This window comes from Mycobacterium sp. FW102-FHT13B02 (genome assembly GCF_058790275.1).
Map to the genome: position 1 here is coordinate 1 of NZ_JBYTCM010000011.1, position 115,343 is coordinate 115,343.

At 66.9% G+C, this 115,343-nt stretch carries 100 protein-coding genes and 1 pseudogene (1 of these 101 running past the window's edge); 55 read left to right on the forward strand and 46 right to left on the reverse strand.

What is annotated here, in order from left to right; translation table 11 throughout:
- The 7 genes and pseudogenes from AC3WTE_RS18960 to ppc all read left to right on the forward strand — a co-directional run.
- Window positions 1-177, forward strand: a pseudogene (locus AC3WTE_RS18960) (type I glyceraldehyde-3-phosphate dehydrogenase); the annotation flags it as partial.
- A 17-nt stretch (window positions 178-194) separates the two neighbouring features.
- Window positions 195-1,421, forward strand: coding sequence for a phosphoglycerate kinase (locus AC3WTE_RS18965; RefSeq protein ID WP_492439911.1), 1,227 nt, complete (start codon window positions 195-197; stop codon window positions 1,419-1,421).
- A gap of 3 nt (window positions 1,422-1,424) precedes the next feature.
- Window positions 1,425-2,210 (forward strand): triose-phosphate isomerase, encoded by a 786-nt coding sequence (tpiA, locus tag AC3WTE_RS18970; protein ID WP_492439913.1) that lies wholly within the window; start codon window positions 1,425-1,427, stop codon window positions 2,208-2,210.
- A 58-nt stretch (window positions 2,211-2,268) separates the two neighbouring features.
- Complete coding sequence (secG, locus tag AC3WTE_RS18975; protein ID WP_029105032.1) at window positions 2,269-2,505, forward strand: preprotein translocase subunit SecG; 237 nt, start codon at window positions 2,269-2,271, stop codon at window positions 2,503-2,505.
- 177 nt (window positions 2,506-2,682) lie between these two features.
- Complete coding sequence (locus AC3WTE_RS18980; RefSeq protein WP_492440186.1) at window positions 2,683-3,309, forward strand: MspA family porin; 627 nt, start codon at window positions 2,683-2,685, stop codon at window positions 3,307-3,309.
- Complete coding sequence (locus AC3WTE_RS18985; protein WP_492439916.1) at window positions 3,306-3,713, forward strand: hypothetical protein; 408 nt, start codon at window positions 3,306-3,308, stop codon at window positions 3,711-3,713. The genes AC3WTE_RS18980 and AC3WTE_RS18985 overlap by 4 nt, the downstream gene beginning before the upstream one ends.
- 55 nt (window positions 3,714-3,768) lie before the next feature.
- A complete protein-coding gene (ppc, locus tag AC3WTE_RS18990; protein WP_492439918.1) occupies window positions 3,769-6,576 on the forward strand; it encodes a phosphoenolpyruvate carboxylase in 2,808 nt (935 codons plus the stop codon).
- Window positions 6,577-6,607: 31 nt separating this feature from the next.
- Here the strand turns inward: ppc and AC3WTE_RS18995 are convergent, their stop codons facing one another.
- The 12 genes from AC3WTE_RS18995 to tkt all read right to left on the reverse strand — a co-directional run bounded on the left by AC3WTE_RS18995 (window position 6,608) and on the right by tkt (window position 16,952).
- The gene (locus tag AC3WTE_RS18995; protein WP_492439920.1) at window positions 6,608-6,865 is read right to left on the reverse strand and encodes a hypothetical protein; all 258 of its coding nucleotides are present in this window, start codon (window positions 6,863-6,865) and stop codon (window positions 6,608-6,610) included.
- Between the two features lie 66 nt (window positions 6,866-6,931).
- Window positions 6,932-7,132 carry a hypothetical protein gene (locus AC3WTE_RS19000; protein ID WP_492439922.1) on the reverse strand — a complete coding sequence of 67 codons (201 nt, stop codon included), beginning with the start codon at window positions 7,130-7,132 and terminating at the stop codon, window positions 6,932-6,934.
- Window positions 7,133-7,259: 127 nt separating this feature from the next.
- Window positions 7,260-7,418: a DUF6131 family protein gene (locus AC3WTE_RS19005; protein ID WP_492439923.1), complete on the reverse strand. Its 159-nt coding sequence runs from the start codon at window positions 7,416-7,418 to the stop codon at window positions 7,260-7,262.
- Window positions 7,419-7,462: 44 nt separating this feature from the next.
- Complete coding sequence (locus AC3WTE_RS19010) at window positions 7,463-7,636, reverse strand: CsbD family protein (protein ID WP_492439925.1); 174 nt, start codon at window positions 7,634-7,636, stop codon at window positions 7,463-7,465.
- A gap of 64 nt (window positions 7,637-7,700) precedes the next feature.
- Window positions 7,701-8,150, reverse strand: coding sequence for a hypothetical protein (locus tag AC3WTE_RS19015; RefSeq protein WP_492439927.1), 450 nt, complete (start codon window positions 8,148-8,150; stop codon window positions 7,701-7,703).
- A 358-nt stretch (window positions 8,151-8,508) separates the two neighbouring features.
- Window positions 8,509-9,912 (reverse strand): HNH endonuclease signature motif containing protein, encoded by a 1,404-nt coding sequence (locus AC3WTE_RS19020; RefSeq protein ID WP_492439929.1) that lies wholly within the window; start codon window positions 9,910-9,912, stop codon window positions 8,509-8,511.
- A 165-nt stretch (window positions 9,913-10,077) separates the two neighbouring features.
- Window positions 10,078-10,446 carry an ATPase gene (locus AC3WTE_RS19025; protein WP_492439931.1) on the reverse strand — a complete coding sequence of 123 codons (369 nt, stop codon included), beginning with the start codon at window positions 10,444-10,446 and terminating at the stop codon, window positions 10,078-10,080.
- A gap of 2 nt (window positions 10,447-10,448) precedes the next feature.
- Window positions 10,449-11,183 (reverse strand): 6-phosphogluconolactonase, encoded by a 735-nt coding sequence (gene pgl, locus AC3WTE_RS19030; RefSeq protein WP_492439933.1) that lies wholly within the window; start codon window positions 11,181-11,183, stop codon window positions 10,449-10,451.
- Window positions 11,176-12,087 (reverse strand): glucose-6-phosphate dehydrogenase assembly protein OpcA, encoded by a 912-nt coding sequence (gene opcA, locus AC3WTE_RS19035; RefSeq protein WP_492439935.1) that lies wholly within the window; start codon window positions 12,085-12,087, stop codon window positions 11,176-11,178. Before opcA ends, pgl begins: the two co-directional genes overlap by 8 nt.
- A complete protein-coding gene (gene zwf, locus AC3WTE_RS19040; protein WP_492439937.1) occupies window positions 12,084-13,643 on the reverse strand; it encodes a glucose-6-phosphate dehydrogenase in 1,560 nt (519 codons plus the stop codon). Before zwf ends, opcA begins: the two co-directional genes overlap by 4 nt.
- A 31-nt stretch (window positions 13,644-13,674) precedes the next feature.
- Complete coding sequence (gene tal, locus AC3WTE_RS19045) at window positions 13,675-14,784, reverse strand: transaldolase (RefSeq protein WP_492439939.1); 1,110 nt, start codon at window positions 14,782-14,784, stop codon at window positions 13,675-13,677.
- A gap of 74 nt (window positions 14,785-14,858) precedes the next feature.
- Window positions 14,859-16,952 carry a transketolase gene (gene tkt / locus AC3WTE_RS19050; RefSeq protein ID WP_492439941.1) on the reverse strand — a complete coding sequence of 698 codons (2,094 nt, stop codon included), beginning with the start codon at window positions 16,950-16,952 and terminating at the stop codon, window positions 14,859-14,861.
- A gap of 228 nt (window positions 16,953-17,180) precedes the next feature.
- Here tkt and AC3WTE_RS19055 point away from each other — a divergent pair, with 228 nt between their 5' ends.
- Window positions 17,181-18,194, forward strand: coding sequence for a heme o synthase (locus AC3WTE_RS19055; protein WP_492439942.1), 1,014 nt, complete (start codon window positions 17,181-17,183; stop codon window positions 18,192-18,194).
- 47 nt (window positions 18,195-18,241) lie between these two features.
- Window positions 18,242-19,171: a DUF1254 domain-containing protein gene (locus AC3WTE_RS19060; protein ID WP_492440188.1), complete on the forward strand. Its 930-nt coding sequence runs from the start codon at window positions 18,242-18,244 to the stop codon at window positions 19,169-19,171.
- Here the strand turns inward: AC3WTE_RS19060 and AC3WTE_RS19065 are convergent.
- Window positions 19,168-20,142 carry a quinone oxidoreductase family protein gene (locus AC3WTE_RS19065; RefSeq protein ID WP_492439944.1) on the reverse strand — a complete coding sequence of 325 codons (975 nt, stop codon included), beginning with the start codon at window positions 20,140-20,142 and terminating at the stop codon, window positions 19,168-19,170. The two genes, AC3WTE_RS19060 and AC3WTE_RS19065, sit on opposite strands and share 4 nt — an antisense overlap.
- A gap of 18 nt (window positions 20,143-20,160) precedes the next feature.
- Between AC3WTE_RS19065 and AC3WTE_RS19070 the strand changes: the two genes are divergently transcribed.
- A complete protein-coding gene (locus tag AC3WTE_RS19070) occupies window positions 20,161-21,099 on the forward strand; it encodes an ATP-grasp domain-containing protein (RefSeq protein WP_492439946.1) in 939 nt (312 codons plus the stop codon).
- Window positions 21,100-21,120: 21 nt separating this feature from the next.
- Here the strand turns inward: AC3WTE_RS19070 and AC3WTE_RS19075 are convergent, their stop codons facing one another.
- Genes AC3WTE_RS19075 through AC3WTE_RS19100 form a run of 6 tightly spaced genes read right to left on the reverse strand, consistent with a single transcriptional unit; the run spans window position 21,121 to window position 27,586 of the window.
- A complete protein-coding gene (locus AC3WTE_RS19075) occupies window positions 21,121-22,176 on the reverse strand; it encodes an ABC transporter ATP-binding protein (RefSeq protein ID WP_492439948.1) in 1,056 nt (351 codons plus the stop codon).
- Between the two features lie 14 nt (window positions 22,177-22,190).
- Complete coding sequence (locus tag AC3WTE_RS19080) at window positions 22,191-23,006, reverse strand: carbohydrate ABC transporter permease (RefSeq protein WP_492439950.1); 816 nt, start codon at window positions 23,004-23,006, stop codon at window positions 22,191-22,193.
- Window positions 23,006-23,872: a carbohydrate ABC transporter permease gene (locus tag AC3WTE_RS19085; protein WP_492439952.1), complete on the reverse strand. Its 867-nt coding sequence runs from the start codon at window positions 23,870-23,872 to the stop codon at window positions 23,006-23,008. Before AC3WTE_RS19085 ends, AC3WTE_RS19080 begins: the two co-directional genes overlap by 1 nt.
- A gap of 40 nt (window positions 23,873-23,912) precedes the next feature.
- Window positions 23,913-25,244 carry an ABC transporter substrate-binding protein gene (locus tag AC3WTE_RS19090; RefSeq protein ID WP_492439954.1) on the reverse strand — a complete coding sequence of 444 codons (1,332 nt, stop codon included), beginning with the start codon at window positions 25,242-25,244 and terminating at the stop codon, window positions 23,913-23,915.
- 60 nt (window positions 25,245-25,304) lie between these two features.
- A complete protein-coding gene (locus AC3WTE_RS19095) occupies window positions 25,305-26,102 on the reverse strand; it encodes an SDR family NAD(P)-dependent oxidoreductase (RefSeq protein ID WP_492439956.1) in 798 nt (265 codons plus the stop codon).
- On the reverse strand, window positions 26,102-27,586 hold the full coding sequence (locus AC3WTE_RS19100) for an FGGY-family carbohydrate kinase (RefSeq protein WP_492439958.1): 1,485 nt from the start codon (window positions 27,584-27,586) through the stop codon (window positions 26,102-26,104). Before AC3WTE_RS19100 ends, AC3WTE_RS19095 begins: the two co-directional genes overlap by 1 nt.
- 185 nt (window positions 27,587-27,771) lie before the next feature.
- On the opposite strand from AC3WTE_RS19100, the gene AC3WTE_RS19105 reads away from it, so the two are divergent.
- A complete protein-coding gene (locus AC3WTE_RS19105; protein WP_492439960.1) occupies window positions 27,772-28,587 on the forward strand; it encodes a BtpA/SgcQ family protein in 816 nt (271 codons plus the stop codon).
- On the forward strand, window positions 28,584-29,321 hold the full coding sequence (locus AC3WTE_RS19110) for an inositol monophosphatase family protein (protein ID WP_492439962.1): 738 nt from the start codon (window positions 28,584-28,586) through the stop codon (window positions 29,319-29,321). The genes AC3WTE_RS19105 and AC3WTE_RS19110 overlap by 4 nt, the downstream gene beginning before the upstream one ends.
- Here AC3WTE_RS19110 and AC3WTE_RS19115 read toward each other — a convergent pair.
- The 5 genes from AC3WTE_RS19115 to mptB all read right to left on the reverse strand — a co-directional run bounded on the left by AC3WTE_RS19115 (window position 29,304) and on the right by mptB (window position 34,597).
- Window positions 29,304-30,107, reverse strand: a complete 804-nt coding sequence (locus AC3WTE_RS19115; RefSeq protein WP_492439963.1) for a DeoR/GlpR family DNA-binding transcription regulator — start codon at window positions 30,105-30,107, stop codon at window positions 29,304-29,306. The genes AC3WTE_RS19110 and AC3WTE_RS19115 overlap by 18 nt on opposite strands.
- Before the next feature lie 79 nt (window positions 30,108-30,186).
- Entirely contained in the window at window positions 30,187-31,131 is a 945-nt protein-coding gene (locus AC3WTE_RS19120) for a COX15/CtaA family protein (RefSeq protein WP_459370014.1), read from the reverse strand.
- A gap of 46 nt (window positions 31,132-31,177) precedes the next feature.
- The gene (locus AC3WTE_RS19125; RefSeq protein ID WP_492439965.1) at window positions 31,178-31,960 is read right to left on the reverse strand and encodes an ABC transporter permease; all 783 of its coding nucleotides are present in this window, start codon (window positions 31,958-31,960) and stop codon (window positions 31,178-31,180) included.
- 31 nt (window positions 31,961-31,991) lie between these two features.
- Window positions 31,992-32,921, reverse strand: a complete 930-nt coding sequence (locus AC3WTE_RS19130; protein WP_492439967.1) for an ABC transporter ATP-binding protein — start codon at window positions 32,919-32,921, stop codon at window positions 31,992-31,994.
- Entirely contained in the window at window positions 32,918-34,597 is a 1,680-nt protein-coding gene (gene mptB / locus AC3WTE_RS19135) for a polyprenol phosphomannose-dependent alpha 1,6 mannosyltransferase MptB (protein WP_492439969.1), read from the reverse strand. Before mptB ends, AC3WTE_RS19130 begins: the two co-directional genes overlap by 4 nt.
- A 112-nt stretch (window positions 34,598-34,709) precedes the next feature.
- On the opposite strand from mptB, the gene AC3WTE_RS19140 reads away from it, so the two are divergent.
- The 13 genes from AC3WTE_RS19140 to AC3WTE_RS19200 all read left to right on the forward strand — a co-directional run bounded on the left by AC3WTE_RS19140 (window position 34,710) and on the right by AC3WTE_RS19200 (window position 46,175).
- A complete protein-coding gene (locus AC3WTE_RS19140; RefSeq protein ID WP_110789190.1) occupies window positions 34,710-35,465 on the forward strand; it encodes a helix-turn-helix transcriptional regulator in 756 nt (251 codons plus the stop codon).
- Window positions 35,462-36,889 carry a Fe-S cluster assembly protein SufB gene (gene sufB, locus AC3WTE_RS19145; protein WP_492439971.1) on the forward strand — a complete coding sequence of 476 codons (1,428 nt, stop codon included), beginning with the start codon at window positions 35,462-35,464 and terminating at the stop codon, window positions 36,887-36,889. The genes AC3WTE_RS19140 and sufB overlap by 4 nt, the downstream gene beginning before the upstream one ends.
- Window positions 36,890-36,912: 23 nt before the next feature.
- On the forward strand, window positions 36,913-38,070 hold the full coding sequence (sufD, locus tag AC3WTE_RS19150) for a Fe-S cluster assembly protein SufD (protein WP_492440190.1): 1,158 nt from the start codon (window positions 36,913-36,915) through the stop codon (window positions 38,068-38,070).
- Window positions 38,067-38,834, forward strand: coding sequence for a Fe-S cluster assembly ATPase SufC (gene sufC, locus AC3WTE_RS19155; RefSeq protein WP_418002003.1), 768 nt, complete (start codon window positions 38,067-38,069; stop codon window positions 38,832-38,834). The genes sufD and sufC overlap by 4 nt, the downstream gene beginning before the upstream one ends.
- Window positions 38,835-38,836: 2 nt before the next feature.
- Window positions 38,837-40,081 (forward strand): cysteine desulfurase, encoded by a 1,245-nt coding sequence (locus AC3WTE_RS19160; RefSeq protein ID WP_492439973.1) that lies wholly within the window; start codon window positions 38,837-38,839, stop codon window positions 40,079-40,081.
- Window positions 40,078-40,566 (forward strand): Fe-S cluster assembly sulfur transfer protein SufU, encoded by a 489-nt coding sequence (sufU, locus tag AC3WTE_RS19165; RefSeq protein ID WP_492439975.1) that lies wholly within the window; start codon window positions 40,078-40,080, stop codon window positions 40,564-40,566. The genes AC3WTE_RS19160 and sufU overlap by 4 nt, the downstream gene beginning before the upstream one ends.
- A complete protein-coding gene (locus AC3WTE_RS19170) occupies window positions 40,563-40,937 on the forward strand; it encodes a metal-sulfur cluster assembly factor (RefSeq protein ID WP_492439977.1) in 375 nt (124 codons plus the stop codon). Before sufU ends, AC3WTE_RS19170 begins: the two co-directional genes overlap by 4 nt.
- A gap of 128 nt (window positions 40,938-41,065) precedes the next feature.
- The gene (locus tag AC3WTE_RS19175) at window positions 41,066-41,764 is read left to right on the forward strand and encodes a DUF8548 family protein (protein WP_492439979.1); all 699 of its coding nucleotides are present in this window, start codon (window positions 41,066-41,068) and stop codon (window positions 41,762-41,764) included.
- A gap of 62 nt (window positions 41,765-41,826) precedes the next feature.
- The gene (locus AC3WTE_RS19180; protein ID WP_492439981.1) at window positions 41,827-42,927 is read left to right on the forward strand and encodes an NADH:flavin oxidoreductase; all 1,101 of its coding nucleotides are present in this window, start codon (window positions 41,827-41,829) and stop codon (window positions 42,925-42,927) included.
- A gap of 45 nt (window positions 42,928-42,972) precedes the next feature.
- On the forward strand, window positions 42,973-43,338 hold the full coding sequence (trxA, locus tag AC3WTE_RS19185; RefSeq protein WP_492439983.1) for a thioredoxin: 366 nt from the start codon (window positions 42,973-42,975) through the stop codon (window positions 43,336-43,338).
- Between the two features lie 44 nt (window positions 43,339-43,382).
- Window positions 43,383-44,213 (forward strand): enoyl-CoA hydratase, encoded by an 831-nt coding sequence (locus AC3WTE_RS19190; RefSeq protein WP_459370028.1) that lies wholly within the window; start codon window positions 43,383-43,385, stop codon window positions 44,211-44,213.
- 45 nt (window positions 44,214-44,258) lie between these two features.
- Window positions 44,259-45,884, forward strand: a complete 1,626-nt coding sequence (locus AC3WTE_RS19195) for an ABC-F family ATP-binding cassette domain-containing protein (protein ID WP_492439985.1) — start codon at window positions 44,259-44,261, stop codon at window positions 45,882-45,884.
- Window positions 45,885-45,980: 96 nt separating this feature from the next.
- A complete protein-coding gene (locus AC3WTE_RS19200) occupies window positions 45,981-46,175 on the forward strand; it encodes a helix-turn-helix domain-containing protein (protein ID WP_459370030.1) in 195 nt (64 codons plus the stop codon).
- 110 nt (window positions 46,176-46,285) lie between these two features.
- Here AC3WTE_RS19200 and AC3WTE_RS19205 read toward each other — a convergent pair whose 3' ends face one another.
- Genes AC3WTE_RS19205 through AC3WTE_RS19215 form a run of 3 tightly spaced genes read right to left on the reverse strand, consistent with a single transcriptional unit; the run spans window position 46,286 to window position 50,187 of the window.
- Window positions 46,286-47,998, reverse strand: coding sequence for a flavin monoamine oxidase family protein (locus AC3WTE_RS19205; RefSeq protein WP_492439987.1), 1,713 nt, complete (start codon window positions 47,996-47,998; stop codon window positions 46,286-46,288).
- Window positions 47,995-48,789 carry a carbon-nitrogen hydrolase family protein gene (locus AC3WTE_RS19210; protein WP_492439989.1) on the reverse strand — a complete coding sequence of 265 codons (795 nt, stop codon included), beginning with the start codon at window positions 48,787-48,789 and terminating at the stop codon, window positions 47,995-47,997. Before AC3WTE_RS19210 ends, AC3WTE_RS19205 begins: the two co-directional genes overlap by 4 nt.
- Window positions 48,790-50,187: an amino acid permease gene (locus AC3WTE_RS19215; RefSeq protein ID WP_492439990.1), complete on the reverse strand. Its 1,398-nt coding sequence runs from the start codon at window positions 50,185-50,187 to the stop codon at window positions 48,790-48,792. It abuts the gene before it with no gap.
- Window positions 50,188-50,406: 219 nt separating this feature from the next.
- Here AC3WTE_RS19215 and AC3WTE_RS19220 point away from each other — a divergent pair, with 219 nt between their 5' ends.
- Window positions 50,407-51,810 (forward strand): purine-cytosine permease family protein, encoded by a 1,404-nt coding sequence (locus AC3WTE_RS19220; protein WP_492439992.1) that lies wholly within the window; start codon window positions 50,407-50,409, stop codon window positions 51,808-51,810.
- A 6-nt stretch (window positions 51,811-51,816) separates the two neighbouring features.
- On the opposite strand, the gene AC3WTE_RS19225 is transcribed toward AC3WTE_RS19220, so the two are convergent.
- Window positions 51,817-52,413, reverse strand: coding sequence for a helix-turn-helix domain-containing protein (locus AC3WTE_RS19225; RefSeq protein WP_492439994.1), 597 nt, complete (start codon window positions 52,411-52,413; stop codon window positions 51,817-51,819).
- Between the two features lie 88 nt (window positions 52,414-52,501).
- On the opposite strand from AC3WTE_RS19225, the gene speB reads away from it, so the two are divergent.
- Window positions 52,502-53,512 (forward strand): agmatinase, encoded by a 1,011-nt coding sequence (speB, locus tag AC3WTE_RS19230; protein WP_492439996.1) that lies wholly within the window; start codon window positions 52,502-52,504, stop codon window positions 53,510-53,512.
- Here speB and AC3WTE_RS19235 read toward each other — a convergent pair whose 3' ends face one another.
- Complete coding sequence (locus AC3WTE_RS19235; RefSeq protein ID WP_492439998.1) at window positions 53,513-54,079, reverse strand: TetR/AcrR family transcriptional regulator; 567 nt, start codon at window positions 54,077-54,079, stop codon at window positions 53,513-53,515.
- 78 nt (window positions 54,080-54,157) lie between these two features.
- Window positions 54,158-56,974, reverse strand: a complete 2,817-nt coding sequence (gene acnA, locus AC3WTE_RS19240) for an aconitate hydratase AcnA (RefSeq protein ID WP_492440000.1) — start codon at window positions 56,972-56,974, stop codon at window positions 54,158-54,160.
- 163 nt (window positions 56,975-57,137) lie between these two features.
- Here acnA and AC3WTE_RS19245 point away from each other — a divergent pair, with 163 nt between their 5' ends.
- The 8 genes from AC3WTE_RS19245 to AC3WTE_RS19280 all read left to right on the forward strand — a co-directional run bounded on the left by AC3WTE_RS19245 (window position 57,138) and on the right by AC3WTE_RS19280 (window position 65,425).
- Window positions 57,138-57,785, forward strand: a complete 648-nt coding sequence (locus AC3WTE_RS19245; protein ID WP_492440002.1) for an Rv1476 family membrane protein — start codon at window positions 57,138-57,140, stop codon at window positions 57,783-57,785.
- A gap of 235 nt (window positions 57,786-58,020) precedes the next feature.
- Complete coding sequence (gene ripA / locus AC3WTE_RS19250) at window positions 58,021-59,478, forward strand: NlpC/P60 family peptidoglycan endopeptidase RipA (protein WP_492440004.1); 1,458 nt, start codon at window positions 58,021-58,023, stop codon at window positions 59,476-59,478.
- Between the two features lie 103 nt (window positions 59,479-59,581).
- Window positions 59,582-60,304 carry an NlpC/P60 family peptidoglycan endopeptidase RipB gene (ripB, locus tag AC3WTE_RS19255; protein WP_459370041.1) on the forward strand — a complete coding sequence of 241 codons (723 nt, stop codon included), beginning with the start codon at window positions 59,582-59,584 and terminating at the stop codon, window positions 60,302-60,304.
- 163 nt (window positions 60,305-60,467) lie between these two features.
- Complete coding sequence (moxR1, locus tag AC3WTE_RS19260) at window positions 60,468-61,616, forward strand: chaperone MoxR1 (RefSeq protein WP_492440005.1); 1,149 nt, start codon at window positions 60,468-60,470, stop codon at window positions 61,614-61,616.
- Window positions 61,617-61,690: 74 nt separating this feature from the next.
- Window positions 61,691-62,614 carry a DUF58 domain-containing protein gene (locus AC3WTE_RS19265; RefSeq protein ID WP_459370043.1) on the forward strand — a complete coding sequence of 308 codons (924 nt, stop codon included), beginning with the start codon at window positions 61,691-61,693 and terminating at the stop codon, window positions 62,612-62,614.
- Window positions 62,615-62,700: 86 nt separating this feature from the next.
- On the forward strand, window positions 62,701-63,465 hold the full coding sequence (gene fabG1, locus AC3WTE_RS19270) for a 3-oxoacyl-ACP reductase FabG1 (RefSeq protein WP_492440007.1): 765 nt from the start codon (window positions 62,701-62,703) through the stop codon (window positions 63,463-63,465).
- Between the two features lie 44 nt (window positions 63,466-63,509).
- Entirely contained in the window at window positions 63,510-64,319 is an 810-nt protein-coding gene (gene inhA / locus AC3WTE_RS19275) for an NADH-dependent enoyl-ACP reductase InhA (protein ID WP_492440009.1), read from the forward strand.
- Window positions 64,320-64,411: 92 nt separating this feature from the next.
- Window positions 64,412-65,425, forward strand: a complete 1,014-nt coding sequence (locus AC3WTE_RS19280) for a ferrochelatase (protein ID WP_492440011.1) — start codon at window positions 64,412-64,414, stop codon at window positions 65,423-65,425.
- A gap of 6 nt (window positions 65,426-65,431) precedes the next feature.
- On the opposite strand, the gene AC3WTE_RS19285 is transcribed toward AC3WTE_RS19280, so the two are convergent.
- Window positions 65,432-66,268, reverse strand: coding sequence for an Rv1486c family protein (locus tag AC3WTE_RS19285; RefSeq protein WP_492440013.1), 837 nt, complete (start codon window positions 66,266-66,268; stop codon window positions 65,432-65,434).
- Window positions 66,269-66,327: 59 nt separating this feature from the next.
- Here AC3WTE_RS19285 and AC3WTE_RS19290 point away from each other — a divergent pair, with 59 nt between their 5' ends.
- The 3 genes from AC3WTE_RS19290 to AC3WTE_RS19300 are packed head-to-tail and all read left to right on the forward strand — an operon-like array spanning window position 66,328 to window position 68,357.
- Complete coding sequence (locus AC3WTE_RS19290) at window positions 66,328-66,759, forward strand: NfeD family protein (protein ID WP_492440015.1); 432 nt, start codon at window positions 66,328-66,330, stop codon at window positions 66,757-66,759.
- A 45-nt stretch (window positions 66,760-66,804) separates the two neighbouring features.
- Complete coding sequence (locus tag AC3WTE_RS19295) at window positions 66,805-67,992, forward strand: SPFH domain-containing protein (RefSeq protein WP_492440192.1); 1,188 nt, start codon at window positions 66,805-66,807, stop codon at window positions 67,990-67,992.
- A gap of 2 nt (window positions 67,993-67,994) precedes the next feature.
- Window positions 67,995-68,357 carry a DoxX family protein gene (locus AC3WTE_RS19300; protein WP_492440016.1) on the forward strand — a complete coding sequence of 121 codons (363 nt, stop codon included), beginning with the start codon at window positions 67,995-67,997 and terminating at the stop codon, window positions 68,355-68,357.
- On the opposite strand, the gene AC3WTE_RS19305 is transcribed toward AC3WTE_RS19300, so the two are convergent.
- Window positions 68,354-68,827: a nitroreductase family deazaflavin-dependent oxidoreductase gene (locus tag AC3WTE_RS19305; protein WP_492440018.1), complete on the reverse strand. Its 474-nt coding sequence runs from the start codon at window positions 68,825-68,827 to the stop codon at window positions 68,354-68,356. The genes AC3WTE_RS19300 and AC3WTE_RS19305 overlap by 4 nt on opposite strands.
- Window positions 68,824-69,543 carry a TVP38/TMEM64 family protein gene (locus tag AC3WTE_RS19310; RefSeq protein WP_492440020.1) on the reverse strand — a complete coding sequence of 240 codons (720 nt, stop codon included), beginning with the start codon at window positions 69,541-69,543 and terminating at the stop codon, window positions 68,824-68,826. The genes AC3WTE_RS19305 and AC3WTE_RS19310 overlap by 4 nt, the downstream gene beginning before the upstream one ends.
- Before the next feature lie 224 nt (window positions 69,544-69,767).
- Between AC3WTE_RS19310 and mutA the strand changes: the two genes are divergently transcribed.
- From mutA to AC3WTE_RS19350, 8 genes are all read left to right on the forward strand, one after another.
- A complete protein-coding gene (mutA, locus tag AC3WTE_RS19315) occupies window positions 69,768-71,615 on the forward strand; it encodes a methylmalonyl-CoA mutase small subunit (protein WP_492440022.1) in 1,848 nt (615 codons plus the stop codon).
- 2 nt (window positions 71,616-71,617) lie between these two features.
- Complete coding sequence (gene scpA, locus AC3WTE_RS19320) at window positions 71,618-73,876, forward strand: methylmalonyl-CoA mutase (protein ID WP_492440024.1); 2,259 nt, start codon at window positions 71,618-71,620, stop codon at window positions 73,874-73,876.
- 10 nt (window positions 73,877-73,886) lie between these two features.
- A complete protein-coding gene (meaB, locus tag AC3WTE_RS19325) occupies window positions 73,887-74,861 on the forward strand; it encodes a methylmalonyl Co-A mutase-associated GTPase MeaB (RefSeq protein ID WP_492440026.1) in 975 nt (324 codons plus the stop codon).
- 348 nt (window positions 74,862-75,209) lie between these two features.
- On the forward strand, window positions 75,210-76,502 hold the full coding sequence (gene lipL / locus AC3WTE_RS19330) for an esterase/beta-lactamase LipL (protein ID WP_492440028.1): 1,293 nt from the start codon (window positions 75,210-75,212) through the stop codon (window positions 76,500-76,502).
- A 663-nt stretch (window positions 76,503-77,165) separates the two neighbouring features.
- Window positions 77,166-83,411: a sulfolipid-1 biosynthesis phthioceranic/hydroxyphthioceranic acid synthase gene (pks2, locus tag AC3WTE_RS19335; protein WP_492440194.1), complete on the forward strand. Its 6,246-nt coding sequence runs from the start codon at window positions 77,166-77,168 to the stop codon at window positions 83,409-83,411.
- Window positions 83,412-83,474: 63 nt separating this feature from the next.
- Window positions 83,475-84,944 (forward strand): condensation domain-containing protein, encoded by a 1,470-nt coding sequence (locus AC3WTE_RS19340; protein WP_492440030.1) that lies wholly within the window; start codon window positions 83,475-83,477, stop codon window positions 84,942-84,944.
- A 3-nt stretch (window positions 84,945-84,947) separates the two neighbouring features.
- Window positions 84,948-86,357 (forward strand): hypothetical protein, encoded by a 1,410-nt coding sequence (locus tag AC3WTE_RS19345; protein ID WP_492440032.1) that lies wholly within the window; start codon window positions 84,948-84,950, stop codon window positions 86,355-86,357.
- A 41-nt stretch (window positions 86,358-86,398) separates the two neighbouring features.
- Window positions 86,399-87,811: a condensation domain-containing protein gene (locus AC3WTE_RS19350; protein WP_492440033.1), complete on the forward strand. Its 1,413-nt coding sequence runs from the start codon at window positions 86,399-86,401 to the stop codon at window positions 87,809-87,811.
- A 28-nt stretch (window positions 87,812-87,839) separates the two neighbouring features.
- Here AC3WTE_RS19350 and AC3WTE_RS19355 read toward each other — a convergent pair whose 3' ends face one another.
- Window positions 87,840-89,078, reverse strand: a complete 1,239-nt coding sequence (locus tag AC3WTE_RS19355) for a glycosyltransferase (protein ID WP_492440035.1) — start codon at window positions 89,076-89,078, stop codon at window positions 87,840-87,842.
- A gap of 219 nt (window positions 89,079-89,297) precedes the next feature.
- Here AC3WTE_RS19355 and AC3WTE_RS19360 point away from each other — a divergent pair, with 219 nt between their 5' ends.
- Window positions 89,298-92,495 (forward strand): MMPL/RND family transporter, encoded by a 3,198-nt coding sequence (locus tag AC3WTE_RS19360; RefSeq protein WP_492440037.1) that lies wholly within the window; start codon window positions 89,298-89,300, stop codon window positions 92,493-92,495.
- A 173-nt stretch (window positions 92,496-92,668) separates the two neighbouring features.
- On the opposite strand, the gene AC3WTE_RS19365 is transcribed toward AC3WTE_RS19360, so the two are convergent.
- From AC3WTE_RS19365 to AC3WTE_RS19375, 3 genes are all read right to left on the reverse strand, one after another.
- Entirely contained in the window at window positions 92,669-94,408 is a 1,740-nt protein-coding gene (locus AC3WTE_RS19365) for an AMP-binding protein (RefSeq protein WP_492440038.1), read from the reverse strand.
- A gap of 167 nt (window positions 94,409-94,575) precedes the next feature.
- Window positions 94,576-95,310 (reverse strand): hypothetical protein, encoded by a 735-nt coding sequence (locus AC3WTE_RS19370; protein WP_492440040.1) that lies wholly within the window; start codon window positions 95,308-95,310, stop codon window positions 94,576-94,578.
- A gap of 55 nt (window positions 95,311-95,365) precedes the next feature.
- A complete protein-coding gene (locus AC3WTE_RS19375) occupies window positions 95,366-95,719 on the reverse strand; it encodes an XRE family transcriptional regulator (RefSeq protein ID WP_492440042.1) in 354 nt (117 codons plus the stop codon).
- A 134-nt stretch (window positions 95,720-95,853) separates the two neighbouring features.
- Between AC3WTE_RS19375 and AC3WTE_RS19380 the strand changes: the two genes are divergently transcribed.
- Window positions 95,854-96,498, forward strand: coding sequence for a hypothetical protein (locus tag AC3WTE_RS19380; RefSeq protein WP_492440044.1), 645 nt, complete (start codon window positions 95,854-95,856; stop codon window positions 96,496-96,498).
- Window positions 96,499-96,785: 287 nt separating this feature from the next.
- A complete protein-coding gene (ileS, locus tag AC3WTE_RS19385; protein ID WP_492440046.1) occupies window positions 96,786-99,977 on the forward strand; it encodes an isoleucine--tRNA ligase in 3,192 nt (1,063 codons plus the stop codon).
- Between the two features lie 3 nt (window positions 99,978-99,980).
- On the opposite strand, the gene AC3WTE_RS19390 is transcribed toward ileS, so the two are convergent.
- Genes AC3WTE_RS19390 through AC3WTE_RS19405 form a run of 4 tightly spaced genes read right to left on the reverse strand, consistent with a single transcriptional unit; the run spans window position 99,981 to window position 103,478 of the window.
- Entirely contained in the window at window positions 99,981-101,153 is a 1,173-nt protein-coding gene (locus tag AC3WTE_RS19390) for a mannosyltransferase (RefSeq protein ID WP_492440196.1), read from the reverse strand.
- Window positions 101,154-101,184: 31 nt separating this feature from the next.
- Window positions 101,185-102,486 (reverse strand): mannosyltransferase, encoded by a 1,302-nt coding sequence (locus AC3WTE_RS19395; protein ID WP_492440047.1) that lies wholly within the window; start codon window positions 102,484-102,486, stop codon window positions 101,185-101,187.
- Window positions 102,487-102,498: 12 nt separating this feature from the next.
- On the reverse strand, window positions 102,499-103,248 hold the full coding sequence (locus AC3WTE_RS19400; RefSeq protein WP_492440049.1) for a GAP family protein: 750 nt from the start codon (window positions 103,246-103,248) through the stop codon (window positions 102,499-102,501).
- Window positions 103,249-103,259: 11 nt separating this feature from the next.
- Window positions 103,260-103,478, reverse strand: a complete 219-nt coding sequence (locus AC3WTE_RS19405; protein WP_492440051.1) for an RNA-binding S4 domain-containing protein — start codon at window positions 103,476-103,478, stop codon at window positions 103,260-103,262.
- A 69-nt stretch (window positions 103,479-103,547) separates the two neighbouring features.
- Here AC3WTE_RS19405 and AC3WTE_RS19410 point away from each other — a divergent pair, with 69 nt between their 5' ends.
- Window positions 103,548-104,885 (forward strand): DNA polymerase IV, encoded by a 1,338-nt coding sequence (locus tag AC3WTE_RS19410; protein ID WP_492440198.1) that lies wholly within the window; start codon window positions 103,548-103,550, stop codon window positions 104,883-104,885.
- Here AC3WTE_RS19410 and AC3WTE_RS19415 read toward each other — a convergent pair.
- Both AC3WTE_RS19415 and AC3WTE_RS19420 read right to left on the reverse strand, forming a co-directional pair.
- A complete protein-coding gene (locus tag AC3WTE_RS19415; RefSeq protein ID WP_492440200.1) occupies window positions 104,882-106,969 on the reverse strand; it encodes an acyltransferase family protein in 2,088 nt (695 codons plus the stop codon). The two genes, AC3WTE_RS19410 and AC3WTE_RS19415, sit on opposite strands and share 4 nt — an antisense overlap.
- A gap of 103 nt (window positions 106,970-107,072) precedes the next feature.
- On the reverse strand, window positions 107,073-107,996 hold the full coding sequence (locus AC3WTE_RS19420) for an asparaginase (protein ID WP_492440052.1): 924 nt from the start codon (window positions 107,994-107,996) through the stop codon (window positions 107,073-107,075).
- 42 nt (window positions 107,997-108,038) lie between these two features.
- Here AC3WTE_RS19420 and lspA point away from each other — a divergent pair, with 42 nt between their 5' ends.
- The 3 genes from lspA to rarD are packed head-to-tail and all read left to right on the forward strand — an operon-like array spanning window position 108,039 to window position 110,592.
- Window positions 108,039-108,761 carry a signal peptidase II gene (lspA, locus tag AC3WTE_RS19425; protein WP_492440054.1) on the forward strand — a complete coding sequence of 241 codons (723 nt, stop codon included), beginning with the start codon at window positions 108,039-108,041 and terminating at the stop codon, window positions 108,759-108,761.
- The gene (locus AC3WTE_RS19430) at window positions 108,758-109,681 is read left to right on the forward strand and encodes an RluA family pseudouridine synthase (protein ID WP_138230633.1); all 924 of its coding nucleotides are present in this window, start codon (window positions 108,758-108,760) and stop codon (window positions 109,679-109,681) included. The genes lspA and AC3WTE_RS19430 overlap by 4 nt, the downstream gene beginning before the upstream one ends.
- A complete protein-coding gene (rarD, locus tag AC3WTE_RS19435; RefSeq protein ID WP_492440055.1) occupies window positions 109,678-110,592 on the forward strand; it encodes an EamA family transporter RarD in 915 nt (304 codons plus the stop codon). The genes AC3WTE_RS19430 and rarD overlap by 4 nt, the downstream gene beginning before the upstream one ends.
- Here the strand turns inward: rarD and AC3WTE_RS19440 are convergent.
- Window positions 110,576-111,289: a methyltransferase domain-containing protein gene (locus AC3WTE_RS19440; protein WP_492440057.1), complete on the reverse strand. Its 714-nt coding sequence runs from the start codon at window positions 111,287-111,289 to the stop codon at window positions 110,576-110,578. The two genes, rarD and AC3WTE_RS19440, sit on opposite strands and share 17 nt — an antisense overlap.
- A 9-nt stretch (window positions 111,290-111,298) precedes the next feature.
- Entirely contained in the window at window positions 111,299-112,012 is a 714-nt protein-coding gene (locus AC3WTE_RS19445; RefSeq protein WP_492440059.1) for a hypothetical protein, read from the reverse strand.
- A 672-nt stretch (window positions 112,013-112,684) separates the two neighbouring features.
- On the opposite strand from AC3WTE_RS19445, the gene AC3WTE_RS19450 reads away from it, so the two are divergent.
- Both AC3WTE_RS19450 and AC3WTE_RS19455 read left to right on the forward strand, forming a co-directional pair.
- Window positions 112,685-114,019, forward strand: coding sequence for a UDP-glucose dehydrogenase family protein (locus AC3WTE_RS19450; RefSeq protein WP_492440061.1), 1,335 nt, complete (start codon window positions 112,685-112,687; stop codon window positions 114,017-114,019).
- A 3-nt stretch (window positions 114,020-114,022) separates the two neighbouring features.
- Window positions 114,023-114,991 (forward strand): glycosyltransferase family 2 protein, encoded by a 969-nt coding sequence (locus AC3WTE_RS19455; protein WP_492440063.1) that lies wholly within the window; start codon window positions 114,023-114,025, stop codon window positions 114,989-114,991.
- A 23-nt stretch (window positions 114,992-115,014) separates the two neighbouring features.
- On the opposite strand, the gene AC3WTE_RS19460 is transcribed toward AC3WTE_RS19455, so the two are convergent.
- Window positions 115,015-115,343, reverse strand: the end of a protein-coding gene (locus tag AC3WTE_RS19460) for an ABC-2 transporter permease (RefSeq protein ID WP_492440065.1). 466 nt of this gene lie beyond the right edge of the window; 329 of the gene's 795 nt are visible here — the last part of the coding sequence; the start codon falls outside the window, past its right edge — the gene reads right to left on this strand; its stop codon occupies window positions 115,015-115,017.

Consider the following 115,343-nt stretch of genomic DNA (forward strand, 5'->3'; position numbering starts at 1 on the left):
TACGACGCGCCCATCGTGTCGTCCGATATCGTCACCGACCCGCACAGTTCGCTGTTCGATTCGGGGTTGACCAAGGTCATCGACAACCACGCCAAGGTCGTCTCGTGGTACGACAACGAATGGGGCTACTCCAACCGCATCGCCGACCTCGCCGCACTGGTCGGCAAATCGCTGTAGATAAGAGAAAGACAGGTATGAGCATCAAGACCCTCGATGAGCTGTTGGGCGAAGGCGTAGAGGGGCGGGGCGTCTTGGTCCGCTCCGACCTGAACGTCCCACTCGACGAGAACGGCAACATCACCGATCCGGGCCGGATCATCGCCTCCGTCCCCACGCTGGCCGCGCTGGCCGACGCCGGAGCCAAGGTCGTCGTCACCGCCCACCTGGGCCGGCCCAAGGGCGGCCCGGACCCCAAGTTCTCGCTCGCACCGGTCGCCGCAGCGCTCGGAGAGAAGCTGGGCCGGCACGTTCAGCTGGCCGGCGACGTCGTCGGCACCGACGCGCTCGCCCGCGCCGAGGGCCTGACCGATGGTGACGTGCTGTTGCTGGAGAACATCCGCTTCGACCCGCGTGAGACCAGCAAGGACGACGCCGAGCGTGCGGCCCTGGCCCGCGAGCTGGCGGCGCTGGTCGAGGGCGCCGACGGCTCGCCCGGTGCGTTCGTCTCCGACGGCTTCGGGGTGGCGCACCGCAAGCAGGCTTCGGTGTACGACGTCGCGAACATCCTGCCGCACTACGCCGGCACACTGGTGGACGCCGAGGTCAAGGTGCTCGAGCAGCTGACCAGCTCGACCGAGCGGCCCTATGCCGTCGTGCTCGGCGGGTCCAAGGTCTCCGACAAGCTCGCCGTCATCGAGAACCTCGCCACCAAGGCCGACAGCCTCATCATCGGCGGCGGCATGTGCTTCACCTTCCTTGCGGCCCAGGGGCTTTCGGTCGGCACCTCGCTGCTGCAGGAAGAGATGATCGACACCTGCAAGCGCCTGCTGGACACCTACGCCGACGTCATCCACCTCCCCGTCGACATCGTCGTGGCCGACAAGTTCGCCGCGGATGCCGAACCGGAGACCGTCGCCTCCGACCGCATCCCCGAAGGCAAGATGGGCCTGGACATCGGCCCCGAGTCCGTCAAACGTTTCACCGCGCTGCTGTCCAACGCCAAGACGGTGTTCTGGAACGGCCCGATGGGCGTCTTCGAGTTCCCGGCCTTCGCCGACGGCACCAAGGGCGTGGCCGAGGCCATCATCACCGCGACCTCCAGGGGCGCGTTCAGCGTCGTGGGCGGCGGCGACTCGGCAGCCGCGGTGCGCCAGCTCGAACTCCCAGAGGATGGCTTCTCGCACATCTCGACCGGTGGCGGGGCGTCGCTGGAGTACCTCGAGGGCAAGACCCTCCCCGGCATCGACGTGTTGGAGTCGTAGAACATGGCACGCAAGCCGCTCATCGCCGGCAACTGGAAGATGAACCTCAATCATTTCGAGGCCATCGCCCTGGTCCAGAAGATCGCCTTCGCCTTGCCGGACAAGTACTTCGCGAAGGTCGACGTCACGGTCCTGCCGCCGTTCACCGACCTGCGCAGCGTGCAGACCCTGGTCGATGGCGACAAGCTCCTGCTCACCTACGGCGCACAGGACGTGTCCCAGCACGACTCCGGTGCCTACACCGGTGAGGTGAGCGGGGCGTTTCTGGCCAAGCTGGGCTGCTCGTTCGTCGTCGTCGGGCACTCCGAGCGCCGGACCTACCACCACGAGGACGACGCCCTGGTCGCCGCCAAGGCCAAGGCCGCGCTCAAGCACGGCCTGACCCCGATCGTGTGTATCGGCGAGGGGCTCGACATCCGCGAGGCCGGGAACCACGTCGAGCACTGCACCGGTCAGCTCACCGCCTCACTGGCCGGGCTCTCCGCCGAACAGATCGGCGACGTCGTCATCGCCTACGAACCCGTCTGGGCCATCGGCACGGGCCGGGTCGCCAGCGCCGCAGACGCGCAGGAGGTGTGCGCCGCGATCCGCTCGACCCTGGCCGAACTGGCCACGCCGGAGATCGCCGCGACCGTGCGCGTGCTCTACGGCGGCTCGGTCAACGCCAAGAACGTCGGCGAGCTGGTGGCGAAACCCGACGTCGACGGTGCGCTCGTCGGCGGTGCCTCGCTCGACGGCGAGCAGTTCGCGATGTTGTCGGCGATCGCCGCAGGTGGGCCCCTGCCGTGAAACGGCAAAATTGGACCTGTGCCGTGATGTCCGTCAGACCACCGGTAAGCTGTGCGTCATGATTTTGGCCCTGCAGATCACGTTGATCATCACCAGCGTGTTGGTTGTGTTGCTGGTGTTGCTCCACCGGGCCAAGGGTGGCGGTCTGTCGACGCTGTTCGGCGGCGGTGTGCAGTCCAGCCTGTCCGGCTCCACCGTGGTGGAGAAGAACCTGGACCGCCTGACGTACTTCATCACCGGCATCTGGCTGGTGTCGATCATCGGCATCGCGCTGCAGATCAAGTACGGCGCCTAGATCCGGCTACCCAGCTTCAGCGTTTCAAACCGGCCACGCCTAGCCAGGCGTGGCCGGTTTGTTTCTGTCTGCTGCCAGCGCTGGCAGGAGTTGACAGGAAGCGTCCAGCGGGTGCTGGGGCGGTGCTTATGCCGATGACAGGGCGCGCTTAGCGCCGGGACCTACGCTCGCCTCGTGGTGCATCTTGTGCGAATCGGTGCGGGTGTGGTGGCGCTGCTCTGTGTCGCGGGTGGTGTCGCTCGAGCCGACCCACTCCCGGTCGCCGACGTCCGGCGGGCCGTCAATACCGAAGATGGCTGGCGCCTTGGTGTTTCACTCACCCAGATGACCATCAACTCGGTGCCCAACATGGCCGCGACCGCGTTCACCCGCGAGGGTTTCGTCACCGGCCGGGCCGAGGCCACCATCGACGGAAGCGGCTCGTCGGCGGTCAACACCGGGACGTTGATCGTGGGCCTGCAGCTCGGTTGCCAGGTTGACCTCAGCGAGGGGGCCAGCGTCGGAGGCGACGCCGACATCGGCATCAACCCCGGATTCAGTGGAAACGTCCTGAATGCCATCGGTCCCTACGCGGATCTGGAAGGCAATGTCTCGGTGAACCTGCTGCCGGGCACCATCACCAACGTGGTGCTGGGCAAGAAATCGCTGAAGGGCCGAACCGGCGGCATCACCGTGCACGACGCGCACGTCAAGGTCGACTCCTGTGGCGGGGCCGTGGCGGTCCGGTTCTTCTCGACGGTGACCATCGACACCGACAAGAACGACGACAGCGTCAATGCGTACGGGGACATCCTGCAGCTATGAGCGTCACGCGAAATCCAGGCCTGTCGGGCCGCCGGTGGCGCACAGCGGCCGGTGTCATGGCATTGGTGGTATCGGCGTGGCTGACCGTTGCACCGCCGCAGGCGGGCGCCGACTGCACCGGTGCCGGTGACTTCGGTGCCGGGTCTGGTTGCGCGCCACCGGGCGGCGGCAGCTCGTCGGCCAAGGCCTGGCCGCCGACGGCGGTGGATTGGCCGCCCACCGTGGATTCGGATAGTGACTCAGGCGCGAGTGACAATCACGGGTCCGCGGCGACCCCGATCGTGCTGCCTGACGGGCAGAAACCTGCGACGACCACGTCGCGATCGCCCGATGTCTCGAGTGCCTCGAAAACGACGAGCACCTCGTCGACCCCGATCGTCCCCGTCGGGCCGCCGGTACCGTGATCCCGCTCGGCCGCCGTGCCCTGCGGCACGGGCGTCCTCCATCGATACTGATGTGATGGCCGAGGTTCCGAACGCCCCCGACACCACGCTGCTGCCGATCGGATCGGTGCAGCGCACCGAACTGGGCCGTGAGGCCACCGAGCCGATGCGCGAAGACATCCGACTGCTCGGTGCCATCCTCGGCGACACGGTGCGCGAACAGAACGGCGACGCGGTCTTCGATCTCGTCGAGCGAGCGCGAGTGGAATCGTTCCGGGTGCGGCGGTCGGAGATCGACCGGGCCGACCTGGCAGCGCTCTTCTCCGGCATCGACATTCATCAGGCCATCCCGGTGATCCGAGCGTTCACGCACTTCGCGCTGCTGGCCAACGTTGCCGAAGACGTCCACCGCGAACGGCGGCGTGCCGTGCACGTGGCAGCCGGGGAGCCTCCGCAGAACAGCAGCCTGGCCGCGACCTACCGCAAGCTCGATGGCGCTGGGGGATTGGACGCGGCGGCGGTCGCCGATGCGCTCCGCGGTGCGCTCGTCTCACCGGTGATCACCGCACATCCCACCGAAACCCGGCGACGCACCATCTTCGACACCCAGAACCGGATCACCGACCTGATGCGGTTGCGACTGCACGGGCATTCGCTGACGCGCGACGACCGCGACATCGAGACCGAGCTGCGGCGGCACATTCTCACCCTGTGGCAGACGGCGCTGATCCGCTTGTCGCGGTTGAAGATTCAAGACGAGATCGCCAGCGGTCTGCGCTACTACCCGGCCGCGTTCTTCGACGTCATCCCGCAGGTCAACGCCGGTGTGCGCGCCGCGCTCCAGGCGCGCTGGCCAGGTGTCGCCCTGCTGGAGACGCCGATCCTGCGGCCCGGATCCTGGATCGGCGGCGACCGCGACGGCAACCCCAATGTCACCGGTGACGTGGTGCGGCTGGCGAGCAGCAGCGCGGCCTACACCGCGCTGGACCGCTACTTCGCCGAACTCCTTGCGCTGGAACACGAACTGTCGATGTCGGCGCGACTGGTGCGCGTCAGTGACGAGTTGCAGGTGCTGGCCGACCAGCATCCTGAACCGGCCCATGCCGACGAACCGTACCGCCAGGCGCTACACGTGCTCCGCGGACGTCTGACCGCGACCGCCGCCGAGATTCTCGACCGGCAGCCCGAGCACGAGCTGGACCTCGGGCTGCCGCGCTACACCACACCGGGCGAGCTGCTCGAGGACCTGGACGTCATCGATGCCTCGCTCCGCGCCGGCGGTTCCAGCGTGGTGGCCGACGACCGGTTGGCCCGGCTCCGAGAATCTGTGCGGGTCTTCGGCTTTCACCTGTGCGGCCTCGACATGCGGCAGAACTCCGAAGTGCACGAGCAGGTGGTCGCCGAACTGCTGGCCTGGGCGGGTGTGCACCCCGATTACGCATCGCTACCGGAGGACGAACGCGTTTCCGTGCTGGTCGCCGAGCTGTCCACGCGCCGGCCGCTGGTGAGCCGCGATGCCCAGCTGTCAGAACTGGCCCGCAAGGAACTCGACATCGTTGCGGCGGCCGCCCGGGCGGTCGACGTCTTCGGGGCGCAGGCCATTCCGAACTACATCATTTCGATGTGCCAGTCGGTGTCCGACCTGCTCGAGGCCGCGGTGCTGCTCAAGGAGGCGGGCCTGCTCGACGCGGCCGGGCCCGAGCCCTACAGCCCGGTCGGCATCGTGCCGTTGTTCGAGACCATCGACGACCTGCAGCGTGGGTCGTCGATTCTGGAAGCGGCCCTTGCCATTCCGCTGTACCGCTCGATTGTCACTGCCCGGGGAGAGCAGCAGGAGGTGATGCTCGGTTACTCCGACTCCAACAAGGACGGCGGGTACCTGGCGGCCAACTGGGCGCTGTACCGGGCCGAGCTCGACCTCGTGGAATCGGCCCGCAAGACCGGCATCCGGCTGCGGTTGTTCCATGGCCGCGGCGGTACCGTCGGCCGCGGCGGTGGCCCGAGCTACGACGCGATCCTCGCGCAGCCGCCAGGCGCGGTCAGGGGCTCGCTGCGGATCACCGAGCAGGGCGAAGTGATCGCCGCCAAGTACGCCGAACCACATGCGGCGCATCGCAATCTGGAGACCCTGCTGGCCGCCACCCTGGAGTCGACTCTGCTCGACGTCGAAGGGCTCGGCGACGCGGCGGCCCCCGCCTACGACGTGCTCGACGACCTCGCCGCCCGCGCCCAGCGGGCCTATAGCGAATTGGTACACGACACACCGGGATTCGTCGAGTACTTCAAGGCGTCGACGCCCGTCAGCGAGATCGGCGCGCTCAATATCGGCAGCCGCCCGACGTCACGCAAGCCGACCACCTCGATCGCCGATCTGCGGGCCATCCCGTGGGTGCTGGCGTGGAGCCAGTCCCGGGTGATGCTGCCGGGCTGGTACGGCACCGGCACGGCGTTCGAGGAGTTCATCGAGAGCACCGAGGGCGGCCTCGAGGTACTGCGGGACCTGTACGCCAAATGGCCGTTCTTCCGGACTGTGCTGTCCAACATGGCACAGGTCCTGGCCAAGTCGGATCTCGGTTTGGCGGCGCGCTATTCGGAGCTCGTGGACGACGAGGCCTTGCGCCACCGCGTGTTCGACAAGATCGCCGCCGAACATGAGCGCACCATCCGGATGCACGCCTTGATCACAGGACACGAGGACCTGCTCGCCGACAACCCCGCACTGGCGCGGTCGGTGTTCAACCGGTTCCCGTACCTGGAGCCGCTCAACCATCTCCAGGTCGAGCTGCTGCGCCGCTACCGCTCCGGCGACGACGACGAACTCGTGCAACGCGGCATCCTTCTGACCATGAGTGGCTTGGCCACCGCGCTGCGCAACAGCGGCTAGCCGCGTCGGCTGCCCCAATTCTGGCCGCGAGTCAGAGATTTGGTGCTTCGCGGCGGTGGGCGGCGCGCGCCCCGGCTACGGTCTCATCGACCAGCGCCTGACGCTGTTCAGGGTGACGAGTTTCTTGCGAGAGGCCTTCACGGAGCTTGTCGGTTTCGATCGGCCAGTTCTCGGGGCCTTTGACAAGCAGTAGAAAGCTCTTTTTCACCAACATCGTCCCGAGGGAGATGAGTAAAACGATTGCGGTGATCGCGATGACGACGACCAAAGCCTGGGTGCTGATAATCATGCTGGCTTCTTGCAGGGGTTGAGAAGGGTATTGCGCTTCAGATCGGTCGGACCTGAGCTATGGGTGTCATGAACTTGGCTTTGGTACAACGCAATTCGTGACCTTCGGATTGACGCCCAGATAATTGAGTGGACCCGCGATGACGGTGACCGCGATCGTCCCCACGCTGGCACAGTTCTGTTCGGCGTGGGTGAAGTAGCCGCGTTGGCCGGCTGCGACGGCGCCAACCACCAGCCAGACGACTACCAGTAACCCTGCGTATCGCATGATGTGTCTCCTCTGATATTCAGCCCGGGTGGCGGCTGGGGGATCCGAGCCGCCTAGCCAGGGCGTGTGATCTGGTGGTGCTCAGGCGGCGGTGATCACCGTCGTTGAGTCGTGTTGCCGGCCAGCGTTAGTAGTAATGACGGCGGCCGAAGGCGGGATGCCCCATCCGTCCCATGGCCATCAGAACCAAGCCGATGACGAGGAGAACAACCCCGATGGGCACCAGGGGCAGGTTGGTGTTGAGCAGCATTCCGGCGATGATGAGGACGATTCCGGCGATGATCATGAGGAACATCTCGTTTCGATGGCCATGTGGTGAGCGATGGCTGGTTAGGGTTTGAAGGCGTCTCTGATCTTGGCGCCGGCCTGTTTGGTGTTGCCTTTGAATTGATCGACGCGGCCTTCGTTGCGCAGCCGCGTGCTGCCGGTGCTTTGGCCTATGAGCTTCTTCAGGGTGCCCTTGGCCGCCTCGGCTTTGTTGGCGATTGTCTTACCGATGCTCATTCGCCTTCGCCTTCCTTGTTTGTTCCGCCGCGACTGCGGCTGTGCTTGTGACCTGGGCCGGGTGCTAACGCGGCCTGCCGGGATGCGCGGTGCCCGCCGGTCGTCGACCGTGCCAGCGGCCGAACAAGGTAGACGCGCCGCCTTCCACGGTCGATTTCTGGTGGTCCACCGGAGCGCTGGTGGTCGTGTCTGCTTGCTGGTGTTCGATCCGTTGGTCGCGCTCCTCGTTGAGAAACGCCGTCTCACGTCGCGAATCCCTGAGCTGGTGCCGGGCGTCTCGCCCGCGTCCTGCGGTACGTCGTGCGCCTGCCAGCAAAATCGCAAGACCCAACATCGCCACCGCGCCGTCCACGATCCCGAACAGGAAGACGGTGCCGGTCGACCCGGTGACGTGATAGCCCAGGAGGGAGAAATTCTCGGCCAGTGGATGGGTGGCAGTCGTATTGGTGAGGATGCCGGCGAACCCCGCGATCGCTGCCATGAGCAGAACAATCAGACCGATGATGACGATCATGGTGCACCTCTGAGACTTCTAGAAGCCCAGTACACGCCCTATTTCGCCCGATGTCAACAGCGTCGAATTACACCGTCGGTCTACATTGTTGACAGCTAGTTGGGCCGCGATCGTGGATGGTGCGGTAGCAGACTTGAGGAGGGCTTGCAGAGTCCGTGCCGGAGGGGCGGCCAATGCGGGCGCTGATGATGCTGAACGCCCTGGCCTAAATGCCGGTCGCTCGTCGATGATCGTGAGGATCGCGCTGGCGATCATCGACACAGCGGCAAGCGGGACTCGGCGAAGCGCGCCGCATTTACTCGCCGCGCAGCTCATCAGCTGATCGCGGTGGCGATTACGGGGCGCGGCGTGCCTCCAGTCAGCTTGTAGGACTGCCACTTTCGTCGTCGTCATCGCCCCCGCTCTCGGGTGGGTAGAGCATCGGGTGGTGGTATTGATTCGTTCGGGGTTGGCCGATGTCGAGCAGTGGTGGTGGGGTCCAGTGGGTTCGGCCGTTTTTCATGGTGGTGGTCCAGCCGCCGGTGTAGGCCAGGCAGTTGTCGCAGCCGCACGCCAGGCCCAGGTTGGTGATGTTGGTGGGTCCGCCGTCACACCAGTCGGTGTCGACGTGGTGAGCTTGGGAGCGGGAGGCGGGGGCGGTGCAGCCCGGTTTGGTGCAGCCGCGGTCGCGGGCGAACAGGGCGAAGCGTTGGGCGACGGTGGCGGTGCGCCGCGCTCGGCCCAGGCGCAGCGGTTGTGCGTTGTGCTGGTCGAAGACGACGAGGTGGTGGTCGGCCCCTGCGGTGGCGGCCATCTGGACCAGATCACCGACCGGGATTTTCGACCCCGTGTGGGTGAGCGCGACCCCAGCGCGCTTCTCCAGCTCGGTGACGGTGGTGGTGGCCACCACTGTGACAGGCAGACCGTTGTGCTCACCGAGCATGCCCGAGGACAGCAGCATCCGGCACACCGCGGCGAACGCGTCGTGGCGACGCTGGGCGGGGCTGCGGGTGTCGGCGTTGATCTGCTCGGCTGACGGGGTACCCGACACGCAGGGCTGCGCATCGGCGGGATTACACATGCCCGGGGCGGCGTATTTGTCCATCAATGCGTCGAAGTACGCACGCGCTTCGGGGGTCAGGACGCCCTGCAGATCCGACATCGAGTCCGGTCGTTGCCTGCCCACGGTGAGGCCGCGCCGGCGGGCCCGTTCGGCATCATCAGGCAACGGCCCATCCTGATCGAGCAGATACAACAGCGCCTCGGCGGCGGCACGCAACTCTTCGGGGGTCTGGTGCCGCGCCCCGGCGACCAGGGACTGCTCGAACTGCCGACGGGTCGCCAGGTCCACCCAGGTAGGCAGTTTGGTCATGGCGTGGCCGAGCACCTTGACATGTTCGGGATTGATCGCCCCGGCTGCTTGCGCGGCGGCCGCGGCCTCCCACCGCGGCGGCAACGGTTCGCCGGTCAACCCCGTGCGGGGTCCGAGATGTTCGGCATCGCGGACCCGGCGGTTGGCTTCGGTGGTGTCGATGTGCAGCCGGATGCGCAGCACCTCGGCCCAGTTTTTCGCCCCAATCTCGCGGGGGGCGGTCTGGGCTTGGGCGGCAACCAGGATGTGGTGATCGGCCGTCTCGGCCGCACACCTCAGCTGTTCGCGCAGGGACTGCAGTTCCAGCAGGTCGGCGATGTCCAGGCCGGTGTAGTCGAGACCATTGACCGCGGCGACCGCGTCCTTCAGCGCCGCGTAGGCGGTGCGGATGGTGGCGCGGTCAGTGGCCATACTCGAACACTAGTTCGACCCTCCGACAACTCGCTGTGACGAATGTGGCCCCAGTTACCCATCGTGACCAGCGAAAACAAAGTGACCAAAGTTTTTCGGCCGCGTGTCAGCGGAGTGAGACTAGGGGCACGCGTTGGAGAGGCAGGGAATGTTGGACAGGCCGGGTTACGGAATCAAGCCGCGAACCGACTTCAGCACGCTACGTACCGCACTCTCGGTGACCGTGATTGGCGACAGGACGGTCTCGGCGACTCCGACGATGGCCTCGACGCGCGTCACGATGGCCTCCATCCGATCGACGACGCCGAAAATGCGGGGCGCCAGCTCGTCGATCTGGGTGATGGTCTCGTTGAACCGCGACATCGTGGTGTCGAGATCGCCCGTCAGCGTGCTGAGAGTGGCGAGGGTGCCTTCCATGTCGACCAACAGTGCATCGACCTGGGAAACGGTCACGTCGGCGTTGAGGGCCGCCTGGGTGAGCGTCCGAATACGGCCGCCGACCGGACGGTTCCGCCCATCGCCTTTGTCGACCATGCCTACAGTTTTGCCGCCGCGGCCGCATCGAGCAACCACACGGTCGCCTCGGAACCGATCGCACCCGCCGCCGGAAAATCAACGGCTGGCGCGCCGCCGACAGCGGCTGCCACGGCATCGGCCTTCTCTGCGCCTGCGACGACCAGCCACACCTGCCGGGAGCGGCGAACTGCGGGGAGCGTGAGCGTGATCCGCCGCGGCGGCGGCTTGGGGGAGTCGGTGACCGCGACGACGTACCGCGCGGTCTCCCGCACCGCGTCGGTGTGCGGGAACAACGAGTTGACGTGACCCTCACCGCCCATGCCCAGCAGGTGTACGTCGAATTCCGGTGTCGGCGAACCGTTCCCGGCCACGCAGGCCAGCTCGCGTGCATAGGCGGCGGCTGCTGCGTCGATATCGTCGCCGAACTCGCCGTCGCTCGCGGCCATCGCGTGCACGTTCTGCGCCGGAATGGCAACGGAATTCAGCAGTGCTTCCCGCGCCTGCTTGATGTTCCGGTCGGCATCGTCGGCCGGGACGAACCGATCGTCGCCCCAGAACAGGTGCACCTTGGTCCAGTCGATGGGATGACCGCCGACATGCTTGAGCAGCTTGATGCCGGTGCCGCCACCGGTCAGCACGATGTACGCCACGCCGCGGGCTGCGATCGCGCCGTTGATGGCAGCCACGAGGCGGTCGCCGGCAGCGGTCACCAGAGCGTCAGCGTCGGAATATTTTTCGATGATCTGCTCAGACATATACGACCTTGTCCAGGCCCACCAGGGCGCGGTGATAGATCTCGTCGGCATCGAGCCGGCGCATCTCTTCGGCGAGACAATCGCGTGCTTCCCTGCGTGCCAACGGAACACGAGCCTCCGGTCGGCCGGTGCGCGTGAGGGAAGCGGTGACACCGGTTTGCGGACGGCTCAGCGTGATGGTCTCGGTCGGCCTGGTCAGGACGACTTTGAGCTCGCCGACCGCCCGCTTCACCGGCCCGTCGATGCAGGCCGCCAACCAACCGGCCAAAATGTCCAGTGCCGGTTCGTCTTTCAGGCCCGACACCAGCGCCTCGGTGATCGGTTCGTACGGTGCCTGGTCCAGGGCGGCGGCCAGCAGCGCCCGCCAGTAGGTTACGCGGCTCCAGGCCAGGTCGGTATCGCCCGACGTGTATCCGGCCAGCCGGCTCTTGATGCAAACCTGCGGGTCTTCACCATTGGTGGCATCGGTGATCCGGCGGATCGCCAGCTTGCCCAGCGGATCAGCCGCCGGCACTGCCGGCGCCACATCGGGCCACCAGGTGACCACCGGGGTGTCCGGGAGCAGGAACGGTGTCACGACACTGCTGGCGTGGCCGGCCAGCGGCCCCGAGAGGCGCAGCACCACAACCTCATTGGCGCCCGCGTCGCGACCCACCCGGAGCTGGGCATCCAGGCGGGCCTCGGTGGCCAGACGGTCTCCCGGGATCACCACGATGACGCGGCACGGATGTTCGCGACTAGCGGTGTTCGCGGCGTCGATGGCCTCTTCCAAGATGGCCTCGGTGTCCGGTGCCACCACCAGAGTCAGCACTCGCCCGAGGGTGATGGCGCCGCCCTCTTCGCGGAGAGAGACGATCTTCTTGTTGATCGCACCGGTGTTGGTGTCGGGCAGATCGAGAATCACGGTCGCCTCCATTCGCGGCCGCTGCGCCGCAGCATCTCGAACGCCGACTCCGGGCCCCAGGTACCGGACTCGTACGCCTCGGGCCGGCCGCCCGCGCGGTCCTGCGCCGCCCAATGTTCGAGCGCGGGATCGAGTATCTTCCAGGACAATTCGACCTCGGCGTTGACCGGGAACAGTGACGGTTCGCCGAGCAGGACGTCGAGGATCAGCCGTTCGTAGGCCTCGGGGGAGTCCTCGGCGAACGCCGAACCGTACGAGAAGTCCATGCTGACATCGCGGACCTCCATGAGGTGGCCCGGCACCTTCGAACCGAACCGCAGCGTGATCCCCTCGTCGGGCTGCACCCGGATCACCAGAGCGTTCTGTCCGAGCTCGTCGGTCATGGTGGCATCGAACGGCAGGTGCGGGGCCCGCTTGAACACCAACGCGATCTCGGTGACCCTGCGTCCCAAGCGTTTTCCGGTGCGCAGGTAGAACGGCACGCCGGCCCAGCGCCGGGTGTCCACCTCGACGGTGATCGCCGCGAAGGTCTCGGTGGTCGACGTCTTGGAGAAGCCTTCCTCATCGAGCAGTCCGACCACCTTCTGCCCGCCCTGCCAACCGCCGGCGTACTGACCGCGTGCCGTAGTCTCGTCCAGCGGCTCGGCCAGGTGGGTCGCCGACAGCACCTTGATCTTCTCGGCCTGCAGTTCGTGTGGCGAGAAGTTGACCGGCTCCTCCAGTGCAGTCAGCGCGAGCAGCTGCAGGAGGTGGTTCTGGATGACGTCTCGCGCCGCACCGACGCCGTCGTAGTAGCCGCCGCGTCCACCGAGGCCGATGTCCTCGGCCATGGTGATCTGAACGCTATCGACGTAGTGCGCGTTCCACACCGGCTCGAACAATTCGTTGGCGAACCGGAGCGCCAGGATGTTCTGGACGGTTTCCTTGCCCAGGTAGTGGTCGATGCGGAACACCGACGACTCCGGGAACACGCTGTTGACCACCCCGTTGAGCGCTTCGGCGCTGGCGAGGTCGTGCCCGAACGGCTTCTCGATGACCACGCGGCTCCACGACCCGTCGGTCTTGTTGGCCAGGCCAGAGGTGGACAGCTGCTCGCACACCTGCGGGAACGCGTTCGGCGGAATCGACAGGTAGAACGCATGATTGCCGCCGGTGCCGCGTTCCTCGTCGAGCTTGTGCAAGGTGTCGCGCAGCCGTTGGAAGGCCGAGTCGTCGTCGAACGTGCCCTGCACGAACCGGAATCCCTCGGCGAGCCGGTCCCAGACCTCCTGCCGGAACGGTGTCCGGGCATGCTGCTTGACGGCGTCGTGGACGACCTGACCGAAGTCCTCGTCGGCCCAGTCCCGCCGAGCGAAACCGACCAAGGCGAACGAGGGCGGCAGCAGCCCGCGGTTGGCGAGGTCGTAGATCGCCGGCATCAGCTTCTTGCGGGCCAGGTCACCCGTGACGCCGAAGATCACCACCGCGCACGGGCCGGCGATGCGGGGCATGCGCTTGTCGCGCTTGTCCCGCAGGGGGTTCACCCAATCCGCCGGCCGCTCGCTGCTGTCGCTCATTGCCTGTGTCCTCGGCTCTTCGCGCAAGCGCTCATCGCAAAGCGTCGAGTTGACCCTGCGTGGCCTCGAGCAGTTCGCCCCAGGATTTCTCGAATTTCTCCACGCCTTCGACTTCGAGGACGTTGAACACGTCGGCCAAGTCGATGCCGACCGCAGACAGCTCCTCGAACACGGCCTGCGCCGCGGACTCGGTGCCGGAGATGGTGTCCCCGGTGACCTGACCGTGGTCGGCGACCGCCTCCAGGGTCTTCTCGGGCATGGTGTTGACGGTGTTGGCGGCGACCAGTTCGGTGACGTACAGCGTGTCCGGGTAGTCCGGGTTCTTCACGCCGGTCGAAGCCCACAGCGGACGCTGCACGCGGGCGCCGGCGGCCTTGAGGTTCGCGAACTGCGGACCGCCGAAGACCTGCTCATAGGCCGCGTATGCCAGCCGGGCGTTGGCGACGCCGGCCTTGCCGCGCAGGCCCAGTGCAGAGCCGCCGATCTTCTCCAGTCGCGCGTCGATCTCGGTGTCCACGCGGGACACGAAGAACGAAGCGACGGAATGGATCCGGGACAGGTCGTGGCCGGCTTCGCGGGCCTTCTCGAGCCCGGTCAGGTAGGCGTCCATCACGGCGCGGTGCCGCTCCACCGAGAAGATCAGGGTGACGTTGACCGAGATGCCCTCGGCGATCACCGCGGTGATCGCGGGCAGGCCGGCCAGCGTTGCCGGAATCTTGATCAGCAGGTTCGGCCGATCGACGATCTTCCACAGCTCGATGGCCTGCAGGATGGTCTTGTCGGTGTCGTGCGCCAGCCGCGGGTCGACCTCGATGGAGACCCGGCCGTCGACGCCGCCGGAGGCTTCGTACACCTTGGCCAGCACGTCGCAGGCATTACGGACGTCGTCGGTGGTGACGGTCCGGATGGTGGCGTCGACGTCGGCGCCACGGGACGCCAGTTCGTGCACCTGCTCGTCGTAGGCCGTGCCCTTCGACAAAGCGGCCTGGAAGATCGAGGGGTTGGTGGTGACACCCACAACGCTGCGGGTATTGATCAGCTCGGTGAGGTTCCCCGATTGCAGCCGCTCACGCGACAGGTCATCGAGCCACACAGAGACACCGGCGGCGCTCAGCGCCGCGAGGTTCGGGTTCTGAGTCATGTGAATGCTCTCCTAGATCGGCGGATCAGTTATCAGCGACGGCGAGCCGTCAGTTGTCCACGACGGCCGAGCCGTCAGTTGTCAAGCGAGCGTTCCGCCGCGGCAACCACCGCTTCAGCGGTGAATCCGAACTCCCGGAACAGGGTCTTGTCGTCGGCCGATGCGCCGTAGTGCTCGATCGAGATGATCTCGCCGGTGTCACCGACCAGCTTGTGCCAAGGCTGGGCGATGCCGGCCTCGACCGCAACTCGTGCCGAGACGTCCGGCGGCAGCACCGCATCCCGGTACTCTTTGGGCTGCGCCTCGAACCACTCCAGACACGGCATCGACACCACGTAGGCGACGATGTCCTTGTCCGCCAACAGCTTCTGCGCCTCGACGGCCAGCTGCACCTCGGAGCCGGTCGCGATGATGATCACGTCGGCGTCGTCGGCCGGGTTACCGCCACCGAGCACGTAGCCACCGCGGGCCGCGCCCTCGGCGTCGGTGCCCTCCAGGACGGGTACCCCCTGACGGGTCAGGATGAAACCGGTCGGGTTGTTGCCGTGGGTGCGCTGCAGGATGGTGCGCCAGGTGTAGGCGGTCTCGTTCGGGTCGGCGGGACGGACCACCGACAGGTTCGGGATCGCGCGCAGCGCCGCGAGGTGCTCGATGGGCTGGTGCGTCGGCCCGTCCTCACCCAGACCGATGGAGTCGTGGGTCCAGATGTAGATGGGGTCGATGTTCATCAGCGCGGCCAACCGGACCGCCGGACGCATGTAGTCGGCGAACTGCAGGAAGGTACCCGCGAACGGCCGGGTCGGGCCGTGCAGCACGATGCCGTTCAGGATCGAGCCCATGGCGTGCTCGCGGATGCCGAAGTGCAGCACGCGGCCGTACCAGTCGGCGGTGTAGTCCTCGGTCGAGATCGACGGCGGACCGAACGACTTCACGCCGTTGATGGTGGTGTTGTTGCTGCCCGCGAGATCGGCTGAACCGCCCCACAATTCGGGCAGCTTGCCGGCGACGTCGTTGAGCACCTTGCCGAACGCGGCGCGGGTGGCGACGGCTTTGCTGCCGGGCTCCCAATAGGTCAGGTCGGCGTCCCAGCCCTCGGGCAGTTCACCGGCGTACAGGCGGTCCAGCAGCTCCTTGCGCTCGGGCTCCTTGGCGGCCCAGGCGTCGAACGCGACCTGCCACTCGTCGTGGGCCTTCTTGCCACGTGCGACCAACTCGCGGGTGTGGGCGATGACCTCGGGCTTCACATCGAAGCTCTTGTCCGGGTCGAAGCCCAGCACCTTCTTGGTGGCGGCGACCTCGTCGGCGCCGAGGGCCGAGCCGTGCACCCCGCCGGTGTTCATCTTGGTGGGCGCCGGGTAGCCGATGATGGTGCGCACCGAGATGAACGACGGGCGGTCGGTCACCGCGCGTGCGGCCGCCAGCGCCTCTTCGATGGCCACCACGTTCTCGCCGCCCTCGACCTCCTGGACGTGCCAGCCGTAGGCGCGGTATCGGGCGCAGGTGTCCTCGGAGAGCGCGATGTTGGTGTCGTGCTCGATGGAGATTTCGTTGTTGTCCCACAGCACGATCAGGTTGCCGAGCTGCTGGGTGCCGGCGAGCGACGACGCCTCGCTGGTCACGCCTTCTTCGATGTCGCCGTCAGAGGCGATCACGTAGATGAAGTGGTCGAACGGGCTCTCACCCGGAGCGGCGTCGGGATCGAACAGCCCGCGTTCGTAGCGCGCTGCCATTGCCATGCCGACCGAGGAGGCCAGGCCCTGGCCCAGGGGACCGGTGGTGATCTCCACACCCTTGGTATGGCCGTATTCGGGGTGGCCCGGGGTCAGCGAGCCCCAGGTGCGCAGCGCCTCGATGTCGGCGAGCTCGAGGCCGAAGCCGCCCATGTACAGCTGCAGGTACAGCGTCAGGCTGGAATGCCCACAGGACAGCACGAAGCGGTCGCGCCCGATCCAGTGGGTGTCGGACGGGTCATGGCGCATCTGGCGCTGGAACAAGGTGTAGGCCAGCGGGGCCAGGCTCATCGCGGTTCCGGGGTGGCCGTTTCCGACCTTCTGAACCGCATCCGCGGCCAGCACTCGTACGGTGTCGACGGCGGCCGAGTCCAGCTCGGTCCAGTCGTCCGGGTGGTGCGGGCGGGTGAGTTCGGAAATCTCTTCGACTGTGGTCACGGGCGCACTCCTACTGAGGGACGTCTCGGGCTCGGCAAATTGCATGCGAGCTGCATGACTACCCTAGTGCGCGCCGCGGGTGCGGTGCAGACCGCTTCACCTTTGGCCTGTCCGTGATTGGGTTTCCGTTCATCTGAATGCACCCTGCGGTGTGGAGCACTCAGGTGCGCGGTCTACCATCGTCTGTAGTAGAGGCTGCGCGGCCGTGACTTCCGAGGAGATATCTGCGTGAGCATTCGCGAGCGCCGTTCCGTCCACGGGGCACACGGTTTCGGTCCCGGAGCTGCGGCGTCTGACGAGTCCGGCTCTGCGTCGGGGACCAAGTCGCCGAACCGGGTTCGGGCTACGTTGCTGGCCTACATCGCCCTCACCAAGCCGCGGGTCATCGAATTGCTGTTGGTGACCACGATTCCGGCGATGCTGCTTGCCCACCGCTTCGACGTGGTGGCCAGCCAGGGCCCGATCAAACCGCTGTTGATAGCGAACACCCTGTTCGGCGGACTGCTCGCGGCTGCCGGTGCCAACACCCTGAACTGTGTCGCCGACGCCGACATCGACAAGGTCATGAAGCGCACGGCGCGCCGGCCATTGGCCCGCGCGACGGTGCCCACCCGGCACGCGCTGATCTTCGGTCTGGTGCTGACGGTCACGTCGTTCCTGTGGCTGTGGCGCACCTCGAATCTGCTCTCGGGTCTCCTGGCCCTGGCGACCATTGCCTTCTACGTCTTCGTGTACACGCTGCTGCTGAAGCGCCGTACCTCGCAGAACGTGGTGTGGGGCGGCGCTGCCGGCTGCATGCCGGTGATGATCGGCTGGTCCGCGGTGACCGGCACCATTGCGTGGCCGGCATTGGTGATGTTCCTGGTCATCTTCTTCTGGACACCGCCGCACACCTGGGCGCTGGCCATGCGCTACAAGGAGGACTACGAGGCCGCCGGGGTACCGATGCTGCCGGTCGTGGCGACCGAGCGCGCGGTCACCAAGCAGATCCTCATCTACACCTGGGCGACCGTCGTGACCACGCTGGCGCTGGCATTCGCGACCGGCTGGCTGTACGCCGCCGTCGCTCTCGTCGCCGGTGTGTGGTTCCTGATCATGGCGCACCAGCTGTACTCGGGTGTGAAGCGCGGTGAGCCGGTCAAGCCGCTGCGCCTGTTCCTGCAGTCGAACAACTACCTGGCAGTCGTGTTCTGCGCGCTGGCGGTCGACTCGGCGCTCGCGCTGCCGATGCTGGTCCACTGAGCAGACCTACCCCACGCGGGCGCTAACTTAGGGGCATGCCCCAACTGGTGAGCCCTGACAATTTCGCCCGCGCCGAGTCGGATCTGTATTTCTCCGGCATCGTGAGGGACAACGGCTTCGGCGAGTTCCACCACATCCGTGAGCTCACCCCAATCGACCATCAGGTCGTCATCCGGCAGAACCGCGACACTCTCTACTCGGCCGCGGTGTTCGACCTCGACGCCGGACCCGTCACCGTCACCCTGCCCGACAGCGCCGGCCGGTTCATGTCGCTGCAAGTCATCAGCGAGGACCACTACACCACCCAGGTGGCCTACGCGCCCGCCACAGTGACACTCACGCGCGACGAGGTGGGCACCCGCTACGTCGCGGCAGCGGTCCGCACGTTGGTCGATCCCAACGACGCTGCCGATCTGGACGCCGTACATGCACTGCAGGACGCCATTACCGTCGCGCAGGACGCGCCGGGCACCTTCTCCGTCCCGGATTGGGACCCTGTCAGCCAGAAGACCGTGCGCGACGCGCTCGTCACCCTCGCCACCACGCTGCCGGACACCAAGCGGATGTTCGGCACTGCGGCGGACACGGATCCGGTACGGCACCTGGTCGGGTCGGCCAACGCGTGGGGCGGTAACCCGCAGCGCGACGCCTTGTATCTGACCGTGGTGCCGCCGCAGAACGACGGCACCACGGTGCACCGGCTCACCATCAATGACGTTCCGGTGGATGGGTTCTGGTCGGTGACGGTCTACGACAAGGACGGCTTCTTCACGGCCAACGAAGAGAACGCGTACTCGCTGAACAACATCACCGCGGTCAAGGACGCTGACGGTTCGACGACCATCCAGTTCGGTGGCACGTGTGCAGTCAACCTGCTGCCGATCACGCCGGGCTGGAACTACACCGTGCGGCTCTATCGCCCCCGGCCCGAAATCCTCGACGGCAGCTGGACGTTCCCGGCTGCCCAGCCCGTCTAGGGCACCAGCACCACCGAGCCGACGGTCAGGCGGGCCTGCAGGTCGGCGTGGGCGCGGGCGGCGTCGGCCAGCGGATAACGCTGGCTCACCGTGACGTTGATGGTGCCGTCGGCCACGGCCTGTAACAGTTCGCCTGCGCGCCAGGAGAATTCGTCGGCGGTGCGGGTGTAGTGCGCCAGGGTCGGCCGAGTGACGAAGAGCGAGCCGGCGCTGTTCAGTCGTTGCAGGTCGAACGGCGGCACGGGCCCGCTGGAGGCGCCGAACAATGCGAGGGTGCCGCGTACCGCGAGGCTGGCCAGGCTGGCTTCGAACGTGGATGCGCCAACCCCGTCGTACACCGCGGCGACGCCGTTGCCGCCCGTGAGCTCGCGGATCTTGGCGCCGAACTCGGCGGGGTCGTCCGGGTAGTCCAGCACCTCGACAGCGCCGGCCTGACGCGACAACTCGGCCTTGTCCTGGTTGGAGACCGTGGTGATGACCCGGACGGCCATGCTGGTGGCCCACTGCGTCAGGATCAGCCCGACGCCCCCGGCACCGGCGTGCAGCAGCACGGTGTCGCCCTGCTGCACCGGATAGGTGGACCTGATCAGGTAGTGCGCCGTCATGCCCTTGAGCAGTGCCGCCGCGGCGACCTCGGGGTCGACGCCCTCTGGTACGTAGGCCACGTAATCGGCCGGCGCGACAGAGTATTCGGAGTAGGTGGCGTCCGCCGCGGCGGTGACCACGCGATCGCCGACCGCCAGCGCCGCCACGTCGTCGCCCACCGCGGTGATGGTGCCGCAGACTTCCTGCCCCGGGATGTACGGGACCGGACGTGGATACAGCCCGGAGCGGAAGTACGTGTCGATGAAATTGACGCCGATGGCCTCAGCCTTGATGAGGACCTCGCCCGGACCTGGGGTGGGCTCGGGACGTTCGACCAATGACAGGACTTCCGGACCGCCGAGTTCGGCGACTTCGATGGCATGCATGGCACCTATCATTCCAACGTGAAACTCGCTCGGCCCGATATCCGGCATCCCCGTGTCGTTTTGGCAGGTTGTCAGGCTCTCGTCGAAGGCGACGGCGATGACGACGGATTGGTCGGCGCGCTGCGTGACCGCGGTTTGCATGCCCACTGGCTGGCTTGGGATGACCCGGCCACGCTGCAGGCCGATCTCGTGATCCTGCGGGCCACGTGGGACCACACCGAGCGCCACGACGAGTTCCTGGCATGGACCAGGAAGGTGCGCAATCTGCTGAACGCGCCCGAGGTGGTCGCGTGGAACAGCGACAAGCACTACCTGGCGGATTTGGCGGCGGCCGGGGTGCCGACGGTGCCCAGTGCATTCTTCGCTCCCGGCCAGCCGGTGTCGGTGCCCGGCGGCGAGGTGGTGGTCAAGCCTGCGATCGGTGCGGGTTCGGTTGGTGCGCAACGATTCGCCGATGCCGCGGCGGCTGCCGAGCATGCTGCCGCGCTACAGGCCAACGGGCGCACGGTGCTGATTCAGCCGTACGACGAGCGCATCGAGGCGGGGGAGACGGCGCTGGTGTTCCTGGCCGGCAAGCAGTCGCACGCCTTCCGCAAAGGGCCGATGTTGCCGCCGCCGGGCGGCAGCGTGGCGTTGCACGAGTCCGGCACCTACGCCGAGGAACAACTGCAGCCGGCCGACCCGGACTTCGAATTGTGGGACGTCGGCTACGCGACCCTGGCCGCGGCGGCCGCCCACCTCGGCATCGAGGCGACGGAGTTCCTGTACGCGCGCGTCGACGTCATCGGTGACCGCCGCGACCCGCGTCTGCTGGAATTGGAATTGGTCGAACCGTCACTGGGTTGGCGGCAGCTGGCCGCGCCGGCACGTGCTCTGGCGCAACGGAAATTCGCGCTGGGTGTCGAGTCGGCTCTGGAGCGGCTCGGCCTCGGTCCGCTGTCGGGCCGGAGCTTCTGATCCTGAGTGTCGTCGGGGATGTCAGTCCTCGATCCGCTTGCCGCTGGCCGAATCGAAGCGGTGCACTTCGCGGGCTGAGAGCCGAACTGACGCGCCCGGGGTGATGTCGGTCAATGATGCGGCTTCCACCACACCGGTGAGCTGCATATCGCCGGCGCGCACCGTGACGATGGCGCGCGGGCCCAGTAACTCCACGAGTTCCACCGACGCCAGATCGGCACTGCCCGATTCCGGGGTGAGGATGACGTCGTCCGGGCGCACCCCGATCGTCACGGTGCCGGTGTCCGGGCCGCCGACCTCGATACGCACGCCTGACATGGTGCGTAGCTCGCCGCCGCGCACCGCGCCGTCGATCAGGTTCATCTTGGGGCTGCCGACGAAGGTGGCGACGAAGGTATCGGCCGGCCGGCGGTAGACCTCCTCAGGAGGACCGGCTTGGGCGATGTGCCCGTCGCGCATGACGACGATGCGGTCCGACAGCGTCATCGCTTCTTCCTGGTCGTGGGTCACGTACAGCGCGGTGATGCCCAGCTTGCGTTGCAGCCGCAACAGTTCGGTGCGGGTTTCCACCCGCAGCTTGGCGTCAAGGTTGCTCAAAGGCTCGTCGAACAGGAACACCGCGGGTTCACGGATGATGGCCCGCCCGATCGCAACCCGCTGCTGTTGGCCGCCGGACAGCTCCTTGGGTTTGCGCTCGACCAACTTGCCCAGTCCCAGCGACTCGGCGATCTCGTCGGCTCGCTTCAACGCCTCGGCGCGGGGAATCCGCTTGGCGCGCAAAGGAAAGGCGATGTTCTCGCGGACCGTCAGGTGTGGGTACAGGGCGTAATTCTGGAACACCATGGCGACATCGCGCTCCTTCGGCTCCAGCCTGGTCACATCGCGGTCGCCGATGTGGATGCTGCCGGAGGTGATGTCTTCCAGCCCGGCCAGCATCCGCAGCGACGTGGTCTTACCGCATCCGGACGGGCCGACCAGCACGGTGAGGCTTCCGTCGGCCAACTCCAGGTCGAGGTCGGACACCACAGTCGTTGTCCCGTAGGACTTTCCGACCTTGGAGAACGTAACCGATGCCATATCCGAATCCTTGTCTAGTACTTGACGGCGCCGCCGCTGATCCCTTGGACCAGGCGTCGCTGGATGAAGAAACTCGCCACCACGACCGGCACGATGGCGATCATGATGGCGGCGCTCATGGTGCCGATCTGCACACCGCGGAACGTGTTGAAGTTGGCGATTGCCACCGGCAGGATCGCCGAGTTGCCCGGGGCCAGGATCAGCCCGTAGAACAGGTCGTTCCAGGACAGGGTGAAGCCGAAGATGCCGGCCGCCCCGATACCCGGGTACACCTGCGGCAGCACCACCAGCCGGAAGGCCTGCCACCGGGTGAAGCCGTCGACGCGGGCCTGCTCTTCCAGGGAGGCGGGTACTGCCTCGAAGAAGCCGATCAGGAACCAGGTGACCAGGGGCAGAACGAAAGACAGGTGCGCGAAGATGACCGGCGTCAGGGTGTCGGTCAACCGCAGCGCGTGCGCCATGGTCAGGAACGGAAAGACCATGACCGCGGGCGGGACGACCTGCGCGGCCAGCATGCCGAACCGGGTCAGCGAACCGCCCGCGCGGTACTTGGCGATGACGTAGGCACCCATGCTGCCGACCACCAGGCTGATCGACACCGTCACGATGCCGACCAGCGCGCTGCGGCCCGCGGCGGCGAACACCCCCGAGTCCAGCACGGCGCGCCAGTTGGTCAGGCTCGGGGAGAACGCGATCAGGAACGGGTCGGCCATCTGATCCGGCGTCTTGAAGCTGGCGAGTGCCACCCAGGCGATGGGGCACAAGACAAACACGAATGCCGCGGTCAGCACGGAGATTCGGAGGATCTCCAGCCATCGGAGTCGGGCCATCAGACGGTGTTCCTTTCGGCCGTCCGGTTGCGTTCCATGGTGCGGAACGCGACCACGATCACCAGCAGGACCACGGCCAACACGATGAAGGCCATGGCACTGGCCTGCGCGAGCCGGAAGAACTGGATGCCTTCGAGATACATGTAGTACTGCAGGGTCTGGGTTTGCGTGCCCGGGCCGCCGCGGGTCGTCGCATAGACGTACTCGAACACCCGCAGCGCATCGAGTCCGCGGAGTAGCACCGCCACGGTCAGCACCGGTGCGAGCATCGGTATCAGGACGCGGCGCAGCCGGTATACGGGGCCCGCTCCGTCGACCCGGGCAGCTTCCAAAGGCTGCTTGGGCATCGACTCCAGACCGGCCAGGATCAGCAGCACCATGAACGGTGTCCACTGCCAGACATCGATGAAGGCCAGGGTGAACAACGCCCGTCCGCTGCCGAAGAAGTCGTAGTCGGCTCCGACGGCGTGCAGCAGCGCGGGGATGGCGCCGATCTGGTCGTTGAGCAGGAACCGGAAGATCAATCCGACGGCTATCGGGGTGACGAACATGGGCGCGAGCACGATGGCCCGGGACAGATCCTTGCCCCAACGCTGCTGGTGCAGTGCGAGCGCCAAGGCGAAACCGATCACCAGCTCGGCAGTCACCGCGATGACCACGTAGAGCGCGGTCGTGGCGAATGCCTCCCAGAACGCCGAATCCGTCAGCGCGTGGGTGAAATTCGCCACGCCGACAAAGCCGGGCTGTTTACGGTCGGTCAGCTTGTAGTCCGTCAGCGACAGATAAACCGCGTAACACAGCGGGAATCCGACGGCCACCGCGAACAGGGCCAGTAGCGGCATGAGCATGCCGTACCTGAACTTCATGTGGACGGCCCCGTCGTCGTGGCCGCCGGACTCCCGACCATCACTTCTGGACTCGCTCCGCGGCAGCCTGCGCGTCACGCAGCGCGTCGGCGACGCTCTTGTTGCCCGCGACGGCGTCGTTGAGCTCGGTGCCGACCGCCTGGATCATCTCCTCGCCGCCCTTGCCTTTGCTCAGTGGTGAGGCGTTGGCAAGGATCTCCCCGACGGTCTTGTAGTAGTCGGCACCGTACTTGTCGCCGAGCACCTTGGGGTTGGTCAGCGAGCTCTTGCGGATCACGGCGCCACCGTCGGCGACGCGCAGGGCGTCGATCTCGGGTGAGGTCACCCACGAGGCGAAAGCCCATGCCGCGTCGGGCGCACCTGAGTTGGCCGGGATGGCCCAACTCCACATTCCCAGAGCCGATTTACCGCCGGGGATGGGGGCAAGGGCGTACTGGCCCGCGCGCGGCCCGGAAGCTCCGGCGGGGTCATTGAGGGCGGGCAGGTTCCAGTTGTACGCGACCATCGAGGCGGCCTTGCCGCTGGAGACCGAACGGAACGCCTCGTCGAAGCCCCAGGACAGGCTGTTGGCCGGGGCCGCGGTGCGGTAGGTCTCGATGTAGGCGTTGAGTGCCCGGGCCGCCTGCTCGGTGTTCAGGGTGGGCTTGCCGTCCGCACCATAGATCGACCCGCCGGCGGCGAACAGCCAGTTGGCCCACTCCTCGAAGATCTTGTAGCCGCGCTGTGGCTGCATGGCGATGCCGGCCCGGTCGGTGGTCTTGAGCTTCTGTGACGTCGATACCAGGGCGGACAGGTCGTTCGGGACGGTCAACCCGGCCGACTTGAGGTCCACGCTGTTGTAGATGTACCCGAGTGCGTAGTTGTAGAACGGAACTCCGTACGTGGTACCCCCGACATTGGTGATCGCGGTCAGCGACGGAAAGAAGTCGTCGGGCTGATAGCCGGTGGTCGCGGCGATCCGTCCGTTCAGCGGGGCCAGGAATCCGGCCGCGGCGAAATCGTCCATCCAGGGGTTGTCGACCACGATCAGGTCATAGGCCGGCTGGGCGGCCTGGAACGAGGACACCAGGCGGTCGCGCATCTGATCGTAGGTCATGGTCTCGATCTGGACCTTGATCTTGGGGTACTTCTGATTGAACTGTCCGACAAGCCTTTTCACGGCATCGGTGTCAGGCACGTTCTCCATCAGCATCCGGACGGTGGCGCTGGTATCGGTCGGCACATTGCCGATCGCGGAGGCATTCTGCCCGCCGGAATCGCCGCTGCCGGCGCAACCTGCGAGGGTCAGACCGGCCGTGGCGATGATCGCGGGCAACCACCGCGTCGCCCTGGATGCGGCGCGGCCGGTACTGCGGAACATCGGAATTTTCATGCGTTCTCACTTCCCTTGTCCGAGTGGGTGGATCGAGGTGTTCACTGGTACCGGTTCGGCTCAATCCATGTACGCACCGCCGTTGACGGACAGTGCTTCCCCGGTGATGAACCGGGCGTCCTCGGAGGTCAGGAACGCCACCGCGCGGGCGACGTCGTCGGGGGTCTGCAGCCGTCCCAGCGGGGTGGCATCGATCCAGGACTGACGCACGCCGTCGGGCGTGGAGCCGCTGAGGGCGGCTTCCCATTCCAGTTCCCGGGACTGCATGGGAGTCGCGACGAAACCCGGGCACACGCTGTTGACCGTGATGCCATGGGCGGCAAGCTCATACGCCATGGCCTGGGTGAGCCCCAACACGCCGAATTTGGATGCCACGTAGTCCGACAGGAACGGCACCCGGCCCTGTTTGGCCGCCATCGATGCGGTGTTGATGATCGTGCCGCGCACCCCGGTGCGGATCATCGCGCGGGCCGCGGCCTGTCCGCACAGGAACACGCCCTTGAGGTTGATGTCGAGGCTGCGGTTGAGCTGTTCGGCAGAGACGTCCACGAAGCTGGCCATGGCCGAGGTGCCGGCATTGCTGATCCATGCGTGCAACCCGAGCCGGTCGGCGACGTCGTCGGCGAGCCGGGTCGCGGCAGCGGCATCGGTAACGTCGAGCCGGGCGGCTTCGTGCCCGGAGCCGGACAGGCCTCGACAGGTCTCCACAGCCGCGGCCTCGTCGACGTCGGTGACCACCACACGCCAGCCCCGGGCAGCCAGCGTGGTGGCGATAGCCCGCCCGATGCCCGAACCGGCGCCGGTGACGACGACGGTGTGGGCGGTGGCTGTGTTCTCTGAGCTGTCAGCGCTGGTCATTACCGGGCCTTTCGGGCGATGCGGTGGGAAACGGGAGTGAGAACGTCGCCGAGCTCGCGCCACTGGGCATACGCCTCGGCGTACCGGTCGACGTGCTGTGGGTTGGGCTCGACGGCGTCACCTACGGTCTGGAATGCCGCGGTGCTGTCCCAACTCTCGAGTAGGCCGGTCCCGACGGCGGCGATGATCGCCGCACCGAGCGATGCGCCGGGGTGGCCGATGACCGGGGAGAGCGGGGTGTCCAGTACGTCGGCGAGGATCTGCTTCCACAGCACCGACCGGCTGCCGCCGTTGGTGACCAGAGCGCGATGCAGCGGGATACCGATGGCGGCGAAGATTTCGGTGTGGTGCTTGAAGCCGTAGGCGATCGCCTCGAGTACCGAGCGATACATGTCCGCGCGATTGTGGGCGAGATCGAGTCCGACGAAAGCGCCACGCAGATCCGGGTCGTGTAACGGGCTCTTCTCGCCGAGAAAATAGGGCAGACAAAGGATTTCGCCTGGGTTTCGGCCGCTGGCCTCGTCGTCGAGGGTCAGCAGGTCGATACCGCCGGACAAGGTCTGGAACCAGCGGATCAGACTGCCACTGGTTGCCATACAGCCGTTGGGCAGCCAGCGGCCGGGTACCGGGTGGGCGTCGAGATAGAGCCGGGCATCGATCACGGGGTGCGCGGCGGCGGCCAGAATGTCCCCGGCACCGCCGAGCTTCACCAGCCAGTCGCCCTCGTCGTTGATCCCAGCGGCGTAGGCCGACAGCACGTGGTCGGCACCTCCGACGATCAGAGGCAGGCCGGTAGGCAGGCCGGTCGCCGTCGCTGCCGCGGCGCTCAACTCGCCGGCCTGGGTACCGGGGGACAGCACAGGTGGCACCAGGTCGGAAGGCAGACCGGCGGCGGCATACATCGGCTCGAAGCGGTGGCCGTCGACGGTGCCCAGCCCGGATTCGATCGCCCAGTTGAGCTCGACGTGCGCGGGGGCGCCGAGGGCCATCAGCACCCAGTCGTAGGAGCCGACCAAATGATTTGTGGCGCGCCAGGTTTCGGGCTCGTTGCGTTGCAGCCACAGCGCAGTCGGACCCACGGACTGCTGGGTGACCGCTGACCCCGTGGCGCGCAGCACCGCTTCGCCGTCGAGGGCATCTTTGAGTTCGGCGATCTCAGCGGCCGCGCGAGCGTCGTTCTGGAGCATCGCGCGCCGCACCGGGGCGCCGGTGCGGTCGACCGGTACGACGGCCGGGACCATGCCGGTGGTCGACAGTGCGCTGATCCAGTCGGGACTGACGCCCGACTCGGCCAACACGGTCCGGATGCCGTCGTGCACATTGCGTAGCCACTGAGCCGGGTCGGCTTCGGCCTGCCCGGTACCGCCGGAAAACAGTCGGGCCTCGCCGGTGGCCTGGGCGACGATGCGCGCTCGGTGGATATCGACGAGCACGGTTTTGGTACCGGTGGTGCCGATGTCGATGCCGATGGTGAACTCCGGCATGCCGTCCCTTCTTTTGGGTGACTGCTGCTCAGTGCGGAGGAGCGAACTTACCGTAGCTGATGCTGTTAGATTCTCACATGATTTGTGTAATAGTCACGTAAAATCACGTAAAGAAGTACGTTCAATGTGATTCAGTAACGGATATCGATCACCTACTCCGATGACCGAAGTGAGAGAGGCGCCCCATGACCAACTGGCTCGACGAGGTATTCGCCGTGCGAAAGCCCGTGATCGCGATGCTGCACCTGTCGGCATTACCGGGTGATCCCGGATTCGATTCGGCTGCGGGCATCCGTGCGGTTGTGGATCGGGCCCGTGGCGAGCTCGCCGCGCTGCAGGAGGGTGGAGTCGACGGCGTGATGATTTCCAATGAGTTCAGCCTGCCCTACCTGACCAAGACCGAGCCGATCACCGCCATTGCCATGGCCCGCATCATCGGCGAACTGCTGCCCGACTTCTCGGTGCCCTACGGCGTGAACGTGCTGTGGGATGGACGGGCTTCCATCGATCTGGCCGTGGCCACCGGTGCGCAGTGGGTCCGGGAGATCTTCACCGGTGTGTACGCCAGCGACTTCGGCCTGTGGAACACCAATGTGGGTGAGGTTGCGCGGCACCGTCATCGCATCGGCGGCGACGGGGTCAAGCTGCTGTTCAACATCGTCCCCGAGTCGGCGGTCTATCTCGCCGACCGGGATTTGGCTTCAGTCACCGCCACGACGGTGTTCGCCACCAAGCCCGACGCCATCTGCGTCTCCGGCCTGACCGCGGGGGCGTCGACAGATACCCAGGCACTTCAGGTGGTCAAGAACAACGCCGGCGCGGTGCCGGTGTTCGTCAACACCGGCGTGCGCGCCCACAACGCCGCCGACCAGTTGTCGATCGCCGACGGGGCCGTCGTGGGTACGTACTTCAAGGAGGATGGCGTCTTCGAAAACCGCGCGGTGACCTCCCGGGTCAGCGAATTGATGACGGCGGTCAAGGAATTCCGCCAGACGCTATGAGTGAACAGCTGCGTGTGCTGGCGATCGAAGCCGCTCGGAGGGGTGCCGCGGTATGTCTACGGCAGTGGGGCGAGCCGGTAGAGGTTCGCACCAAGAGCGCTGCCGGCGATGTGGTGACCACCGTCGACCGCACAGCCGAAGAAGCGGTTCGCGCCCTGTTGCTCGACGCGCGGCCCGACGACGGGGTGCTCGGCGAGGAATTGGCCGAGCATGTCGGTGCCGGGTCGGTGCAGTGGGTCGTCGACCCACTCGACGGCACCACCAACTACACCCGCCGCATCCCATACTTCGCCACGTCGGTGGCGGCACGGTCGGCGGTCGACGGGCGCTGGCTCGCCGGCGCGGTGTGCGCGCCGGCTCTGGGAATCCTCTGGAGTGCTGCGAAAAACCTTGGTGCACTGGTTGATTCGGGATCGGGTGGGCAACCTCTGCCGCTGGCCATGGTGCAGTCGTCGGCGCGACTGATCGGTACCGGCCTGTCCTACGATCCATCGCATCGCCGGCGCCAGGTGCGCGAACTCGGTGCCCTGATGACCGACTACACCGATATGCGTCGCTTCGGTGCGGCAGCCATCGATTTGTGTCTGGTGGCACAGGGCAGCCTCGACGCGTTCGTCGAGGACGACCTCGCGGTGCACGACTGGGCGGCAGGCGCGCTGATCGCCGAGGAGGCCGGGGTCCGGGTGGCGCGGCCGGCGGGCTGCGACACGGTGTTGTCAGCGTTCTGGCGCTGACCGTTCCGCGTTGACACAGACCACCGAAACGCCGGCCGACTGCAGGGCCTCGACCGTGGGATGCGTCGGCGGCCCGTCGGTCACCAGGATTGAAATCGCTGACACCGGCGCGACATTGATCAGCTGAACCCGACCGAGCTTGGTGGCGTCGGCGGCCACGATCACCCGGTCCGCGGACCGCATGGCGGCCTGCTTCACGTTGCCTTCCTCGCGGTGGTACTCCGAGGCGCCACGTTTGCCGTCCACCCCGGCGATGCCCATGACGTAGGTGTCGCAGTTGTAGCGCAGGTAAAAGTCCTCAGCCTCGGCGCCGATCAAGCTCAGCTCGCCAGGGCGGACTTTCCCTCCGGTGAGCAGGACGGTGGTATCGGGCTCGTCGGCGAGTTCGACGGCGACCAGCACACTCGGGGTGATCACGGTGAGTCCCAGATCGCGGCCCCTGATGGCACGGGCAACGGCCAGCACCGTGCTGCCACTGTCCAGGATCACGGTTTCCCGCGGGGTCAGCAGATCGGCAACCGCGCGGGCGATGTGCAGCTTCTCATCGGCGGAATCGGCGGCTCGCGCGGCGAACGACGGTTCGGTCGACTTACCGCCGAACGCGATGGCGCCGCCGAGGACCCGCCGTGCAATGCCCTGATCCTCGAGTCGCTCGATATCGCGACGAATCGTCATGGCCGAGACATCGAACTCGTCGGCGAGGGTGGAAAAGTCGACTTCCCGGTCGGCGTGAATTCGTGCGGCGATCGCCGCACGCCGGGCCTGGGCGTTCATGCCGGGTGCCATGGGGAGAGCCTAGAGCACTGTTGTGAATTAATCACAACTATCACAGACCAATTGCGGTGCGCGTGCGCTGGTGCAACAGTCAGTGAGCGGGGACGGCCGCGCTCTCATCCGCCGGCCGCACCCGTTGTCGCATCGACGCCCACAGCGCCGCGGTGGCCGCCGTGCAGGCGGCTGCGCCGGCCACGTGGATGGCGACCAGCACCGCGGGAACCCCGGTGTAGAACTGGACCGCGCCGACCGCGCCTTGAGCGCACACCAGTGCGGCGAGGACCCCGAGCCGCACCAGCACCGGCTTGGGTGCGCGCACCGCGAACAGGGCGAAAGCCAGCCCGACCACGAAGCTCAGATAAGCCACCAGGAGCGACGAATGCAAGTGCACCAGATCGGTGATCTCGAATTGCAGGCGCTTGACCGGCTGCTGGGCGCTCTTGTCGCCGGCATGCGGCCCAGCTCCCGTCACCAGTGTCCCGGTTACCAGCACGGCCGACAGGGTGGTCGCCGTCAGGGCGGTGAACCAGCGCAGCGGCCTGGGTACGACGAGTTCATCGGTACCAGAGTCGGGTTCGCCGATCTTGACGTAGAGCAGTACCGCCAACCAGACCATCACCATGGACACCAGCAGGTGAATGGCGACCGTCCACCACAGCAGTCCGGTGCGGACCGTGATGCCCCCGATGACGGCCTGGACCACGGTCGAGGCCGGCATCAGCCACGCGTAGACCTGGACTTCGCGGCGGCGGCCGGCTCGGATGACGGCGAGGACCGCCAGCGCGGCCGTCAGCACGACACCGAACGTGAACATCCGGTTGGTGAATTCGACGGCCTGGTGCACCACGGGTACTTCGGCGTGCGGCACCGGCACGAAGCTGCCGGGGAAGCACTGTGGCCACGTCGGGCAACCCAGTCCGGACGCCGTGACGCGGACGATGGCCCCGGTGACGGAGATGCCGCCCTGGGTCAGGATGACCAGGAATGCGATGAGCCGCTGGACCCGAAGCGAGGGGATGGGCAGCTTGTCAAGCACGGCCTGATCGTAGAACAGCGCTAACTACGTGCCGTAGTAGGGGCCGTCAGCTGAAGCGGAACCAGCGCATCGCCGCCAGCCCGGCGAGCCCGCCCCAGGCGGCCAGCACCGCGATGCCGAACCAGTCCACCGACAGCGTCATGGCCTGCGTCAGGGCTTCGGTCAGCGCCCCGGACGGGGTCAGGCGGGCCACCCAGCGCAGGGCCTCGGGGACCACACGATGCTCGATGGTCAGCGCGCCGAGGCCGGCCAGGATGAACCACAACAGGTTCGCCAGGGCCAGCACGATCTCGGCCTTCAGCGTCCCGCCGAGGAGTAGGCCCAGCGCGGCGAACGACGCGGTGCCGAGCGCGATGATCACGGCACCGAACAGCAGGCTCAGTGGGATCGGCCGCCAGCCCAGCGCAATGCCGATGCCGCCCAACAGGATTGACTGCAGAAACACCGTGGTGACCACGGCGAGCGACTTGCCGGCGATGATGCCCCAGACCGGCAGCGCGGTGGCACCAAGGCGTTTCAGCGCGCCGTAGCGCCTGTCGAACGCGACGGCGATGGCCTGGCCGGTGAATGCCGTCGAGATCACCGCCAGCGCCATGATCGGCGGGGTGAACGTCCCGGGACGGTGGTCGCCGAGTGACCCCAGGGGCAGCAGCGTGAGCCCGACCAGCAGCGTGATCGGGATGAACATGGTGAGCAGCAACTGCTCGCCGTTGCGCAGCAGCAGCTTGAGCTCGAGGCCGTACTGAGCCGCCAGCATCGCGGGGACGGCCGCAGGCCTGGGGTCCGGGGTGAACGTCCCCGGCGCGAAGCGATTCGTCTCGGTGCTCATGCGCGATCCGCCTCCGCTACTCGCTCGGTACTCATGACCGCAGCTCCCGTCCGGTCAGGTCGAGGAACACGTCCTCGAGGCTGCGCTGCTCGACGCGCATGTCGGTGGCCAGCACGTTCAGCCGGGCGGCCCAGGCGGTGACGGTGGCCAGCACCTGCGGATCGATGTGCCCCTCCACGAGGTATTCGCCGCTGGCGGCTTCGCTGGCGCGGTAGCCCTCGGGCAGGGCAGAGACCAGCAGTGACAGGTCCAGTTTGGGTGGTGCGGAGAAGCGCAGCTGGTTCTCGGCGCCGCCGCGCATCAGGTCGGCGGGAGTACCGGCAGCCACCGCAGCGCCGTGGTCGATGATCACGATGCGGTCGGCCAGTTGCTCGGCCTCGGTCAGCTGGTGGGTGGTGAGTACGACGGTCACTCCGTCGCGGCGCAGGCCTTCGATCAACTCCCACACCACGATCCGGGCATGGGCGTCCATCCCGGCGGTGGGCTCGTCGAGGAACACGAGCTCGGGACGTCCCACGATGGCGCACGCCAGCGCCAGGCGCTGCTGCTGGCCGCCGGATAGCCTGCGATAGGTGGTGCGCGCGGCTTCGGTGAGGCCGAGGGTGTCCATCAGCCATTGGGGATCCAGCGGGTTGGCCGAGTACGCCGCCACCAGATTGAGCATCTCGCCGGCCTTGGCGGCGGGATAGCCGCCGCCGCCCTGCAGCATCACGCCGATGCGTGCGCGCAGCTTGGCGTTGTCGGCCGTCGGGTCCAGGCCCAGGATGGAGATGCTGCCCGAGTCGGGCTTGTTGAAGCCTTCGCACATTTCGACGGTGGTGGTCTTGCCGGCCCCGTTGGGTCCGAGCAGGGCCAGTACCTCGGCGCGGTGCACCTCGAGGTCCAGGTTGTTCACGGCCTGGATATCGCCGTAGCGCTTGCTGACGCCGCGCAGCAATACGGGCGTCTCTGAAGAACTCACGGGGACTCAGCGTAAGCGTCGGGCCTGGCAGAGGCGCTACCAGGGGCGTCACCGTTATCGGTTTCCGGCAATCCGCGCCACGGCAGGTAGTTGCGGGTCACTGCGATCAGCAGCAGCACGATGACCGTGCTGGCCAGGGTGGCGTCGAGAATCTGGAAGAGCGCGAACCGGTCGCCGTTGGCCGTCGGACCGAAGACGCCGACGACGAACGTCACCACGATGGTGGTGCCGCGGAAGCCCGGCCGAGTGGCCCAGCAGGCCAGCGGGATGATCGCCCAGAGCAGGTACCAGGGCTGCACGACGGGGAACAGCAGAACCGTCGCACCCATGGCGACACCGAGGCCGCCGAGCGGATGCAGTCGGCCGCGCAGCACCGACAGCAGCAGCCAGGTCACCAGCACGCCGATGACGAAGACGCCGATCCCACGGGTCAGCCCGAGGACCGCGGTGGTGTGGTCGCCCAGCCCCAGCAGGATGCCGACCTGCCCGGTGCCGAGCGCGACCAGCGTCGGCGGCGACATCCAGGACCGCACCACGTTCGCGGTGCCGAGGGTGAACAGCCAGCCGAAGCCGAGGCGGCTGGCCCAGCCGATGAGAGCCATGACCGCCAGCGCGACCACACCCAACGGCACACAGGCCTGGAAGAAGGCCCTGACCGTCCCGCCGAGCCGGCGCGCGAGGGCCATGGCCACGAACCCCAGCGCCAGCAGCGACGGCAGCTTGATCTGTGACGACATGGCGATGAGCACCGTGCCGGTGAACAGCATCGCGAGCGGCCACCAGGCGGCCCAGTCCTCGCGGTGCCGTGGCCAGCTCAGCGGCCGGGGGATGAGGGGCCGGCCGGAATCGATGCCCCGCATGGCGAATTCGGTGCCGGCCAGCATCAGCCCGAGCATCGGCGCCTCGTTGTGGATACCGGCGATGAGGTGCATGAACAGCAGCGGATTACACGGTCCTAGCCACAGGGCGCTCACCTCGCCGACGCCGCAGCGACGGGCCAGGCGTGGCGTTGCCCACACGGTGGCCGCGACGCCCAGCAGCACGACCAGCCGGTGCGAGAGCACTCCCGCGACGATGTTGTCGCCCGTCAGCTCGGAGATGCCGCGCCCGATCCATAAGAACAGCGGTCCGTAGGGGGCCGGGGTTTCCCTCCACAGGCTCGGCACCGTCAAAGTGAAGACGTGGCCGAGCCCGAGGCCGGTGGCCGGGCCGACGCGGTATGGGTCCAGGCCGATGCTGGCGATCTGACTCTGCGCCAGGTAGGAGTACACGTCCTTGCTGTACATCGGCGGCGCGATCAGCAGGGGTAAGGCCCACAGCATCAGCGTCTGGTCCAGCTGGCTGCGGGACATGCGGCGTTTGCCCAGCGTGTAGCGCCCCAGCATGAGCCAGGCCAGCGCCATCATGACGGCACCGGTGGTGGTCATGGTCAGCGAGACGGTCTGGATGCGGGACGGCAGGTTCAGCAGGCGCACCCCGAACGTCGGGTCCTGCACGACGGGCCGTGCGCCGGCGCCGAGGGCGCCGATAGCCATCAGTACCGTTCCGGTGGCGCCGAACCGCCGGGTCCGGCGCAGCGAGGCGACCTCGGACGCGTTGAGCGGGGAGGCGACGGGCGGTTCGTCGGCGTGCCAATGCGCGACGGCCGTGCTCAGATGCTGAAGGCGGTCGGGCATCAGAGCAGATTAGCCGTAGGCCAATTCTGGATCGCCCAAGTCCGCGGCGGCGGTGATAAGGGTTACCTTCCTAGATTCGCATTCCGAATTCCGTCACAATGGTGTTGTGAAATTGCCGTCCGAAGCGCTCGGAGCTGTCGGCACCGCGACTGCGGTGACGTCGGCGACGGCCGTCTCAGACGGACACACCCGGTCGGCCATCGTGCAATTGCTGCTGGAAGGCGCGGTTACCGCGACCCAGATCGGTGAGCAGCTCGGCATTTCCGCGGCCGGAGTCCGGCGGCATCTCGATGCGCTGATCGACGCCGGCGACGCGGAATCCAGCGCTGCCGCAGCGTGGCAGCACAACGGCCGCGGCCGGCCCGCGAAGCGGTACCGGCTGACTGCCGCGGGACGCGCCAAGCTCGGCCACACCTACGACGACCTCGCCGCGGCCGCCATGCGCCAGCTGCGCGAGATCGGTGGTGACGACGCCATCCGGACGTTCGCCCGTCGTCGTATCGACTCGATCCTGTCCGGCGTCACCACGACACCGGACATCGCCGATACCGCGGACCAGTTGGCCGCGGCATTGACCCAGGCCGGCTACGCCACCACGACCACTCCGGTGACCGGACCCATCGGCGGGGTGCAGATCTGTCAGCACCACTGCCCGGTCTCGCACGTCGCCGAGGAGTTCCCCGAACTGTGCGACGCCGAACGTGAAGCGTTCGCCGAGGTTCTCGGTACCCACGTCCAACGCCTGGCCACCATCGTGAACGGGGATTGCGCGTGTACGACGCACGTACCGGTCACGCCGGAGCACGCAGTCTCAACGGCTTCTACACCCATCCACACCGCGACCCAAGAAGAAGGAGTGTCGCAATGACGACCACCCCGGAACAGTTGACCCAGGAGGAAACTATTGCCTCCCTGGGAAATTACGACTATGGCTGGTCGGACTCCGATGTTGCGGGGGCCAGTGCTCAGCGTGGTCTGTCCGAGGCCGTGGTGCGGGATATCTCGGCGAAGAAGAGCGAGCCCGAGTGGATGCTCGAAATGCGCCTGAAGGCGCTGCGCACGTTCGACAAGAAGCCGATGCCGAATTGGGGCTCCAACCTTGAGGGCATCCACTTCGACAACATCAAGTACTTCGTGCGCTCCAGCGAGAAGCAGGCCGCAACCTGGGACGACCTGCCGGCCGATATCAAGAACACCTATGACCGGCTCGGCATCCCCGAGGCGGAGAAGCAGCGTCTGGTCTCCGGTGTCGCCGCGCAGTACGAGTCCGAGGTGGTCTACCACTCGATCCGTGAGGACCTCGAGGCACTGGGCGTCATCTTCCTCGACACGGACTCAGCGCTGAAAGCGCACCCGGAGATCTTCAAGAAGTACTTCGGCACTGTCATCCCGGCCGGGGACAACAAGTTCTCCGCACTGAACACCGCGGTGTGGTCGGGTGGTTCGTTCATCTACGTGCCGCCGGGCGTACACGTCGATATCCCGCTGCAGGCCTACTTCCGGATCAACACCGAGAACATGGGCCAGTTCGAGCGGACGCTGATCATCGCCGACGAGGGCTCCTACGTGCACTACGTCGAGGGCTGTACCGCACCGATCTACAAGTCGGATTCGCTGCACTCGGCCGTCGTTGAGATCATCGTCAAGCCCGGTGCGCGGGTTCGGTACACCACCATTCAGAACTGGTCGAATAACGTCTATAACCTGGTCACCAAACGGGCCCGTGCCGAGGCCGGCGCCACCATGGAGTGGATCGACGGCAACATCGGCTCCAAGGTGACGATGAAGTATCCGGCGGTGTGGATGACCGGTGAGCATGCCAAGGGCGAGGTGCTCTCGGTGGCGTTCGCCGGCGAGGGCCAGCATCAGGACACCGGCGCCAAGATGCTGCATCTGGCGCCCAACACGTCGAGCAACATCGTGTCCAAGTCGGTGGCCCGCGGCGGTGGCCGGACGTCCTACCGGGGCCTGGTTCAGGTGAACAAGGGTGCACACGGTTCGCGTTCCAGTGTGAAATGCGATGCGCTGCTGGTTGACTCGATCAGCCGCAGCGACACCTACCCGTACGTCGACATCCGCGAGGACGACGTCACCATGGGCCACGAGGCCACGGTGTCGAAGGTCAGCGAAGATCAGATGTTCTATCTGATGAGCCGCGGACTGACCGAGGACGAGGCCATGGCGATGGTGGTGCGCGGCTTCGTCGAGCCCATCGCCAAGGAACTGCCAATGGAATACGCGCTCGAGCTGAACCGGCTGATCGAGCTGCAGATGGAAGGCGCTGTCGGATAGTGAGTTCGAATTTGACTGAGGCGATGGAGGGCATCGTCGCCAACAAGGGTGAGCTGTTTACGTCCTTTGACGTGACTGCGTTTGAGGTGCCGGGCGGCCGGGACGAGCTCTGGCGGTTCACCCCGCTGAAGCGCCTGCACGGCTTGCACGACGGATCCGCGACCGCCACCGGTAGCGCGCGGCTCGAGGTCGGTGCGCGTGACGGCGTCACCGTCGAGACTGTGGGTCGCGACGACGAGCGGCTGGGCCAGGGTGGGGTGCCCGCGGACCGTGTTGCCGCACAGGCATATTCGTCGTTCACCGAGGCGACCGTGGTGTCCGTCGGTCGTGACGTTCAGGTCGCCGAGCCGATCGAGATCACCATCGCCGGCCCCGGCGAGGGCAAGACTGCGTACGGCCACCTGCAGCTGCGGGTCGCCGAACTCGGTGAGGCCGTCGTGGTCATCGACCAGACCGGCAGCGGAACCTACGCCGACAACATCGAATTCGTCGTCGGTGACTCGGCACGGCTGACTGTCGTGTCGATCGCCGATTGGGCGGACGACGCGGTGAACGTCAGCACCCACCACGCGTCGCTGGGCAAGGACGCGGTGCTGCGGCACGTCGCGGTCACCCTCGGCGGAGACGTGGTGCGACTGACCTCCCGGACCCGCTACCTGGCGCCCGGCGGCGACGCCGAGATGCTCGGCATGTACTTCGCCGACGACGGCCAGCACTTCGAGTCGCGCCTGCTGGTTGACCACGCGCAGCCGAACTGCCGCTCCAACGTGCTGTACAAGGGTGCGCTGCAAGGGGATCCGGATTCGAAGAAGCCCGATGCCCACACGGTGTGGATCGGCGATGTGCTGATCCGGGCCGCGGCCACCGGCACCGACACCTTCGAGGTCAACCGCAACCTCGTGCTTACCGACGGCGCCCGCGCCGACTCGGTGCCCAACCTCGAGATCGAGACCGGCGAGATCGCCGGTGCCGGGCACGCCAGTGCCACCGGACGTTTCGACGACGAGCAGCTGTTCTACCTCCGCGCCCGCGGTATTCCCGAGGACCAGGCTCGCCGCCTGGTGGTCCGGGGCTTCTTCGGCGAGATCATCCAGAAGATCGCCGTGCCGGAAGTCCGTGACCGCCTGACCGCCGCCATCGAACACGAACTTGAACTGACTGAAGGACGCAACAACTCATGACCACACTGGAAATCAAGGACCTGCACGTCTCGGTCACCGCACCCGACGGTGCCGACGTCCCGATCCTCAAGGGTGTCAACCTGACCGTGAAGTCGGGCGAGACCCACGCGGTCATGGGCCCCAACGGTTCCGGCAAGTCGACGTTGTCGTACGCCATCGCCGGCCACCCCAAGTACACCGTCACCTCCGGGTCCATCACCCTCGACGGCGAGGACGTGCTGGAGATGAGCGTGGATGAACGGGCCCGTGCTGGGCTTTTCCTCGCCATGCAGTACCCGGTCGAGGTGCCCGGCGTCTCGATGTCGAACTTCCTGCGCACCGCGGCGACCGCGGTCCGTGGCGAGGCCCCCAAGCTGCGCCACTGGGTCAAAGAGGTCAAGACCGCCATGTCCGAGCTGGACATCGACCCGGCGTTCGGTGAGCGCAGCGTCAACGAAGGTTTCTCCGGTGGTGAGAAGAAGCGCCACGAGATCCTGCAGCTGGGCCTGCTGAAGCCGAAGATCGCCATCCTCGACGAGACCGACTCGGGCCTGGACGTCGACGCGCTGCGCGTGGTGTCCGAGGGTGTCAACCGGTACGCGGAGGCCGAGCACGGCGGCGTCCTGCTGATCACGCACTACACCCGCATCCTGCGCTACATCCGTCCGCAGTTCGTGCACGTCTTCTTCGACGGCCGGATCGTCACGTCCGGTGGGCCGGAGCTGGCCGACGAGCTCGAAGAGCACGGCTACGAGCGCTACACCACCGCGGCTGCCGAGGCCTGACCATGACGGCGTCGGTTGATCTCGACCTGACGCGGATCAGGGCCGACTTCCCGATCCTCAGTCGGGTCATGCGCGGCGGAAACACGTTGGCGTACCTGGATTCCGGGGCCACGTCGCAGAAGCCGCTGCAAGTCCTCGACGCCGAGCGGGCGTTCCTGACCACCTCCAACGGCGCGGTGCACCGCGGTGCGCACCAGCTGATGGAGGAGTCCACCGACGCCTACGAACAAGGGCGCGTGGACATCGCGGCGTTCGTCGGTGCCGACGATGACGAGCTGGTGTTCACCAAGAACGCCACCGAGGCGCTGAACCTGGTGTCGTATGCGGTGGGGGACAGCCGGTTCGACCGCGTGGTCGGGCCGGGGGACGTCATCGTCACCACGGAGCTGGAGCATCACGCCAACCTGATTCCGTGGCAGGAGCTGGCGCGCCGCACCGGCGCCGAGCTGCGCTGGTACGGCGTGACCGATGACGGTCGCATCGACCTGGATTCTCTGCAGCTCGATGATCGGGTGAAAGTCGTTGCTTTCACCCATCATTCGAACGTCACCGGCGCCATCGCGCCGGTCGCCGAACTGGTGTCGCGGGCCAAGGCTGTCGGCGCGTTGACCGTGCTGGACGCCTGCCAGTCGGTGCCGCACCAGCCGATCGACTTCCATGCTCTCGACGTCGACTTCGCGGCGTTCTCGGGTCACAAGATGTTGGGACCCACCGGAATCGGTGTGCTGTACGGCCGTCGTGCGCTGCTGAACGCGTTGCCCCCGTTCCTCACCGGCGGATCGATGATCGAGACCGTCACCATGGAGTCGGTGACCTACGCCCCGGCACCGCAGCGGTTCGAGGCCGGCACCCCGATGACCTCGCAGGTCGTCGGACTGGCCGCTGCCGCACGGTATCTCGACGCAATCGGGATGGCGGCCGTCGAGGCACACGAAGCCGAGTTGGTGGCTGCCACGCTCGACGGACTCGCCCAGATTCCGCAGGTGCGGATTATCGGACCGACCACCACCGAGCACCGCGGTTCGCCCGTGAGTTTTGTGCTGGACGGAGTGCACGCCCACGACGTCGGCCAGATCCTCGACGACGAAGGCATCGCGGTCCGGGTCGGTCATCACTGCGCGGCCCCGCTGCATCGGCGATTCGGTATCGCCGCCACGGCCCGGGCGTCGTTCGCGGTCTACAACACCCTCGGCGAGGTCGACCGATTGGTGGCCGGAGTCAAACGCGCTGTGGAGTTCTTTGCATGAGAATGGAACAGATGTACCAGGAAGTGATCCTGGACCACTACAAGCACCCGCATCACCGCGGGCTGCGCGAGCCGTTCGGCGCGCAGGTGCACCACGTCAACCCGACCTGTGGTGACGAGGTGACGCTGCGGGTGACGCTGTCCGACGACGGCGAGACCATCGCCGACATCTCGTATGACGGCCAGGGCTGCTCGATCAGCCAGGCGTCGACATCGGTGCTGACCGATCAGGTGATCGGCCAGAGCATCGATGAGGCACTCAAAACCGTCGGTGCGTTCACCGAGATGATTTCCTCCCGCGGCAACGTTGAGGGGGATGAGGATGTGCTGGGTGACGGCATCGCGTTCGCCGGTGTCGCCAAGTACCCGGCGCGCGTGAAGTGCGCGCTACTGGGCTGGACCGCGTTCAAGGCCGCGCTCGCCGAGGCGAGTGCCAAAGACACTGCGCTGGCATCGGCCGGCATCACCGTGGAGGACAAGCGATGACCGACGCCACACCAGAAGGCACCACTGCACCCAACGTGGTCGACGATCCCGAACTGCTCGACGCCGTCGAGGAGGCCATGCGCGACGTCGTCGACCCCGAGCTCGGCATCAACGTCGTCGACTTGGGGCTCGTCTACGGCATGACCCTCGAAGAAGGCGACGAAGGCACCGTGGTGAAACTCGACATGACACTGACGTCGGCGGCCTGCCCGTTGACCGACGTGATCGAGGACCAGTCGCGGACGGCCCTCGTGGGCGCGGGCCTGGTCAGCGACCTCAAGCTGAACTGGGTGTGGAACCCGCCGTGGGGCCCGGACAAGATCACCGACGACGGTCGCGAGCAGCTGCGGGCGCTGGGCTTCACCGTCTAGTTCGCGGTTTTCCCGCCTGTGGATAACTTTCAATTCTGAGGCCTCTTCGCGGCATTCTTGTCGGTCGCCTTCTCTAGCTTCCAGCGCAACAGGACCACTTCGGTCCGCTGCGACAGGAAGGCAACACGATGAACGCTGACATCGAACGACTGCGGGCCGCGTGCGAACGCGATCTCGGCGACCCGGCCGGCTGGCCCTCGAAGTTCGGATATCCGAACGCTTATCCAGATTCGCTGGCGCTCTGCATCATTGACGCCATCTACGTCACCGGCGCCCGGCACCTCACCGTCGACAAGATCGTCGAGCGGTACCGCAGCTACCGGGCCGGGCAAGGCGGTGACGCCGATACCGACGGCGCACCCGAGCTGCTCGCGAATGTCGAGGCATTGGGTGGCCCGCAGCGGTGGGCCGCCCAGATCGGTAATCGGCGACCGACGTCCACGAGGAAGGACGCACCGCTGCGATCGGTGGCGCTGACCGAGGTGGCGCAAGCCTTTGTCGCGCTGGGGATCACCACCACCGAGGACCTGCGGGTGGTTGCCGCGGACCCCGAGCTGGCGAAGGAGGCCAAGCGGGCGTGGTGCGCGGTGCCCGGGCAGCGGTCGGGCTTCACTTGGCGCTTCCTGCTGATGCTGGCGGAACTGCCCGGAGCTGATCCGACGGTCGCGGGATACGTCGCGCGCGAGATTGGTGACGACGGCCCGATCGACACGGCGGGGCTCCTCGTCGCGGTGGCGGACGCGGCAGGCTGGCACGCCGATGCGCTGCACCAGGCGATCTGGCGGTTCGAAGCACGCCGCGCGCCGGAGCTGCCGTCGACCGCGTGACAGCGATAACTCGCCGGCAGCCCGGCGGAATCGGTTGAGGCGTCACGGTGTTGCATAGGCTCATGACCGTCGATGCATCTGGACTCTTCGCCCCACTGGCCCTGCGGAACCTGACCGTCCCCAACCGGTTCGCAATGGCTCCCATGACCCGGCAGGCGTCGCCTGGAGGTGTCCCTGGGCCCGACGTGGCGGAGTACTACGCCCGTCGGGCTGCCGGCGGCGTCGGCCTGATCATCACCGAAGGCGTGCGGCTGGGTGACCCGTCGGCGGCCGGCTCGCAGGACATCCCGACCCTTGTCGGTGCCGCAGCGCTCGACGGCTGGCGCAACGTCACGAGCGCGGTGCACCGCCACGGCGCGACCATCGCCGCCCAGTTGTGGCACCAGGGCGCCGAGCGTGGCGACCGCGACGGGGTTGCCCCGGTCAGCCCGTCGGGCGTCAACGGTCTAGGCGAGCAGATCGGCCGGGCGCTGGCGGCCGACGAGCTGCCCGCCGTCGCGCAGTGGTACGCCGAGGCGGCTCGTAACGCCAAGGAGGTTGGCTTCGACGCAGTCGAACTGCACGGCGCGCACGGCTATCTGCTGGACCAATTCCTCTGGACCCGAACGAATCTGCGTACCGACGAATACGGCGGCTCGGTCCTGAACCGCACCCGCTTCCCGGCCGAGGTGGTCGCGGCGGTGCGTGCCGCGGTCGGCCCCGACTACCCGATCATCTACCGGTTCTCGCAGTGGAAGGGCACGGACTACAACGCGACGTTGGTCGACGACCCGATGCAGCTGCAGGAACTGCTCGCACCCCTGGTCGATGCCGGGGTCGACGCGCTGCATCCCTCGACCCGCCGGCACTACGTGCCGGCGTTCCCCGCCGCCGACCCGGCGCTCACGCTGGCCGGCTGGACCAAGAAGGTCACCGGGACGCCCGTCATCGCGGTCGGTTCGGTGGGCCTGCAGACCGCATTCCGGTCCGAGAAGCCCGGCCAGGTCATCGAGCCGGGACCGGTGGACCAGTTGGTGGAACAGTTCGACGCGGGCGAGTTCGACATGATCGCGATCGGCCGGGCACTGCTCGCGGACCCCGGTTGGGTCAACCGCCTGCGCACCGGCACCTTGGACGGGTTCAATGGCTACGACGCGGCCAGTGCGCTGGCACGATTGAGCTGACCAGATACTGGGAACAAGCAGGTATACCGCAACGTTGGGAGAAGCGTGAGCACCAAGGACATCACCGCCGCCGAATTCAACGGCATCATCAGCGACAACGACATCGTGCTGGTGGACTTCTGGGCGTCATGGTGCGGGCCGTGCCGGGCATTCGCTCCGACGTTCACCGCATCGTCTGAGAAGCACCCCGACGTCTTCCACGCCAAGGTCGACACCGAGGCCGAACAGGGTCTGGCCTCCGCGGCCGAGATCCAGGCCATCCCGACCCTCATGGCATTCAAGAAGGGGCAGCTGGTCTTCCGGCACTCGGGCATGCTCGCGGCGAACCAACTCGACGAGGTCATCAGCCAGATCAAGCAGTTCGACGTCGACGCAGCGATGACCAACGACAGCGCGACCACCGATATCTGAGCAATCTGCACTGCCGGCGGGTGTGACATTGCGCACCCGCTAGCGTGCAGGGCGTGAGCGAACAGACCCCACTGGTACTCGTCGACCGTCCGCGCCCCGGCGTCGCACTGGTCACCCTCAACCGCCCGGAGCGGATGAACTCCATGGCCTTCGACGTCATGGTTCCGCTGAAGACGGCGCTCGACGAGGTCAGCCACGACAACGACGTCCGGGCGGTCGTCCTCACCGGCGCCGGGCGGGGATTCTCGTCGGGTGCCGATCACAAGTCGGCCGGCTCGGTGCCGCACGTGGCCGGGCTCACCCGCCCGACGTTCGCGCTGCGCTCCATGGAAGTGCTCGACGACGTCATCCTCGCCCTGCGCAAGCTGCACCAACCGGTGATCGCCGCGGTCAACGGCGCCGCCATCGGTGGTGGCCTGTGCCTGGCGCTGGCGTGCGACATCCGCATCGCCGCCGAGGGCGCCTACTTCCGTGCGGCGGGTATCAACAACGGTCTGACGGCCAGCGAATTGGGCCTGTCGTACCTGCTGCCGAGGGCCATCGGCACGTCGCGGGCGTTCGAGGTGATGCTCACGGGCCGGGACATCGACTCCCAGGAGGCCGAGCGGATCGGTCTGGTGTCACGCACCGTGGCCGACGATCAGCTCCTGCAAACCTGCTTCGACATGGCCGAGCGCATCGGCTCGTTCTCCCGCCCGGGAATTGAATTGACCAAGCGGACTCTCTGGAGTGGACTGGACGCCGGTAGTCTGGAGAGCCATATGCAGGCCGAAGGCCTGGGTCAGCTCTTCATCCGACTGCTCACCGCCAACTTCGAAGAGGCGGTTGCCGCGCGCGCCGAGAAACGACCCGCGGTCTTCACAGACGACAAATAGACCGGTGCCCACGGCCCCGGCACTGACAGCCAAGGAGGCAGCAGCGTGATCACCGCAACGGACCTGGAGGTCCGCGCCGGAGCGCGCACGCTGCTGGCCTTCGAAGGTTCCGCGCTGCGCATCCAGCCGGGGGACCGCATCGGCCTGGTCGGGCGCAACGGTGCCGGCAAGACCACCACGCTGCGCATCCTGGCCGGTGAAAGCCAGCCCTATGCGGGCACGGTCGAGCGCATCGGTGAAATCGGTTACCTGCCACAGGATCCGAAGGAAGGCGATCTGGACGTCCTGGCCCGCGATCGGGTGCTCTCGGCCCGCGGACTGGACACCCTGCTTGCGGACCTCGAGAAGCAGCAGGCCATCATGGCCGAGGTGGTGGACGAGGCCGCCCGCGACAAGGCCGTGCGCCGGTACGGCGTTCTGGAGGAGCGGTTTTCGGCCCTGGGCGGGTATGCCGCCGAGAGCGATGCCGGCCGCATCTGCGCCAGCTTGGGCCTGCCGGACCGGGTGCTGACCCAGCCGTTGCGGACCCTGTCCGGTGGTCAGCGTCGCCGTATCGAACTGGCCCGCATCCTGTTCGCCGCCTCTGAGGGTTCCGGCTCCGACACCACGCTGCTGCTGGACGAGCCGACCAACCACCTCGATGCCGACTCCATCGGCTGGCTGCGGGGCTTCCTGCAGAGCCACACCGGCGGCCTCGTGGTGATCAGCCACGACGTCGAACTCCTCGCCGATGTGGTGAACCGGGTGTGGTTCCTGGATGCCGTGCGCGGCGAAGCCGACGTCTACAACATGGGCTGGCAGAAGTACCTCGACGCGCGCGCCACCGACGAGCAGCGCCGCCGTCGCGAGCGTGCCAACGCCGAGAAGAAGGCCGGCGCGCTGCGCGCGCAGGCCGCCAAGATGGGCGCCAAGGCCACCAAAGCCGTTGCGGCACAGAATATGTTGCGCCGCGCCGAGCGCATGATCGCCGAGCTCGATGCCGAGCGGGTGGCCGACAAGGTCGCCAAGATCAAGTTCCCGACCCCGGCGCCGTGCGGCAAGACCCCGCTGATCGTCAAGGGTCTGACCAAGACCTACGGGTCGCTCGAGATCTTCACCGGCGTGGACCTCGCGATCGACCGCGGTTCGCGCGTCGTCGTGCTGGGCCTCAACGGCGCCGGTAAGACGACGCTGCTGCGCCTGCTGGCGGGCGTGGAGACCGCCGACGCCGGCGGCATCGAACCGGGCTACGGCCTCAAGATCGGGTACTTCGCGCAGGAGCACGACACCCTCGACAACGCGGCGACGGTGTGGGAGAACATCCGGCATGCCGCCCCGGACACGGGCGAGCAGGATCTGCGCGGCCTGTTGGGTGCGTTCATGTTCACCGGTCCGCAATTGGACCAGCCCGCCGGCACGCTGTCCGGTGGTGAGAAGACCCGTCTGGCTCTCGCGGGGCTGGTCGCCTCGACCGCCAATGTGCTGCTGCTCGATGAACCGACCAACAACCTGGACCCGGCGTCGCGCGAGCAGGTGCTCGACGCGCTGCGCAGTTACGCGGGTTCGGTGGTGCTCGTGACACACGATCCGGGGGCAGCCGAAGCGCTCAACCCGCAGCGAGTGCTGCTGTTGCCGGATGCCACCGAGGACTTCTGGTCGGACACCTATCGCGATCTCATCGAATTGGCGTGACCTGATTCACCGAATCGCCCGCGCCGAGCGACTGCTGTTCTTACGCTGAATCCTGTCAGCCCGGCAAACCGCCGGGGGAGAGTCAGGGGACCGGCGATGAGGCAATCCAAGGCATCTCGCGACCAGATGATGACCCAGCTGCGCAACGCCTACGAAAACGGCGCCAGCATCAGGTCATTGGTGGCCACGTCTGGCAAATCCTACGGTTCGGTGCACAGCATGCTGGTGCAGTCGGGCGCGGTACTGCGCAGCCGTGGCGGCCCGAATCACCGCAGCCGCAAAATCGCCTGAACATCCTGCAGCTCAGCATTTTTCGGCGCGAACGGACATTCGCGGAGCCATCTTGTGCGTGCATGGGTGCGCACAAGACGGCGCCGCGGGTGATAAACCGTTGGCCGGCGCTAGATTTCGTCGGTCAACCGGACCGGGGCGATCAGGTCGAAGACATCGCCCGGCCCGGGATTCGTCGGGGACGTCAACCCGCCGAGCTGGTCCATCACGGCCCACACGGCGTTGAGCGCTGTGGTGATCGCACCCTCGGCCCACCCCGCCGTCCACGAGATGTCGTCGCCCGCCAGGTAGATGCCGCGATGACGCGCGTCGAGGTCGCGCTGCATGAAGTGGGTGTAGAGCGTCTCCTGGTAGCGGTAGTGGCCCGGCAGATTCGCTTTGAACGCACCCATGAAGTTGCGCTCGGTCTCCCACGACACCGTCTTCGGCGTCTCGATGATGTGGCTGCGGATGTCGACGTTCGGGTAGATCGCCTGGAGTGACTTGAGCATGAGGTCCATACGCTCGGTCGCGTTCAGCGGCACGATCTTCCGGGAGTCGTCCTCCCAGGTGTAAGACAGGCAGATGACGGCGGGCTTCTCGTTTCCGCCCGCGTCGAGCCCCTGATCCAGCAGATAGGTGCCGCGGCTCATCCGGTCGGTCAGTGTCATCGACATGGCGTCGCGGCCCTGGGCGTCCTTGTCCTTCCAGAACGGGCGGTCGACCAGGACGAACACTTTCGACGAACCCATGTAGTGCGTCTGCTCGATGGCCGACCACACGTTCGGCGGGAACAGGTCGTCATCGCAGCGAATGTTGTTTAGCAGCATCCACGATTGGGCGGTGACGATGACGGCGTCGTAGGTACGGGTCTGCCCGTCGGCGTCGGTGATGGTGTAGCGGTTCGGATGCGTACGCCGGATGTCGGTGACGGCGCCCCGGGTCCGGCCACCGTGCAGTGATTCGAGCGACGTGCCGGCGGGCCAGTGGGCGAGGCGCTGCGGGGAGCGCTGCCACAGGCGCAGGGGGAGCTGCTGGGAACCGCCCACGACGCCGCGGTGGTTGTCGTCGGCCTCGGTGAGTACGACGCGCAGGATTTCCAGCATCGAGCTCGGGTAGTCGGTGTCCCAGCCGCCGGTGCCGAAGCCGACCTTGCCGAAGATCTCGCGCAGCTCGAAGGACTTGAAGTGGTGCGACTTGGTCAGGAAGCCCCAGAACGTCTCGTCGTCGAGTTCACGAACGAGCTTGTCCCACGCCGACTTCAGCGCCTGGGTGTCGCGCTCGCGGATGGCGTGCTGGATCGCGTGCAGATCGGCGCCGTCCTCGAGCGTCTTGCGCCAGGCGTCGGCGACAGCGGTGAAGGCGTGCGGCAGGTCGGCGAGTTTCTCGGCGTAGTACGTCTTGCCCTTGAGATCGACGACGGTGCTGGGCGCCGCGACCGACAGCGGGTTGGGGAACTCGAACGTTTCGATACCGACCTTGTCGAAGTATCGGTAGAGCGCCGTCGAGGTGGGCGGGAACCGCATGGCACCCATTTCGGCCACCGCGTCGGGGGCGTGCTCGAACGGGACGGACCGCATGCGGCCGCCGATCTGATCCGCTTCGTAGACAACGGGTTTGAGGCCCATTTTCATGAGTTCGTAGGCGGCGGTGAGGCCGGCGCAGCCCGCGCCGACGATCGCGACCTCGGTGCCGTGGCGGTCGGCGGGGATGGAGCCGAGGCCCTCGGGGCAGGACACATAGTCGTCGTAGGCGAATGGGAAGTCCGGTCCGAACATCGTTATCGGCTTGGCTGCCGGCTCGTCGGACAGCTGGGTTTCTGCGATGGGCTGGGGGACCGTCATCGGGTCTGGTTCTCCTGGTAGAGGTCTCGGCGGCGATCGCTGAGATGAGTGTTGACTGCGCGGGACGCGGCGACCGCGCTGGGATCGATGTGAGTGACGAGGAGTTCCTCGGTGCGGCCACCGCGACTCAGTTCGGTCGCGTCGGGCGCGATGGTGCAACTCAGTCCGCAGTACTCGAGGCCGTTCTCGAAGCCCGTGCGGTTGACGTACGACAGAAACAGCTGGCTTTCGTAGGCACGTGCCGGAACGATGTGCGTCGCAACGAAACTCCACGGCTCCATGAGTCCGGTGGGGACGACGAGCCACTGGGTGCCGGCGTCGGCGTGGGCGCGGGCGTTCTCGGGGAATTCGATGTCGTAGCAGATCAGCAGTCCGCAGGTGACGCCATCGAGCTCGAACTGCGTGACCCACTGCGATCCCGGGATGAAGAAGTCGCGGTCGAAGCCGTACAGATGGGTCTTGCGGTAGTTGGCCAGCGATTCGCCGCCGCGGTCGACGACCTGGACGCTGTTGTACGGATGACCCGTTGTCGCTTCGGGATAGCCGTAGACCACGGCGACTCCGGTGTCGCGCGCAATCTGCTGGACCGCCCGGAAGATCGGGCCGTCGGCGGGCTCGGCGCGCTCGGCGAGCGCGGTGCCGATGTTGTAACCGGTTGCGGACATCTCGGGGGTGATGACGATCCGGCAGCCGGCTTCGGCCGCCCGTCTGGCCGCCGACGCGATGGCGGTGAGGTTCTCGGCGACGGTCCCGGATTCCTGGGGACCTTGGAACATGCCGACGGTGATCATTTATGCAGTGTCCACTCGCAGCTTGGATTTCTTGATGCTGTAGCCGAAGTAGACCGCGAGGCCGAGAGCGCCCCAGATGCCGAACGCGATCCACGTCGCGATGGGCAGCGCCCACATCAGGTAGCAGCAGAACAGAAAGCCCAGCACCGGTGCGACGGGGAACAGCCGCAACCGGAACGTGCGGTCGAGGTCCGGCCGGGTCCGCCGCAGGATGATGACGGCGATGTTGACCAGGGCGAAGGCGAACAGGCAGCCGATCGAGGTGGCGTTGGCGAGTTCACCCAGCGACACAAAGCCGGCCAGCAGCGAGACCACGACGCCGCAGATGACGATGTTCCACGTCGGCACGTTGGTCTTGGGGCTGACCTTCGCGAATATCGCGGGCACCAGGCCGTCGACGGCCATGGTGTACAGGATGCGGGTCTGCCCGTACTGGACGGCGAGCACCACGCTCGCGATGGCGATGACGGCACCGATGGACAGGATGACGGCGGGCACGCTGCTGCTGGTGATGCCGCTGAGTACGTCGGCCAGAGTGGCGCTCTCGTCGGCGCTGAACTTCGTCCAGCTCATCGCGCCGAGCGCGGCCAGCGCCACCGCGAGGTACAGGACGGTGACGATCACCAGCGAGGCCATGATGGCCCGCGGCAGGTCGCGCCTGGGGTCCTTGGCTTCGTTGCCCGCGGTGGACGCCGCGTCGAAACCGATGTAGGAGAAGAACACCTGCGATGCCGCGGCGGAGACCCCCATGAAGCCCAGTGGCATGAACCGGGCGAGGTTACCGGCCTTGAAAGCGGTGAAGGCGACCGCGCAGAAGAACACCAGCACAACGCATTTCAGGACGACCATCACGGTGTTGACGACCGCGGACTCGGACGCACCTTTGAGCAGCAGGATCGACACGAGGACGACGATCGCGATGCTCGGCAGGTTGATGTAGCCACCTTCGCCGGGCGCGGCCGTGATGACCGCGGGGAGTTCGATGCCGAGGAGCTGCTGCAGCAGCGTGTTGATGTAGCCGCCCCAGCCGACGGCGACGGCCGCAACCGACACGCCGTACTCGAGCATCAGGCACCAGCCGCATACCCAGGCCCAGAATTCACCCATGGTGGCGTAGGCGTAGGAGTACGAGCTTCCGGACACCGGGATGGTGCCGGCGAGTTCGGCGTAGGACAGAGCCGAGAACAGTGCGGTGACGGCGGCGAGGATGAACGAGAGCAGGACCGCGGGACCGGCTTTCGGCACGGCGGCACCGAGAATGACGAAGATGCCGGTGCCGAGCGTCGCGCCGATCGACAGGGCGGTCAGATGGACGAATCCCATCGACCGTTTGAGGTTGGGACCGTCGGTGGTTTCGTTCGCAGCGACGATGTCGTCAACCGACTTTTGTGCGCTCATGGCGCGCAGAATGCCTGGCCGTGGGGCCTGGATGATGGCCAAGGGAGAGCTCCGTGAAGAGGAGGGCGCGCCACGAGATTTGTGACTCGCGTAACAGGGTGCGGTACGTCACTCCGATCTGTCAACACGGGGAGTGACTTAGGAAACAATGGTTGCCTTTGCCGTCTGTGGTGCCTAGCCTGTGGAGCAGTGATCTGAGCCACATCGAAGGGGATGGCCATGGCAGGAGCAATCGAGACCCGGTCCATCGACTGGATCCCGACCGCCGAACGCAGGGGCAAGGTGCACCATCAGGCGCCGTTCTGGTTCACCGGGAACTTCGTGTTGACCACGATGGTCACGGGCTTCCTCGGGCCGGCCAACGGCTTGTCGGCCGGGTGGTCGGTGCTGGCCGCGGTCGCGGGTGCCTGCTTCGGGACGCTCTTCATGTGTTTCCACGCCAACCAGGGCCCCACGATGGGCCTGCCGCAGATGATTCAGTCGCGCGCCCAGTTCGGTTCGCGCGGCGTCCTCGTCCCGTTCGTCGCCGTGATCTTCGTGTACATCGGCTTCAACGTCTTCAACACGATCCTGGCGACCTCGGGCTTCAAGACGGTGTTCACCGGCCCCAACTGGCTCTGGTACCTCGGGTTGATGGTGGCGGCGATCGTCATCGCTGTCGTCGGGTTCGACCTGATGATGGTCGTGCAGCGGTGGCTGACGTATCTGCTGATCGTCGTGTTCGGTGTCCTCACCGTCTATGCGTTGTCGACGTTGCACCTGAACGCCGCGGTTCCTGACGGCGGCACGTTCTCGCTGACGGTGTTCCTCATGCAGTTCGCCGCAGCGGCCGGCTATCAGATTTCGTACGCGGTGTACGTGTCCGACTATTCGCGGTACCTGCCCGAGAACACCTCGGCCAAGCACGTCATCTGGTGGACGTACCTGGGCGCCGCCGGCTCGTCGGTGTGGCTGATGTCGCTGGGCGCGGTGCTCGCGTCGGCACTGCCGACGCCGGACGCGATCGCCTCGATCCGGGCCGTCGGCAACCAATTGCTGCCCGGCTTCGGCACTTTCACGGTCGTGGTGGCTTCGGTGGCGCTGGTGACGATCATGTCCGTCAACGCGTACGGCGCGAGCCTGACGAGCATGAGTGCCCTCGATGCCTTCCGGCCGGTCACCCCGACCGTGCGGTTGCGCGTCATCGGCATCGCGCTCACGTCGTTCGTCGCGTTCGTCGTCGCGTTGTCGCTGCCCGAGGGCTACCTCGAGTCGTTCAACGTCTTCGTGCTGCTCATGCTGTACTTCCTGATCCCGTGGACCGCAGTCAATCTGGTGGACTTCTATTTCGTCCGGCACGGGCACTACTCGATTGTCGACATCTTCCGGCCGGACGGGATCTACGGCCGCTGGTCGTGGCGTGGACTGACCGCGTACTTTCTGGGCATGGCGTCGATGGTGCCGTTCGTCTCGCTGACGTTCTACGCGGGTGCCATCGCCAAGATGCTTGGGGGAGTAGATATCTCGTTCATCGTCGGGTTGGCGGTGTCGGGTCTGGCGTACTACGTCCTGACGCGCGGCGTCGATCTGAGCGGCGAGCATGCCGCTGCCCGACGTAGCCGTCAGGAACTCGCCGCCGCCTGACGGCGGTTACTCGGCCTCGGCCAGACGCCGGTGTGCCAGGGCCGGGGTCAGTACCCACAACACCTTCGCGCCGGCCCGCGCATCGGCGTGGAAGGCATGCGGGCGATCGGCCTCGAAGGTCAGCGCATCGCCTCGGTCGAGGGTGATGCGGCTGCCGTTGCCCTCGATGAAATCGATGTGCAGTCGGCCCTCGATGACCATGGCGAACTCCACCTCGGCCGGTAGGGAGTACGTGTCGGTGCCGCTGCCGCCGCCAGGTTCGATGTCGCTCAGCAGGACCTGGAAGCGCCGCTCGCCCGTCGGGGTCAGCTGGAACTCGCTCATCTTGGTGCCGCCGAATTCGATGGGCGGGTACTCGCCGGCGCGGACCACCTCGCCGACGGGGGTTGCGTCGAAGAGCGAGCCGACCTGCAGCTCCAGTGCGTCGCAGATCCGGATGAGCGCGGCGACGGACGCGTTGGACTGGCCGCGCTCGACCTTCGACAGGTAGCCCTTGGTCACGCCACTGGCGACGGCGAGTTCGTCGAGAGTCATGCGCTTGGCGCTGCGCGCGGCCTTCAACCGTGCGGCGATCGTCAGTTGCGTTGCCGGGGAACCGCCCACGATTTCCTCCTAGGAAACAAAGGTTGACAATAATTCTACTGCGGGAAACAATGAGACCCAAGCCACACGCCACGACTTGGGAGAACCGATGAGCTTCGACCGGTACATCACGACCACCGCACCCGACGGCCGCGAGATCGTCGGCCAGGTCGACGCCAGCCGCTTTCCGCGCTATGCCGAACCGGCGACGTTCGCCCGCGTCCCGCGCCTGGATCAAATCGCGTCACCGGATGTGACGATTCTGGGTGTCCCGTTCGACACCGGCGTCTCCTACCGCCCGGGTGCGCGCTTCGGTCCCGGCCACATCCGCGCGGCCTCGAAGCTGCTGCGGCCGTACAACCAGGCACTCGACGTGTCGCCGTTCGCCAATCAGCAGGTGGCCGACGCCGGCGACATCGGGGTCAATCCGTTCAACATCAACGAGGCGATCGAGACCATCGACTCCGAGGTGACCGCGCTGCGCAAGGACGGCAGCGCTGTGCTGACGCTCGGCGGCGACCACACCATCGCCCTGCCCATCCTGCGCTCACTGCACCGCGACCACGGCCCTATCGCCGTACTGCATTTCGACGCCCACCTGGACACCTGGGACACCTACTTCGGCGCGGCGTACACGCATGGCACGCCGTTCCGCCGGGCCAGCGAAGAGGGCCTCATCGACATGGAGCGCTCGCTGCACATGGGTATCCGCGGCCCGCTCTACAGCAAGCAGGACCTCGAGGACGACGCGATCCTCGGCTTCCAGGTGATCCGGTCCGACGACTACCAGGTCGACGGGCTGGCCAGCGTGCGTGAGCGGATGGTCAAGCGGCTGGCGGGCCAGGGCGAGCGAAGCGACGGGAAAAACGGTCCTCCGGTCTACGTCTCGGTCGACATCGACGTGCTGGACCCGGCGCACGCGCCCGGCACGGGCACGCCGGAAGCCGGGGGCCTGACATCGCGGGAACTGTTGCACTCGCTGCGTTCGCTCACCGGTCTCAACATCGTCGGCGCCGATATCGTCGAGGTGTCGCCGGCCTACGACCACGCGGAGATGACGGGCATCGCGGCCGCGCATGTCGGCTACGAGCTGCTATCGGTGATGAGCGCGAACCGCTGACTAGGGCTTGCGGCGAACGGACGCCTCGACAATGTCGAGCACGGCGGCCAGGTCTTCGCCGGTCTGGCCCGAGGCGAGCCGCGAGATGAGGCCGTCGAGCACGAGGTCGAGATAGATGTGCAGCACTTCGGTGGGCACGTCGTCACGCAACGTGCCGGCGGCCTTCTTTCGCTCCAGGCGGGCGATGGTGGCCTGGTTGAGTTCCTCGTAGCGCTGCTGCCACTCGGCGCGGAACTCGGCGTCGGTGCGCAGCCGGCGGGCGATCTCGAGCCGGGTGCCCAGCCATTGGTAGTTCTCGGGTTTGGCGAGCATGTTCCGCATCACCTGGACGAGGCCGTCCTTCTCGACGGTCTCGGCCATGCGCTCACCGTCTTCTTCGGCGAGCGCGAAGAACAGCGCGTCCTTGTCGCGGAAATGGTGGAAGATCGCACCGCGCGACATCGCGGTGGCTTCTTCGAGAAGCCGGACGGTCGCACCCTCGTACCCGAACTCGGAAAAGCAGCGTCGGGCGCCGTCGAGGATCTGCGCTCGGCGGGCGGCGAGGTGGTCGTCACTTACTTTGGGCACCAGAACTCCTACTGGTGAGCGGTTGGGTGGCACCCCGTTGTCCGGGACGCCACCCAACCGTTTCAGCCAGATATCGGACTAGCTATCCGAACGCAGCATGTTCCGCAGCACGTACTGCAGGATGCCGCCGTTGCGGTAGTAGTCGGCCTCACCGGGCGTGTCGATGCGAACCACGGCATCGAACTCGACCTTGGTCCCGTCTTCCTTGGTGGCGGTCACGTGGACGGTCTTGGGCGTCTTGCCGGCGTTGAGCTCTTCGATACCCGTGATGTCGAAGGTCTCGGTGCCGTCCAGGCCCAGCGACTTGGCGCTCTCACCGGCCGGGAACTGCAGCGGGATGACGCCCATGCCGATCAGGTTGGACCGGTGGATGCGCTCGAACGACTCGGTGATGACGGCCTTGACGCCCAGCAGCGTGGTGCCCTTGGCGGCCCAGTCCCGCGAGCTACCCGAACCGTATTCCTTGCCGCCCAGCACGACCAGGGGGATGCCGGCCTTCTGGTAGTTCATGCACGCGTTGTAGATGAACTCCTTCGGGCCACCCTCCTGGGTGAAGTCGCGGGTGTAGCCACCCTGCGTGCCCTCCAGGCCGATGGTGTCGAGGATCCGGTTCTGCAGGCGGATGTTGGCGAAGGTGCCGCGGACCATGACCTCGTGGTTGCCGCGACGGCTACCCAGCGAGTTGTAGTCCTTGCGGGCCACACCGTGTGCGTCCAGGTAGTCGGCCGCCGGGGTGCCGGGCTTGATCGGACCGGCCGGGCTGATGTGGTCGGTGGTCACCGAGTCGCCGAGCAGGGCCATGACGCGCGCGCCCTTGATGTCCGTGACAGGCGCCGGCTCCATCTCCATGCCGTCGAAGTACGGCGCCTTGCGGACGTAGGTCGAGGACTCGTCCCAGGCGAAGGTGTCGCCGTCCGGGGTCGACAGGTTGCGCCAGTTGTCGTCGCCCTTGAACACGTCGGCGTAGGACTTGCGGAACATGTCCTGGCTGATCGAGCGCTTGATGGTGTCGTCGATCTCCTGAGCCGACGGCCAGATGTCGCGCAGGAAGACGTCGTTGCCGTCGTTGTCCTTGCCCAGGGAGTCTGTCTCGAAGTCGAAGTCCATGGTGCCGGCGAGGGCGTAGGCGATGACCAGCGGCGGCGAGGCCAGGTAGTTCATCTTGACGTCGGGGGAGATGCGGCCCTCGAAGTTGCGGTTACCGGACAGCACCGCGGTGACCGTCAGGTCTTCTTCGTTGACGGCCTTGGAGATCTCCTCCGGCAGTGGGCCGGTGTTACCGATACACGTGGTGCAGCCGTAGCCACCCAGGTAGAAGCCCAGCTTCTCCAGGTAGGGCCACAGGCCGGCCTTCTCGTAGTAGTCGGTGACGACCTGGCTGCCCGGGGCCATGTTGGTCTTGACCCACGGCTTGCTGGACAGGCCCTTCTCGACGGCGTTGCGGGCCAGCAGCGCGGCACCGATCATGACCGACGGGTTGGAGGTGTTGGTGCAGGAGGTGATACCCGCGACCGCGACGGCGCCGTGGTCGAGGACGAACTCGCCGCGCTCGCCCTTGACCCGCACCGGCTTGCTCGGGCGGCCCTCGGCGCCGTTGGCGGCGGACTGGACGTCGACGGCACCGTCGTCGGCAAAGCTGAGCTTGGCCGGGTCCGAAGCCGGGAACGACTCCTCGATGGCCTCGTCGAGCTTGGTGTGCGGCGCCGGGTGCTGCTGCTCCACGTAGTTGTGGATGTCCTTGCGGAAGGCGATCTTGCTCTCCGACAACAGGATTCGGTCCTGCGGGCGCTTCGGGCCGGCGATGGACGGCACCACGGTCGACAGGTCCAGCTCGATGTATTCGGAGAAGGCCGGCTCGTGGTCGGCGTTGTGCCACATGCCCTGGGTCTTGGCGTAGGCCTCGACCAGCGCCAGCTGCTCGTCGGTGCGGCCGGTCAGACGCAGGTAGTTGATGGTCTCTTCGTCGATCGGGAAGATCGCGCAGGTCGAACCGAACTCGGGGCTCATGTTGCCCAGGGTGGCCCGGTTGGCCAGCGGCACCTCGGCGACGCCCTTGCCGTAGAACTCGACGAACTTGCCGACGACGCCGTGCTTACGCAGCATCTCGGTGACGGTCAGCACCACGTCGGTGGCGGTGACGCCCGGCTGGATCTCGCCGGTCAGCTTGAAGCCGACCACGCGCGGGATCAGCATCGAGACGGGCTGGCCCAGCATGGCGGCCTCGGCCTCGATACCGCCGACGCCCCAGCCCAGCACGCCCAGGCCGTTCTCCATGGTGGTGTGGCTGTCGGTGCCGACGCACGTATCCGGGTAAGCCTGGCCGTTACGGACCATCACGGTCCGGGCCAGGTACTCGATGTTGACCTGGTGCACGATGCCGGTGCCGGGCGGGACGACCTTGAAGTCGTCGAAGGCGCCCTGGCCCCAGCGCAGGAACTGGTAACGCTCGGAGTTGCGTTCGTACTCGAGGGCGACGTTCTTCTCATAGGCGTCGGCGGTGCCGAACACGTCGAGGATGACGGAGTGGTCGATGACCATCTCGGCAGGCGACAGCGGGTTGACCTTGTTCGGGTCGCCGCCGAGGGCGGTGACGGCCTCGCGCATGGTGGCCAGGTCGACGACGCAGGGCACGCCGGTGAAGTCCTGCATGATCACGCGGGCCGGGGTGAACTGGATCTCGATGCTCGGCTCGGCCGAGGGATCCCAGTTGGCGAGCGCCAGGATGTGATCTTTGGTGATGTTTGCGCCGTCTTCGGTGCGCAGCAGGTTCTCCGCAAGCACCTTCAGGCTGTAGGGAAGCTTCTCGATACCCGGTACCGCATCGAGGCGGAAAATCTCATAGCTGTTTTCCCCGACAACGAGCGTGTCACGGGCTCCAAATGAATTGCTGCTCACATCAACTCCCGGCTAGATCTCGCCGCGACGGGCTGTGTCAGCGGCGCGTTGCAACCCTAACAGTACGCTTGTCCTGTAGGCACCTCGGGGCGCCTCCCACAGTCTTGTCGGGTTCCGGGTGTGCCGTCCGGAAGTTCGTCGAAATTCCAGTACCGTTTGCCCCGTGACCACTTTTGCGGCGACGCCGTTCATCCCGGCATTCATTCCGCCGGACGTCTGCGCCACGGTCGGGCAGGACCCGGTCAAGACCCCCGTCGACGTCTGTATGGCGACGGTCATCACGCAGGTGCGCGATGGTGGGGTGAGCGCGCCGGGCATCGCGCCGGCGAAGGCCCCGGCGACGCCGCAGGAAGCGAACCAGGCCGCCGCGGACGCGAAGGACGCCGCCGCCCTGCGCCAGGTGGTCGCCGACGCCCACGCCAAGGGCATCGATCTCAAGATCGTGGTGCTGCCGACGAGTCCGGGCATCGACACTCCGTTGCGTGACATCGCCGCCGACGTCGGCCATCACTACCCGGAATCGACGGTGTTGACCCTCAGCCCTGGCTTCGCCGGCGCGGTCAGCCCGACCTATGACCGCGTGCTTCTGGAAGCCGGGCAGGACCTGGCGAAGACGCCGAGTGTCGTGCAGTCGTCGAAGAATTTCGTGAGCCAGCTCCAAACGCCGATATTTCCGTGGACGTCGTTCACTGTGGTGGTCATCCTTGGCGTGGTAGCGGCTGCCGTCGGTACCCGCTTCTTGCAGGTCCGGGCCCGCAAAGCCGTCGCCGCGGCCGCCCCGGTGAATGCCGCCCAGACCACAACGGAGTAGCTGGGCGCGCAGCGCCGGGAATTCGAATATCACTATTCGGTCACACCTTTTTCAATTACACCGATGTGGTTTGTTACTAACGTTTCATTTGTGCAACCTGTGACGTACGGTGCAGTTGGTACCGCATGTTGTAGTTGTTATGAATGTGATTTCTGCGACTTACGGGACCAACGGATCGAGCCCGCTTTTGCCTTACGCGGGCACCAGCGCGCTGGAGCCTTAGGAGACCTAGTCAATGGGACGCAGCATTCGCCCCTTCAGCGGTGGGCTGGCCGCCCGGCTGGGTAGTCGCGTCGGCACCGGGTCGCTGGTTTTCGGTGTCGTGACCGCGTCCGTCTTCGCCTCCGGGGTCGGCCTCGGCCCGGCCTCGGCCCAGCCCGGCAGTGGCGAGATCGCCGCTCTGGTCACCGACCTCGCCAACGCCAACCAGAAACTTCAGGACCTCGGCGCCTCCATTCAGACCCGGCAGGAATCGGTCAACAAGGCCATTGCCGACGTGCAGACCGCCCGCGACAACGCCGCCACTGCCCAACAGTCCATTGAGACAAGCCAGCGCGAGCTACACGACGCCAACGCGGCGATCGCCGCAGCACAGGCTCACTTCGACAAGTACGCCGAGGCCGCCTATATCAACGGGCCATCTGCCAACTATCTGACCGCCACCGATCCCGGCGAGATGATCAACACGGCCGCCACCGGTCAGGCCCTGACCATCAGTTCGCAGGAGGCCATCGCCGACCTGCAACGCACCCGCACCGAACTGGCCAATCGTGAATCCGCGGCTCGGCTGGCCAAGCAGAAGGCCGATCAGGCCGTCAACGACGCGCAGGCCCGCCAGGACGACGCGGTCAAGGCCCTGACCGACGCCCGGTCGACATTCGCCGAGCAGCAGACCCAACTCGATCAGCTGGTCAGCCAGCGCAACGCGGCTCAGGCCAAGCTCGACGCCGTACGCACGAAATGGGCGGGGAACAGCGGGCCGGCCACGGCGCCCGGTACGCCCGCGGCCGATCCCGGCCGCTACGCCGCAAACTGGGACGGCGCGCCCGGTGCTGGCGGCGGTCCCCGGAAGTGGGACGAAGGCGGCTGGGACCCGACCCTGCCCAAGATCGCCAGCGCAAACATCCCCGGTGACCCGGTCGCCGTCATCAACAGCGTGCTCGGCATGACGGCCACCTCGGCGCAGGTCACTCAGCAGATGGGCCACAGCTTCCTGCAGAAGCTCGGCCTGGTGCCCGCCGATGTCACCAAGACCGGCTTCACCAACGGCGCCATCCCGCGGGTCTACGGCAAGCAGGCCTCGGAGTACGTGATCAAGCGCGCCATGTCGCAGATCGGCGTGCCGTACTCCTGGGGCGGCGGCACCGCGGCGGGTCCGAGCACGGGAATCGACTCGGGCTCTGGCACGGTGGGCTTCGACTGCTCGGGCCTCATCCTCTACGCGTTCGCCGGCGTCGGCATCAAGCTGCCGCACTACTCCGGCAACCAGTACGAGATGGGCCGCAAGATCCCGACCTCGCAGGCCCGTCGCGGCGACGTCATCTTCTACGGTCCAGGCGGCAGTCAGCACGTCACCCTCTACCTCGGCGACGGGAAGATGCTCGAAGCCCCCTACACCGGCTCGGACGTGCACATCTCGCCGGTGCGAACCAGCGGCATGACGCCGTACGTGATCCGCTACATCGAATACTGACCCAGGGCGAGCGAAGCGACGGGAAGAAAGCTCAGGGCGAGCGAAGCGACGGGAAGAAAGCTCAGGGCGAGCGAAGCGACGGGAAGAAATAGGGGTTATTGCATTGCAGGGCAAGGAATTTCACCGGAGAGACGTCCTCGCGGGCGTCGGCGCGCTCGCGCTGGCATTCGCGATCGGGACGGCGCCGCGCGCTGCGGCCGACCCCGACGGTGGCTGGGATCCGACCTTGCCCGCCAAACCCAGCTCCGGCGCCCCCGGCGACCCGGTGGCCATTGCCAACGCGACTTTCCAGGCCAGCCAGTTGGCCCTGCAGACCACGCAGAACCTCGGCCAGAGCTTCCTGTCCAGCCTGGGTCTCGGCGGCAAGCCGAGCGGCGGTGGCGGCGGAAGCGCCGCGATGATGCCGGGCGGCCGGGTCGGCGGGAAGCAGGCCATCGAATACGTCATCCGGCGCGGCGGCTCGCAGATGGGCGTGCCGTACTCGTGGGGCGGCGGCACCCTGACCGGCCCGGGACCCGGCGTCGACTACGACGCCGGCAAGATCGGCTACGACTGTTCCGGGTTCACGCGCTACGCCTACGCCGGCGTGGGCGTCCAGATCCCGAAGTACTCGGGCGACCAGTACAACACCGGCCGCGCCATCGCGCCGTCGGAAGCCAAGCGCGGCGACCTGATCTTCTACGGCCCCGGCGGCAGCCAGCACGTCACGATCTATCTGGGCGGCGGGAAGATGCTGGAAGCCTCCGGCAGTGCCGGAAAGGTGACGGTCAGCCCGGTCCGGATGGCCGGCATGTCACCGCACCTGTCCCGCATCATCGAGACCTGATAATCACCTGAGTCGGCCGTGCCGACGTCGACGGATACCCGACTGCCTGGAATAGTTGAGTCCGGGCGCGCCGCTATATTGGCGGCTACCCGCTAGACCAGCGATTTTGTGTACGACGAATCAGACGGAACAGCCGGTCTGAATAAACCTGGGAGGAAGCTAGATGACGTCACCGAGTGGGCCACCCGACGGCGCCGGAGGCTACTCAGGCCCGGCTCCCACGCAGGGTTACCCGCCCGGGGCGCATGCCGCGCCGACCGCACAGCAGCCCGCCAGTGGATCGTTGCAGTCCGAGGTGCACACCCTCGAGCGGGCGATCTTCGAGGTCAAGCGCATCATCGTCGGCCAGGACCAGCTGGTCGAGCGCATGCTGGTCGGCCTGCTGGCCAAGGGCCACGTGCTGCTCGAAGGTGTGCCGGGTGTCGCCAAGACGCTGGCTGTCGAGACCTTCGCCAAGGTGGTCGGCGGCTCGTTCGCCCGCATCCAGTTCACTCCCGACCTGGTGCCCACCGACATCGTCGGTACCCGCATCTACCGCGTCGGCAAGGAAGAGTTCGACATCGAACTCGGCCCCGTGATGGTCAACTTCCTGCTCGCCGACGAGATCAACCGCGCGCCCGCCAAGGTGCAGTCGGCGCTGCTGGAGATCATGGCCGAGCGCAAAATCTCCATCGGCGGCAAGACCTTCCCGCTACCCAGCCCCTTCCTCGTGATGGCGACCCAGAACCCCATCGAGCAGGAGGGCGTCTACCAGCTCCCCGAAGCGCAGCGCGACCGCTTCCTGTTCAAGCTCAACGTCGGTTACCCATCGCCTGAGGAAGAGCGCGAGATCATCTACCGGATGGGCGTCAAGCCGCCGGAGCCCAAGCAGATCCTCACCACCGACGACCTGTTGCGCCTGCAGGACGTGGCCGCCAACACCTTCGTGCACCATGCGCTCGTCGACTACGTGGTGCGCGTCGTCACCGCCACGCGCGAGCCGGAGAAGTTCGGCATGCCCGACGCCAAGGCCTGGATCGCCTACGGCGCCTCGCCGCGTGCCTCGCTGGGCATCATCAGCGCCTCCCGTGCGCTGGCCCTGGTGCGCGGGCGCGACTACGTCATCCCGCAGGACGTCGTCGAGGTCATCCCCGACGTGCTCCGGCACCGCCTCGTGCTTACCTACGACGCGCTGGCCGACGAAATCTCGTCGGAGACCGTGATCAACCGCATCCTGCAGACCGTCGCGCTGCCTCAGGTGAATGCCGTTCCGCAGCAAGGGCATTCGGTGCCGCCGGTGATGGCCGGCGCGGCTGGGGCCTCTGGTCGGTGACCGCTCCCGGGTCTGATCGTTCGGAGTCGCCGAAGTCGTCTGATCGTTCGGCTTCGCCGCGGTCCGGCAGGTCGGTGGATTTGCCGTCGTTGCAGCGCGGCCAGATACGGGACCCCGAACTGTCGGCCGCGCTGCGCAAGCTCGAGCTGACCATCCGCCGCAAGCTGGACGGGGTGTTGCACGGTGACTACCAGGGCCTGATGCCGGGCCCGGGCTCCGAGCCGGGGGAGTCGCGGCTCTACCAGCCCGGCGACGACGTGCGCCGGATGGACTGGTCGGTGACGGCCCGCACCACGCATCCGCACGTGCGGCAGATGATCGCCGACCGGGAACTGGAGACCTGGTTGGTCGTCGACATGTCGGCCAGCCTGGACTTCGGTACCGCGGGCTGCGAGAAGCGCGATCTGGCTGTCGCGGCGGCGGCCGCGATCGCCTTCCTCAACAGCGGTGGCGGCAACAGGCTGGGCGCCATCATCTCCAATGGCGACACCGTGCGCCGGGTGCCGGCGCTGTCGGGGCGGCTGCACGAGCAGGAGCTGCTGCGCGCCATCGCCACCACACCGAAGGCGCCCGTCGGGGTCCGCGGTGACCTGGCGGCGGCCATCGATGCGCTGCGGCGGCCAGAGCGGCGGCGCGGCATGGCGGTGATCATCAGCGATTTCCTGGGGCCCATCAACTGGATGCGCCCGCTACGGGCCATCTCTGGGCGGCACGAGGTGCTGGGCATCGAGATCATCGACCCCCGTGACGTGGAGCTGCCGGCCATCGGCGACGTGGTGTTGCAGGACGCCGAGTCCGGCATCACCAAGGAATTCACCATCGACGAGCAACTCCGCGACGACTTCGCCCGGGCCGCGCAGGCCCATCGCGACGAGGTGGCCCGCACGCTGCGCCGATGCGACGCCCCGCTGCTGACGCTGCGCACCGACCGGGACTGGATCGCCGACGTCGTCCGGTTCGTGGCGAACCGCCGCCGCGGCGCCATGGCGGCCCGGTAGCCGCCGGTAGTTGCCCAGACCGCCGCGCGGCGCGCTGTAGCGCGCCGATTTCGGCCCGCACCGGCTGAGACGATAAGTTGACCACCATGAGTGACAGTGTTGCCACGGAAAGTGCCGCCACGCCTGCCGGCGGTCGCCCGGCTTTCGTTTCCCGTTCCGTGCTGGTCACCGGTGGTAACCGGGGTATCGGCCTGGCCATCGCGCAGCGCCTGGCCGCGGATGGCCACAAGGTTGCGGTGACCCACCGCGGTTCGGGTGCGCCCGAGGGCCTGTTCGGCGTCGAGTGTGACGTCACCGACACCGAGGCCATCGACCGCGCGTTCAAAGAGGTCGAGGAGCATCAGGGCCCCGTCGAGGTGCTGGTGTCGAACGCCGGCATCTCCAAGGACGCGTTCCTGATGCGCATGACCGAGGAGCGGTTCACCGAGGTCATCAACGCCAACCTCACGGGCGCGTTCCGGGTCACCCAGCGGGCCTCGCGCAGCATGCAGCGCAAGCGGTTCGGCCGGATCATCTACATCGGCTCGGTGTCGGGCATGTGGGGCATCGGCAACCAGGCCAACTACGCGGCCGCCAAAGCCGGCCTGATCGGCATGGCGCGCTCCATCTCCCGTGAGCTCTCCAAGGCGGGCGTGACCGCCAACGTCGTCGCCCCCGGTTACATCGACACCGAGATGACGCGCGCCCTCGACGAGCGCATCCAGGAAGGTGCGCTGGAGTTCATCCCGGCCAAGCGCGTGGGCACCGCCGAAGAGGTCGCCGGTGCCGTCAGCTTCCTGGCGTCGGAGGACGCGGGCTACATCGCCGGTGCGGTGATCCCGGTCGACGGCGGCATGGGCATGGGTCACTGACCCCACATTCTTTGGCTTACCAGAACTCAGAAGGAGTCAGCACAATGGCAGGTTTGCTCGAAGGCAAGCGGATCCTGGTCACCGGGATCATCACCGACTCGTCCATCGCGTTCCACATCGCGAAGGTCGCCCAGGAACAGGGTGCTGAGCTGGTGCTCACCGGCTTCGACCGGATGAAGCTGATCCAGCGCATCGCCGACCGGCTGCCGAATCCGGCGCCGCTGCTGGAGCTCGATGTGCAGAACGAGGAGCACCTGGCCTCGCTCGGCGAGCGCGTCACCGAGGTGATCGGCGAGGGCAACAAGCTCGACGGCGTCGTGCACTCCATCGGCTTCATGCCGCAGAGCGGCATGGGTATCAACCCGTTCTTCGATGCCCCGTACGAGGACGTCGCCAAGGGCATCCACATCTCGGCGTACTCCTACGCCTCGCTCGCCAAGGCACTGCTGCCGATCATGAACTCCGGCGGCGGCATCGTCGGCATGGACTTCGACCCGACCCGCGCCATGCCCGCCTACAACTGGATGACGGTCGCCAAGAGCGCACTCGAGTCCGTCAACCGATTCGTCGCGCGCGAGGCCGGCAAGTACGGCGTGCGGTCCAATCTCGTTGCGGCAGGCCCCATCCGGACCCTGGCCATGAGCGCCATCGTCGGTGGCGCCCTCGGCGACGAGGCCGGCCAGCAGATGCAGCTGCTGGAGGAGGGCTGGGACCAGCGTGCGCCGATCGGCTGGAACATGAAGGACCCGACGCCGGTCGCCAAGACCGTCTGTGCCCTGCTGTCCGAGTGGCTGCCCGCGACCACCGGTTCGATCATCTACGCCGATGGTGGCGCCAGCACCCAGCTGCTCTGATTGTCTTGTTTCCGCCGACACGGCGTTCCAGCAGGCGTGGTCTCGCACTTCGCCTGCCGGGGCGCCGTTTCGTCTGAGGAGGGGCCGAGCTAGTGGACATTGACGCACTACTGCTGCTGTCGTTCGGCGGGCCGGACGGCCCCGACGACGTCCGTCCGTTCCTGGAGAACGTGACGCGCGGACGTGGGGTACCGCCCGAGCGCCTGGACGCCGTCGCCGAGCACTACCTGCATTTCGGGGGTGCGTCGCCGATCAACGGCATCAACCGGGCGCTGATCTCGGAGCTCGAGGCGGCGATGCCGGAGCTGCCGGTGTACTTCGGCAACCGCAACTGGGATCCATATATCGAAGACACGGTTACCGCCATGCGGGACAACGGAGTTCGTCGCGCCGCGGTATTCACCACCTCGGCATGGGGCGGTTACTCCAGCTGCCGGCAGTACATCGCGGACATCGCGCGGGGCCGCGCCGCGGCCGGACCGCAGGCACCGGAGCTGGTGAAGCTGCGCCAATACTTCGACCATCCGCTGTTCGTCGAGATGTTCGCCGAAGCGATCGGCGAAGCGGCCGCCCGGTTGCCCGCCGAACTGCGCGACGATGCCCGGCTGGTGTTCACCGCGCACTCGATTCCCGTCCGGGTCGATGAACGGGACGGGCCGCGGCTCTACAGCCGTCAGGTCGGCTATGCCACCCGGCTGGTCGCCGCCGCCGCCGGATACGACGAGTACGACCAGGTCTGGCAGTCCCGGTCCGGGCCGCCCCAAATCCCTTGGCTGGCCCCGGATATCGGTGATCATCTGGCCGCGCTCGCGGACGCCGGCACCAAGGCCGTCATCGTCTGCCCCATCGGGTTCGTCGCCGACCACATCGAGGTGGTGTGGGACCTCGACAACGAACTGGCCGAGCAGGCCGCCGAGGCGGGAATCACGTTGGCGCGCACCACGACTCCCAATGCCGATCCGCGCTTCGCCCGGTTGGCGGCGGCGCTGGTAGAGGAGCTGCGCACGGGAGCGGCGCCGGCGCGGGTCGAGGGCCCGGATCCCGTGCCCGGTCACGGCTGCAGCGTCAACGGCGCATTGTGCCTGCCGGGCTGCTGCGGCGACTGACGGGGCCTAACGCTCCCAGGCGGAGTGCAGGATGGCCGTCACCGCGGCCAGCCGGGCGGAGCGCACGACATCGGCGAGCGGCCGCATGGCCTCGCTGGCGATCTGCATCTCCGATGCGCTCTGCAGGCCGATGGGCGCCAGCCCCGCGCTGACGGTGATGATCGCGTCGATGTGGGCAGCCGTCTCCAGCACCCGCACCGCCCGGGTGGGGGCGTGGTCCGGCAGCCGGTGCAGGTGTCCGGCCTCGAGCAACTGCTCGACCATTTCGCGCGGATCGTCGATGTCCGAACCCGGTTCGGCCCGCAGGCGCCCGAGCGCATCGGCCGCGGACCGGACCGCGTCGCGCAACCGGTACTCCTCTTCGCCGAGGTCGAAGTGGCCGACCACCGGTGCGGCCGGCAGCGAGTACACCGTCCAGGACAGCGCCTTGACCTCGGCGTCGTCGGTGTCGTCCTCGTATTCGAAATCGGGGACCAGCCCGACGGCTTCACCGTAGTTCGAGGTGACGACGACGGCTTCGCCCGCGTCGATGGCGTCCTGCTGGAACTGGGTGCCGGGGGGCAGGCCGCGGACATCGCCGGGTACGGGCAGTACCAGGCTCATGGCCGGCTCCGAGCGCGCTGCACCGGCGGCGTGCCGCAGCGTCTGGAGCAACGTGACGCCGCCGTAGTTGGTCAGGTCCGGCCACGGCAGGCCGGTCCGGCTGGCCGCCACTGCGTCGTAGGCGGCAATGGAATGCCGTGGCGCCCAAGGCGACAACGCATCCAGGACATCGTCAGGTGCGGCCAGGCCGGCATGCCAGGCATTGGCCCACACCGTCAGCGAAACACTCGGACACCACATGATGCACGCAGTGTAAAACGCTCCGGCCCATAACGCCTGCAAGGCGCTACTCTGGTCGCATGCCGGTGCCGTTGCTGTGGCTCGTCTTGGCCATCGGGCTCGCCGGTGCCGAAGCGCTCACCGGTGACATGTTCCTGCTCATGCTCTCCGGCGGCGCCCTGGCGACGGCGGGCCTCAGCTGGGCCACCGGCTGGCCCATCTGGGCCGACGGCGCTTCTTTCCTCATCGTGTCGGTCCTGCTGCTGGTCCTGGTGCGGCCGGCGTTGCGCAAGCGGTTGGGCGCCCCGGGCCTGCCGGAGCCGGTGAGGGCCTTGGAAGGCAAGACCGCACTGGTCCTCGATCGGGTGGCCCGCCACGAAGGGCAGGTAAAACTCGACGGCGAAATCTGGACGGCGCGTCCGCTGGACGACGACGATGTCTTCGAGCCCGGCGATCACGTCACGGTGGTGCGGATCGACGGCGCCACCGCGGTGGTCTTCCGGACCATCTGAACCCAAGGGGAGCTGAAATTGACTGGTGCACTTGTTCTTCTGCTGATGCTGGTGGCACTGGCCATCGTCGTGGTAGTCAAATCGGTGGCGCTCATCCCGCAGGCCGAGGCGGCGGTCATCGAGCGGCTGGGCCGCTACAGCAAGACGGTCTCGGGGCAGTTGACGCTGCTGCTGCCGTTCATCGACAAGATCCGGGCGCGGGTCGACCTGCGTGAGCGGGTGGTGTCGTTCCCGCCGCAGCCGGTGATCACCGAGGACAACCTGACGGTCAACATCGACACCGTCGTCTACTTCCAGGTGACCAGCCCGCAGGCCGCGGTGTACCAGATCAGCAATTACATCGTCGGCGTCGAGCAGCTGACCACCACGACGCTGCGCAACGTGGTCGGCGGTATGACGCTGGAGCAGACGCTGACTTCTCGCGACTCGATCAACGCCCAGCTGCGCGGCGTGCTCGACGAGGCCACCGGCCGGTGGGGCCTGCGCGTCGCGCGGGTCGAGCTGCGCAGCATCGATCCGCCACCGTCCATCCAGGATTCGATGGAGAAGCAGATGCGGGCCGACCGGGAGAAGCGCGCCATGATCCTGACCGCGGAGGGCGCCCGCGAGGCGTCGATCAAGCAGGCCGAGGGCCAGAAGCAGTCGCAGATTCTCGCGGCCGAGGGCGCCAAGCAGGCCGCGATCCTGGCGGCCGAGGCGGACCGGCAGTCGCGCATCCTGCGCGCACAGGGCGAACGTGCCGCCCAGTACCTGAATGCGCAGGGCCAGGCGAAAGCCATCGAGAAGACGTTCGCCGCCATCAAGGCCGGCCGGCCCACCCCGGAGCTGCTGGCCTACCAGTACCTGCAGACCCTCCCGCAGATGGCGAAGGGCGAAGCGAACAAGGTGTGGGTCGTGCCCAGCGACTTCGGTTCCGCGCTACAGGGTTTCACCAAACTGCTCGGGGCGCCGGGGGAGGACGGGGTGTTCCGCTACACGCCGTCGCCCGTCGATGACTCGGCCGCGAAGGCCGCCGAAGACGATGCCGACGAGGTCGCCGACTGGTTCTCCACCCAGACCGACCCGGCCATCGCACAGGCGGTCGCGAAGGCCGAGGCCGAGGCCCGTACCCCGGTCCAGCAGCCGGGCTACAGCGCGCCGCCCTTGTCGGTGCCGCCGGCCCCGCCGACGCAGCCGATCGAGTCCCGCCAGACCCCTGAAATCGACCCGCCCGCCGGGCAACACGCGAGGTGACCATGAGCCTGTTGACGTCCCGCAAGACCTACACCGCGCTGAGCCTGTTGCTCGCCGGCGATGCCGTGGCGTGTGCCGTGCCCATCGCGCCCATCGAGAAGTCGCTGGCGTCGGTGAACTTCCCGCTGGAGTACCGGTGGGTCCTGGTCGGGTCCAAGGCGGCGGCCGCTGTGGGTCTGCTTGCCGGGCAACGAAATTCGGTGCTGGCGCGGCTGACCACGGCGATGCTGGCGCTGTACTTCACGCTCGCCGTCACCGCGCACGTCAAAGCCCACGACAAGCCCCAGAACGCCGCACCAGCCGTGCTGTTCCTGGCACTGTTCAGCGCGATGACAGCGAAAGGGCTGCCCGAGCGCGAGGCCTAGGTCTGCTGCAATCGCAGTTCCACCATCGGTAGCGGGATGTCGCGGTCCCCGATCGACTGGCCGAGCGTCTGTTCGAGCACCGGCCGGAACTGCGCCCAGTACTTGGGGTGGCGGGTCCGGTAGTCGTCCAGCGTCCGATCGGTTTCGGCCTGATCGAGCACCCGGGCCGTCGCAGGTGCGGCGCCGCGACTGCCGATCCAGATCCGGACCCGGGGATTGGCGCAGATGTTGCGGAACCACTGCGCGGTGGTCCCGAACCCGGAGGCCACGATGAAGGTGCCGGCGTGCGGCCGGTCGATGATTTCGAGTACGACGTAGCGACGCTGACCAGAGCTGCGGCCGACGTGCTCGAGCATCAGCATGCGCGAGCCGAGCAGTGCTCCCAACCGCGCCCGGTACAGCCAGACGGGGGCCCGCACCAGGCGGCGGTTACGCAGCATCCGGGCGCCGAGGTCGGCGAGTGCGCTCATGAGCCCACGGTGTCCTGTGCAGCGGCGTGGGCGCGGCGATGGAGCCGGACCTCGTAGATCAGTCCGCAGATTCCGATGGTCGCGGTGCAGGCCGACACGACCAGCAGCGACGGCCGAATCTGTCCCGTGAGCGCGTCGCCGAGGATGACGACCGCCGCGGTGCCCGGCAGCAGGCCGAAGAACGTGGCGATCGCGTACGGCAGCACCCGGACCGACGAGGCACCGGCCGCATAGTTGAGCACCGAGAACGGCACGGCCGGGATCATGCGCATCGACAAGATCGCCGCCCAGCCCCGTTGCTTGAGCCGGGCATCGAGGCTGTCGATGTGCTTGTGCGACAACTTGCTCAGGTGCCAGCCCAGCACCCGCACCAGCCAGAGCGCGATCAACGCGCTGAGCGTGCTGGCGATGACGGCGAGCGTGACGCCGAGGGCGGAACCGAACAACAGCCCTGCGGCGAGGGTGAAAGCGGTACGGGGGAACGGCAGCACCGTGACGACGGTGTGGGCCAGCAGGAAGGCCAACGGGAACCACGGCCCCGCCGCGGCCGCCCAGTCGCGCATCTCGACCGCGTTGGGCAACGGCACCCAGATCGCGATTGCGACAAGAATCACAATCGCCGTTCCGATGCCGGCGGCTCGTCTGGGCGGCATCTGCGCTGCAGTGGCTTGCACCGCAGACAGGACCGTGCGCAGCGCGCTGACAACGGAGTTCACGTCTTCCAAGGGTACGGGGCGACCGGCTGATCACCGCTGTCAGGAGCGGGTGCGTTGGGACGTCGATCGCGGCAACTCGTCGCGGTCAGAGGTATGGACAGCCGGGTGTGCGGTGGAGCTACTGGGTAGTAGCGACCTGCGTGATTTAGCCTGAATTCCAAGTGTGATAGGCATTTCTGCATGCAGTGCCATATGTCTGATGGCCGAAAGATTGGGAGTCGCCGGTGACTGTCGACGCGTCCACCGTTCGGGACCGCTACGCGCGGTGGCAAGAGAACGTCGCCGGCGTGCTCGCCAAGAGCACCCGCAAGGCAGTCGAGGAACTGCCGGCAGACCCCGAGCGTCTGCTCGATACGCCCACTTATGAGGGATTCCCGGTCCGTCCCCTCTACACCAGCCTGGACGGCCTGGCCGAGCCCTCGCTGCCCGGACACTGGCCTTTCACCCGCGGCGGTGACGCCCACCGCGACGTGCTCGCCGGCTGGAAGGTGACCGAATCCTTCCCGATCTCCAGCGACACTGAAGTCGCCGACGCCCGCGTGGTCAACGGGGCCATCCTGCTTGCCCTGACCGACGGCACCAGTGCCCTCGAGGTTCGGGTCGGAACGGGCGGCGTGCCCGTCGACCAGCTGGATCGCGTATTCGAAGGTGTCTTCCTGGACCTGGTTCCGGTGCTCCTCGATGCCGGCGCCGACGTTGCCGGTGCCGCCGACCAGCTCCTCGCGCTGGTGAAGGCGTTCGACGCCGACCAGCGCGGCCGGTTGTCGATCGACCTCGGCGCCGACCCTCTGACGGCGCCGCTGTCGGGTCGTGCCGCCGCGGCCGAAGCCGACGTCGTCGCCACCGCGGCGAAGCTGACCGAGTACGACGGGGGAGTGCGCGCCGTCACGGTCGACGCCGCCGCGTTGCACAACCTAGGCGCCAGTGCCTCCCTGGAGCTCGCGGGTGCCATCGCCGCCGGTGTCGCCTACCTGCGCCTGCTCACCGGCGGCGGGCTGTCCGCCGCTGATGCGTTGCGGCAGATCAGTTTCCGTTTCGCGGCCGACGACGACCAGTTCGCCACGATCGCCAAACTCCGGGCGGCGCGCCAGCTTTGGGCGCGGGTTGCTGAGGTTGTCGGTGCACCTGACGCCGGTGCCGCAACGATTCACGCCGTCACCTCCAAGGCCATGATGTCGCAGCGCGACCCGTGGGTGAACATGCTGCGCACCACGCTCGCCGCGTTCGCCGCCGGTGTCGGCGGTGCCGACACCGTGCTGGTCGAGACGTTCGACGCTGCCATTGCCGGCGGATTGCCCGGAACCGCAGTCACTTTCAGCCGCCGCATGGCGCGCAACACCCAGCTGTTGCTGCTGGAGGAGTCGCACCTGGGCCGGGTCGTCGACCCGTCGGGCGGCTCGTGGTTCGTCGAGGACCTCACCGACCAGCTGGCGCAGCAGGCCTGGGCGAAGTTCCAGGACCTGGAATCGCGGGGTGGATTTGTTGCGGCCCGCGATCACCTGAGTGCCCAGATCGCCGAAGTCGCGGCCCGGCGTGCCGACGACATCGCGCACCGGCGCACCGCCCTCACGGGTGTGAACGAGTTCCCGAACCTCGCGGAAAACGCACTCGCACAGACTGATTCGTTCCCCGGCGTGGTCCGGTACGCGGCGGCCTTCGAGGCGCTGCGCAACCGCTCCGACGGCTACCTGGCGAAGACCGGCAAGCGGCCGCAGGCGGTGCTGCTGCCCGTCGGACCGCTGGCCGAGCACAACGTCCGCACCACGTTCGCCTCGAACCTGCTGGCCTCCGGAGGTGTCGAAGCCGTCAACCCCGGAACCGTCGACGCTGCGGGTGTCGCGGCCGCCGCCGCGGGCCAGGTCGTCGCGGTGGTCTGCGGCACCGACGCCCGCTATGCCGAGGAAGCCGGTGACGTCATCAAGGCCGCCCGCGCGGCCGGCGTCGCGCACGTCTACCTTGCCGGACCGGAGAAGGCGGTGGCCGCTGCCGCTGCTAAACCCGATGCGTACCTGACCATGAAAATCGATGCCGTCGAAGCGCTTTCGACCCTGCTCACCCGATTGGGGGCATGACAATGACCGCAACTGAGGCCACCCCCATCGCCAGTTTCGCCGATGTTCCGCTGCAGGGCGAGGCCGCGGCCGCGCCCACCGCGGACGCCGTCGACACCCACGTCGCCGACGCGGCCGGCGCCCACGGCTATACCGCGGCGCAGCTCACCTGGTCGACCCCCGAGGGCATCGACGTCAAGCCGGTGTACATCGCCCAGGACAGGGATGCCGCGACTCAAGCGGGCTACCCGCTGGACAGCTTTCCGGGCACCCCGCCGTTCATCCGCGGGCCGTACCCGACCATGTACGTGAACCAGCCGTGGACCATCCGGCAGTACGCCGGGTTCTCCACCGCCGCAGAGTCCAATGCGTTCTACCGCCGCAACCTGGCCGCCGGCCAAAAGGGTCTGTCGGTCGCGTTCGACCTCGCCACCCACCGCGGCTACGACTCGGACCACCCCCGCGTCCAGGGCGACGTCGGAATGGCTGGTGTGGCAATCGATTCCATCCTCGATATGCGCCAGCTGTTCGACGGCATCGACCTGGGCAGTGTCAGCGTCTCGATGACGATGAACGGTGCGGTGCTGCCCATCCTCGCGCTCTACGTCGTCGCCGCTGAAGAGCAGGGCGTGCCGCCGGAGAAACTGGCCGGGACCATCCAGAACGACATCCTCAAAGAGTTCATGGTCCGCAACACCTACATTTATCCGCCGAAGTCGTCGATGCGGATCATCTCGGACATCTTCGGCTACACCAGCACCAAGATGCCGAAGTTCAACTCGATCTCCATCTCGGGCTACCACATCCAAGAGGCCGGCGCCACAGCGGATTTGGAGCTGGCCTACACGCTGGCCGACGGTGTGGAGTACATCAAGGCCGGCCTCGACGCCGGGCTGGACATCGACAAGTTCGCGCCCCGGCTGTCCTTCTTCTGGGGCATCGGCATGAACTTCTTCATGGAGGTGGCCAAGCTGCGTGCCGGCCGTCTGTTGTGGAGCGAGCTGGTCGCCGAGTTCGCGCCGAAGAGTGACAAGTCGCTGTCGCTGCGTACCCACTCGCAGACCTCCGGCTGGTCACTGACCGCGCAGGACCCGTTCAACAACGTGGCCCGCACCTGCATCGAGGCCATGGCCGCCACCCAGGGCCACACCCAGTCACTGCACACCAACGCCCTCGACGAGGCGCTGGCGCTGCCCACCGACTTCTCCGCCCGCATCGCCCGTAACACTCAGCTGCTGTTGCAACAGGAGTCGGGCACCACGCGGCCCATCGACCCGTGGGGCGGCTCGTATTACGTCGAGTGGCTGACCCACCAGCTCGCCGAGAAGGCCCGCGCCCACATCAAGGAGGTCGCCGAGCACGGCGGCATGGCGCAGGCCATCGGCGAGGGCATTCCGAAGCTGCGTATCGAAGAGGCCGCCGCCCGCACCCAGGCCCGGATCGACTCCGGTGCCCAGACCGTGATCGGCGTCAACAAGTACCAGGTGTCCGCAGAAGATGAAGGCCAGGCCGTCGAGGTCCTCAAGGTCGAGAACAGCCGCGTGCGTGCCGAGCAGCTGGCCAAGCTCCAGCAGCTGCGGGCCGACCGCGACGAGGCCGCCACTCAGGCCGCGCTGGCCGAATTGACCCGTGCCGCAGGCGAATCCGGTCATGCTGGGGAAGACGGCCTGGGCAACAACCTGATGGCGCTGGCCATCAACGCGGCCCGCGCCAAGGCGACCGTCGGCGAGATTTCCGACGCCCTGGAGAAGGTGTACGGCCGGCACCAGGCCGAGATCCGCACCATCGCCGGCGTCTACCGCGACGAGGTGGGGAAGGCCGGAAACGTGAGCACCGCAACGGAATTGGTCGAGAAGTTCGCCGAGGCCGACGGCCGTCGGCCCCGCATCCTGGTGGCCAAGATGGGCCAGGACGGTCACGACCGCGGCCAGAAGGTGATCGCCACGGCATTCGCCGACATCGGCTTCGACGTGGACGTCGGCTCGCTGTTCTCCACGCCCGACGAGGTGGCGCGGCAGGCGGCGGACAACGACGTGCACGTCGTCGGGGTGTCGTCGCTGGCCGCTGGCCACCTGACGCTGGTGCCCGCGCTGCGCGATGCACTGGCCGAGGTGGGGCGTCCGGACATCATGATCGTGGTCGGCGGCGTGATCCCGCCGGGCGACTTCGACGAGTTGTACGCCGCGGGTGCCGCGGCGATCTTCCCGCCCGGCACCGTGATCGCCGAGGCCGCGATCGGCTTGTTGGGCAAGCTCGCCGAGCGGCTGGGCTACAAGCTCTGAGGTGGCGGACATGACGGCCCCGGTTTCCGAACTCGCAGCCAGGATCCGGGCCGGCGATCGGGCCGCGCTGTCGCGTGCCATCACACTGGTCGAGTCCACCCGGGCCGACCATCGTGATGCCGCGCAGCAGCTGCTGCTCGAGCTCACCCCCGAAGCGGGCCGGGCGCTGCACGTCGGCATCACCGGCGTGCCCGGGGTGGGGAAGTCGACCACGATCGAGGCGCTCGGTATGTACCTGATCGGGCAAGGACACCGCGTCGCGGTGCTGGCGGTCGACCCGTCGTCGACCCGTACCGGTGGCTCGATCCTGGGCGACAAGACCCGGATGGCTCAGCTGGCGGTGCAGCCCGAGGCATACATCCGGCCGTCGCCGACGTCGGGCACGCTCGGCGGGGTGGCCAAGGCCACCCGCGAGACCATCGTGCTGCTCGAAGCGGCCGGTTACGACGTCGTCCTGGTCGAGACCGTCGGCGTCGGACAGTCCGAGGTGACGGTGGCCAACATGGTCGACACCTTCGTCTTCCTGACCCTGGCTCGCACCGGCGATCAGCTGCAGGGCATCAAGAAGGGTGTGCTGGAGCTGGCCGACGTCATCGTGGTCAACAAGGCCGACGGTGAGCATGCCATCGAAGCCAAGGCCGCGGCCCGCGAGCTCTCGGGTGCCATCCGGCTGATCTATCCGCGCGACACCCTGTGGCGGCCGCCGGTGCTCACGATGAGTGCGCTACGTGGCGACGGTCTGGCCGAGATGTGGGACACCGTGCTCAAGCATCGGGACACCCTCAGCGCGGCGGGCCAGTTCGAGGCCCGGCGCCGGGCTCAGCAGGTGGACTGGACCTGGACGATGGTGCGGGACACCGTCTTGGACCGCGTGCTGTCGAACCCGGCCGTCAAGGCGCACCGCGACGAGGTGGAACGTCAGGTGCGCGACGGCGAACTCACACCCGCACTGGCGGCGCAGCGCATCATCGACCTCGCGAACTGACGGACCGCGTTCGCCTCGGTATTGCCCGGCGGGTGCTGCCGGCGTGGTATCGAGTACGGGCCGGGTGTTTTCGCGCCGCGCGTCTGGCGAAACCAAATGTTGGTGTGTTCAGTGGCGTGCCGCAATCCCGCCAAAAACGGCGGTCGGATGAGTGTGGCTACCGATCAATATCGCCAGATGTCCGCTGTGACCATGAAAAACAGTCGGTGTAGTCGACTTTTCGCAACGAGTTATGCCGGCGTAGCCGCGATCTTGAAGTGAATTTCCGGCCGTGTGCGCCAGACTATTTAGTTAACAGATTGATAACGTCGGAGATGATCGGCGGCAACGGCAGGTCATCATTTGGTAATGACCAACGCTTTTCGCCGGGAGCGCAATGTCGCGCCTCTCCGGTCCGCCGGCGGGCCTCTTCCGCAGGGCGTTCACGGTGCCGCTGACCCCAATTTCGCAAACGTGGTGCGGGCCTTTTCTGCCATGTTCCCCAGCCGCTTTCTCGGCGGCGGCGCCCTCTCGGTGTACCTCGACGGCGTCCCCGTCGTCGATGTATGGACGGGGTGGGCCGACCGATGGGGCAACCGGCCATGGGAAGCGGACACCGGCGCCATGGTGTTCTCGGCGACCAAGGGGTTGGCTTCGACCGTCATCCACCGGCTGGCCGACCGGGGTCTGATCGCCTACGACGCACCGGTGGCCGACTACTGGCCCGCCTTCGCGGCCAAGGGCAAGGCCGGTGTGACGGTGCGGGAGCTGATGCGGCATCGGGCGGGGCTGTCGCAGCTCAACGGCGCCACCCGGGATGAGCTGATGGACCACCGCCTCATGGAACAGCGGTTGGCGGCGGCTCCGATGAGCTGGATGAAGGGGCGCCCGGCGTACCACGCCATCACCTACGGCTGGTTGTTGTCCGGCCTGGCCCGGGCGGTGACGGGCCAGGGCATGCGGGAGCTGTTCCGCACAGAGCTGGCGGAACCGCTCGGTGTGGACGGTCTGCATCTGGGCCGTCCGTCGGCCGATGCGCCCACGCAGCCGGCGCAGATCATCGGACCGCAGTTCCGCATCCGCAATCCGCTGTTCGACGCGGTGGCGCCGTATGTGGCGAAGTTGCCGTTCTCGGGTGGATTCGGCTCGATGTACTTCACCGGTATGCGGTCGATGGCTCAAGGGGAAACCCCGCTGCTGGATTCCGAGATGCCGGGCGCCAACGGGGTGGCCACGGCTCGATCGCTGGGCCGCGTTTACGGCGCGATCGCCAACGGTGGCCAGATCGATGGCATGCGCTTCTTGTCCGCCGGCACGGTGGCGCAGCTGCGCGGCACGGGCAGTGTGTTCCCCGACTTGGGCCTCGGGCTGCCGATGGACTTCAACCTGGGCTATCACGGACTGCCGTTCCCGGGCATCATGCCGGGGTTCGGCCACGTCGGCCTCGGTGGGTCGTTGGGCTGGGCCGACCCGGATCGCGGCCTGGCGTTCGGCTTCGTGCACAACCGGCTGTTGACGCCGCTCATGGTTGCCGATCAGGCCGGTTTCGTGGCGCTCGGGGCAATGGTGCGACACAGTGTCGCGCAGGCCCGCAGCAACGGTTTCTGCCGGGTGACGGAGTTCGGTGCAACCTATGCAGATCCGGCGCCCGTGGCGGGCTGACGGAGTTTGCGCGCGCGCGATACGCGGCAGCATCGGAAGCGACGCGGACCGCCCTCAGCACGGTACTTTCACGAACCCGCAGATGTCTGGCGTGTTGATTTTTTGCCCGCATCGAGCGGAGTTCGTCACACTAGACATTTCGTACCATGTGTATCGACCATTGCCGAAAATACGGATTTATGGCCGCAGCCTGTAGGTATCGGATTTTTGCAATGTTGCTCCAATTGCAATTTCCATATCCACGCAAACATTCGCCCTGTCGCGCCGTCTCTGTGTGTGCGGTGCTGGGGTGAACGTTGTTCGCTACGGAGCGCTATGCTTCCGGCCCGAGGCTGGTTCGAAAAGGCTCCGAACCAACGCCCTGTGCAACGGCGCGCCGGGTGGGTTGGGCCTTCCGTGGCGAGTGTGCTGCGGATATCCGGTGGTGATGGTGGCCTGGTAGCGATTCGGCCGAAACGGGTAGCCCCGATTCGGCGGATCAGTTAATTTGACCCGGTAGGATTTCGAGCCAGTTTGATTAAAGCGGCAAAGACGATTTCCAAAAAGATTGAGCGGCGGTCTGCGAGCCACCCGGCACAGCGTGTGTCGGAGTCGGTCCGGACTGCTCGGAGAGGCGGTAGCTAAGTGGGTGGGTCACCGACGACACCCGTCGCGATCATCGGCATGGCATGCCGACTTCCTGGCGGGATCAGTTCGCCAGAGGAGTTGTGGGAAGCCCTGTTGCGCGGTGACGACCTGGTTACCAAAGTTCCGCTCGAGCGGTGGGACGCCGAGGAGTACTACGACCCGGAGCCCGGCGTGCCCGGCCGGTCGGTCTCCAAGTGGGGCGCCTTCATCGATGACGTTGCCGGCTTCGACGCCGACTTCTTCAACATCAGCGACCGCGAAGCCACCGCGATCGACCCGCAGCACCGCTTGATCCTCGAAACTTCCTGGGAGGCCGTGGAACACGCCGGTATCGACCCGGCGTCGCTGGCGGGCTCATTGACCGGCGTCTTCGTCGGCATGACTGCCGGTGACTACCAGTTGCTGGCCGCAGATGCCCACGCCATCGAAGGGCCGTACGGCTTCACCGGCAACAACTACAGCCTCGCCTCGGGCCGCGTCTCCTACCATCTCGGTGCCCACGGTCCCGCGTACACCGTCGACTCGGCGTGTTCGTCCAGCCTGCTCGCCGTGCACCACGCATGCCGCAGCCTGCACGACGGCGAGAGCGACGCCGCACTGGCCGGTGGTGTCAACATCATGCTGGAGCCGCGCAAGATGTCCTCGGGTTCGGCGCAGGGCATGCTGTCGCCGACCGGCCACTGCCACGCGTTCGACGTGGCCGCCGACGGCTTCGTGTCCGCCGAAGCGTCCGTCATGTTCATGCTGAAACGCCTCGACGACGCGCAGCGCGATGGCGACCGCATCCTCGCCGTCATCCGCGGCACCGCGAGCAACCAGGACGGTCACACCGTCAACATCGCGACCCCGGGCGAGGACGCCCAGGTCGCGGTCTACCGGCGCGCGCTCGACCTGGCCGCCGTCGACCCCGCCACCATCGGTTACATCGAGGCGCACGGCACCGGAACGCCGGTTGGTGACCCGATCGAATACTCAAGTCTGGCAACGGTTTACGGCCAGCAAGGCCCAGTCGTCCTGGGCTCGGTGAAGACCAACCTCGGCCACGCACAGTCGGCTTCGGGTGCGGTCGGTTTGATGAAGGCCGTCCTGGCCCTGCAGCACGGTGAAGTGCCGAAGAACCTCTACTACAACGAGATGCCCGCCGAGATGGCCGCGATCTCCACCGGCCTGTTCGTGCCGACGGAGCTCGTGCCGTGGCCGGCCACCGCCGACCACCCGCGCCGCGCCGCCGTGTCCGCCTACGGCCTCTCGGGCACCAACGTGCATGCCGTCGTCGAGCAGGCGCCCGCCGCATCGTCGCCGCGCACCGTCGAGTCCGGGGGCCGGGCGAGCTTGGCTGGCAATGGCAAGCTGCTGTTCCCGGTGTCGTCCACCTCGGCCGAGGAACTGCGCCGCACCGCAGGCAGGCTGGCCGACTGGGCCACAGCCCAGGGCGAATCCCTGGACGTGGCGGACACGGCCTACACGCTGTCGCGCCGCCGCGCCCACCGCCCGGTCCGCACCACGGTCCTCGCCGAGGACGCCGCAGGGCTGATCCAGGCGCTCCGCGAGGTCGCCGACGGCGAGACGCCGTACCAGCTTTCGGCCGGCAAGGGCGATCGTGGCCCGGTATGGGTGTTCTCGGGCCAGGGCTCGCAGTGGGCAGCCATGGGCGCCGGCCTGCTGGCCGCCGAGCCCGCATTCGCGGCCGCCATCGCCGAGATCGAACCGCTGATCGAAGCGGAGTCCGGCTTCTCGATCACCGACGCCATCACCGCCGGTGAGACGGTGACCGGCATCGACCGCATCCAGCCCGCCGTGTTCGCCATCCAGGTGGCGCTTGCCGCGACCCTGCGGTCCTACGGAGTGCAGCCCGGCGCGGTCATCGGCCACTCCATGGGCGAATCCGCGGCGGCAGTCGTCTCCGGCGCACTGTCGCTGACCGACGGCGTGAAGGTCATCTGCCGCCGCTCCAACCTGATGCTCAAGGTGTCCGGCTCGGGCGCCATGGCATCGGTGGAGCTGCCCGCCCAGCAAGTCCTCTCCGAGCTCGGCGCCCGCGGCGTCAGCGACGTCGTGCTGGCGGTCGTCGCCTCGCCGCAGTCGACCGTCGTCGGTGGCGAGAAGGACGCCATCCGCACGCTGGTCAAGGAGTGGGACGAGCGCGGCGTCATGGCCCGCGAGGTGGCGGTCGACGTGGCGTCGCACACCCCGCAGGTCGACCCGATCCTGGACGAGCTCGCCGACGCGCTCGAGGACCTCGAGCCCGACGAGCCGGCGGTGCCGTACTACTCGGCCACGCAGTACGACCCGCGCGATCCCGCCGACTACGACGCCGACTACTGGGTTGACAACCTGCGCCACACGGTGCGGTTCGGCGCCGCGGTGCAGGCCGCGCTCGACGACGGCTTCCGGGTCTTCATCGAGCTGGCCCCGCATCCGCTGCTGGTGCACGCGGTCAATCAGAACGCCGCGCATCAGGACATCGGCATCGCGGCCCTGGCGGCGATGCGTCGCGAACAAGAGGTGCCGAACGGCCTGCGTGAGGTCGTCGCCGACCTGCACAATGCCGGTGCGGCAGTCGATTTCTCGGCGATGTACCCCGATGGCGTGCTCATCGACGTGCCACTGCCGACGTGGACCCGCAACCACCTGATCCTCACGCGCGACCCGCACGAGCAGGCGCCCGGCGGGGCCTCGCTGGCCGTGCACCCGCTGCTCGGCGCGCACGTCCGCCTCCCGGAAGAGCCCGAGCGTCACGTCTGGCAGTCCGACGTGGGCACCGATATGCAGCCGTGGCTGGGTGACCATCAGGTGCACAACGTGGCGGCACTGCCTGGTGCGGCGTACTGCGAGATGGCACTCGGTGCGGCTCGCGAGGTGCTGGGCGAGGCCTCCGAGGTGCGCAACGTGGCCTTCGAGGCGATGCTCCTGCTCGAAGAGGAGACCGCCGTGTCGGCGGTCGCGACCGCGGTTCCGTCGGGCGACATCGACTTCCTCGTCGAGACCTACCAGGACGGCGAGCAGGTGCGCCGGGCCGCCGCGACGTTGCACGCCGTCGATGATGACGCCGCCCGCCCCGCCTACAACCTGGCCAAGCTGGTCGCCGCCCACACGCAGGATGTCGACGGTGGCGACCTGAGGGCCTGGTTCGCCGATCGCGGCATCCAGTACGGGCCGGCGTTCTCGGGTCTGACCGCGGCGCACACGACCGTGGGCACCACGGTCCTCGCGGCGGTCACGCTGCCCGGGGCCATCCGGTCGCAGCAGAGTGCGTACACGGTGCATCCGGCGCTGCTCGACGCCTGCTTCCAGGCGGTGGCCGCGCATCCCGATCTGCACGGTGACACCACCGGCGCGCTGATGCTGCCGCTGGGTGTCGGCAAGCTGCGAGCCTACGAATCGACGCGCAACGCGCACTACTGCTATGTCAAGCTCGTCAGCCTGTCCCCGACAGCCGTCGAAGCCGACATCGACGTACTCGACGAGAACGGTGCGGTGCTGCTCGCGGTGACCGGCTTGCGCCTGGGCACGGGTGTGTCCGAGGACGGTCAGCGCGAACGGTTGCTGAACGAACGCCTGCTGAACATCGAATGGCGCAGCCAAGATGCTCCGGTGGCCGACGTCGTGGATCCGGGCCGCTGGCTGCTGATCTCGGCCGCAGCAGACGCCGACAGCCTCACCGAGAAGCTGTCCGAGGTCCTGCAGTCCGACGAGGCCGACGTCTCCACCATGGCGTGGCCGGCCGACGCTGACCACGCGTCGAACCTCGAGTCGCTGCAGGCCACCTTGACCGCCAAGCCCTTCAAGGGCGTCGTCGTCGTCACGGGTGCGCCCGAGGACTCGGCGGCATCTGCGTCGGCGGCCACCGCCCAGCGCGGTATGACGCAGGTCGAGCAGTTGGTGCACATCGTGCGCGGACTGCCGGACGTGCCGGGCCAGCCCGCGCGGCTGTACGTGCTCACCCGGGGTGCCCGGACCGTGCTGTCCGCGGATGTGGCCAACCTCGAGCAGGGCGGTATCCGCGGCTTCATGCGAGCCATCGGCATGGAGTACCCGGCGATGCGGCCGACCCAGATCGATCTGGACGTGCAGGCCGACGTGGCGCACGTCGCGGCGGAACTGTTGTCCGGCTCGGAAGAGGACGAGACGGCATGGCGCTCGGGCGAGTGGTTCACCGCGCGCCTGAACCTGAGCCAGTTGCAGCCGGAGGAACGCCGCACCTGCGTCGTGCGACCGGAGACCGACGGTGTGCAGCTGCAGATCCGGACCCCCGGCGACCTGTCGTCGGCGGAACTGGCCGCGTACGAGCGGGTCGCGCCGGGACCGGGCCAGATCGAGGTCTCGGTCGCGGCGTCCAACCTGAACTTCGCCGATGTGCTGGTCGCGTACGGCCGGTACCCGAGCTTCGAGGGCCGGCTCCCGCAGCCGGGTGCGGACTTCGCCGGTGTGGTCACCGCTGTCGGCCCGGGCGTCACGGATCACCAGATCGGTGACCGGGTGGCGGGCATCTCGCTGACCGGTGCCTGGAAGACGTTCGTCACCTGCGATGCCAACCTGGCCGTGAAGATTCCGGTCGACCTGCCCGAGGGCAGTGCGGCAGCGGTGCCCAGTGCGCACGCCACCGCCTGGTACGGCCTGCACAACCTGGCCCGCATCCAGGCCGGCGACAAGGTGCTGATCCACTCCGCCACCGGTGGTGTGGGGCAGGCCGCCATCGCCATCGCGCGGGCCGCGGGTGCCGAGATCTACGCCACCGCGGGTAGCGACGATCGTCGAAACCTGCTGCGCAGCTGGGGAATTCAGCACGTCTACGATTCCCGCAGCACGGCCTTCGCGGACGAGATTCGCCGCGACACCGACGGCTACGGCGTTGACGTCGTGCTGAACTCGCTGCCCGGCGCGGCACAGAAGGCCGGTGTCGAGCTGCTGACGTTCGGCGGCCGGTTCGTCGAGATCGGCAAGCGCGACATCTACGGCGACACCCGGATGGGACTGTTCCCGTTCCGCCGGAACCTGTCGTTCTACGCGCTCGATCTGGCCCTGCTGACGCTGACCAACCCCGACGTCACCCGCGGCATGCTGGAGACGATCTTCGGGCAGATCGCCGACGGCGTCCTGCCGGTGCCGGACACCACGCACTACCCGCTGAGCGACGCCGCCACCGCCATCCGGGTGATGGGCGCGGCCGGCCACACCGGCAAGCTCGTGCTCGACATCCCGCACACGGGGGAGTTCGAGGCGGTGTTGTCGCCGGAGCATGCCCCGGTGTACCGGCCCGACGGTTCGTACATCGTCACCGGTGGTCTGAGTGGTCTGGGCCTGTTCCTGGCCGAGAAGCTCGCGGCCGGCGGCTGCGGACGCATCGTGCTCAACGCGCGTTCGGAGCCGAGCGCCCAGACCCAGCAGGCCATCGAGGTGGTCCGGAGCAAGGGCGCCGAGGTCGAGGTGGTCCTCGGTGACATCGCCGCCGCCGACACCGCGGCCCGTCTGGTCGCGGCCGCCGAGTCCACCGGCAAGCCGCTGCGCGGCGTGCTGCACGGCGCGGCGGTGGTCGAGGACGCGACGTTGCCGAACATCACCGACGAGCTGATCGAGCGGGACTGGGCTCCGAAGGTATTCGGCGCATGGCACCTGCACGAGGCGACGGCCGGGGCCGAGCTGGACTGGTTCTGCTCGTTCTCGTCGGCCGCCGCCATGGTGGGCTCACCCGGACAGGGCGCCTACGCCGCGGCAAACAGCTGGCTGGACGCGTTCACGCAGTGGCGCCGTGCCCAGGGACTGCCGGCCACGGCCATTGCCTGGGGCGCCTGGGCGAAGATCGGCGCCGGGCAGGGCATGGCCGCCGACGAGGCCATGGCGATCGATCCGGAGGACGGCGCGTACGCGTTCGACGCGATCATCCGCCACGACCGCGCCTACGCCGGCTACGCGCCGGTGGCCGGAGCGGACTGGCTGGTGGCTTTCGCCCAGACCAGCAAGTTTGCGGAGTCGTTCGCCAACATCGGGCGGGGAGGTGCGGGCACCAGCGAGTTCCTCGCGGAGTTCCACGCCCTTTCGGAGGAGGAGCGGCCCGCTCGTCTGAGGCGCCTGATTACCGACGCTATGTCTATGATACTTAGGCGATCTGTCGATCCCGATCGTCCGTTGGCCGAGTACGGCCTCGATTCGCTCGGGGCGCTCGAACTGCGGACCCGTATCGAGGCCGAGACGGGAGTCCGGATCGGTTCATCGGACATCACGAATGTTCGAGCATTGGCAGAACGCCTGGGAGAGGCGATTTCGACGGCGATTTCGACATGACGGGTCAGAGTAGGGCGTCACAGAAGCCGCGCGCTGAATTCACCGAAGCACAGGAGAGTGAACATGGTTGCGATTAGGACCATCCATGACTGGATGGGTTCCTCGGGTGTTCTGACCTCCTGGAACCCTTCCTCTGCGTCGCTCGCCAAGCTGCGCAATGCGCCGGTCAGTTCGGTGCCGGTGAGCTACCAGCAGAGCCAGCACATCCGCGCGTTCCGTTCGCACGAGCGCAACGGCACCGACATGGCGCGGTTGAACATCGCCGCGTGGGACATGCCGGGTAAGTGCGACGTCCGGGCGATGACGCACGTCATCAACGCGTACGTGCGCCGGCACGACACGTTCCACAGCTGGTTCGAGCTGCTCGACGACGACTCGGTGGTGCGCCGGACGGCGAAGAGCCCGCGGGACATCAAGCTGGTGCCCACCGAGCACGGCGAGATGAACGCGCAGCAGTGGCGTGACCACGTGCTCGCGACGCCCGACCCGCTGCAGTGGGACTGCTTCCACTTCGGCATCATCCAGCGCGACGACCACTTCACGTTCTACTTCAGCATCGACCACGTGCACACCGATGCACTGCTGATGGGACTGGTGCTGGTCGAGATCCACCTCATGTACGCGGCCCTGGTCAGTGGCGCTCCGCCCATTCCGCTGGCCGACGCCGGCAGCTACGACGACTACTGCGTCAAGCAGGCGGAGTTCACCGCGTCGCTGACGCTGGAGTCCCCAGAGGTCAAGGACTGGATCAAGTTCGCCGAGGCCAACGACGGCACGCTGCCGTGCTTCCCGCTGCCCCTCGGTGACCCGACGGTGCCGTGCGGTGGCGAGATGCTCACCGTCCGGTTGATGGACAAGCACCAGTCGGAGCGGTTCGAGTCGGCCTGCCTGTCCGCGGGCGCCCGCGTGATCGGCGGCGTGATCGCTTGCGCGGCACTGGCCGAGCACGAGCTCACCGGCCGGCCGGTCTACAACATCATCACCCCGACCACTACGCGCCGCACTCCGGCCGAGTTCATGACCACAGGCTGGTTCACCGGCGTCGTGCCGATCAGCGTCCCGGTATCTCCGGATTCGTTCGGTGACACTGCCCGCGCCATGCAGAAGGCGTTCGACGCCGGCATGGACCTGGCGCATGTCCCGTTCGAGCGGGTGCTGGAACTCGCCGAGGGCAAGGTGGCGTCGATCCGCAAGGCGGACCCGGGCGTGCCGATGGTGTCGTATCTGGACACCAACCTGCCACCGCTGTCCCCGGCGATCATGAACGAGTGGGAGCGGCTCAACGGCCGGGTGTACAGCGATGCCCGCTCGGCGTACCAGATCGGCATCTGGGTGAACCGTTCCGAGAAGGAAACTTCGGTCACCATCGCTTACCCGGACAACCCGATCGCCCGCGAATCGGTGGACAAGTATCTGCACGCGATGCGTGCCGTGTACCTGCGCGTCGCCGACGGTGGTTCGAGTGCCGGCCGTTCGGATGCCTTGCGCCACAACGGTTGCCGCAGCGAACTGATTCGAGCTGTGAAGGGCTGACCTGTGACGACCCCCACGCGCCCGTCGCGTGTGCCTTTGTTGCGCCGCTGGCGCGCTGTTGGCGGCGACGACCAGAGCCGCGTGCTCGACTATGTCGACCAGGCGATGTTCCTGGGCCTGCGGGCCACCGGACAGGCCGCGGTCATGCAGTTCGGCTGGGTCTACGAACACCCGGTGGACCTGGACGGTTTGCGCCGGTTCCACTACAACTTCGGCCACGGTCTCGGCGGGCGCCAGATCGAACCGTCGGTCCTGCCGTTCGGCCGGCACCGCTGGGTGTCGGCGCTCGGGCCACCGGCGCCGATCCGGATGTACGAGACCGTGCGCCCCCGGTCGGAACTCGGCGACTTTCTGGACGAGCACGCACAGATCCCGGTCGACCCGGAGTTCGGGCCGACGTGGCACATGGGTGTGCAACCGCTCGACGACGGTGCCACCGTGGTCAGCCTCGTCGGTTCGCACTGCATCGCCGACGGCGGCGGCGCCATGCTGACGGTGTTCGAGTCGGTGACGGGCCAGCGGCGCAATCTCGGTCTGCCGCAGCCACGTTCGCGGTCTCGATGGGGTGCTGTGCGCGCCGACCTGCGCCAGACCTTCCGTGATCTGCCCGAACTCGGCCGTTCGATGAAGTCGGCGGCGAAGCAGGCTTATCAGAAGCGCAGCGAGCTGCGCCGCTCCGGAAAGTCGCCGGCGGCCCACCTGGATTCGGCCAGTGCCAAGGAAAACCTGGTGGTGCCGGCAATCTTTGCGTTCATCGACGCTGCTGAATTCGAAGCCCGGGCGAAAGCACTCGGCGGAAACAGCTATGCGTTGATCGCCGGTTTCGCCGCCCGGTTGTCCGAGCGGATGGGGCGGTTCAGCGAGGCCGAAGGTGTGGTGCCGCTGGTCGTGCCGATCAACGACCGCACGCTGGAGGACACCCGGGCCAACGCGGTACTGATCGGTGATGCCCGGGTGAATCCGAAGGGCGTCACCGAGGATCTGACGGAAACCCGGGCGATCATCAAGGAAGCCCTGCGGAAGATGCGCGAGGAGCCCGACGAGAAGTTGGAGCTGCTGCCGCTCACGCCGTTCATCCCCAAACGCGCCGTCACACAGGCCGCTGACATCGCGGTCGGCTTCGGTGAGCTGCCGGTGTTCTGCTCGAACCTCGGGGTGCTACCGGACGACCTGGCTCGCGTCGACGGGACCCCGGCCGAATACGTCATGGCGCGCGGTGTGGACGGCCAGGTTCCCCGCGGGGTGCTGGAACACCGCAATGGCATTTTGACGGTCATCTCCATGCAGATGATCGGACGGGTGTCGATGGCGGTGATCGGTTACCAGCCGGGCGCCGAGAACACCAAGGCCACGCTGCGCGCGTACGTAGAAGAGACGCTGGCCGAGTTCGGCCTTTCTGCCGTCTACGAGTAATCCCGCTTCAGACAATCGAAAAGTGAAGGGCCAGGTCTATCTTGTCCACTGATACCCGGTCAAAGCGGTCCGGTCGTCGCCGGTTCGCCAAGCTGCCCCAGGAGCTGGACCGTCCGCAGGACCGTCTGGACTACATGGACGAGGCGACGTTTCTGTCGTACCGGGCCAGTGGCCGGGTCCAGGTCATGCTGGCCATGTGGTTCTACGAAGGGCCCGTTGATCTCGACGGACTGCGCCGGTTCCATGCGAACTTCGGACGCAGCCTCGCGGCCCGCCGCATCGAGCGCTCGCCGTTGCCGTTCGGCCGGGCCCGGTGGGTTGCCGCTCCGGCCCTCGAGCGGCCCCTCGACATCGCCGAAACCCCGCGTCCGCGTTCGGAATTGACCAATTGGCTCGAAGAGCGGTCGCAGATCCCGATCGATCCGGAACACGGCCCGGGCTGGCACCTGGGTGTCCAGTCGTTCAGCGACGGTTCGACGGCTGTGGCGCTGGCGCTGTCGCACTGCCTGATCGACGGCACCGGGGCGGTGGCCGCCATCATGGAGTCTGTGCTGGGCCAGGGCCGCGATCTGGGATACGCGCAGCCGGGCTCCCGCACCCGTTGGCAGGGCATCCGCGCCGATCTGCGTCAGGCCCGGCGCGATTTCCCCGAGGTCCGCCGGACCGTGGTGGCCGCCGCGAAGATGCTCCACCGCAGACGTCACGAGATTCGCACTTCCGGGGACACCCGGCCTGCGGTGACCGCCAGCGCCGCCGATGAGTATGTACTGATGCCTTTCGCGGGCACCCACATCGACGTCGAGCAGTGGGATGCGAAATGCGAAGCTCTCGGTGGCAACACCTACTCGCTGGCCGCGGCGTTCGCGTCCCGGCTGGGTGTCCGCATGGAACGACACCGCAAGCACGACAACAACATTTCGCTCATGGTCGCGGTCAACGACCGGACCTCGATGGATGACACCCGCGCCAACGCCATGGCGTTCGCCAACCTCACGGTCGACCCGACCCACGTCGCCAAGGACCTGACGGACCTGCGGGCGTCGCTACGGGCCTCGCTCAGCACGGCCAAGGATCAGCCCGACGAGTCGTTCATCCTGCTGCCGCTGACGCCGTTCATTCCGCTGCGCGCGGTGAACAAGACGGCCGACCTCGTGCTTGGTGACATGCCGGTGACATGCTCCAACTTCGCGGAGCTGCCCGACCTGATGTGCCGGCCCGACGGCGTCAACCAGGCGACCTTCCTGAACTGCTGGGGTGTCGAGCAGAAGGTCAAGAGGTCCGATATCGAGCGGCCGGGCGGCCTGCTGGTGGTCGCGTCCGGCCGGTACAACGGGCGGGTGAACCTCGGCATCGTCGGCTACCAGGTGGGGGCCGAGAACAGCCGTGCCATGCTGCGCGAACTCGTCAAGCAGACGCTCGACGAGTTCGATCTCACGCCGTTGACCATCTACTAGCGCTTACCGGGCGTTTCCGCCCAGGCGCTCAGCGGGCCTGGGCGGCCTTCTCCAACAGATCCGCGGTGCGCGCCACGCTGTCCGCGGGTTTCGTCATGCGGGCCGCGGCGGCACGGACCCGATCCGCGCATTCCGGCTGCAGCGCCGTGCGCAGCGCGGCTTTCAGTGCTGCCGGCGTGGTCTTCGAAAAGCGGCGTGACGCCCCGAGCCCCAGCTTCTTGATCTGCCCGGCCCACACCGGCTGGTCGGCGCTGACCCACAGCACGACCGTCGGCACGCCGGCACGTAGCCCTGCTGCCGTGGTGCCGGCGCCGCCGTGGTGGACCAGCGCCCGGCACAGTGGGAACACCGCGGCATGGTTGACCGCGCCCACCAGTTTCACGTGATCGCCCAGCGCCGTGTTCGGCAGGTCCCAGACGCCCGAGCTGATCAGGGCCCGCTCGCCGAGTTCGGCGCACACCGTGTCGATCATCGCCACCGCGGCGGCGGGGGACTCCACCGGCATGCTGCCGAACCCGAAGTAGATGGGTGGCTTGCCGGCCGCGATCCAGTCCATCACGTCCGCATCCGTGTCGGTCTGCAGTTCCATCGACATCGATCCCACCAGGGGCTTGGCATCGCCGTATTCGGCCGCCAGCCCCGGGAACAGCACCTCGTCGTAGGCCTGGATCTCCAGGGCGCCACGGTCTTCGATGCGGCGGACCGCCCGTACCGTCGCCGGCGGCAGGCCCAGGGTGCGCCGCTGGATGTCCTCGGCTTCCTTCAGCATGCGCCAGTGGAACCATTCGCCGACCGCGAAGCCGCGGCGGATCAGCGGCAGCGGCAGCGGCACCGGCAGCACCTGGCTGTTGGGGCGGAACGGGAAGTAGTGCAGGGCGGCCAGCGGGATGTCGAAATGCTCGGCAACGTTGGCGGCCACCTCTTGATACGTGGTCCCGGCAAGGAGCAGATCCGCGCCGGCGGCGACGTCGGTGAGGGTGGCGTTCATGTCCTGCCAGCCCTGTGTCATGTAGTCCCTGAGTTCGCGGACCACACTCACCGGGTTCTTGATGCTCAGATGGTCGCGAAAGATGTCCGCATCCAGTTGCTGCTGAGAATCCACGCCGTAGCTGGCGGGCATCGGAAGTCCCGCCGAAGCGACGAATGACACCAGATTCGGCGGCACGGCCATGCGGACTTCGTGGCCGCGACGTAGCAGTTCTCTGGCCACGGCACCGCTGGGCTCGATGTCTCCGCGCGTGCCATGGATGGCGATAGCAAACTTCACAGGACGTCAATCATATCGGTCTGCCGCTGCTGTCCGCATTGCTGAGACACCAATGGCAACGAGGACGTCCGGCACCCGTAGGCGGCGAGTGGGTTGGGTGACTTCATCAGTGGCACACCCGATTACAGCATGGCCTCGAGTTTGCGGCTCTGCGGCGGCATCTATGTTGCACTGCCGGTCGGTGCATCTGATCCGTTTGCGGCGTGTAGCCTGTCGGGGATGCTGAAACGTGCCAGGCCAAGCGGTGCTTTGGCACATGCGGGTTTCGCCGCACTCGGCAAGTACGTGGTGCGGCGTCCCGTCGCGGTCCTGGCCGCCTGGGTCGGGCTGGCGGCCATCCTGTTTCTCGCGCTTCCGACGTTGATCGACGTCGCCGGCCGGCGCCCGCCACCATTCCTGCCGGACGACGCGCCGACGCTGGTTGCCAGCAACACGATGAAGAACGCGTTCCGCGAGGCCGACGCCGGCAACGTCGCGGTCATCCTGCTGACGGACGAGCATGGCATCAGCAAGGACGACGAAGAGGTCTACCGCCGCCTCGTCGACAAGCTGAACGCCGACAAGACCAACGTCAGGTCGACGCAGGACTTCATCCACATTCCCGAGCTGCGCCAGGTGATGGTCAGCAAGGACGGCAAGGCGATGCAGCTGCCGGTCAGCCTGGTCGGCAGTATGGGTACCGGACCCGGCCAGCTGGCCTTCAGCAATGCTCAGCAGACCATCCAAGAGGTGGTCAAGGGCAGTGACCTGACGCTGAACATCGTGGGCGCATCGGCCACGTTTCAGGACATCAACGAAATCGGTGCCCGCGATCAGCACATGATCGAGACGGCCACCGCCGTCCTCGTCTTCTCGATCCTGATCATCGTCTACCGGAGTCTGGTGGCGATGCTGCTGCCGCTTGTCACCATCGGCGTCTCGCTGATCGTCGCGCAGCAGCTGGTGGCAGGTCTGGGCCTGATGGGGCTCGCGGTCGGACCGCAGACGCTGGTGCTGATGACCGGCATGATGATGGGCGCCGGGACCGACTACGCCATATTCCTGTTCAGCCGATATCAGGAGTTCATCAGACAGGGAGTTACCAGTGATCAGGCGCTGGTCTCTGCCCTGACCTCGATCGGCGAAGTCATCGCCGGCTCCGCCGGCACCGTCGCGATCACCTTCCTGGCGCTGTCGTTCGCCACCCTCGGGGTGTTCGCCACCATCGGCCCGGCGCTGGCGGTGACCGTGCTGGTCGGTTTCTTCGCGTCGGTCACGATGCTGCCGGCCCTGATCGTCCTCGTCGGACGGCGTGGCTGGATCAAGCCGCGCAAGGACATGACCGGCAAGTTCTGGCGCCGTTCCGGCGTCAACATCGTGCGCCGCCCGGTGACACATCTGGCCACCAGCCTCGCCGTGCTGCTTGCACTCGCCGGCTGCGCGACGCTGGTCCGCTACAACTATGACAACCGCAAGGACCTGGACCCCAGCGCGGCGAGCAACGTCGCATACGAGGCACTGAACAAGCATTTCCCGGTCAGCTCCACCATGCAGCAGTTCGTGCTGATCCAGTCGCCGCGCGACCTTCGCGCCCCGAAGTCGCTCGCCGACATGGAGCAGATGGCACAGCGCATCGCGCAGTTGCCGCACATCGACGCGGTCCGTGGCATCACCCGGCCCACGGGCGACGTGCTGGAGCAGGCGAAGGCCACGTATCAGGCCGGTGAGGTCGGCAGCAAGCTCAAGGACGCCTCGAACCTCATCAACAGTAATGACGCCATGCTGCAGAAGCTGGTCGACGGCGAATACCAGCTCGCCGACGCGCTGAACCAGATCCGCACGCAGGTGCTCGGGGGTATCGGCCCGGTGCGGTCCATGCTGACCCAGATGGCGGCGCTGCAGAAGCAGTACGGCGGTTCGAAGACGCTGGACGATCTGGACAAGTCGGCCAAGATGGTGTCCCAGATGACCTCGCTGGGCGATGCGGTCGGCGGTCAGCTGGTCCGGGTCGGCGACGTCTACAAGTGGTCCGGAAAAGCCCTCGAGACGCTGAACGCGACGCCGTTCTGCAATTACTACCCGGCGTGCAACGACCTGAAGATCGGTCTGCAGAACGTCAACGACGGCAACGATCCCGAGACGGTCCAGAAGGTCATCAACCTCGGCCACATGCTGCAGCAGTACAAGAGCGACCCGGGCATGGACGACAAGGTCCGCGGCATGGGCACCAACATCGAGAGCATCACGGCCCTGTTGAAGCAGCTGCGGCTGTACGACACCGCGGACCTCGAGAAGCGTCTGCAACAGGCGGTCGACGGCGTCAACCTGCTCGCCGATTCGAGCAAGCAGCTCGCCGACGGTGTGAAGCTGTTGGTCGACCAGGTCCGGGGGATGGGCGGTGGCCTGAACCAGGCTTCGTCGTTCCTGCTCGGTATGCGCCGTGACGCCAACACCCCGCAGATGGCCGGTTTCTACGTGCCGCCCGAGATTCTGAGCCGGAACGAGTTCGAGAAGGCCGCGACCCTGTTCGTGTCCCCGGACGGGCACACCGTGCGCTACCTGGTGCAGACCGCACTGAACCCGTTCGGCACAGAAGCCATGGACCAGACCAACGCGATCGTCAAGGCTGCCCAGACGGCACTGCCCAACACGTCGCTGTCCGACGCGAAGGTATCGATGGTCGGTCTGTCCGCGGTGAACCGTGACATCCGCGACTACTACAACAGCGACATCCAGTACATCGTGATCGTCACGCTGATCGTGGTATTCCTGATCCTGGTGCAGCTGCTGCGGTCCATCGTGGCGCCGCTCTACCTGGTGCTGTCGGTGGTGCTGTCGTATGGCTCGGCGCTGGGTATCGGTGTGGTGTTCTTCCAGTTCATCTTGGGCTACGACATCTCCTGGAGCGTGCCGGGTATCGCATTCCTGGTGTTGGTGGCGGTCGGTGCCGACTACAACCTCCTGCTGATATCGCGAATACGTGACGAGGCGAAGTGGGGCGTGCGCTCTGCGATCGTCAAGACGGTTTCCGCAACCGGCGGTGTGATCACCTCTGCCGGTCTGATCTTCGCGGCATCGATGCTCGCCATGACGGTCAGTAGCATCCTGGGCGCCGTGCAGCTCGGCTTCATCATCGGTGTCGGTCTGCTGCTGGACACCTTCATCGTCCGTACGGTGACGGTGCCGGCGACCGCGGCTTTGCTCGGCGACGCCAACTGGTGGCCGTCCAAGTCGCCGCGCCGCAGGCGCGAAGAGGCCGAGGCGGCCGCGGCCCTCGCCGCCACCGAGCGGTTGCGGGCCGAGCGTCAGGCCCGCCGTGAGTCCGACGAGGTCGAGCCCTGCCCGGAGTGTGGCTACGCGGCGACGTGTGATGCCTGCCAGATGACGACGGCCTTCGAGGCCGCCGGGGCAGTACAGCACCGCGGCTTCTTCGGCTGAGCCGCCACCGCGTCATTGCGCCGGGCCCGGCCGATCGTCGCCGCTTCGTCCCGACCTCTTGTCCGGCCGTGCGCCGAACGCACTGCCCGGGCCCTGTGAGGCCGTCGTACGGGCGTCCCCGATACGACTAGGGCCGCAACGTCAATGACGTTGCGGCCCTAGTCATATCGTCGTCAGGCGTCGAGTCGCGCCAGCTCACCCTTCCGGTACAGCTCCGTGCAGGCCTGCCGGCGAATCTTGCCGCTCGTGGTGATGGGGATCGAGCCCCGGCCGACCAGCACCAGGTCGGCGGCATTCACACCGTGCACCTGCGAGATGGCGGAGGTGATGTCGTGCTTGACCTGTGCCAGGTTCTCGCGGACCTCGTCCTCGGTCTCGCCGCGCTTCTTCATCTCGATGACGACGGCGAACTGCTCGACACCGTCCTCCTCGAAGCCGACGGCCGCGGTACGACCGCCCGAGACCGCGCTGACGGTGGCCTCGATGTCGTCGGGGTACAGGTTGCGGCCGCGGATGATCAGCAGGTCCTTGATCCGGCCGATGATGAACAGCGAGCCCTCGGAGATGAAGCCGAGATCGCCGGTGCGCAGCCAGGTGTCCGACGGGGTGCCCTCAGGGGCATCCACGAGCACGCCGCGGAAGGTCTTCTCGGTTTCCTCGGGCTTGTTCCAGTACCCGGCGCACACGTTCTCACCGTGCGTCCAGATCTCGCCGACGGTGCCGTCGGCCGCCTCGCGGCGGGTCTCCGGGTCGACGATGCGGACCAGGGGAGAGGGCGAGAAGCCGTAGCTCACCAGCGGGCTGCCCGACTCGACGCGCTCGACGATGCCGTCGGCCAGCTTCTCGGTATCGAATTCGACGACCGTCGGCGGCTCACCGGACTCACGAGAAGCCACGTAGAGGGTGGCCTCGGCGAGGCCGTAGCTGGGCCGGATGGCCTTGCCCGGCAGACCGAACTTGGCGAAGCGCTGGATGTAGCGCTTGATGGTGGTGGGCTGCACGCGCTCGGCGCCGCTGAACACCGTCAGGACGGTGCTCAGGTCCTTACCGGCCATGTCCTCGTCGGTGGTCCGGGCGGCCGCCAGGTCGAAGGCGAAGTTCGGCGCGGCGGTGATGACGTTCTTGTGGCTGCCCATGAGCTGGATCCAGCGGGCGGGCTTGACGAGGAACGAGATGGGGCTCGTCATCACGGTGTGCCAACCGCCGAGGATGGGCGTGCACACACCGAGCAGCAGGCCCATGTCGTGGTACAGCGGCAGCCAGGTCACCACGGTGGTCCCCGGCGGCGCCACCTTGCCCCACTCCGAGAAGAAGACCGCGATCATCTGCTCGTAGTTGGCCGAGACGTTGCGGTGCGACACCATCACGCCGGCGGCCGTGCGGGTCGAGCCCGACGTGTACTGCAGGTAGGCGGTCTCCGGGCGAACCTCGCGGCGGGAGAACGGCTTACGGCGGGTCTCCAGATCCAACTCGTCGACGGCGAGCACGACGGGGCTGCGGCCGTCGTCGTTCGGGGTCGCGTACTGCGCGACGGCGTCCTTGCTGGCCGCGGTGGTGAGAGCGACGACGGGCTGCGCGTCCTTCATGACGGAGATGACGCGCTCGTCGTGGTGGCCCATGATCGGTTGGGTCAGCGGGACCGCGATCATGCCGGCCTCGAGTGCGCCGAGGAATCCGACGACGTATTCGAGGCACTGTGGGGCCACGATCACTACGCGGTCACCGATCTCACCGTGCTGGCGCAGTTCGTGGGCGACGGCGACGCTCTGCTGGTACAGCTGAGCCCACGTCAGGGTCTTGGCCACACCATCGGGGTCGGTGTCGTAGTCCATGAACGTGAAGGCCAGGTCGTTGGGTTGCAGGCTGGCGCGTTCGCGCAGGACGGCCGGCAGAGACGACTCGATCACGGACACTTCCTCCTCGGGATGTTCGGGCGGGGGGTGAAGGGCCGGGTGCCGTCGGTGACGGTTGACTACCGTCAAACTGACACCGGGTGCCGGATAGCAGCGTAGGGCATTACCGCTGATTTTGACGTATCAGGCTTTTTGCTGACGGGTCGCCGACGGTCGGTGGTGGAGGCTCAGCGAGCTGCCTTCGAGAACCACCTGGTCTTGATCAGCCACGAGTGCGCGGAGGCGAGGGCGAAGACGCCGCCACACATGCAGGAGAACACCCACACGAACTTGCCGTCTTCGAGGGGCTGCAGCTCGGGAATCAGCGACGTCAGAATGCGGGTGGCACAGGCCATGATGCCGCTGCCGGTGGCGAACAGGTAGATGTTGGCGATGCGTCGCGAATCTTCGTTCTTGCGCAGCGCCAGCAGGGCGCGCCCACCGAACACCAGCAGGTAGGCCAGGGTGCCGCAGAGCACGATCCAGTACGCGGCCAGCCAGCCGTCGGTCGGCATGGTGAACAGGTCGGGGGAGTATTCGCGGCCGGCGACGCTCATGGAGAACAGCGCCAACAGCACCGGGATGCACAGGGTGGCGGGCCGCTCGATGTACTGCGTGAACATCTTCTGCATGGCGGCGTCGTCGGCGAGGCGGCCGATGGCGTTGTAGACGATGGCCGAGGCGGCCACGATGTAGCAGTCATGGCCCAGGTAGGCCGGCAGGTTCCAGACGCCGGTCAATGAGTGGATGGCCCGGCCCAGGGTGTCGGCGGCCATCGGGGACATCAGGGCGACGGCCGCGGCCTGGAGTGCGATGTTGAGAGTCGCCGCCACTTCCCAGCGGCAGGACCAGGTGACACGACGGATCCACAGACTCCACGCCATGCAGGCGAGAGTGATCGTGATGAGAAATGTGAGAGCCATGGTGGAAGCCTTCTGAAAGCTCTTGTCAGCGCTGGTGCCGCTCAGACTCTACTGGTCACAGCGGCGGTGCATCAGCACGTCGCGTCATTTCCGACAACTTTGTGGCGCGTGTGGGTACCGCAGGCGCCGCTGTGGCAACCGCGAGCGGTGCCGACTGGATGTAGTTGATGACTTCGTCATGGCTCATCAAGCCGAACCGGACTTGCAGATCGGGGTAGCTCAACCGGAAGTGATCGGCCACCAGCCGCAGCTCCTCGGCGTTGGGATAGTCGGCCTCTTTGATCCGCCGGTAGTACGTGCTGCTCGACGTGCCGAGCGCACCGTAGATCTCCCTCGCCTCGACGTCGCCGTCGAAGATGTAGTCGAGCAGTGCTTTGAGCTGTCTGCCGTTCTGGTCTGTACGGGGCACCCTGTCACGATAGACCCTTCCCCCCTTTGGTTGCTAGCAACTATCCCCGCGACACATAAGCCGTAATTGACATGGGCGTCACACTTTCGGGAGCTATGTCCCACATTTGGGAATCGTGTTGTAGTGTGCATCACATGACTCTTGCGTACGCCGGTGAGATCGAGCCCGTTCTCCCTTCTGCTGCTGCTGCGACGGTCCACGTCGCGGACTATGAGTTCGGCGGCGTCGACACTGCCGGTGTTGCGGTCGACATGCGACGGCTCGAAGCCCCGCTGTCGCCGGTGATCGCCGCCGAGCTCGAGGGCGCTGCCGAGTACCTGGGAGTCGACGCCGAGGTGTTGGTGATCGGTGCGCTCGGCCGCGCCATCGAGCGAGTCATCGGACCCGGGCGGGCCGCGGTCGACGTGGCCGCAGCCAAGGAACGCTCGGGCGGTGGGCTGGCGGTGCTGCGCCGACTGGAAGTCGACTGTGTCGCGGCGTCCGACGTGGACGCCACCGAGATGGTGCAGGCGGTACGCAGTGCGCTGGCCGCCGCCACCGCAAACCCGACCGACGTTGCCGACGTTTTGTTCAGTTACGGCATGTCCGCCATCGACGGCGACCATCCGGGCCCGGTGCACGCCCTCGAGGTCCGCGCATTCCAAGCTGACGACGTGCTGCACGTGGACTGGTGGTACGCCCGCCACCAATTCGAGCCCTACACCGTGGAAGAACTCGCCGAGCAGTTCGCCTACGCCGTGATCGAGCTCGCCTCCGAGGCCATGCCGGTCTCCGCGTAATCCGTGGTGACCCGCGCCCGTTAGAATCGCTGCATACGCATCGATCCGGCCATCACCGGGGAGCATTCGGAAGAACGGCCGCGGCGGCCCCGACTGCCGCAGCTCAGTAGAACCGAACGGGTAGGCCCGTTATCGCCGTCAGTTGAGCGGCGCACGTGCCGGGCCTCAAGGGCCGGTCGTGCGCAAGCGGGGTGGTACCGCGGCGCTCGCGTCCAGACGCGAGATCGTCGTCCCCGTGCCTGGAACTGAGCACCTGTTTGGTGCTGACGGCACTGGAGACCCCTGACGTGAGCGCGTACCCCAAGACCGCCAGCGGCACACCGAACTTCCCCGACCTCGAGACCGAGGTTCTGGAGTTCTGGGCCCGCGACGATACCTTCCGCGCCAGCATCGCCCGCCGCGACGGTGCCCCCGAATACGTCTTCTACGACGGTCCGCCGTTCGCGAACGGTCTGCCGCACTACGGCCACCTGCTGACCGGCTACGTCAAGGACATCGTGCCCCGCTACCGCACCATGCGCGGCTTCAAAGTCGAGCGCCGGTTCGGCTGGGACACCCATGGACTGCCCGCCGAGCTCGAGGTGCAGCGCCAGCTCGGCATCTCGGACAAGGCCCAGATCGAGGCCATGGGCATCGGCGCGTTCAACGACGCCTGCCGGGCCTCGGTCATGAAGTACTCGAACGAGTGGCAGGCCTATGTCACGCGGCAGGCGCGCTGGGTCGACTTCGAGAACGACTACAAGACCCTGGACCTGACGTTCATGGAGTCGGTCATCTGGGCGTTCAAGCAGCTGTGGGACAAGGGCCTGGCCTACGAGGGCAACCGGGTGCTGCCGTACTGCTGGAACGACGAGACCCCGCTGTCCAACCACGAGCTACGGATGGACGACGACGTCTACCAGAGCCGGCAGGACCCGGCGCTGACCGTGGGGTTTCGGATCGCCGACGGCGCAGCGCCTGAACTGGCCGGCGCCTACCTGCTGGTCTGGACCACGACGCCCTGGACGCTGCCGTCCAACCAGGCCGTCGCGGTCCACCCCGAGGTCACCTATGTGCAGGTGGTGGGTCCCGACGAGCAGAACTACGTCCTGGCCGAGGCCCGGTTGGCCGCCTATGCCCGCGAGTTCGGCGAGGAGCCGGTGGTCGTCGGCAGCTACCTCGGCGCCGAACTGCTGGGCACGCGCTACCTGCCGCCGTTCGCCTTCTTCGTCGACGGTGAGAAGGCACAGAACTCATTTCAGGTGCTGCAGGGCGACTTCGTGACCACCGACGACGGCACCGGCATCGTCCACATGGCGCCGGCGTACGGCGAGGACGACAAGGCCACCTGCGACGCCGCCGGAATTGTCGCGGTCACCCCGGTGGACTCGACCGGCCGCTTCGACTCGACCGTGCCGGACTACCAGGGACAGCAGGTCTTCGAGGCCAACCCGCAGATCATCAAGGACCTGAAGAACGGCACCGGCCCGGCCGCGGTCAACGCTCCGGTGCTGCTGCGGCACGAGACCTACGAGCACTCGTACCCGCATTGCTGGCGGTGCCGCAACCCGCTGATCTACCGCGCGGTGTCGTCGTGGTTCGTCAAGGTCACCGAGTTCCGGGACCGGATGGTCGAGCTCAACCAGCAGATCACCTGGTACCCCGAACACGTCAAGGACGGGCAGTTCGGCAAGTGGCTGTCCAATGCCCGGGACTGGTCGGTGTCCCGCAACCGGTACTGGGGCAGCCCGATCCCGGTGTGGAAGTCCGATGATCCGGCCTACCCGCGGATCGACGTCTACGGCAGCCTCGACGAGCTCGAGCGTGACTTCGGTGTACGCCCGGACAATCTGCACCGGCCTTACATCGACGAACTGACCCGGCCCAATCCCGACGACCCGACCGGCAAGTCGACCATGCGCCGTATCGAGGACGTGTTCGACGTCTGGTTCGACTCGGGCTCGATGCCATACGCGCAGGTGCACTACCCGTTCGAGAACGCCGACTGGTTCGACGGGGCCGTCGGCGGAGCCGACAATCAGGCCGGAGCCGGCGAATCTGCTCATTTCCCCGGCGATTTCATCGTCGAGTACATCGGCCAGACCCGCGGCTGGTTCTACACCATGCACGTGCTGGCGACCGCGATCTTCGACCGCCCGGCCTTCAAAACCTGTGTGGCCCATGGCATCGTGCTCGGCAACGACGGCCAGAAGATGAGCAAGTCGCTGCGCAACTACCCGGACGTGTCCGAGGTGTTCGACCGCGACGGGTCCGACGCCATGCGCTGGTTCCTGATGGCCTCGCCGATCCTGCGCGGCGGCAATCTGATCGTCACCGAGCAGGGCATCCGCGACGGCGTCCGACAGGTGCTGCTGCCGGTGTGGAACGCGTACTCCTTCCTGGCGCTCTACGCGCCGAAGAAGGGCACCTGGCGCACGGATTCACCACACGTGCTCGACCGCTACATCCTGGCCAAGCTCGCCGACGTGCGCGACACGCTGACCGAGTCCCTCGACACCTGCGATATCTCGGGTGCGTGCGAGCAGTTGCGTCAATTCGCCGAGGCGCTCACCAATTGGTATGTGCGACGGTCGCGTTCGCGGTTCTGGGAAGAGGACGCCGACGCCATCGACACCCTGCACACCGTGCTGGAGGTGACCTGCCGCCTGGCTGCGCCGCTGCTGCCACTGACCACCGAGTTGATCTGGCGTGGCCTGACCGACGAGCGCTCGGTACACCTCACCGATTGGCCCGAAGCCGGCGTCGTCCCTGCCGACCCGGAGCTGGTCGCCGCCATGGACCGGGTGCGCGAAGTCTGCTCGGCGGGCTCGTCGCTGCGTAAGGCCAAGAAGCTGCGGGTGCGCCTGCCGTTGCCGAAACTGACCGTGGCCTTGGAGAAGTCGGTCAATCCGGCCGTTCTTGCCCCGTTCGTCGACTTGATCGCCGATGAGCTCAACGTCAAGGCGGTCGAGCTCACCGATGACATCGACGCCTACGGCAAGTTCGAGTTGACTGTCAACGCACGGGTGGCGGGTCCGCGCATCGGCAAGGACGTGCAGGCCGCGATCAAGGCCGTCAAGGCCGGCGAAGGTGTCGTCAAGCCCGACGGCACGTTGGTGGCGGGGCCCGCGGTCCTTCTTCCGGCGGAGTACAGCTCGAAACTCGTTGCCGCAGAACCGGAGTTCACTGCAGCGCTGCCGGAGGGCGCGGGCCTGGTGGTGCTCGACGCCACCGTGACCCCCGAGCTGGAGGCCGAAGGCTGGGCCAAGGACCGCATCCGCGAACTGCAGGACCTGCGCAAGGCCACCGGGCTGGAGGTGTCAGACCGGATCATCGTGACGTTCGCGGTGCCGGCCGACAAGCAGGCGTGGGCGAGGACCCATGCCGATCTGATCGCCGGCGAGATCCTGGCCACCGACTTCACCGTCGTGGCTGTCACGGACCTGGCCGACGGCGCCGATGTCGGCGACGGGGTGCGGGCCGTCATCGCGAAAGCGTGAGCGTCACCAACGTTTTTCGGTGACGGGCTGGTCACCGGCAGGCGCCTGACTGCCCGAGCGTAGTCGTCTGCCGGTGACCACCATCCACGCGAGTGTGGCCATCGCTGCCGCGATGTAGGCCACCCCGGCCCAGGCCAGGTACCACGGTCGGCTGATCTGCCAGAGGCTCGGTTCGGCCATGGCCAAAATGCTGGGAACGCTGACGACCGTCAGGGCGATCCAGCCCCAGCCGGCGACCCGCGCGCCGGGTTCGTCCCGCCACGGTCCGCGCAACAGCCACATGATCAGCGGCGCGACCCACACCCAGTGGTGCACCCAGGAAATCGGTGAGACCAGAAGGCCGAAGAGCTGGACGACCAGGAGTGACCCGAGCCGATCCCGCGCACCTGACCGGTTGCCCATCACCGACCAGGCCAGCCCGGCCAGCACCGCGGTCCCGAGGATCGCAATGAGCACCAGGGTGCCTTCCCCGGCGTCGTGGCCCACGATCCGCGAGATGCCGCCTCGCCACGACTGATTCAGCGCGGTGCCGATCGGGTTGATGCTGGTGTCGCCCATCACCTCGGTGAAGTAGTGCCGCACCTGATCGCCCACGACCAGCCACGACAGCGCGACCGTCGCGAAGAACACGACCGCGGAGAACACCGCCGCGGCCCAGCGTCGTAGCCCGACGAAGTACAGCCCGGTGATGGCCGGTGTCAGCTTCACCCCGGCGGCCAGGCCGACCAGAAACCCGGAGACCCACCACCGGCTGCTGTAGGCCGCGTACAAGACCGCCAGCGTCAGGAAGATGCCGACCTGCCCGAGGTTGATGCTGATTCGTGCCGGCTCCAGCCAGATCAGCACGGCGGTCCACAGCATCGCCTCCCGCGCGTCACCGCTGCCCAGCATCAGTTGGGTGAGCCGGACGATGGCGTACATCGCGGCGATCATCGCGACCTGCCACAGCAGCCCGACGGCTGCGAAGGGCAGAAAATGCAACGGGTAGAAGAGGATTGCCGCGAGAGGCGGATAGACGAACGGCAGCGGCTGGGTGGGGGACTGATCCGAGTAGGCGAACGTGTACAACGTGCCGGGGTGCTCTAGCGCGGCGCCGCCGAGCACGTAGACATGGAAGTCCACCAGGTTCGGCTGGCTGGGAATGGTGAGCGCCAGGAGAACGACCGCGCTCAGCATCAACAGCGCCGGAGCCAGCCGGCGCAGTCGCTCAGTTCCGATCGGTGACTTCACCGCGACGTCCTGTCCTGATGATCCAGACCATGGTCGCCAGGGCCGCGACGATGTACACCATCTCGCCCCAGGCGAGATACCAAGGACGACTGATCTGCCAGATGTTCGGCTGCGCGAACGACAGCAGGCTCGGCACGCTGAGCACCATCAGGGTCACCCAGCCCCAGCCGAATATCCGGGCGCCGGGCTGGTCCCGCCACGGACCGTAGATCAGCCAGATCATCAGCGGCAGTACCCAGACCCAGTGATGCGTCCAGGACACCGGTTCGGCCAGCAACCCGAACAGTTGCACCACCAGCAGCGACCCGAGTCGGTCGCGCTCGCCGCCGAGCGCTCGGAACGCCAGCACTGTGAGCACCGCGGTGACCACTATCGCGCCGATGACCAAGGGCGACATACCGAGGTCATGACCCGCGATCCGGGACAACCCGCCCTGCCAGGACTGGTTCCACGCCGAGCCCACGGGCAGCGACTTGCCGGCCTCGGCCATCTGGTGCGGGAAGTAGCGCCTCGTCTCCTCGGGCAAAAACAGATACGCCAGCCCCACGGTCGCGAAGAACACCACGGCCGAGAACAGCGCAGTGCCCCAGCGCCGGACGCCGACAAAGTAGAAACCGGTGATCGCGGGCGTCAGCTTGATGCCGGCGGCGACCCCGATCAGCAGACCCGACAGCCACCATCGTGAGTCACAGGCGGCGTACAGCACGGCGAGCATCAGGAAGATGCCGATCTGCCCCGATTGAATGCTGCTGCCGGGCGCCTCCATCCAGATCGCCCCGGCGGTCCACAGCATGGCTATGCGCTGGCTGCCACCGCCGATGAACTTCTGGCTGAGTCTGACCGTTCCGTAGACGGCCGCGATCAGGGCGACCTGCCAGGCGAAGGCGATCACCCCGAACGGCGCAAGATGCAAGGGCGCGAACACCATTGCCGCGAACGGGGGGTAGGTGAACGGTAGGTGTTCGCCTTTGGTGGGGTCGACGTAGAAGAAGTCGTACAACGCACCTGGGTGCGATATCGCGGCGCCGCCCAGAACGTAAACCCGAAGATCGAAGAAGGCGTCACCCTTGACCAGGTAGTAGCCCATCGTCGACGCGATCCGGAGGGTTGCGCTGACGGCGAGGATGACCGGAGCGAATGTCTGCCAACGGGATACGTCGGGACGCAGCGCTGAGACGGGTCCTGCGTTCACCGGGCGAATATATCGGCTGTGCAACCGAACGGCGCGTCGGGCTTTGCCGCTCACAGGCGATTCAGCTTCATCTTGCGAAAAATTCATGCCGGGTAAAGGTTATGACAGGGTGCCCGAGGCCAGGAGATACACGCCCAGCAAGCTCAGCGCGATAGCCATCACCCAGATGCGCCGCGCTCGCAGCCAGTTCGGCACCCGATCGAGGTACTGCGCCGTCTTTGCGGGTGCGATCAGGTAGCAGATCAACGGGATTTCGGCGAAGGCGAACGACACCACGGCGTAGGTGACCACCGCGGCGACCTGCACGGATTTGCAGTTTCCCGATGCGAGGATCACGCCCAGTGCGCCCACGAGTTCGACGTGCGGCCCGGGGCCGGCCCACAGGCCGGCCAGGAACGCCATCCACAGTGACTGGCTGTGCATCAGCCGCCGTGCCCACCCTGTCAACCGCGCCGTGATGGACCGCGATTCCGGTTCAGCAGGCGGCGGCTCGGGGTCAGCGCTATCTGCTGTCGGCCCTGATACCGACACGGGCACAGGTGTTCTGGTGGCGGCCCGAAACAGCAGCGCCAACGCCACCAGCAGCACCAGTGCGCCGATCACGATCTTGGCGTCCGCCGGATCGATGGAATGAGTCGACGAGTTCATGTCCGCGACGAGCCGTTTGGTGGTGCCGTGCAGCAGGTAGACGGCAGTCAGGCCGATTGCCAGGCTCGAGGCGATACCGCCGATGCAGAACACCAAGAGGGACGGGATGGGGCGATTGCGCATCACCACGAACACCGCCACACCCAGGCGGACAGGATCCCACATCGCCATGACGGCGAACATCAAAACGGTGGCCCACACGGCCCGGGACCCTACAGGGCGAAGCTGACTACTCGTGCGGCGTTTCCGTCGTACACCACGATGTCGCCTGCTCTCAACTGCCGGCCGCGCCGTGTTTCGACCTCATCGTTGACGGCCACCAGGCCCTCGGCGATGACCGCCTTGGCGTCGGCACCGCTGTCGATCAGTGAGGCCAGTTTGAGGAATTGGCCCAGCCGGATCGACTCGTCGCGGATCGGCACGTCGTTCATACCCAGAAGGGTAGCCACCCGTCCGGGCCTACTATCTGGCCTGTGGATCGCTGGGTCATACATCTCGATATGGACGCCTTTTTCGCGTCCGTCGAGCAGCTGACCCGGCCTACGCTGCGGGACCGTCCAGTGCTGGTCGGTGGCCTCGGCGGCCGTGGGGTGGTGGCGGGCGCGAGTTATCAGGCCCGCAAGTTCGGCGCCCGTTCGGCCATGCCGATGCACCAGGCGCGCCGGTTGGTCGGCGCCACTGCTGTGGTGTTGCCGCCGCGCGGTGCGGTGTACTCGGTGGCCAGTCGCCGCGCGTTGGATGCGGTGCGCGCCCTGGTCCCGGTGCTCGAGCAGCTGTCGTTCGACGAGGCGTTCGGCGAGCCCGCCGAACTGGTCGGCGCTGACCTTGACGCGGCTCGGCAGTTCTGCGAAGACCTACGGGCCGCGGTGCGGGCCGAGACCGGCCTGGTGGCCTCGGTCGGTGCGGGCTCGGGCAAGCAGGTCGCCAAGATCGCGTCGGGGCTGGCCAAACCTGACGGGGTCCGGATCATCAGCGGTGACGAGCAGGGACCGCTCCTGGAAGGGTTGCCGGTGCGCCGTCTGTGGGGGATCGGGCCTGTCGCCGAGGAGAAACTGCACCGGCTGGGTATCGAGACCATAGGCGCGCTGGCGGCGCTCACCGATGCCGAGGCTGCCGACGTCCTCGGCGGCACGGTCGGCCCGGCGCTGCACCGGCTGGCTCGTGGCATCGACGACCGGCCAGTGGTCGAGCGCGCCGAGGCCAAACAGATCAGCGCCGAGTCCACGTTCCAGGTCGACCTGACCACGCTGGATCAGTTGCGCGCGAGCATCGGGCCCATCGCCGAGCACGCTTACCGGCGGCTGCAGCGCGATGGCCGCGGCGCCCGCACCGTGACGGTCAAACTGAAGAAGTCCGACATGAGCACGCTGACCCGGTCGGCCACGCTGCCGTACGCCACCACCGATCCGTCGACGCTGACGGCGACGGCCCGCCGGCTGCTGCTCGACCCCATCGAGATCGGCCCGATTCGCCTTGTGGGCGTGGGGTTTTCGGGTCTGACCGATGCCCGGCAGGAATCGTTGTTCCCGGAACTCGAGATGGTGGACGGCTCGGACGTCGCCACGTCCGCTGGTCAGGCGGGCCCGGTGAGTGCTCCGCCGGCCGAATCCCCGTGGCGCGTCGGGGACGACGTCCAGCATCCGGATCACGGGCACGGTTGGGTGCAGGGAGCCGGGCACGGCGTCATGACGGTGCGCTTCGAAACCCGGGCCAGCGGGCCCGGCGTGGCCCGCACCGTCGCGGCCGACGATCCGCAGATCACTCGTGCCGACCCGATCGACAGCCTCGACTGGCAGGAATACCTGGCGCAGTTGCCGACGGACGACAGCGTGGCTTAGCCGCGGTGCGGTGGCATACCGCCGGGCGCACCGGCGCCGGCGGCAGCCATCTCTGTCCGGCCGGACGGGCCATCCCCGGCCGGTTTGCCGCTTGTGCTGAGCAGCGGCATCAGATCCGCGGCGATGAGGGGAGCCAGTTCAATGCTGATGTCCGTCGTCATGTGGTGTCCGTCGCGGTAGACGAGGGTGTCACCGAGGATGCCCGGACAGATGCTGTCGTTGCACAGATAGTCGTCGTAATCCAGATACGTGAACGCACCGGCGGCGGCCAGCTCCTGCTCGGCCCGGCGGACCCGGTCATCCAACGCTGTTGTCCGCGGCAGCGCACACCGCTGGGTGTCGGTCAGGAAGAGACTCAGGCAGTAGGGCGGCGGGACACCGGTCGACGGGGTGTCGGCGAGGACCGCAACACGCGATGGCGAGGGGAGTCGTTCGAGCGTGTCTGCCAGAGCCTTTCGCCAGTGCGCTGTCGGGTCCGCGGCGTCGCGCACGTAGCTGGCTCCCCAACCCCCGAGAACGATCAGTGCGGGCTTGGCCACGGCGAGGCTGGCCAGTACGGCGTCGCGCCACCGGTCGCAGCGCGAGTAGTGCGCGGCATGAATCGCTGCCGACGGGCAGTGACTCTTGGTGCGGTTGTCCAGCCGGATCAAGCCCTGTTCGGCCAACTTGGACAGCGCCGGATACCACTGTGCGGCATGGGAATCGCCGAACAGGACGACCACCGGCGCCGACGGACTGGTCCCGGTCACGCAGCCGACCGGATCGGTCGACCATTCGTCGCGGTGGCAGTGATTGGCATAGATGACGGGTTGGGCGGTCTCGGCGGCAGACAGCCGGGGGTGGAGATTGCTGGGCACGTACGGGGTCCCGGCGGGCTTGAGGCTGAGCGCTGCCTGCGCGGCGGTACGTCCCGCATCCAGCGCCGGATGGTGTGCGACGGCAACTGTGAGGACCACGGCACTGACGGCAACCGTGGCGCCTGCCGTCGCGGTGAGCGTGCGGCGCGGGCGTGCGGAGTTCAGCCATTCCAGGCGCTGACCAGGCTGTTCGACATAGGTGTAGAGCAGCCACGCCAGGGGGACACATGCCGCGACGATCGCAACTCGAAGCCACATCGGTGACGTCTGTAGGTAGCCGCCGGCCGCGACGGGAAGGACCAGCAACGGCCAGTGCACGAGGTACAGCGAGTAGGAGATGTCGCCGATCCAGGTGCACGGGCGCAGGCTCAGTAGCGCACCGGGGCCCCGGCGGACGGGCCCGGCTGCGATGAGCAGTGCGGTGCCGGCCACGGGTATCGCCACCGCGTATCCGGGATAATCCGTGGCTGTGGAGAACAGCACGCCGCTGCCCACGATGGCCGCGAGTCCCGTCCAGCCGGCGATGGCGCCGACCCGGTCGCCGAAAATCCGGTCGCGGTTCAGCAGTGCGAATGCGACCAGAGTGCCCAGCCCGAATTCCCACATCCGCGGGAACAGGATGAAGAACGCGTTCGGCTGTGAGAAGCCGGTCAACCACACGCACAGCGCGAACGACACCGCGACGATGCCGGCGATGGCCGCAAGCCTGCGGGTCCGCTGCTTGCACAGCCCGAACAGCCACACAAGCAGTACCGGCCACAGCAGGTAGAACTGCTCCTCCACGCCGAGGGACCAGTAATGCATGAACAGCGACGGCGTCTTGTCGGCGAGATAGTCGGTCGCACGGTAGGCGAACACCACGTTGGGGACGTAGAAGGTGGCGGCGACGGCGTCCTTGACGACGTAGCCGAACTGCAGCGGAGACACCCAGTACGCGGCGGCGGCCACCGTTGCGACGATGACGGTCAACGCGGCCGGCAGCAGTCGCCGCACCCGCCGCGCGTAGAACGCGCCGTACCGGATATGCCCACGGTCCCGCAGCTCACCCAACAAATGGCTGCTGATGAGGAAGCCAGAGATCACGAAGAACACGTCGACGCCGACGTAGCCGCCGCCGACGCCGGGAATATCGGCGTGGAACAGCACGACCAGAGCCACTGCGATGGCGCGCAGGCCCTGGATGTCGAGGCGTTTCAGTTGTTTGCGGTGGCTGGTCGTCGCCGTCAGCTTAGTGCCTTTCCCCGGAAGTTTGGCGAGGGGAAATTATCACTGGTTCGCAAATTGGGCGTGCTTCGAAGCCGCACGTTGCCCACCCACTGGGACGGTTCGGCTAAGCCCACTCAGCGAACAGCTCGGCAGCGGGTGTCCCGGAGGCCAGCGCCGCCATCAGCAGCACCCGGGCCTGCGCGGCCCGCAGCCCGCCCGCCGACACGGCGCCGGCATCCAGCAATGCCCGGCCCGGGCCGTAGCCCGACGTGACGCGCGTGCCAGGTACCCGCGTCGCAACCGCTACCGCGATACCGTCGGCGCACAGTCGCTGCACGCCGGCGAGCACCTTGGACCCCGCGTTGCCCGAGCCGAGTGATTCGAGCACGATGCCGCCGGCGCCGGCGGCGGCAAACGCGTCCATGGCCAGTGCGTCGCTACCGGCATAGGCCGCGACGATGTCGACGCGCGGCGCCGCTGCCGCCGTCAGTGCACCCAGCAGTGGTCGTCGTTTGACGGCGTCGGGAACGAACGACCCGTCCCTGATCGACCCGACGGCGGTGCCGACCAGACCGTGGCCCGCTTTGGTCATGCCCAGTGGTTGCCACACCCGGCCGGCCATGCTGACCAGCACGCCGAGATCGCGCGCGGCCGGACTGGCGGCGACGGTGATCGCGTCCCGCAGGTTGGCCGGACCGTCGGCGTCAGGTGCGTCGCTGCTGCGCATGGCGCCGGTCAGCACCACTGGCACCGCGCCGGCGTACGTGATGTCGAGCCACAGTGCGGTTTCTTCCATGGTGTCGGTGCCGTGGGTGATGACGATTCCATCGGCATCTCCGGCCGCCAGTACCGCAGCCCCGATCCGGTCCCAGTCGGTCGGGGTCAGCTCGGAGCTGTCGACGGACATGAGGTCCACGGTGTCGACCTGGACGCCGGCGCCGAGGCTGCCCACCAGGTCGCTGGCGCTGCGCGTCGGCCGAGCTATTCCATCTTGGTCCGTGCTGGTGGCGATGGTGCCTCCGGTGGCGATCACGACGACGCGAGTCATAGCCGGAATTGTTCCTCACGACGTCTTTGGGATGATGGGGGCGTGACTGATGAATCCACGGAGCCGGAGGCGACCGAGCTGGCGGAGCCGCAGGCGACCGCGAGCACCGGACCTGGGGCGACCACGCAGCCTCGGACCCAGGCCGCCCCGCGGCGGCTGCGGCTGCTGCTGGTGGTGGCGGCGGTGGTGCTGGGCCTTGATGCGGTGACCAAGGTGCTGGCGGTGAAGCTGCTGGTGCCCGGTCAGCCGGTCGAGATCGTCGGCGACACCATCACCTGGACACTGGTCCGCAACTCTGGTGCGGCTTTTTCGATGGCCACCGGTTACACCTGGGTGCTGACGCTGATCGCGACCGGCGTGGTGGTGGGCATCATCTGGATGGGGCGGCGCCTGGTCTCGTTGTGGTGGGCGCTCGGCCTGGGGATGATCCTCGGCGGCGCGGTGGGCAATCTGATGGACCGGTTCTTCCGCTCCCCAGGGCCGTTGCGCGGGCACGTGGTGGATTTCCTTTCCGTCGGCTGGTGGCCGGTCTTCAACGTTGCCGATTCCGCGGTGGTGTGCGGGGCAGTGTTGTTGGTCGGGCTGTCCGTGTTCGGCTTCGATTTCGACACCGACGGCAAGCGCCCGCCGGAGGCGCCGGCCGATACCGCGAAAGCGGTTGCCGAACAACATGATTCGACCGCTTCGCGGGCATCGGAGCCTGATGTCGAGGCAGGGTCGGAGCCGGCCACTGCGGCCGTCGACGAGGCTGAAACGGGCCGATGAGCAGCCGTTCGATGCCGGTCCCCGAAGGGCTGGCCGGGATGCGGGTGGACGCGGGTCTGGCTCGTCTGCTCGGGTTGTCACGGACCGCGGTCGCCACGATCGCCGAAGACGGCGGGGTCGATATCGACGGCGCGCCGGCAGCCAAGTCGGACAAGTTGGTCGCGGGCTCGTGGCTCGAGGTCCGGCTGCCGGAGGCGCCGGCGCCGGTGGAGAACACGCCGCAGGAGATCGAGGGCATGGCGATCCTCTATTCCGACGCCGACATCGTGGCGGTGGACAAGCCGGCCGGCGTGGCCGCGCACGCCTCGGTGGGCTGGACCGGCCCGACGGTCCTCGGCGGGCTGGCCGCGGCGGGCTTCCGGATCAGCACCTCGGGTATCCACGAGCGGCAGGGCATCGTGCACCGGCTGGATGTGGGGACCTCCGGCGTCATGGTGGTGGCGCTGTCCGAGCGGGCCTACACCGTGCTCAAGCGGGCGTTCAAGCACCGCACGGTGGACAAGCGGTATCACGCACTGGTGCAGGGCCACCCGGATCCGTCCAGCGGCACCATCGATGCGCCCATCGGCCGCAGCCGTGGCAATGACTGGAAGTTCGCGGTCACCGAGGGCGGCCGACACAGCGTCACGCACTACGACACCGTCGAGGCGTTCGTCGCGGCAAGCCTGCTCGATGTGCACCTCGAGACGGGCCGCACCCATCAGATTCGGGTGCACTTCTCGGCACTGCATCACCCGTGTTGCGGGGACCTGACCTACGGGGCGGATCCGACGCTGGCGAAAAAGCTTGGGCTCCAGCGGCAGTGGCTGCATGCGCGTTCGCTGGGGTTCGCGCACCCGGCTGATGGCCGGTGGATCGAGATCACCAGCGAGTACCCACCGGAATTGCAGCACGCCCTGGACGTGTTGCATCGTCAGTGACCAATACTGCGACGGCCACTTCGGATCAGAACCGGGGATTGCTCCTCGGGCTCGGCGCCTACGGATCGTGGGGTCTGTTTCCCGCGTTCTTCCCGCTGCTCAAGCCGGCGAGTGCGTTCGAGGTGTTGGCCCATCGCATTGTGTGGACCGTCTTGCTGATGTTCGTGGTGCTGGCCGTCGGCCGCCGCCTGGGTGACCTGCGCCGGCTCTCGGGCCGCACCTGGGGACTGCTGGTGTGCGCGTCGGCCCTGATCTCGCTGAACTGGGGCATCTACATCTACGCCGTCAGCAACGGCCACGTGGTCGACGCTGCGCTGGGCTATTTCATCAACCCGCTGGTGAGCGTGGCGCTGGGCGTCGCGCTGTTCGGTGAGCGGTTGGGGCGCGCGCAGGCGGCGGCGCTGGCCATCGCCGTGGCCGCGGTGATCGTGCTGGCGGTGCAGGCCGGTGAGATCCCGGTGATCGGTCTCGGCGTGGCGATATCTTTCGGTGTGTACGGCGCGGTCAAGAAGGTGGTTCGCGCCGACCCGCGGGTCAGTGTCGGCGTCGAGGCCGGGGTGGCCGCCCCGTTCGCACTGGCCTATCTCGTCGTCCTCACCGTCGCCGGGCAGGCGACAGTCCCATCCTTGGGGCCAGGCCACACCGTCCTGATGATGTTGTGCGGTCCGGTGACGGCGCTGCCGTTGTTGATGTTTGCCGGCGCGGCGCAACGGCTCCCGCTGGTCACCATGGGTCTGTTGCAGTACCTGACCCCGGCGTTGCAGATGGCGTGGGGTGTCTTCGTCGGTCACGAGCCCATGCCGGGCGGGCGGTGGGCCGGCTTCGTGCTGATCTGGCTCGCCCTTGTCGTCTTCACTGGCGACGCGGTGTTGCGCAGCAGGTCGGGCGCACGGGTCAGTGTGTCCGTCTGAAGATGTAGAAGTCTGCGAAGCTGGTGTTGTCCGGGTCCTTCTTCGAGTACGGATAAGCATTCGGGATTCGGTCGGAAAGGACGAAATCGGCTCGGTTGGCCTCGACCCACCGGGTGAACTCTCGGTGTCGGACGTGCGGTGATGACCAGGCCTTGTCTTCATTGCTCGCGTAAACGATGACGAACTTGATACCGGCATCGAACAGGCGGTGCATGTATGCGTCGAATACGTCGTCTTCCACCAAGTGGTAGATCACATCGAGAGACAATGCGAGGTCGGCTTTGTCCGCATCGGTTACTTCACTGGTGTGAAGAAATGAAATCGAACGGTCAGCACTGAATTTGTGGCGCGTTGCGTCGATGACAGTTTGGGAGACGTCGACGCCAACGTAGGAGGGGTACCGTGCCAGGGCCAATTGCGCCCCATCGCCCGATCCGAACTCGATGACACTGTCAATATCGTTGGTTGCGACGAAGTCGTTGAGAACATCGGCTTTGAATTCCGCGAGCCGGTTGTACGACCCGGCACCCGAATTTCCCCCACGCCGATAACGCTCTTCCCAATAGTTGCGCGAGTTATCGAATTCCGAAGGCTTCAGCAGCTTTCGCAGCGCATTCTGAAATCGATGAACCCGGTCATCCAATGACCGCACGCCTTTATCCATGGCCTCTGTTTCTTCTCGCAATTCGAATCGCATCAGGATGAGTCAGTTGTCGGCGGTCGCGGAGCGGTTGTTGTCGGACAGCCACGCCCGTCGAGTCTGTTCGGAGATGGCGTCGTTGGCGGTCCCGCGGCCGTCCCACAGCCCCCCGCCCGACACGGTGACTCTGGGCCACCAGTAGGCGGCGACATCGCGGACCTGACGGATCGGCGTTCCGGTCGCTACGGCGGCGTAGTGCAGCCAGTAATCGTCGGCCAGCGGACACACCGCGGTGAACTCGTCGCCGCGGTCTCGGAGCGTGCAGAGCAGTTCGGGGGGATAGGCGACGCCGGATACGCCGGTGGCAAAGACGGTCTCGGACGCCTCGGTCGTGGTGCACAGTGGCCAGGCACTGTAGGGCGCTGCCGACCGGATGCGGGCGCGGAACGCCGTCACCTCGCCAGGCCGGTGGGCCTCGATCAGCTCGGCCAGCCAGTTGGCCGGGTAGTAGACGTCGTCGTCTGCGGTGACGAGGACGCGTTCGGATTCGTCGTGCAGTATCTCGTTGACATACGGAAAGTACTTCTTGTGCGGGCCGTAATCCCGGCAGTGCCTGATCTCCAGCCCACGCGCCAGCAACCGCCGCAGTGGTGCTGGCGGGTCGGTGACCACGGCGTCGTCATCAAGCCACAGGATCAGGCGGTGCGGCTTGACGGTACCCAGCCCGATGGTTTCGATTGTTTGCCAAACTGACGAAATTCGTTTGCCGTAGCTGGTCAATGAGACATTTACGTCTCCGTCACCGATTACCGGATCTGCCGATTTGCGATTAATTCGTCGCAGCCGCGGGCCCAGGAGGGCGAATTCAGTCCAGGTCGAAATCCAGGCGACTGGAGTTCTCGGATTAATACCGGTGTTGTGCATGGCCCTCCCGAGACCTCTCCATAGGCGTGTCGATCGCGGTAATCCCAGGCTGGGGCTCTGTGCTGGGAATGCGGAGCTGGCGCCGGAATTGTTTTGATGCGGCATTTGGCACCTTAACGCGAGTGTAGATTTTTTGCAGTCAACCGTGGTCGAATAGTGGCGTGGGCAAACCCGAGTCGTGTGCGCCGATGCCTGTCGCATGTTTGGGTCTGAACTTTCACCGCCTGACCCACCGTCCTGTGTGCGCATCTCTTGGATGAGGTTCGCTGACGCGGTACCGGGCAACGTGTCGGCGGTCACTGAGGGTAGCCACAGCTACGTCGTGTGATGTACTAAGAGACGACTGTCCAGCTTCTCCACAGCAAGCAGACATCAAGTGGCAAGGGAAGGTCGTTCATGGTATCGACGTTTCCTGTAAATCTTCCCGTGTTAGGGGGCGTCGCAAAGCGGTGTGGGGTCTGCGCAGACATGATTGACGGATTGCTTCCCCCGGGTGGCGCGAACTGCAAGAACGTGGAGTTCAGCTAGATGAGATTGAGCGTGATTGGAACGGGCTATCTGGGTGCCGTTCACGCCGCCTGCATGGCCAAACTGGGCCACGAGGTCGTCGCGTACGACACCGATGCGGCGAAGATCGCGACGCTCTCGGCCGGAACTTCGCCGTTTTATGAACCGGGTTTCGATGATCTACTTGCGACCGTGCTGGAGACCGGCCGGCTCCGGTTCACCCACTCCGTGGAAGAGGCGGTGTCCGGCGCGGCGGTGCACTTCGTCTGTGTGGGGACGCCTCAGCAGGCGGGCTCAGATGCGGCCAATATCGAGTATGTCGACAGTGCGTTCCGGGCAGTCGCCGCCAATGCGGACTGTGATGGACTGATCATCGGTAAGTCGACTGTGCCGGTGGGTACGGCCCAGCGCCTCGCCGCGGAGCTGGCTGCGACGCCGTCGTCGCACCGTCTTGAAATCGCGTGGAATCCCGAATTCCTGCGCGAAGGCAAGGCAATCGAAGACACCCTGCGGCCGGATCGGCTCGTGTTCGGTGTCACTTCCGAGACTGCGGAAAAGACACTGCAAGAGGTCTACGGCGCGCTCCTCGACGCCGGCACACCACACTTGACCGCCGACCTTCCCACGTCCGAACTGGTGAAGGTCGCCGCGAACGCCTTTCTGGCAACCAAGATTTCGTTCATCAACGCGATGGCCGAGGTGTGCGAGGTCGTCGACGCCGACGTGGTGATGCTCAGCCGCGCGCTGGGGTACGACGACCGGATCGGTGCCCGCTTCCTCAACGCGGGCTTGGGTTTCGGCGGCGGATGCCTGCCGAAAGACATCCGTGCCTTCAGCGCCAGAGCCGGTGAGCTCGGTGCGTCGGACGCGCTCAGATTCCTGCATGAAGTCGACAAGATCAACATTCGCCGGCGGGAGAAGGCGGTTGCCGTGGCGAGTGCCATCGTCGGCAGTGGCTTCCTCGGTAAGAGCATCGCCGTACTGGGCGCCGCCTTCAAGCCCAACAGTGACGATGTCCGCGATTCGCCCGCGCTGAACGTCGCTGCCGCCATGCATTTGAAGGGTGCCGACGTACGCGTCCATGACCCGAAGGCGATCGAAAACGCCAAGGGACGGTTTCCGACCCTCGGCTATTTCGACAGCGCCGAGGACGCGTGCCGAAATGCGGATCTGATCGTGTTGGCCACAGAATGGGACGAGTACTGCAACCTCGATCCCGTGGCGTTCCGGTCGGTCGTCAGAGAGCCTCGCCTCCTCGACACCCGCAACGCGATAGACCGTGAGTTTTGGATTGGCGCCGGCTGGCAGGTGTTTACGTTGGGCCGCGGCGGATTGAACGCTATTCAGGGGGCATGAAGCATGGCGAAGCAGACAATCGAGGTGGTCGTTCCGGTCCGCGACATGGCCGGTCATCTGCCGAAGCTCCTGCGGCCACTGATGGCACAGCTCACCGATGGTGATCGGGTCACTGTGGTCGACGACGCGTCCAGTGACGACACCGCAAACGTGGCGCGTTTCTCCGGCGCCAACGTCGTGACGTTGACCGACAGCAAGGGTCCGTACTACGCCCGCCAGGTCGCCGCCAGCAGATCGACCGCCGACACGCTGCTGTTCATCGACGGCCGCTGTCGGCCTTTGCCGGGCCTGCTCGACGCGCATCGCGAACTTCAGCGGCGACCGGGAGTTGCGTTGTCCTGCACCAACGTTCGTACCGTCTGGGGTCCGACCCTGGCCGCCCGGATGGCAGCCAGGATGCAGCCTTTCATGCTGCCTCGCGGGGGTGGGGCGATGAAGGCGACCGTCGGGATCGTGCCGCCCCGGCCCGACTACTACCCAACCTGCAATCTGGGTATCGACCGGGATGCCTTCGAGAAGGTGGGTGGCTTCCGGGCGATGCGCGGTGGTGGGGACCTCGACATCTGTTGGCGTATCCAGGAACAGTCGCACGGCACGATTGCGACCGACACCCGCGTGCTGATGGAGTGGGAGCCGCGAACCTCCATTCGGGACCTGGCCAGCCAGTGGAAACGCTACGGGAACAGCAATGCGTACCTGCGCTGGGCGCACCGCAACGACGGCTTGGGCGGCGGTACGGGCCCCGCGCCGCGAATCTCCCCGGTTGCCGCATGGATGACGCTGCGCACCGAATTGCGGCGGCCGCTATCCGAATTGGCGGCGACCGCGGTGGTCGGCATCGCGTTCCAGTACGGCTACTTCGCCGCTCGCTGGAAGCAGTCAGAGTTCGATATGCCGGTCCATTTTTCAGTTCCCGAGGCTCCCGCGCCGGTCGAGCGGCCGGTGTCTGACGACCCAGCCGTCGCTAGCTGACCGTCACCACCTGATCAGACGGCTCAGCCGTCGACTTTGCCGCCCTCGACTGACGCGCGGTATCCGCGCAACATCACCGGCACGAACGCCGCACTGATGGCAGCGGCCCACACCACCGTCAGCAGCAGCGGCCACCACACCTCACCGCCCGTCGACAGCCCGCGCATGGCCGCCACGGCCGGGGCGATCGGCTGGTATTCCGCGAGCGGACGGAGCAACGCCGGCACTTTGTCGGCCGGGATGAGGGTGGCGAAGGCCAGCCCCATGCAGAACGACTGGGTCCAGGTGAGGATGATCCGGCCCTGTGGTCGCAGGGCCAGAGTGATCACGATGGTCGCAAAAACGACGACGA

Coding starts and splice junctions, on each gene's coding strand:
- AC3WTE_RS18965 (WP_492439911.1), top strand. CDS start 195: ATGAGCATCAAGACCCTCGATGAGCTGTTGGGCGAAGGCGTAGAGGGG.
- tpiA (WP_492439913.1), top strand. CDS start 1,425: ATGGCACGCAAGCCGCTCATCGCCGGCAACTGGAAGATGAACCTCAAT.
- secG (WP_029105032.1), top strand. CDS start 2,269: ATGATTTTGGCCCTGCAGATCACGTTGATCATCACCAGCGTGTTGGTT.
- AC3WTE_RS18985 (WP_492439916.1), top strand. CDS start 3,306: ATGAGCGTCACGCGAAATCCAGGCCTGTCGGGCCGCCGGTGGCGCACA.
- ppc (WP_492439918.1), top strand. CDS start 3,769: ATGGCCGAGGTTCCGAACGCCCCCGACACCACGCTGCTGCCGATCGGA.
- AC3WTE_RS18995 (WP_492439920.1), bottom strand. CDS start 6,865: ATGATTATCAGCACCCAGGCTTTGGTCGTCGTCATCGCGATCACCGCA.
- AC3WTE_RS19000 (WP_492439922.1), bottom strand. CDS start 7,132: ATGCGATACGCAGGGTTACTGGTAGTCGTCTGGCTGGTGGTTGGCGCC.
- AC3WTE_RS19005 (WP_492439923.1), bottom strand. CDS start 7,418: ATGATCATCGCCGGAATCGTCCTCATCATCGCCGGAATGCTGCTCAAC.
- AC3WTE_RS19010 (WP_492439925.1), bottom strand. CDS start 7,636: ATGAGCATCGGTAAGACAATCGCCAACAAAGCCGAGGCGGCCAAGGGC.
- AC3WTE_RS19015 (WP_492439927.1), bottom strand. CDS start 8,150: ATGATCGTCATCATCGGTCTGATTGTTCTGCTCATGGCAGCGATCGCG.
- AC3WTE_RS19020 (WP_492439929.1), bottom strand. CDS start 9,912: ATGGCCACTGACCGCGCCACCATCCGCACCGCCTACGCGGCGCTGAAG.
- AC3WTE_RS19025 (WP_492439931.1), bottom strand. CDS start 10,446: ATGGTCGACAAAGGCGATGGGCGGAACCGTCCGGTCGGCGGCCGTATT.
- pgl (WP_492439933.1), bottom strand. CDS start 11,183: ATGTCTGAGCAGATCATCGAAAAATATTCCGACGCTGACGCTCTGGTG.
- zwf (WP_492439937.1), bottom strand. CDS start 13,643: ATGAGCGACAGCAGCGAGCGGCCGGCGGATTGGGTGAACCCCCTGCGG.
- tal (WP_492439939.1), bottom strand. CDS start 14,784: ATGACTCAGAACCCGAACCTCGCGGCGCTGAGCGCCGCCGGTGTCTCT.
- AC3WTE_RS19065 (WP_492439944.1), bottom strand. CDS start 20,142: ATGCATGCCATCGAAGTCGCCGAACTCGGCGGTCCGGAAGTCCTGTCA.
- AC3WTE_RS19075 (WP_492439948.1), bottom strand. CDS start 22,176: ATGGCATCGGTTACGTTCTCCAAGGTCGGAAAGTCCTACGGGACAACG.
- AC3WTE_RS19080 (WP_492439950.1), bottom strand. CDS start 23,006: ATGGCCCGACTCCGATGGCTGGAGATCCTCCGAATCTCCGTGCTGACC.
- AC3WTE_RS19085 (WP_492439952.1), bottom strand. CDS start 23,872: ATGAAGTTCAGGTACGGCATGCTCATGCCGCTACTGGCCCTGTTCGCG.
- AC3WTE_RS19090 (WP_492439954.1), bottom strand. CDS start 25,244: ATGAAAATTCCGATGTTCCGCAGTACCGGCCGCGCCGCATCCAGGGCG.
- AC3WTE_RS19095 (WP_492439956.1), bottom strand. CDS start 26,102: ATGACCAGCGCTGACAGCTCAGAGAACACAGCCACCGCCCACACCGTC.
- AC3WTE_RS19100 (WP_492439958.1), bottom strand. CDS start 27,586: ATGCCGGAGTTCACCATCGGCATCGACATCGGCACCACCGGTACCAAA.
- AC3WTE_RS19105 (WP_492439960.1), top strand. CDS start 27,772: ATGACCAACTGGCTCGACGAGGTATTCGCCGTGCGAAAGCCCGTGATC.
- AC3WTE_RS19110 (WP_492439962.1), top strand. CDS start 28,584: ATGAGTGAACAGCTGCGTGTGCTGGCGATCGAAGCCGCTCGGAGGGGT.
- AC3WTE_RS19115 (WP_492439963.1), bottom strand. CDS start 30,107: ATGGCACCCGGCATGAACGCCCAGGCCCGGCGTGCGGCGATCGCCGCA.
- AC3WTE_RS19125 (WP_492439965.1), bottom strand. CDS start 31,960: ATGAGCACCGAGACGAATCGCTTCGCGCCGGGGACGTTCACCCCGGAC.
- mptB (WP_492439969.1), bottom strand. CDS start 34,597: ATGCCCGACCGCCTTCAGCATCTGAGCACGGCCGTCGCGCATTGGCAC.
- sufB (WP_492439971.1), top strand. CDS start 35,462: ATGACGACCACCCCGGAACAGTTGACCCAGGAGGAAACTATTGCCTCC.
- sufD (WP_492440190.1), top strand. CDS start 36,913: ATGGAGGGCATCGTCGCCAACAAGGGTGAGCTGTTTACGTCCTTTGAC.
- sufC (WP_418002003.1), top strand. CDS start 38,067: ATGACCACACTGGAAATCAAGGACCTGCACGTCTCGGTCACCGCACCC.
- AC3WTE_RS19160 (WP_492439973.1), top strand. CDS start 38,837: ATGACGGCGTCGGTTGATCTCGACCTGACGCGGATCAGGGCCGACTTC.
- sufU (WP_492439975.1), top strand. CDS start 40,078: ATGAGAATGGAACAGATGTACCAGGAAGTGATCCTGGACCACTACAAG.
- AC3WTE_RS19170 (WP_492439977.1), top strand. CDS start 40,563: ATGACCGACGCCACACCAGAAGGCACCACTGCACCCAACGTGGTCGAC.
- AC3WTE_RS19175 (WP_492439979.1), top strand. CDS start 41,066: ATGAACGCTGACATCGAACGACTGCGGGCCGCGTGCGAACGCGATCTC.
- AC3WTE_RS19180 (WP_492439981.1), top strand. CDS start 41,827: ATGACCGTCGATGCATCTGGACTCTTCGCCCCACTGGCCCTGCGGAAC.
- AC3WTE_RS19200 (WP_459370030.1), top strand. CDS start 45,981: ATGAGGCAATCCAAGGCATCTCGCGACCAGATGATGACCCAGCTGCGC.
- AC3WTE_RS19205 (WP_492439987.1), bottom strand. CDS start 47,998: ATGACGGTCCCCCAGCCCATCGCAGAAACCCAGCTGTCCGACGAGCCG.
- AC3WTE_RS19210 (WP_492439989.1), bottom strand. CDS start 48,789: ATGATCACCGTCGGCATGTTCCAAGGTCCCCAGGAATCCGGGACCGTC.
- AC3WTE_RS19215 (WP_492439990.1), bottom strand. CDS start 50,187: ATGAGCGCACAAAAGTCGGTTGACGACATCGTCGCTGCGAACGAAACC.
- AC3WTE_RS19220 (WP_492439992.1), top strand. CDS start 50,407: ATGGCAGGAGCAATCGAGACCCGGTCCATCGACTGGATCCCGACCGCC.
- speB (WP_492439996.1), top strand. CDS start 52,502: ATGAGCTTCGACCGGTACATCACGACCACCGCACCCGACGGCCGCGAG.
- ripA (WP_492440004.1), top strand. CDS start 58,021: ATGGGACGCAGCATTCGCCCCTTCAGCGGTGGGCTGGCCGCCCGGCTG.
- moxR1 (WP_492440005.1), top strand. CDS start 60,468: ATGACGTCACCGAGTGGGCCACCCGACGGCGCCGGAGGCTACTCAGGC.
- fabG1 (WP_492440007.1), top strand. CDS start 62,701: ATGAGTGACAGTGTTGCCACGGAAAGTGCCGCCACGCCTGCCGGCGGT.
- inhA (WP_492440009.1), top strand. CDS start 63,510: ATGGCAGGTTTGCTCGAAGGCAAGCGGATCCTGGTCACCGGGATCATC.
- AC3WTE_RS19285 (WP_492440013.1), bottom strand. CDS start 66,268: ATGTGGTGTCCGAGTGTTTCGCTGACGGTGTGGGCCAATGCCTGGCAT.
- AC3WTE_RS19290 (WP_492440015.1), top strand. CDS start 66,328: ATGCCGGTGCCGTTGCTGTGGCTCGTCTTGGCCATCGGGCTCGCCGGT.
- AC3WTE_RS19295 (WP_492440192.1), top strand. CDS start 66,805: ATGCTGGTGGCACTGGCCATCGTCGTGGTAGTCAAATCGGTGGCGCTC.
- AC3WTE_RS19300 (WP_492440016.1), top strand. CDS start 67,995: ATGAGCCTGTTGACGTCCCGCAAGACCTACACCGCGCTGAGCCTGTTG.
- AC3WTE_RS19305 (WP_492440018.1), bottom strand. CDS start 68,827: ATGAGCGCACTCGCCGACCTCGGCGCCCGGATGCTGCGTAACCGCCGC.
- scpA (WP_492440024.1), top strand. CDS start 71,618: ATGACCGCAACTGAGGCCACCCCCATCGCCAGTTTCGCCGATGTTCCG.
- meaB (WP_492440026.1), top strand. CDS start 73,887: ATGACGGCCCCGGTTTCCGAACTCGCAGCCAGGATCCGGGCCGGCGAT.
- lipL (WP_492440028.1), top strand. CDS start 75,210: ATGACCAACGCTTTTCGCCGGGAGCGCAATGTCGCGCCTCTCCGGTCC.
- pks2 (WP_492440194.1), top strand. CDS start 77,166: ATGGCATGCCGACTTCCTGGCGGGATCAGTTCGCCAGAGGAGTTGTGG.
- AC3WTE_RS19340 (WP_492440030.1), top strand. CDS start 83,475: ATGGTTGCGATTAGGACCATCCATGACTGGATGGGTTCCTCGGGTGTT.
- AC3WTE_RS19360 (WP_492440037.1), top strand. CDS start 89,298: ATGCTGAAACGTGCCAGGCCAAGCGGTGCTTTGGCACATGCGGGTTTC.
- AC3WTE_RS19370 (WP_492440040.1), bottom strand. CDS start 95,310: ATGGCTCTCACATTTCTCATCACGATCACTCTCGCCTGCATGGCGTGG.
- AC3WTE_RS19380 (WP_492440044.1), top strand. CDS start 95,854: ATGACTCTTGCGTACGCCGGTGAGATCGAGCCCGTTCTCCCTTCTGCT.
- AC3WTE_RS19390 (WP_492440196.1), bottom strand. CDS start 101,153: ATGCTGAGCGCGGTCGTTCTCCTGGCGCTCACCATTCCCAGCCAGCCG.
- AC3WTE_RS19395 (WP_492440047.1), bottom strand. CDS start 102,486: ATGAATTTTTCGCAAGATGAAGCTGAATCGCCTGTGAGCGGCAAAGCC.
- AC3WTE_RS19405 (WP_492440051.1), bottom strand. CDS start 103,478: ATGAACGACGTGCCGATCCGCGACGAGTCGATCCGGCTGGGCCAATTC.
- AC3WTE_RS19410 (WP_492440198.1), top strand. CDS start 103,548: ATGGACGCCTTTTTCGCGTCCGTCGAGCAGCTGACCCGGCCTACGCTG.
- AC3WTE_RS19420 (WP_492440052.1), bottom strand. CDS start 107,996: ATGACTCGCGTCGTCGTGATCGCCACCGGAGGCACCATCGCCACCAGC.
- AC3WTE_RS19430 (WP_138230633.1), top strand. CDS start 108,758: ATGAGCAGCCGTTCGATGCCGGTCCCCGAAGGGCTGGCCGGGATGCGG.
- AC3WTE_RS19440 (WP_492440057.1), bottom strand. CDS start 111,289: ATGCGATTCGAATTGCGAGAAGAAACAGAGGCCATGGATAAAGGCGTG.
- AC3WTE_RS19450 (WP_492440061.1), top strand. CDS start 112,685: ATGAGATTGAGCGTGATTGGAACGGGCTATCTGGGTGCCGTTCACGCC.
- AC3WTE_RS19455 (WP_492440063.1), top strand. CDS start 114,023: ATGGCGAAGCAGACAATCGAGGTGGTCGTTCCGGTCCGCGACATGGCC.